The 112,018-nt window shown below is 71.3% G+C and carries 115 protein-coding genes and 1 tRNA gene (2 of these 116 cut by a window edge); 76 read left to right on the top strand and 40 right to left on the bottom strand.

Translation table 11 applies throughout. The features are described from left to right. A protein-coding gene (locus ADK67_RS01125) for an MGH1-like glycoside hydrolase domain-containing protein (RefSeq protein ID WP_231647960.1) crosses the window boundary here: on the bottom strand, window positions 1-1,417 show its 5' portion. It extends 1,271 nt beyond the left edge of the window; only the first 1,417 of its 2,688 coding nucleotides appear in the window; the start codon lies at window positions 1,415-1,417; its stop codon lies off the left edge, out of view. 106 nt (window positions 1,418-1,523) lie between these two features. On the opposite strand from ADK67_RS01125, the gene ADK67_RS01120 reads away from it, so the two are divergent. After that, window positions 1,524-3,575 carry a hypothetical protein gene (locus ADK67_RS01120; RefSeq protein ID WP_053714435.1) on the top strand — a complete coding sequence of 684 codons (2,052 nt, stop codon included), beginning with the start codon at window positions 1,524-1,526 and terminating at the stop codon, window positions 3,573-3,575. Beyond that, window positions 3,572-4,045: a hypothetical protein gene (locus tag ADK67_RS01115; RefSeq protein ID WP_053714434.1), complete on the top strand. Its 474-nt coding sequence runs from the start codon at window positions 3,572-3,574 to the stop codon at window positions 4,043-4,045. Before ADK67_RS01120 ends, ADK67_RS01115 begins: the two co-directional genes overlap by 4 nt. Here the strand turns inward: ADK67_RS01115 and ADK67_RS01110 are convergent. Further along, complete coding sequence (locus tag ADK67_RS01110; RefSeq protein WP_053714433.1) at window positions 4,042-5,454, bottom strand: M20/M25/M40 family metallo-hydrolase; 1,413 nt, start codon at window positions 5,452-5,454, stop codon at window positions 4,042-4,044. The genes ADK67_RS01115 and ADK67_RS01110 overlap by 4 nt on opposite strands. 463 nt (window positions 5,455-5,917) lie before the next feature. Here ADK67_RS01110 and pdhA point away from each other — a divergent pair, with 463 nt between their 5' ends. Genes pdhA through ADK67_RS01095 form a run of 3 tightly spaced genes read left to right on the top strand, consistent with a single transcriptional unit; the run spans window position 5,918 to window position 9,490 of the window. After that, complete coding sequence (gene pdhA / locus ADK67_RS01105) at window positions 5,918-7,111, top strand: pyruvate dehydrogenase (acetyl-transferring) E1 component subunit alpha (RefSeq protein ID WP_053714432.1); 1,194 nt, start codon at window positions 5,918-5,920, stop codon at window positions 7,109-7,111. Next, window positions 7,111-8,133 (top strand): alpha-ketoacid dehydrogenase subunit beta, encoded by a 1,023-nt coding sequence (locus ADK67_RS01100; protein ID WP_053714431.1) that lies wholly within the window; start codon window positions 7,111-7,113, stop codon window positions 8,131-8,133. The genes pdhA and ADK67_RS01100 overlap by 1 nt, the downstream gene beginning before the upstream one ends. Before the next feature lie 10 nt (window positions 8,134-8,143). Further along, window positions 8,144-9,490 carry a dihydrolipoamide acetyltransferase family protein gene (locus ADK67_RS01095; protein WP_053714430.1) on the top strand — a complete coding sequence of 449 codons (1,347 nt, stop codon included), beginning with the start codon at window positions 8,144-8,146 and terminating at the stop codon, window positions 9,488-9,490. An 8-nt stretch (window positions 9,491-9,498) separates the two neighbouring features. Here ADK67_RS01095 and ADK67_RS01090 read toward each other — a convergent pair whose 3' ends face one another. Beyond that, window positions 9,499-10,566 carry a pentapeptide repeat-containing protein gene (locus tag ADK67_RS01090; RefSeq protein WP_053714429.1) on the bottom strand — a complete coding sequence of 356 codons (1,068 nt, stop codon included), beginning with the start codon at window positions 10,564-10,566 and terminating at the stop codon, window positions 9,499-9,501. Window positions 10,567-10,639: 73 nt separating this feature from the next. Here ADK67_RS01090 and ADK67_RS01085 point away from each other — a divergent pair, with 73 nt between their 5' ends. Next, window positions 10,640-11,545 (top strand): helix-turn-helix domain-containing protein, encoded by a 906-nt coding sequence (locus tag ADK67_RS01085; RefSeq protein WP_082403148.1) that lies wholly within the window; start codon window positions 10,640-10,642, stop codon window positions 11,543-11,545. Here ADK67_RS01085 and ADK67_RS55240 read toward each other — a convergent pair. The 3 genes from ADK67_RS55240 to ADK67_RS01075 form a co-directional block, all read right to left on the bottom strand. Beyond that, window positions 11,475-11,717, bottom strand: coding sequence for a VOC family protein (locus ADK67_RS55240; RefSeq protein WP_442974074.1), 243 nt, complete (start codon window positions 11,715-11,717; stop codon window positions 11,475-11,477). The genes ADK67_RS01085 and ADK67_RS55240 overlap by 71 nt on opposite strands. Window positions 11,718-11,805: 88 nt before the next feature. Then, on the bottom strand, window positions 11,806-13,020 hold the full coding sequence (locus ADK67_RS01080) for an acyl-CoA dehydrogenase family protein (RefSeq protein ID WP_053714427.1): 1,215 nt from the start codon (window positions 13,018-13,020) through the stop codon (window positions 11,806-11,808). Window positions 13,021-13,027: 7 nt separating this feature from the next. Continuing rightward, window positions 13,028-13,672 carry an SCP2 sterol-binding domain-containing protein gene (locus tag ADK67_RS01075; protein WP_053714426.1) on the bottom strand — a complete coding sequence of 215 codons (645 nt, stop codon included), beginning with the start codon at window positions 13,670-13,672 and terminating at the stop codon, window positions 13,028-13,030. A 99-nt stretch (window positions 13,673-13,771) separates the two neighbouring features. Between ADK67_RS01075 and ADK67_RS01070 the strand changes: the two genes are divergently transcribed. From ADK67_RS01070 to ADK67_RS01055, 4 genes are all read left to right on the top strand, one after another. Further along, complete coding sequence (locus tag ADK67_RS01070) at window positions 13,772-14,467, top strand: TetR/AcrR family transcriptional regulator (RefSeq protein WP_053714425.1); 696 nt, start codon at window positions 13,772-13,774, stop codon at window positions 14,465-14,467. A 158-nt stretch (window positions 14,468-14,625) separates the two neighbouring features. After that, window positions 14,626-15,009 carry a GntR family transcriptional regulator gene (locus ADK67_RS01065; protein ID WP_053714424.1) on the top strand — a complete coding sequence of 128 codons (384 nt, stop codon included), beginning with the start codon at window positions 14,626-14,628 and terminating at the stop codon, window positions 15,007-15,009. A gap of 10 nt (window positions 15,010-15,019) precedes the next feature. Next, a complete protein-coding gene (locus ADK67_RS01060) occupies window positions 15,020-15,862 on the top strand; it encodes an ABC transporter ATP-binding protein (RefSeq protein ID WP_053714423.1) in 843 nt (280 codons plus the stop codon). Next, on the top strand, window positions 15,859-16,728 hold the full coding sequence (locus ADK67_RS01055) for an ABC transporter permease (RefSeq protein WP_053714422.1): 870 nt from the start codon (window positions 15,859-15,861) through the stop codon (window positions 16,726-16,728). Before ADK67_RS01060 ends, ADK67_RS01055 begins: the two co-directional genes overlap by 4 nt. 54 nt (window positions 16,729-16,782) lie before the next feature. Here the strand turns inward: ADK67_RS01055 and ADK67_RS01050 are convergent, their stop codons facing one another. Then, complete coding sequence (locus ADK67_RS01050) at window positions 16,783-17,709, bottom strand: alpha/beta hydrolase (protein ID WP_053714421.1); 927 nt, start codon at window positions 17,707-17,709, stop codon at window positions 16,783-16,785. A gap of 126 nt (window positions 17,710-17,835) precedes the next feature. On the opposite strand from ADK67_RS01050, the gene ADK67_RS01045 reads away from it, so the two are divergent. Next, window positions 17,836-18,267 carry a MarR family winged helix-turn-helix transcriptional regulator gene (locus tag ADK67_RS01045; RefSeq protein ID WP_197289220.1) on the top strand — a complete coding sequence of 144 codons (432 nt, stop codon included), beginning with the start codon at window positions 17,836-17,838 and terminating at the stop codon, window positions 18,265-18,267. Here the strand turns inward: ADK67_RS01045 and ADK67_RS01040 are convergent. Both ADK67_RS01040 and ADK67_RS01035 read right to left on the bottom strand, forming a co-directional pair. After that, entirely contained in the window at window positions 18,257-19,057 is an 801-nt protein-coding gene (locus tag ADK67_RS01040; protein WP_053714420.1) for a MaoC/PaaZ C-terminal domain-containing protein, read from the bottom strand. The two genes, ADK67_RS01045 and ADK67_RS01040, sit on opposite strands and share 11 nt — an antisense overlap. Next, a complete protein-coding gene (locus ADK67_RS01035; RefSeq protein ID WP_053714419.1) occupies window positions 19,057-20,382 on the bottom strand; it encodes a 3-oxoacyl-ACP reductase in 1,326 nt (441 codons plus the stop codon). The genes ADK67_RS01040 and ADK67_RS01035 overlap by 1 nt, the downstream gene beginning before the upstream one ends. Before the next feature lie 128 nt (window positions 20,383-20,510). Between ADK67_RS01035 and ADK67_RS01030 the strand changes: the two genes are divergently transcribed. Next, a complete protein-coding gene (locus tag ADK67_RS01030; RefSeq protein WP_053714674.1) occupies window positions 20,511-21,779 on the top strand; it encodes an acetyl-CoA C-acetyltransferase in 1,269 nt (422 codons plus the stop codon). A 64-nt stretch (window positions 21,780-21,843) separates the two neighbouring features. Continuing rightward, on the top strand, window positions 21,844-22,974 hold the full coding sequence (locus ADK67_RS01025; RefSeq protein WP_082403125.1) for an OmpA family protein: 1,131 nt from the start codon (window positions 21,844-21,846) through the stop codon (window positions 22,972-22,974). 79 nt (window positions 22,975-23,053) lie between these two features. Here ADK67_RS01025 and ADK67_RS01020 read toward each other — a convergent pair whose 3' ends face one another. Continuing rightward, complete coding sequence (locus tag ADK67_RS01020; protein WP_053714417.1) at window positions 23,054-23,677, bottom strand: SIMPL domain-containing protein; 624 nt, start codon at window positions 23,675-23,677, stop codon at window positions 23,054-23,056. A 122-nt stretch (window positions 23,678-23,799) separates the two neighbouring features. Between ADK67_RS01020 and ADK67_RS01015 the strand changes: the two genes are divergently transcribed. From ADK67_RS01015 to ADK67_RS00980, 9 genes are all read left to right on the top strand, one after another. Continuing rightward, a complete protein-coding gene (locus ADK67_RS01015) occupies window positions 23,800-24,993 on the top strand; it encodes an ATP-binding protein (RefSeq protein WP_053714416.1) in 1,194 nt (397 codons plus the stop codon). A 254-nt stretch (window positions 24,994-25,247) separates the two neighbouring features. Further along, on the top strand, window positions 25,248-25,394 hold the full coding sequence (locus ADK67_RS52030) for a hypothetical protein (protein WP_170185182.1): 147 nt from the start codon (window positions 25,248-25,250) through the stop codon (window positions 25,392-25,394). 424 nt (window positions 25,395-25,818) lie between these two features. Then, a complete protein-coding gene (locus ADK67_RS01010; protein WP_053714415.1) occupies window positions 25,819-26,199 on the top strand; it encodes an NTP pyrophosphohydrolase in 381 nt (126 codons plus the stop codon). 100 nt (window positions 26,200-26,299) lie between these two features. Next, window positions 26,300-27,754 carry a radical SAM protein gene (locus ADK67_RS01005; protein ID WP_053714414.1) on the top strand — a complete coding sequence of 485 codons (1,455 nt, stop codon included), beginning with the start codon at window positions 26,300-26,302 and terminating at the stop codon, window positions 27,752-27,754. Window positions 27,755-27,815: 61 nt separating this feature from the next. Further along, a complete protein-coding gene (locus ADK67_RS01000; protein ID WP_053714673.1) occupies window positions 27,816-29,651 on the top strand; it encodes an NHL domain-containing thioredoxin family protein in 1,836 nt (611 codons plus the stop codon). A 36-nt stretch (window positions 29,652-29,687) separates the two neighbouring features. After that, entirely contained in the window at window positions 29,688-29,981 is a 294-nt protein-coding gene (locus tag ADK67_RS00995; RefSeq protein ID WP_053714672.1) for a GroES family chaperonin, read from the top strand. Window positions 29,982-30,564: 583 nt separating this feature from the next. Next, window positions 30,565-32,301 (top strand): VanW family protein, encoded by a 1,737-nt coding sequence (locus tag ADK67_RS00990; protein WP_053714671.1) that lies wholly within the window; start codon window positions 30,565-30,567, stop codon window positions 32,299-32,301. 57 nt (window positions 32,302-32,358) lie between these two features. Beyond that, window positions 32,359-33,168, top strand: a complete 810-nt coding sequence (locus ADK67_RS00985) for a DUF1206 domain-containing protein (RefSeq protein ID WP_231647959.1) — start codon at window positions 32,359-32,361, stop codon at window positions 33,166-33,168. A 76-nt stretch (window positions 33,169-33,244) separates the two neighbouring features. Beyond that, complete coding sequence (locus ADK67_RS00980; RefSeq protein ID WP_053714413.1) at window positions 33,245-34,021, top strand: tetratricopeptide repeat protein; 777 nt, start codon at window positions 33,245-33,247, stop codon at window positions 34,019-34,021. Between the two features lie 152 nt (window positions 34,022-34,173). Here ADK67_RS00980 and ADK67_RS00975 read toward each other — a convergent pair whose 3' ends face one another. After that, the gene (locus ADK67_RS00975; protein WP_053714669.1) at window positions 34,174-36,012 is read right to left on the bottom strand and encodes an acyl-CoA dehydrogenase; all 1,839 of its coding nucleotides are present in this window, start codon (window positions 36,010-36,012) and stop codon (window positions 34,174-34,176) included. Window positions 36,013-36,158: 146 nt separating this feature from the next. Here ADK67_RS00975 and ADK67_RS00970 point away from each other — a divergent pair, with 146 nt between their 5' ends. After that, a complete protein-coding gene (locus ADK67_RS00970) occupies window positions 36,159-38,531 on the top strand; it encodes a tetratricopeptide repeat protein (RefSeq protein ID WP_053714412.1) in 2,373 nt (790 codons plus the stop codon). 10 nt (window positions 38,532-38,541) lie between these two features. On the opposite strand, the gene ADK67_RS00965 is transcribed toward ADK67_RS00970, so the two are convergent. Next, entirely contained in the window at window positions 38,542-39,174 is a 633-nt protein-coding gene (locus ADK67_RS00965) for a response regulator transcription factor (protein ID WP_231647958.1), read from the bottom strand. A gap of 334 nt (window positions 39,175-39,508) precedes the next feature. On the opposite strand from ADK67_RS00965, the gene ADK67_RS00960 reads away from it, so the two are divergent. The 6 genes from ADK67_RS00960 (at window position 39,509) to ADK67_RS00935 (ending at window position 44,193) form a co-directional block, all read left to right on the top strand. Continuing rightward, window positions 39,509-41,023, top strand: a complete 1,515-nt coding sequence (locus ADK67_RS00960) for a sodium:solute symporter family protein (protein WP_053714410.1) — start codon at window positions 39,509-39,511, stop codon at window positions 41,021-41,023. Window positions 41,024-41,115: 92 nt separating this feature from the next. Further along, window positions 41,116-41,502 (top strand): hypothetical protein, encoded by a 387-nt coding sequence (locus tag ADK67_RS00955; RefSeq protein WP_053714409.1) that lies wholly within the window; start codon window positions 41,116-41,118, stop codon window positions 41,500-41,502. Between the two features lie 30 nt (window positions 41,503-41,532). Further along, window positions 41,533-42,327, top strand: coding sequence for a class I SAM-dependent methyltransferase (locus ADK67_RS00950; RefSeq protein WP_053714408.1), 795 nt, complete (start codon window positions 41,533-41,535; stop codon window positions 42,325-42,327). Window positions 42,328-42,385: 58 nt separating this feature from the next. Then, window positions 42,386-42,835 (top strand): MarR family winged helix-turn-helix transcriptional regulator, encoded by a 450-nt coding sequence (locus tag ADK67_RS00945; protein ID WP_053714407.1) that lies wholly within the window; start codon window positions 42,386-42,388, stop codon window positions 42,833-42,835. Continuing rightward, the gene (locus ADK67_RS00940) at window positions 42,832-43,221 is read left to right on the top strand and encodes a DUF5313 family protein (protein ID WP_053714406.1); all 390 of its coding nucleotides are present in this window, start codon (window positions 42,832-42,834) and stop codon (window positions 43,219-43,221) included. The genes ADK67_RS00945 and ADK67_RS00940 overlap by 4 nt, the downstream gene beginning before the upstream one ends. Before the next feature lie 21 nt (window positions 43,222-43,242). Further along, window positions 43,243-44,193, top strand: a complete 951-nt coding sequence (locus ADK67_RS00935) for a phosphotransferase family protein (protein WP_082403124.1) — start codon at window positions 43,243-43,245, stop codon at window positions 44,191-44,193. Here the strand turns inward: ADK67_RS00935 and ADK67_RS00930 are convergent. Both ADK67_RS00930 and ADK67_RS00925 read right to left on the bottom strand, forming a co-directional pair. Further along, window positions 44,190-44,663 carry a GNAT family N-acetyltransferase gene (locus ADK67_RS00930; RefSeq protein WP_053714404.1) on the bottom strand — a complete coding sequence of 158 codons (474 nt, stop codon included), beginning with the start codon at window positions 44,661-44,663 and terminating at the stop codon, window positions 44,190-44,192. The genes ADK67_RS00935 and ADK67_RS00930 overlap by 4 nt on opposite strands. A gap of 173 nt (window positions 44,664-44,836) precedes the next feature. Continuing rightward, window positions 44,837-44,907: transfer RNA gene (locus ADK67_RS00925), tRNA-Gly, on the bottom strand. Between the two features lie 69 nt (window positions 44,908-44,976). Here ADK67_RS00925 and dcd point away from each other — a divergent pair. After that, window positions 44,977-45,558, top strand: a complete 582-nt coding sequence (dcd, locus tag ADK67_RS00920; protein ID WP_053714403.1) for a dCTP deaminase — start codon at window positions 44,977-44,979, stop codon at window positions 45,556-45,558. Here the strand turns inward: dcd and ADK67_RS00915 are convergent. Then, on the bottom strand, window positions 45,555-46,547 hold the full coding sequence (locus ADK67_RS00915) for a cation diffusion facilitator family transporter (protein ID WP_053714402.1): 993 nt from the start codon (window positions 46,545-46,547) through the stop codon (window positions 45,555-45,557). The genes dcd and ADK67_RS00915 overlap by 4 nt on opposite strands. A 113-nt stretch (window positions 46,548-46,660) precedes the next feature. Between ADK67_RS00915 and ADK67_RS00910 the strand changes: the two genes are divergently transcribed. Next, window positions 46,661-47,956 (top strand): hypothetical protein, encoded by a 1,296-nt coding sequence (locus tag ADK67_RS00910; protein WP_053714401.1) that lies wholly within the window; start codon window positions 46,661-46,663, stop codon window positions 47,954-47,956. Between the two features lie 34 nt (window positions 47,957-47,990). After that, window positions 47,991-48,374, top strand: coding sequence for a phage holin family protein (locus ADK67_RS00905; protein ID WP_053714400.1), 384 nt, complete (start codon window positions 47,991-47,993; stop codon window positions 48,372-48,374). A gap of 70 nt (window positions 48,375-48,444) precedes the next feature. Here the strand turns inward: ADK67_RS00905 and ADK67_RS00900 are convergent, their stop codons facing one another. Continuing rightward, a complete protein-coding gene (locus ADK67_RS00900; protein WP_053714399.1) occupies window positions 48,445-50,718 on the bottom strand; it encodes a (Fe-S)-binding protein in 2,274 nt (757 codons plus the stop codon). A 140-nt stretch (window positions 50,719-50,858) separates the two neighbouring features. On the opposite strand from ADK67_RS00900, the gene ADK67_RS00895 reads away from it, so the two are divergent. From ADK67_RS00895 to ADK67_RS00880, 4 genes are all read left to right on the top strand, one after another. Then, the gene (locus ADK67_RS00895) at window positions 50,859-51,191 is read left to right on the top strand and encodes a DMT family transporter (protein WP_053714398.1); all 333 of its coding nucleotides are present in this window, start codon (window positions 50,859-50,861) and stop codon (window positions 51,189-51,191) included. Then, complete coding sequence (locus tag ADK67_RS00890; RefSeq protein ID WP_053714397.1) at window positions 51,178-51,711, top strand: TetR/AcrR family transcriptional regulator; 534 nt, start codon at window positions 51,178-51,180, stop codon at window positions 51,709-51,711. Before ADK67_RS00895 ends, ADK67_RS00890 begins: the two co-directional genes overlap by 14 nt. Before the next feature lie 23 nt (window positions 51,712-51,734). Continuing rightward, on the top strand, window positions 51,735-52,304 hold the full coding sequence (locus tag ADK67_RS00885) for a hypothetical protein (protein WP_053714396.1): 570 nt from the start codon (window positions 51,735-51,737) through the stop codon (window positions 52,302-52,304). Between the two features lie 252 nt (window positions 52,305-52,556). After that, on the top strand, window positions 52,557-53,342 hold the full coding sequence (locus ADK67_RS00880) for a DUF4097 family beta strand repeat-containing protein (RefSeq protein WP_053714395.1): 786 nt from the start codon (window positions 52,557-52,559) through the stop codon (window positions 53,340-53,342). Here the strand turns inward: ADK67_RS00880 and ADK67_RS00875 are convergent. Beyond that, window positions 53,339-53,902 carry a DUF5655 domain-containing protein gene (locus ADK67_RS00875; RefSeq protein WP_053714394.1) on the bottom strand — a complete coding sequence of 188 codons (564 nt, stop codon included), beginning with the start codon at window positions 53,900-53,902 and terminating at the stop codon, window positions 53,339-53,341. The two genes, ADK67_RS00880 and ADK67_RS00875, sit on opposite strands and share 4 nt — an antisense overlap. Before the next feature lie 169 nt (window positions 53,903-54,071). Here ADK67_RS00875 and dnaK point away from each other — a divergent pair, with 169 nt between their 5' ends. The 5 genes from dnaK to ADK67_RS00850 all read left to right on the top strand — a co-directional run bounded on the left by dnaK (window position 54,072) and on the right by ADK67_RS00850 (window position 59,191). Then, a complete protein-coding gene (gene dnaK, locus ADK67_RS00870; RefSeq protein WP_053714393.1) occupies window positions 54,072-55,937 on the top strand; it encodes a molecular chaperone DnaK in 1,866 nt (621 codons plus the stop codon). Beyond that, window positions 55,934-56,695 (top strand): nucleotide exchange factor GrpE, encoded by a 762-nt coding sequence (gene grpE, locus ADK67_RS00865; protein ID WP_053714392.1) that lies wholly within the window; start codon window positions 55,934-55,936, stop codon window positions 56,693-56,695. Before dnaK ends, grpE begins: the two co-directional genes overlap by 4 nt. An 18-nt stretch (window positions 56,696-56,713) precedes the next feature. Further along, the gene (dnaJ, locus tag ADK67_RS00860) at window positions 56,714-57,886 is read left to right on the top strand and encodes a molecular chaperone DnaJ (RefSeq protein ID WP_053714391.1); all 1,173 of its coding nucleotides are present in this window, start codon (window positions 56,714-56,716) and stop codon (window positions 57,884-57,886) included. After that, window positions 57,883-58,311, top strand: coding sequence for a heat shock protein transcriptional repressor HspR (locus tag ADK67_RS00855; protein ID WP_053714390.1), 429 nt, complete (start codon window positions 57,883-57,885; stop codon window positions 58,309-58,311). Before dnaJ ends, ADK67_RS00855 begins: the two co-directional genes overlap by 4 nt. A 202-nt stretch (window positions 58,312-58,513) precedes the next feature. Beyond that, complete coding sequence (locus ADK67_RS00850) at window positions 58,514-59,191, top strand: alpha/beta fold hydrolase (protein WP_053714389.1); 678 nt, start codon at window positions 58,514-58,516, stop codon at window positions 59,189-59,191. An 82-nt stretch (window positions 59,192-59,273) separates the two neighbouring features. On the opposite strand, the gene ADK67_RS00845 is transcribed toward ADK67_RS00850, so the two are convergent. Then, entirely contained in the window at window positions 59,274-60,377 is a 1,104-nt protein-coding gene (locus tag ADK67_RS00845; RefSeq protein ID WP_053714388.1) for an FAD-binding oxidoreductase, read from the bottom strand. Window positions 60,378-60,888: 511 nt separating this feature from the next. After that, window positions 60,889-61,269 carry a VOC family protein gene (locus ADK67_RS00840; protein ID WP_053714387.1) on the bottom strand — a complete coding sequence of 127 codons (381 nt, stop codon included), beginning with the start codon at window positions 61,267-61,269 and terminating at the stop codon, window positions 60,889-60,891. A 196-nt stretch (window positions 61,270-61,465) separates the two neighbouring features. Between ADK67_RS00840 and clpB the strand changes: the two genes are divergently transcribed. The 6 genes from clpB to ADK67_RS00810 all read left to right on the top strand — a co-directional run bounded on the left by clpB (window position 61,466) and on the right by ADK67_RS00810 (window position 67,813). Further along, entirely contained in the window at window positions 61,466-64,048 is a 2,583-nt protein-coding gene (gene clpB / locus ADK67_RS00835) for an ATP-dependent chaperone ClpB (RefSeq protein WP_053714386.1), read from the top strand. Between the two features lie 535 nt (window positions 64,049-64,583). Next, on the top strand, window positions 64,584-65,279 hold the full coding sequence (locus tag ADK67_RS00830; protein WP_082403145.1) for a hypothetical protein: 696 nt from the start codon (window positions 64,584-64,586) through the stop codon (window positions 65,277-65,279). Further along, the gene (locus ADK67_RS00825; RefSeq protein WP_053714385.1) at window positions 65,276-66,055 is read left to right on the top strand and encodes an SDR family NAD(P)-dependent oxidoreductase; all 780 of its coding nucleotides are present in this window, start codon (window positions 65,276-65,278) and stop codon (window positions 66,053-66,055) included. Before ADK67_RS00830 ends, ADK67_RS00825 begins: the two co-directional genes overlap by 4 nt. A 68-nt stretch (window positions 66,056-66,123) precedes the next feature. After that, on the top strand, window positions 66,124-66,480 hold the full coding sequence (locus tag ADK67_RS00820) for a hypothetical protein (protein WP_053714384.1): 357 nt from the start codon (window positions 66,124-66,126) through the stop codon (window positions 66,478-66,480). Next, complete coding sequence (locus ADK67_RS00815; protein ID WP_053714383.1) at window positions 66,477-67,382, top strand: WXG100 family type VII secretion target; 906 nt, start codon at window positions 66,477-66,479, stop codon at window positions 67,380-67,382. The genes ADK67_RS00820 and ADK67_RS00815 overlap by 4 nt, the downstream gene beginning before the upstream one ends. Then, entirely contained in the window at window positions 67,379-67,813 is a 435-nt protein-coding gene (locus tag ADK67_RS00810; protein WP_053714382.1) for a hypothetical protein, read from the top strand. Before ADK67_RS00815 ends, ADK67_RS00810 begins: the two co-directional genes overlap by 4 nt. A 193-nt stretch (window positions 67,814-68,006) precedes the next feature. On the opposite strand, the gene ADK67_RS00805 is transcribed toward ADK67_RS00810, so the two are convergent. Then, window positions 68,007-68,576: a hypothetical protein gene (locus ADK67_RS00805; RefSeq protein ID WP_053714381.1), complete on the bottom strand. Its 570-nt coding sequence runs from the start codon at window positions 68,574-68,576 to the stop codon at window positions 68,007-68,009. A 53-nt stretch (window positions 68,577-68,629) separates the two neighbouring features. Here ADK67_RS00805 and pyrE point away from each other — a divergent pair, with 53 nt between their 5' ends. The 5 genes from pyrE to ADK67_RS00780 all read left to right on the top strand — a co-directional run bounded on the left by pyrE (window position 68,630) and on the right by ADK67_RS00780 (window position 72,189). Beyond that, window positions 68,630-69,184: an orotate phosphoribosyltransferase gene (gene pyrE / locus ADK67_RS00800; RefSeq protein WP_053714380.1), complete on the top strand. Its 555-nt coding sequence runs from the start codon at window positions 68,630-68,632 to the stop codon at window positions 69,182-69,184. 1 nt (window position 69,185) lies between these two features. After that, window positions 69,186-69,878 carry a hypothetical protein gene (locus ADK67_RS00795; protein ID WP_053714379.1) on the top strand — a complete coding sequence of 231 codons (693 nt, stop codon included), beginning with the start codon at window positions 69,186-69,188 and terminating at the stop codon, window positions 69,876-69,878. Between the two features lie 76 nt (window positions 69,879-69,954). After that, window positions 69,955-70,341 carry a DUF2784 domain-containing protein gene (locus tag ADK67_RS00790; protein WP_053714378.1) on the top strand — a complete coding sequence of 129 codons (387 nt, stop codon included), beginning with the start codon at window positions 69,955-69,957 and terminating at the stop codon, window positions 70,339-70,341. A 119-nt stretch (window positions 70,342-70,460) separates the two neighbouring features. Further along, window positions 70,461-71,090 carry a TrmH family RNA methyltransferase gene (locus ADK67_RS00785; RefSeq protein WP_231647957.1) on the top strand — a complete coding sequence of 210 codons (630 nt, stop codon included), beginning with the start codon at window positions 70,461-70,463 and terminating at the stop codon, window positions 71,088-71,090. A gap of 25 nt (window positions 71,091-71,115) precedes the next feature. Further along, window positions 71,116-72,189, top strand: a complete 1,074-nt coding sequence (locus ADK67_RS00780; protein ID WP_053714377.1) for a glycoside hydrolase family 76 protein — start codon at window positions 71,116-71,118, stop codon at window positions 72,187-72,189. 10 nt (window positions 72,190-72,199) lie between these two features. Here ADK67_RS00780 and ADK67_RS00775 read toward each other — a convergent pair whose 3' ends face one another. Then, window positions 72,200-73,156, bottom strand: a complete 957-nt coding sequence (locus ADK67_RS00775) for a LacI family DNA-binding transcriptional regulator (protein WP_053714376.1) — start codon at window positions 73,154-73,156, stop codon at window positions 72,200-72,202. 77 nt (window positions 73,157-73,233) lie between these two features. Here ADK67_RS00775 and ADK67_RS00770 point away from each other — a divergent pair, with 77 nt between their 5' ends. Together ADK67_RS00770 and ADK67_RS00765 are read left to right on the top strand one after the other, a co-directional pair. After that, on the top strand, window positions 73,234-74,058 hold the full coding sequence (locus tag ADK67_RS00770; RefSeq protein ID WP_053714375.1) for a PfkB family carbohydrate kinase: 825 nt from the start codon (window positions 73,234-73,236) through the stop codon (window positions 74,056-74,058). After that, a complete protein-coding gene (locus ADK67_RS00765; protein ID WP_231647956.1) occupies window positions 74,040-74,675 on the top strand; it encodes a nucleoside/nucleotide kinase family protein in 636 nt (211 codons plus the stop codon). Before ADK67_RS00770 ends, ADK67_RS00765 begins: the two co-directional genes overlap by 19 nt. Before the next feature lie 4 nt (window positions 74,676-74,679). Here the strand turns inward: ADK67_RS00765 and ADK67_RS00760 are convergent, their stop codons facing one another. Next, a complete protein-coding gene (locus tag ADK67_RS00760) occupies window positions 74,680-75,285 on the bottom strand; it encodes a DedA family protein (RefSeq protein ID WP_053714374.1) in 606 nt (201 codons plus the stop codon). Window positions 75,286-75,484: 199 nt separating this feature from the next. Between ADK67_RS00760 and ADK67_RS00755 the strand changes: the two genes are divergently transcribed. Further along, entirely contained in the window at window positions 75,485-76,858 is a 1,374-nt protein-coding gene (locus tag ADK67_RS00755; protein WP_053714373.1) for an FAD-binding oxidoreductase, read from the top strand. An 18-nt stretch (window positions 76,859-76,876) separates the two neighbouring features. Here ADK67_RS00755 and ADK67_RS00750 read toward each other — a convergent pair whose 3' ends face one another. The 5 genes from ADK67_RS00750 to ADK67_RS00730 all read right to left on the bottom strand — a co-directional run bounded on the left by ADK67_RS00750 (window position 76,877) and on the right by ADK67_RS00730 (window position 80,828). Beyond that, window positions 76,877-77,617, bottom strand: a complete 741-nt coding sequence (locus ADK67_RS00750) for a DedA family protein (RefSeq protein ID WP_053714372.1) — start codon at window positions 77,615-77,617, stop codon at window positions 76,877-76,879. 10 nt (window positions 77,618-77,627) lie between these two features. Beyond that, window positions 77,628-77,813 carry a hypothetical protein gene (locus tag ADK67_RS52025; protein ID WP_053714371.1) on the bottom strand — a complete coding sequence of 62 codons (186 nt, stop codon included), beginning with the start codon at window positions 77,811-77,813 and terminating at the stop codon, window positions 77,628-77,630. A gap of 4 nt (window positions 77,814-77,817) precedes the next feature. Beyond that, window positions 77,818-78,975 carry an N-acetylglucosamine-6-phosphate deacetylase gene (gene nagA, locus ADK67_RS00740; RefSeq protein WP_053714370.1) on the bottom strand — a complete coding sequence of 386 codons (1,158 nt, stop codon included), beginning with the start codon at window positions 78,973-78,975 and terminating at the stop codon, window positions 77,818-77,820. Then, the gene (locus tag ADK67_RS00735; RefSeq protein WP_053714369.1) at window positions 78,972-79,871 is read right to left on the bottom strand and encodes an ROK family protein; all 900 of its coding nucleotides are present in this window, start codon (window positions 79,869-79,871) and stop codon (window positions 78,972-78,974) included. Before ADK67_RS00735 ends, nagA begins: the two co-directional genes overlap by 4 nt. A gap of 378 nt (window positions 79,872-80,249) precedes the next feature. After that, window positions 80,250-80,828, bottom strand: a complete 579-nt coding sequence (locus ADK67_RS00730) for a SigE family RNA polymerase sigma factor (protein WP_053714368.1) — start codon at window positions 80,826-80,828, stop codon at window positions 80,250-80,252. Between the two features lie 66 nt (window positions 80,829-80,894). On the opposite strand from ADK67_RS00730, the gene ADK67_RS00725 reads away from it, so the two are divergent. Beyond that, window positions 80,895-81,176 (top strand): YciI family protein, encoded by a 282-nt coding sequence (locus ADK67_RS00725; protein ID WP_053714367.1) that lies wholly within the window; start codon window positions 80,895-80,897, stop codon window positions 81,174-81,176. Here the strand turns inward: ADK67_RS00725 and ADK67_RS00720 are convergent. Then, a complete protein-coding gene (locus ADK67_RS00720; protein ID WP_331459220.1) occupies window positions 81,173-82,036 on the bottom strand; it encodes an SDR family oxidoreductase in 864 nt (287 codons plus the stop codon). The two genes, ADK67_RS00725 and ADK67_RS00720, sit on opposite strands and share 4 nt — an antisense overlap. Before the next feature lie 72 nt (window positions 82,037-82,108). Beyond that, a complete protein-coding gene (locus ADK67_RS00715; RefSeq protein ID WP_053714365.1) occupies window positions 82,109-83,041 on the bottom strand; it encodes an aldo/keto reductase in 933 nt (310 codons plus the stop codon). Window positions 83,042-83,150: 109 nt separating this feature from the next. Here ADK67_RS00715 and ADK67_RS00710 point away from each other — a divergent pair, with 109 nt between their 5' ends. After that, complete coding sequence (locus ADK67_RS00710; RefSeq protein ID WP_053714364.1) at window positions 83,151-83,975, top strand: TIGR03620 family F420-dependent LLM class oxidoreductase; 825 nt, start codon at window positions 83,151-83,153, stop codon at window positions 83,973-83,975. On the opposite strand, the gene ADK67_RS00705 is transcribed toward ADK67_RS00710, so the two are convergent. Next, window positions 83,972-84,259 carry a DUF427 domain-containing protein gene (locus ADK67_RS00705; protein ID WP_053714363.1) on the bottom strand — a complete coding sequence of 96 codons (288 nt, stop codon included), beginning with the start codon at window positions 84,257-84,259 and terminating at the stop codon, window positions 83,972-83,974. The two genes, ADK67_RS00710 and ADK67_RS00705, sit on opposite strands and share 4 nt — an antisense overlap. A 94-nt stretch (window positions 84,260-84,353) precedes the next feature. On the opposite strand from ADK67_RS00705, the gene fbaA reads away from it, so the two are divergent. After that, on the top strand, window positions 84,354-85,388 hold the full coding sequence (gene fbaA / locus ADK67_RS00700; RefSeq protein WP_053714362.1) for a class II fructose-bisphosphate aldolase: 1,035 nt from the start codon (window positions 84,354-84,356) through the stop codon (window positions 85,386-85,388). Window positions 85,389-85,444: 56 nt separating this feature from the next. Here the strand turns inward: fbaA and ADK67_RS00695 are convergent, their stop codons facing one another. The 3 genes from ADK67_RS00695 to ADK67_RS00685 form a co-directional block, all read right to left on the bottom strand. After that, window positions 85,445-86,611, bottom strand: coding sequence for a serine hydrolase domain-containing protein (locus tag ADK67_RS00695; protein WP_053714361.1), 1,167 nt, complete (start codon window positions 86,609-86,611; stop codon window positions 85,445-85,447). 159 nt (window positions 86,612-86,770) lie between these two features. Beyond that, entirely contained in the window at window positions 86,771-87,949 is a 1,179-nt protein-coding gene (locus ADK67_RS00690) for a serine hydrolase domain-containing protein (protein WP_053714360.1), read from the bottom strand. A gap of 65 nt (window positions 87,950-88,014) precedes the next feature. After that, entirely contained in the window at window positions 88,015-89,130 is a 1,116-nt protein-coding gene (locus ADK67_RS00685) for a hypothetical protein (RefSeq protein WP_053714665.1), read from the bottom strand. Window positions 89,131-89,424: 294 nt separating this feature from the next. On the opposite strand from ADK67_RS00685, the gene ADK67_RS00680 reads away from it, so the two are divergent. Both ADK67_RS00680 and ADK67_RS00675 read left to right on the top strand, forming a co-directional pair. Further along, complete coding sequence (locus ADK67_RS00680; RefSeq protein WP_053714359.1) at window positions 89,425-89,832, top strand: DUF3151 domain-containing protein; 408 nt, start codon at window positions 89,425-89,427, stop codon at window positions 89,830-89,832. Window positions 89,833-89,836: 4 nt separating this feature from the next. Further along, entirely contained in the window at window positions 89,837-90,913 is a 1,077-nt protein-coding gene (locus ADK67_RS00675) for an FUSC family protein (protein ID WP_157619834.1), read from the top strand. A 152-nt stretch (window positions 90,914-91,065) separates the two neighbouring features. Here the strand turns inward: ADK67_RS00675 and ADK67_RS00670 are convergent, their stop codons facing one another. The 3 genes from ADK67_RS00670 to ADK67_RS00660 all read right to left on the bottom strand — a co-directional run bounded on the left by ADK67_RS00670 (window position 91,066) and on the right by ADK67_RS00660 (window position 92,700). Further along, the gene (locus tag ADK67_RS00670) at window positions 91,066-91,314 is read right to left on the bottom strand and encodes a hypothetical protein (protein ID WP_053714358.1); all 249 of its coding nucleotides are present in this window, start codon (window positions 91,312-91,314) and stop codon (window positions 91,066-91,068) included. Between the two features lie 6 nt (window positions 91,315-91,320). Continuing rightward, a complete protein-coding gene (locus ADK67_RS00665) occupies window positions 91,321-91,962 on the bottom strand; it encodes an HNH endonuclease family protein (RefSeq protein WP_053714357.1) in 642 nt (213 codons plus the stop codon). A 108-nt stretch (window positions 91,963-92,070) separates the two neighbouring features. After that, window positions 92,071-92,700 carry a diacylglycerol kinase family protein gene (locus ADK67_RS00660; RefSeq protein WP_231647955.1) on the bottom strand — a complete coding sequence of 210 codons (630 nt, stop codon included), beginning with the start codon at window positions 92,698-92,700 and terminating at the stop codon, window positions 92,071-92,073. Window positions 92,701-92,837: 137 nt separating this feature from the next. Between ADK67_RS00660 and ADK67_RS00655 the strand changes: the two genes are divergently transcribed. From ADK67_RS00655 to ADK67_RS00635, 5 genes are all read left to right on the top strand, one after another. Beyond that, window positions 92,838-94,124, top strand: coding sequence for an adenylosuccinate synthase (locus ADK67_RS00655; protein ID WP_053714356.1), 1,287 nt, complete (start codon window positions 92,838-92,840; stop codon window positions 94,122-94,124). A 152-nt stretch (window positions 94,125-94,276) separates the two neighbouring features. Further along, entirely contained in the window at window positions 94,277-95,101 is an 825-nt protein-coding gene (locus tag ADK67_RS00650; RefSeq protein ID WP_053714355.1) for an ABC transporter permease, read from the top strand. Continuing rightward, window positions 95,086-95,787, top strand: a complete 702-nt coding sequence (locus ADK67_RS00645; RefSeq protein ID WP_053714354.1) for an ABC transporter ATP-binding protein — start codon at window positions 95,086-95,088, stop codon at window positions 95,785-95,787. The genes ADK67_RS00650 and ADK67_RS00645 overlap by 16 nt, the downstream gene beginning before the upstream one ends. Next, window positions 95,771-96,721, top strand: a complete 951-nt coding sequence (locus tag ADK67_RS00640; protein WP_053714353.1) for an ABC transporter substrate-binding protein — start codon at window positions 95,771-95,773, stop codon at window positions 96,719-96,721. The genes ADK67_RS00645 and ADK67_RS00640 overlap by 17 nt, the downstream gene beginning before the upstream one ends. Next, window positions 96,718-97,923: an LLM class flavin-dependent oxidoreductase gene (locus ADK67_RS00635; protein WP_082403121.1), complete on the top strand. Its 1,206-nt coding sequence runs from the start codon at window positions 96,718-96,720 to the stop codon at window positions 97,921-97,923. The genes ADK67_RS00640 and ADK67_RS00635 overlap by 4 nt, the downstream gene beginning before the upstream one ends. Window positions 97,924-98,020: 97 nt before the next feature. On the opposite strand, the gene ADK67_RS00630 is transcribed toward ADK67_RS00635, so the two are convergent. From ADK67_RS00630 to ADK67_RS00620, 3 genes are all read right to left on the bottom strand, one after another. Continuing rightward, window positions 98,021-98,776, bottom strand: a complete 756-nt coding sequence (locus ADK67_RS00630) for a hypothetical protein (RefSeq protein WP_157619833.1) — start codon at window positions 98,774-98,776, stop codon at window positions 98,021-98,023. Window positions 98,777-98,837: 61 nt separating this feature from the next. Continuing rightward, a complete protein-coding gene (locus tag ADK67_RS00625) occupies window positions 98,838-99,941 on the bottom strand; it encodes a glycerophosphodiester phosphodiesterase (protein ID WP_157619832.1) in 1,104 nt (367 codons plus the stop codon). A 137-nt stretch (window positions 99,942-100,078) separates the two neighbouring features. Beyond that, window positions 100,079-101,632, bottom strand: coding sequence for a Na+/H+ antiporter (locus tag ADK67_RS00620; protein ID WP_053714351.1), 1,554 nt, complete (start codon window positions 101,630-101,632; stop codon window positions 100,079-100,081). 28 nt (window positions 101,633-101,660) lie between these two features. Here ADK67_RS00620 and ADK67_RS00615 point away from each other — a divergent pair, with 28 nt between their 5' ends. From ADK67_RS00615 to purD, 4 genes are all read left to right on the top strand, one after another. After that, a complete protein-coding gene (locus ADK67_RS00615) occupies window positions 101,661-101,921 on the top strand; it encodes a UBP-type zinc finger domain-containing protein (RefSeq protein ID WP_053714350.1) in 261 nt (86 codons plus the stop codon). Between the two features lie 109 nt (window positions 101,922-102,030). Further along, a complete protein-coding gene (locus ADK67_RS00610; protein ID WP_082403144.1) occupies window positions 102,031-104,013 on the top strand; it encodes a TRAP transporter permease in 1,983 nt (660 codons plus the stop codon). Further along, window positions 103,994-104,986 carry a TAXI family TRAP transporter solute-binding subunit gene (locus ADK67_RS00605; protein ID WP_053714348.1) on the top strand — a complete coding sequence of 331 codons (993 nt, stop codon included), beginning with the start codon at window positions 103,994-103,996 and terminating at the stop codon, window positions 104,984-104,986. Before ADK67_RS00610 ends, ADK67_RS00605 begins: the two co-directional genes overlap by 20 nt. Window positions 104,987-105,014: 28 nt before the next feature. Next, window positions 105,015-106,271 carry a phosphoribosylamine--glycine ligase gene (gene purD, locus ADK67_RS00600; protein WP_053714347.1) on the top strand — a complete coding sequence of 419 codons (1,257 nt, stop codon included), beginning with the start codon at window positions 105,015-105,017 and terminating at the stop codon, window positions 106,269-106,271. On the opposite strand, the gene ADK67_RS00595 is transcribed toward purD, so the two are convergent. Further along, window positions 106,268-107,548, bottom strand: a complete 1,281-nt coding sequence (locus tag ADK67_RS00595; protein WP_053714346.1) for a hypothetical protein — start codon at window positions 107,546-107,548, stop codon at window positions 106,268-106,270. The genes purD and ADK67_RS00595 overlap by 4 nt on opposite strands. Window positions 107,549-107,782: 234 nt before the next feature. On the opposite strand from ADK67_RS00595, the gene ADK67_RS00590 reads away from it, so the two are divergent. From ADK67_RS00590 to ADK67_RS00560, 7 genes are all read left to right on the top strand, one after another. Continuing rightward, on the top strand, window positions 107,783-108,235 hold the full coding sequence (locus ADK67_RS00590; RefSeq protein ID WP_053714345.1) for a hypothetical protein: 453 nt from the start codon (window positions 107,783-107,785) through the stop codon (window positions 108,233-108,235). Window positions 108,236-108,242: 7 nt separating this feature from the next. Continuing rightward, window positions 108,243-108,824, top strand: a complete 582-nt coding sequence (locus tag ADK67_RS00585) for a DUF3558 domain-containing protein (protein ID WP_053714344.1) — start codon at window positions 108,243-108,245, stop codon at window positions 108,822-108,824. A 9-nt stretch (window positions 108,825-108,833) separates the two neighbouring features. After that, the gene (locus ADK67_RS00580) at window positions 108,834-110,114 is read left to right on the top strand and encodes a PPE domain-containing protein (protein ID WP_053714343.1); all 1,281 of its coding nucleotides are present in this window, start codon (window positions 108,834-108,836) and stop codon (window positions 110,112-110,114) included. 1 nt (window position 110,115) lies between these two features. Continuing rightward, window positions 110,116-110,883: an ESX secretion-associated protein EspG gene (locus tag ADK67_RS00575; protein WP_053714342.1), complete on the top strand. Its 768-nt coding sequence runs from the start codon at window positions 110,116-110,118 to the stop codon at window positions 110,881-110,883. Between the two features lie 104 nt (window positions 110,884-110,987). Continuing rightward, on the top strand, window positions 110,988-111,515 hold the full coding sequence (locus ADK67_RS00570; RefSeq protein ID WP_053714341.1) for an ESX secretion-associated protein EspG: 528 nt from the start codon (window positions 110,988-110,990) through the stop codon (window positions 111,513-111,515). Window positions 111,516-111,556: 41 nt separating this feature from the next. Further along, entirely contained in the window at window positions 111,557-111,862 is a 306-nt protein-coding gene (locus ADK67_RS00565; protein ID WP_053714340.1) for a hypothetical protein, read from the top strand. A 4-nt stretch (window positions 111,863-111,866) separates the two neighbouring features. Beyond that, on the top strand, window positions 111,867-112,018 hold the 5' end (the start) of the coding sequence (locus ADK67_RS00560) for a transglycosylase SLT domain-containing protein (protein ID WP_053714339.1). 1,003 nt of this gene lie beyond the right edge of the window; only the first 152 of its 1,155 coding nucleotides appear in the window; the start codon lies at window positions 111,867-111,869; its stop codon lies off the right edge, out of view.

Here is a 112,018-nt window from a genome sequence, read left to right as displayed (position 1 = left end):
GGTGCATCAGCCACTCGCGGCACAGCAGGAGCAGCTGCTCCTTGGCGAACGCCGGGTCGACCTTCGCGAACGGCACCGTGTGGAACGCGAGGTCCCACGCGGCGAACCACGGGTACTCCCACTCGTCCGGCATGGAGATCACGTCGGCCACGTCGAAGTGCCGCCAGTGCGCGTTGCGGGCGTGCATGTTCTTGCGCGACGTCGGCGCGGCGGGCTGCGCCGGGTCGCCGTCCAGCCACTCGCGGGTCCGGAAGCGGTAGTGCTGCTTGGTCCACATCAGGCCCGCCAGCGCCCGCCTGACCACGGCGGCGCGCTTGGGGTCCAGGTCGAGGCCGGTGTGGTGGAACTCGTCGGCCTCGGCCCGGCGCTGGTCCAGCGTGTCCTGGAAGCTCGGGCCGAACGCGTCGAGGTGCCCGTCGCCGTCCACCAGGCGCAGCCGCACGGTGACCGACTCGCCCGGCTCGACCGGGTCGAACGAGTACCAGGCGGCGACCTTCGTGCCCGGGTCGCTGGTGTCGTCCGGCCCGACGACCTGGCACGCCGCGGCGTCCCGGCCGACGACGTACCGGTCGATGCCGTCCTTCGTGTAGCGGGTCGGGTTGCGCCCGGCGCCGAACAGCCCGACCTCGTTGGTCTCGTTGTCGGTGACCAGCAGCGTCGGCGTGCCCTCGACGTGCAGCGTGTAGCGGCCGAGCGCGCCGTGCTCGGCGGTGATCCGGCGCCAGCCGTCCCGGGTGCAGGCGCGCAGGCTCGGCTTGCGGTCGTCCCGCCCCCACGCCCACGTGTTGCGGAACCAGAACTGGGGCAGCAGGTGCAGCGGAGCCGGGTCCGGGCCGTGGTTGGTGGCGGTCAGTTCGACGCAGATGTCCTTCGGGCCGGCCTTGGCGTAGCTCACCCGGACGTCGAAGAACCGGTTCTCGTCCAGCACGCCGGTGTCGGACAGCTCCGGCTCGCGCTCGTTGCGGCCGGCGCGCTTGGCCAGCTCGCGCAGCTCGGTGTAGGGGAACTCACCCTGCGGGTACCGGTAGACGACCTGCATCCACGAGTGCGTCGGCGTGCCGTCGGTCACCCACCAGTGCTCCTTGACGTCCTCGCCGTGGTTGCCCTCGTTGTTGGTGAGCCCGAAGTAGCGCTCCTTGAGGATCGGGTCGCGGCCGTTCCAGAGAGCGACGCCGAGGTTGAGGAAGCCATGCACGTCGCAGATGCCGGCGATGCCGTCCTCGCCCCAGCGGTAGGCACGGGAGCGGGCGTGGTCGAAGGGGAAGGACGTCCACGCGTCGCCGCTCGCCGAGTAGTCCTCGCGGACCGTGCCCCACTGGCGTCCGGCCAGGTAGGGGCCCCAGAGACGCCAGGGTGCGGTCGGGGAGTCGGACTCCGCCAACCGCGTCCGCTCGGCTTGCCGGCTGTGCTCGTTCACTCGGCCAGTGTGCGGCATCGGTTCAGTAAACCGGTTACCGGCGGGTTAGGTCACAGCCCTGGCCGGTGTTTGCCAACCCCGTCAGGCGGTGTCATCGTCACGCTCCGTGGACTACGACTTACCCCCGTGGCACAGCGGCGGCGACGCGCCTCCGCGTGTTCTCGACCGGGCGATAGCCGCGGCGCTCAAGCGGCCCGAGGTGACGCGGGCGGTCGACGCGGGGCACGTGACGCGGGAAGACCTGCTCACCGCGTTGGACGGCACGGACACCTCCGTGCTGGCGGCGGCCGGCCAGGCCGAGCAGCGGTACCGGACCGAACGCCCGGGCTGGTGGGCGTGGTTCGAGGTGAACGCCCCGATCGGGCGGTGGGTGCTGCTCGTCGCCCCGGTCCTCGGCTTCGCGTCCCTCGCCGCGTTCGTCACCTCCCTGCTTCACCTGCCCTGGTTCTGGTTGCTCATGGCCGCCGTGGGCGGTGCGGCGTTCGCGGCGCTGGCCGACCTGATCGTGGTGCTGAACCGGACACTCGCGGACGACGGATTCAGCCGCCGGTTCGCGATCGCCTGGCTGTGGTGCGGAGCGCTGCTGCCCATGGCCAGTTGGGAGCCGCTGTTCGGATCCCTGCCCGGTGGTTGGCAGCTGGCGGGGCTGCTCGTCCTGTTCGCGGTCCTGCTGTCGGCCCTCTGGACCGTCCGCACGCTGTTCGACGGCTTCACGCACGCGGGCCAGAGCGACGTGGCGCGGGCCGCGCTGAAGGCCTGGGAGGACAGCGTCGTGGTCGACGGCGTGCTGCCGGTGCTCTACAGCCGGCTGACCGAGGCGTTGCCGCCGGTGTACTCCACCACCCTAACGGCGCGGGAGGCGTTCGCGGTCGTCCGGGCCGACCCACTGCGGATGCACGTCCCGACACCGGCGGGCGTCGAGCTGGCCGGGCTGGTCGATCGGCTCGACGGCGGCAGCTTCGCCGTCGCCGGACCGCGCGGCGCGGGCAAGACGAACCTGCTCCGGGCGTTCTGCGGCGGTCGGTACCGGGCCGCGGGCCGGGCGCCCGACCTGGCCGTGCTGGTGTCGGCGCCGGTGGACTACGTGCCGCACGAGTTCGTCGTGCACCTGTTCGCCGAGGTGTGCGAGGCGGTGATCGCCCGGTTCGGGCCGCGCGAGAAGCTGGCGTCGGCCGCGCGGGACCACCTGGCCGTGCTCAACTACGTGCGCAGCCACACCGACGAGGTCAGCGGCAAGGGCGGGTTCAAGGGCTTCGAGCTGGCGGGCAAGCGCGCGGTGACGCTGACCGGCCGCCCGCTCACGTACCCCGAGGTGGTCAAGCGCTTCCGGGTGTTCCTCGGCCGGATCGCCGCCGAGCAGGCCACCGAGCGTGACCTCCTACCCGGCCGGGTGGTCATCGGCATCGACGAGCTCGACCGCATCGGCACGGGCGAGCCCGCGCGGCGGCTGCTCAACGAGATCAAGGCGGTCTTCGACGTCCGGGGCTGCTACTACCTGGTGTCCGTCTCCACCGAGGCGCAGCACGACTTCGAGCTGTCCGGCATCGGGCTGCGCAGCGTCTTCGACAGCTCGTTCGACGAGGTGGTCCGGGTCGACTACCTGGACTCCGGGTACGCGCGCAAGCTGCTCCGCCGCTACGTCCTGGACCTGTCCGAGCAGTTCCACGCACTGGCGTACGTGTTCTCCGGCGGCCTGGCCCGCCAACTCGTGCGCACCGCGCGCTCCATCGTCGAACTGGGCCGTGACCAGCCGGAACGTGACATCGCCGACGTCGTGCGCGCCCTCGTCGAAGCCGAACTGGTCCGCGCCTGCCAGGCCACCGCCGACGCCCTGACCGCCGCGGACGACCGCGAGGGCGTCACCGAGCTGCTGCGCCTGCTCGACGAACGCCCACCCACCGACCTCAAGACCTACGGCGACACCATCCGCAACGCCTACACCGGCCGTTCCGCCCGCGTCCGCCAACTGAAGGACGCCGTGGCCGCCCGCGTCCAGTTCCTCGCCACGGTCACCCGCACGTTCACCGCCGACCTCACCGAAGCCCGCATGGCCACCCTGGACTTCGACGCCCTGGCCCGCGCCCGCCGCTACGCGGGCACGAACCCCGACGCCGGCCTCGCCCTGCTCCGGGACCTCAACCGAAGATGGTCCCCATGACCGACGACTGGAAGGCCGACCGCATCGGCTCCGCGCTGCGCGGCGAGAACCCGACCGTGCTCCGGCGGCTCACCGCCGGGTTCGCCGTCATCGGGGACGTGCAGTTCCTGCCCGGCTACTGCGTCCTGCTCACCGACCGGCCCGACGTGCAGCGGCTCACCGACCTGCCCCGCCACCGCAGGCTGCACTTCCTCGCCGACATGGAGCTGCTGGCCGAGGCGGTGGAACGGGTCTGCGCGCGGCGCGACCCGGAGTTCCGGCGGGTCAACCTGGAGATCCTCGGCAACACCGACCCGTTCCTGCACGCGCACGTCCGGGCCCGCTACCACTGGGAACCGGAGCCGAACGTGCGCCACCCCGTCTACCTCTACCCGCAGCACCGCTGGACCGACCCGGCCACCGCCCTCGGTCCGCAGCACGACGAACTCCGCGCCGACCTGACCGCGGAGCTCGACCGGCTGTCCGGCTAACGCCGCGCGTGCGCGTCCAGCACCACGGCCACGGCCTCGGTGATCCGGGCCGCGTGCGCCAGGTGCAGCCACTCGTCCGGCACGTGGCAGTTGGAGTCCGGCCCGACCGCGCCCGTGACCAGGAACTGCGCCTTCGGGTACGCCTCGTGCAGCAGCCCCATGAACGGGATCGAGCCGCCGAGCGCCACCGTCCGCCACGGCGCGTCGAACACCTCCTTGCCGACCCGGTCCAACGTCTCCCGCAGCCACGGCGCCAGCTCGGGCGCGTTCCACCCGTCCGCGAACTCCACCCGCGACAGCTCCACCACCGCCCCGTACGGCACGTCGGTCGTCAGCGCGCGCCGCACCGCTTCGATCGACGCCTTGGCGTCGGCCGTCGGCGGCAGCCGGAAGCTCAGCACGAACGTGGTGAACGGCCGCAGCACGTTGCCCGCGTCGTCCGGCTCGGGCAGCCCGGACGCGCCGGTGACCGACAGCGTCGGCCGCCACCCGGCGTTGAGCGCCAGCTCGACCTCGTCGGTGTCCATCGGCTGCGTCCCCGCCGCCCACGGCACGCTCCCGACCAGCACGCCGGGCGTGCTGGCCACCGCGTCGCGCACCTCGTCCACCCGGTTCTCCGGGATGTCGACGTGCATCTCGCGCACCAGCACCTCGCCGGTCGCGGAGTCCTCCAGCCGGTCCAGCAGCTGCCGGGCGATCCGGAACGACGACGGCACGATCCCGCTCGCCATGCCCGAGTGCAGCCCGCTCTCCAGCACCCGCACCGTGACCGTGACCTGCGCCAACCCGCGCAACGACGTGGTCAGCCACATCCGGTCGTAGTCGCTGCCGCCCGAGTCGAGGCACACCACCAGCGACACGTCACCCAGCCGCGGCCGCAGGTGCTCCAGGTACGCGGGCAGGTCCGGGCTGCCGGACTCCTCGCCCGTCTCCAGCAGCACGACGCAGCGCGAGTGCGTGCCGCCCGCCCGCCGGACGCCCTCGATGGCGGCGATCGCCGCGTAACCCGAGTAGCCGTCGTCGGCCGCGCCGCGACCGTAGAGCCGCCCGTCGCGCACGACCGGCGTCCACGGCCCGAGCCCCTCGCCCCAGCCACCGACCGGCGGCTGCTTGTCCAGGTGGCCGTACATCAGCACCGTGTCGGACGTCGGCGCGGTGCCGGGCACGTCGACCAGCAGCACGGGCGTGCGGTCGGGCAGCTGGACGACCTCGACGGTCGCCCCGGGCAGGTCGCGGTCGGCGAGCCAGGCGCGCACGTGCTCCACCGCGGCGGCCAGGTGGCCGTGCGAGGCCCACGCGGGGTCGAAGATCGGGGAGATCGCGGGTACCGCGACCAAGGCGGACAGGCTCGGGAGGATGTCGTCGTCCCAGAGCCCGCGAACGGTACGGGTCAGCGCTGAACGGTCCACGCCCCGATCCTGTCACGGCGCCGGCCGTCGAAGTCCCCCGGAAACCGGCCTCGCGCAAGTTTCGCGTGGTGGAAATGGTCTGTCCGGCCGATGGTCGGTAGTCCATCCAACGCGAGGGTGCCGACGTGGGCAATTCCGGTCGACCCGGCGTATCCGAAACCCTACGGAAGGTGGTTAACGATCGGTAACCGGGACGCTGCCGTTCGATAATCGGACGCTCTACTTGGACTGCCGAAGATTGGCCGTCCAACCGTTACCGCACGTCAGAACGCTGCACAGGAGATTACGAACTGGGACGGGGCTCACCATGTCGAGTGACGCCATGTCAGGATGTGGATGAGAACACCGTCAGCGCCGACGGTTGCCCGACCCCCACACCCCGGGGGCGACGGCGACTGGCGGTGCAGCCGCGCAGGATCGCCACAAGCGACCGGGCGGCCTCGTAGACGAGGAGACAAGGCGCATGTCGTCCCCCGAGAAATGGACGCACCCAGGGCCGGATGCCGCGCCGGCCACTGCTGCCAAACCGACAGCGGAACAGGTGATCGCAGGCTTGCGAGCGACAGACGAGGGCGGCGCCGACCTGGTGCAGCTGCTCACCCCCGAGGGCGAGCGCGTCCAGCACCCGGATTTCGACATCGACATCACGGCCGAGGAGCTGCGCGGGCTGTACCGCGACATGGTCCTGGTCCGCCGCGTCGACCGCGAGGCCAACGCGCTGCAGCGCAAGGGCGAGCTGGGCATCTGGGTCCCGCTGCTCGGCCAGGAGGCCGCGCAGATCGGCGCCGGCCGGGCCATGCGCCCGGAGGACATGGCGTTCCCCAGCTACCGCGAGCACGGCATCGCGTGGACGCGCGGGGTCAAGCCGACGGACCTGCTCGGCATCTTCCGCGGCACCGACAACGGCACGTGGGACCCGGTCGAGACCCGGTTCCACCCGTACACGATCGTCATCGGCAACCAGGTGCTCAACGCCACCGGGTACGCGATGGGGCAGAAGTTCGACGGCAAGGTGGGCGACGCCGACGGCGAGGCCACCATCTGCTTCTTCGGCGACGGCGCGACCAGCCAGGGCGACGTGCACGAGGGCTTCGTGTGGGCCGCCGTCTACGACGCGCCGCTGGTGTTCTTCTGCCAGAACAACCAGTGGGCGATCTCCGAGCCGACCGAGCGCCAGTCCCGCCTCCCGCTCTACCAGCGGGCGCGCGGCTACGGCTTCCCCGGCATCCGGGTCGACGGCAACGACGTGCTGGCCACCCTCGCGGTCACCCGCTGGGCGCTGGAGGAGTGCCGCCAGGGCAACGGCCCGATCCTGATCGAGGCGTTCACCTACCGGATGGACGCGCACACCACGTCCGACGACCCGTCGCGCTACCGGCTGTCCGACGAGCTGGAGCTGTGGAAGCTGAAGGACCCGATCGAGCGGGTCAAGGTGCACCTCGTCAAGCAGCAGTGGGCCGACCAGGCGTTCTTCGAGTCGGTCGAGGCCGAGGCCGAGCAGATCGCGATCGAGCTGCGCGACTACTGCGTCAACCTGCCCGACCCACCGGCCGGGCGGATCTTCAGCGAGGTCTACGCCGAGGGCAACCACGTCCTGGAGGCGCAACGCGACGAGTTCCTGGCCTACCACGCCGGGTTCGCGGGAGGTGAGCACTGATGGCTGCTCCGACCATGGACCGCACCACGTCCGCCGCACCCGCCGCGGTGCAGACGCTGACCATCGCGAAGGCGTTGAACAACGGCCTGCGCGCGTCGATGGAGGCCAACCCCAAGGTCATCGTGATGGGTGAGGACGTCGGCAAGCTCGGCGGCGTCTTCCGGATCACCGACGGCCTGCAGAAGGACTTCGGCGAGCAGCGCGTGCTGGACACCCCGCTGGCGGAGTCCGGCATCATCGGCACCGCCGTCGGCCTCGCGATCCGCGGCTACCGGCCGGTGTGCGAGATCCAGTTCGACGGCTTCATCTTCCCCGGCTTCGACCAGATCGTGTCGCAGGTCGCCAAGCTGCACTTCCGCACCCAGGGCAGGCTCAAGGTGCCCATGGTGATCCGGGTGCCGTTCGGCGGCGGGATCGGCGCGGTCGAGCACCACTCCGAGTCGCCCGAGTCGTACTTCGCGCACACCGCCGGCCTCAAGGTCGTCGCGTGCTCCAACCCGGCCGACGCCTACTGGATGATCCAGCAGGCGATCGACTGCGACGACCCGGTGCTGTTCTTCGAGCCCAAGCGGCGCTACTACGAGAAGGGCGAGGTCGACACGACCGCCGCGCCCGGACCGCTGTTCGCCTCGCGCACGCTGCGCACCGGCCGCGACGTCACGCTCGTGACGTACGGGCCGATGGTGCGCACGTCGCTGGAAGCCGCCGCGGCGGCCGAGGAGGAGGGGCGTTCGCTGGAGGTCGTCGACCTGCGCTCGCTGTCGCCGCTCGACCTCGCGCCCGTGTACGAGTCGGTGCGGCGCACCGGCCGGCTGGTCGTGGTGACCGAGGCGCCCAGCGAGTCCTCCATCTCCAGCGAGATCGCGGCCAAGGTGCAGCAGGAGTGCTTCTACTCCCTGCAGGCCCCCGTGCTGCGGGTGACCGGGTTCGACACCCCGTACCCGCCGTCGAAGTTGGAGGAGGAGTTCCTCCCCGACCTCGACCGGGTGCTGCACGCCGTCGACCGCTCGCTGGCCTGGTAGGGGGATAGTCGTGCCGCAGTTCAAGCAGTTCCCCATGCCCGACACGGCGGAAGGGCTGACCGAGGCCGAGATCCTCACCTGGCACGTCAAGCCGGGTGACGCGGTGAAGGTCAACCAGGTCATCGTCGAGATCGAGACCGCCAAGGCGGCCGTCGAGCTGCCGTGCCCGTGGGACGGCGTGGTGACCGAGTTGCTGGCCGAGGTCGGTCAGACGGTCGAGGTGGGCGTTCCCATCATCACGATCGACGTCGACCCGTCCGGCTCGGCGCCGGCCGCCGCGCCGACGCCGACGTCCGCGCCCGCGTCGAACGGCAAGATCGGCGAGGAGATGCCGGGCGGCCGGATCGCCACGCTGGTCGGCTACGGCCCGCGTGCCGGCGCCGCGAAGCGCCGGGCCCGCAAGGACGCGCCGGCTCCCGTCGCCGCCGCTCCGGCTCCGGTTTCCGCACCTGCTCCGGTGGTCGCGGAACCGGTGGCCGCTCCGGCGGGCGGCTACGTGCCGCTGGCCAAGCCGCCGGTGCGCAAGCTGGCCAAGGACCTGGGCGTCGACCTGTACGCGCTGTCGGGCTCCGGCCCGGGCGGCGTGATCACGCGGGAGGACGTCGAGCAGGCCGTGGCGTCCCCGGCTCCGGCGCCGGCCGCGGCCGTCGACAGCGGGTCGCGGGAACGGCGGGTGCCGATCAAGGGCGTCCGCAAGGCGACCGCGCAGGCGATGGTCGAGAGCGCGTTCACCGCGCCGCACGTCACGGAGTTCCTGACCGTCGACGTGACGCCGATGATGGAGCTGCGGGCGCGGCTGAAGAACGCGCCGCAGTTCCGCGACGTCAAGCTCACGCCGCTGGCGTTCGCCGCCAAGGCCGTCGTGCTCGCCGTCCGCCGCACGCCCGACGTCAACGCGACGTGGGACGAGGCGGCGCAGGAGATCGTCTACAAGGACTACGTGCACCTGGGCATCGCCGCCGCGACGCCACGCGGTCTCGTGGTGCCGAAGGTCCGCGACGCCGACCGCATGTCGCTGCGCGAGCTGGCCGTCTCCCTGGACGCCCTGGCCACGACCGCCCGTGAGGGCAAGACGACGCCCGCGGACATGATGGGCGGCACGATCACCATCACCAACGTCGGCGTCTTCGGCGTCGACACGGGGACCCCGATCATCAACCCGGGCGAGTCGGCGATCCTGGCCTTCGGCGCGATCCGGGACATGCCGTGGGTGGTGGACGGCCAAGTCGTGCCGCGCAAGGTGTGCCAACTGGCGCTCAGCTTCGACCACCGCGTGGTCGACGGCCAGCAGGGCTCGCAGTTCCTGGCCGACGTGGGCGCGCTGCTCGCCGACCCCGGTGTGGCGATGACCTACTAGGACGACTGCTACGACAGCGGACGCCGGGAATCCCCAAGGGTTCCCGGCGTCTTGCTGTTCCGCAGCGCCCGTTCGAACTCCTCCGGGTCGCGCGCCTCGAACTCGTCGAGCAGGAACACGCACCCCTCGGCCTCGGCGGCGTCCAGTTTGACGGTCGTGCGCTCGGTCAACGTGGTGGCGGAGAAGTCGACCACCTCGCCGCTGAAGCTCGCGGCGCTGAAGTCCAGCACGGCCCGGTCCGCCAGCATGCCCCAGAACGTGGTGCGGTCCGCCGCGAAGATCGCGCCGCGGAAGGTGGTCGAACCGATGAACCTGGTACCGCTGAAATCGGTGAGCCCACCGCGGAAGACGGCGTGGTCGAACGAGAAGTCGCCGTTGACGACCCGGCCCGCGAGGTCGAGGTCCTCGAACTCGACGCCGTGGAAGTCGAAGCTCACCTGGTGCCAACGCGGGCTGTGGTCGAGGAGCTTGGTGATGATCGCCTGCCGCACCTCGCGCTCCGTGCGGTCCTCCTCCGGGTAGGGCGTGCGCAGGTAGCCGCACAGGACGTCCACGCACGTCTGCCGTTGGGCCGCCCAGTCGTCGGCCAGACCGACCATGGCGTAGACACCGGCGAGCCGCACCGCGAAGCTCTCGTGCCCGAGCTGCTCGGCCGCCTTCCCGTAGCGCTCGTTCAGGTACTTGGTGCCTTCGCGGTCCTCTTGTCGCGTCGCGATCACGTGCGCCGCCTCGGACACCAGTTGCTTGCGGTAGGCGACCGCGAGCGCGACCACCGCGCCCAGCCCGCCGACCACCGCCAACCCGATCTTGAGCAGGTCGAGCAGCTCGGCGGTGGTGAACGCGGCGGTGTCCGGCAGCTTCGGCCGGCCGAGCAGCAGGTAGAGACCGGTCCCCGTGGCGCCCGCCAGCACGACCGCCGCGAGCAACCACCTCACCACCGCCCCGGCCATCGAGCCCCGCGCGCCCGCGTGCGGCACCCGTGTCGGTCGGGGAGAGCGTTTGACCAACCACCACAGCAGCACGAGGGCGGCGAACGCCGCGATGGCGGGCAGGTAGGCGGTCAACTCCGGCGGCACAGCGAGCAATCGTGCCCGACGATGGCGTTAATCGGTTGAAGTTCCAGTGACTGGAGAGTTCAGGGTGGTCCCCGTGACGCACTACTCGATCGGCGAACTGGCGCGGTTGACCGGGCTGTCCACGCGGACGATCCGGTTCTACTCCGACAGCGGTGTGATCCCCGTGGCGGGGCGCACGGCGGGCGGGTTCCGCACCTACGACGTCGACGGGCTGGCGCGGCTGAAGCTCGTGCGGACCCTGCGCGAACTGGGCGTCGACCTGCCCACGGCGCAACGGGTGCTGGCGCGGGAGGTGTCCGTCGCCGAGGTGGCGCGGACGCACGCGGAAGCCATCGACGCGCAGATGCGCACGCTCCGGTTGCGCCGGGCCGTGCTGCGGGTCGTGGCACGGAACGGGGAGGTGGAGATGGTGCACGAGTTCGCGCGGCTGTCGGAGCAGGAGCGGCAGGCGATCCTGGACGACTTCTTCGACGAGGTGTTCGGCGGGTTCGACATGGAACCCGAGTTCGTGGCGCGCATGAGGTCGGTCCGGGTCGACCTGCCGGACGACCCGTCGCCGGAGCAGCTGGAGGCGTGGATCGAACTGGTGAACCTGGTGCGCGACCCGGACTTCCGGGCGTCGATCCGGCGGATGTCGCAGCGGCACCAGGAGATGCGGGCCGAAGGCGCCGACATGGCACCGAGCTCACCCGCGCAACTGGAGGCGTTCCAGTACGCGATCACGCAGGCGCGCGAGGCGCTGGACGCGGCCATCGACCCACGTTCGCCGGAGGCGTCGGCGATCGTGGTCAGGATCAACGACAAGTGGGCGTCCGCGCTGGACGTCCCGGCGGGCCCCGAACTGTCCCGCCGGTTGGAGGAGTTCGGCGACCCGAGGGCCGAGCGCTACTGGCAGCTGATCGCCAAGATCAACGGCTGGGAGACGCAGATCCCCGACACCACCGCCGAACGGGCGTGGCTGGTCGAAGCAAGTCGCTGACGAGGCAGAACGGGTGTCCGGCGGGACCGTCGAACACCCACCAGACGTCGTTGGCCTCGCCCAACAACGTCCCGCCGAACCGGCGGACCTCGGCCTTGGCCACGCCGAGGTCCTCCACCCCGACCTCCAAGTGGACCTGCTGCGGCTTGCGCAGACCGGGCCACCCCAACACTCCGACCTCGGCCGTCGGAAGCACAGGGGCGGGGTCTCCCGCGTCCCGAAGACCCCGCCCTGGACCCAGGCGAACCCGGGACGTCACCTCACTTGATGTACATCCCCGAAATGGCCCTGGCCACCACCAACCGCTGGATCTCCGACGTCCCCTCGAAGATGGTGAAGATCTTGGCGTCACGGTGCATGCGCTCCACCGGGTGCTCCCGCGTGTACCCCGCCCCACCCAAAATGTGGATCGCACGTTCCGTCGCCCACACCGAGACCTCGCCCGCCTTGAGCTTCGACATCGAACCCTCGCCCGCCGTGAACGGGACGTTGTTGCGGCCCATCCACGCCGCCCGCCACACCAGCAGTCGGGCGGCGTCGATCTCCATCTTCATGTTCGCCAGGTCGAACGCGATGGACTGGTTCTCGATGATCTTGCGGCCGAACGCCGAGCGGTCCTTCGCGTACTCCAGCGAGTACTCGTAAGCCGCACGCGCGACGCCCACCGCCATCGCGCCCACGGTCGGGCGGGTGGTTTCGAACGTGGCCATCGCCGCCTGCCCGCCGGCCTTCTGCCCCTCACGGGCGCGGGCCAGCCGGGCGTCCAGCTTCTCCTTGCCGCCCAACAGGCACCGGCCGGGGACGCGCACGTCGTCCAGGAACACGTCCGCCGTGTGCGACGCCCGCATCCCGTGCTTGCGGATCTTCCCCGGCGACGACAGCCCGCGCGTACCCGGCGGCACGACGAAGCCCGCCTGGCCCCGGACGCCCAGAGAGGAGTCCACGACCGCCGTCACCACGTGGACGTTGGCGATGCCGCCGTTCGTCGCCCACGCCTTCTGCCCGTTGAGCACCCACTCGTCAGTGGCCTCGTCGTACACCGCCCGCGTCCGGTAGCCCGCGACGTCGGAGCCGGCCTGCGGTTCGGACGCGCAGAACGCCGCCAGCTTCGGGTCGTCCTCCGTGCCGAAGCACTCGGGCACCCACTCGGCCAGCTGCTCGGGCGAGCCGGACGCGAAGATCCCCGCCGCCGCCAACCCGGTGCCCATCAACGCCAACGCGATGCCGGCGTCACCCCAGAACAGCTCCTCGGTCGCGATCGGCAGCGACAGGCCGATGGGGTCGGCGAACCAGGTGGCCAGCGACTCGAACCCGTACAGGCCGATCTTCGCCGCCTCCTGGATCACCGGCCACGGCGTCTCCTCGCGCTCGTCCCACTCCGCCGCCGCGGGCCGGATCACGTCCTTCGCGAAGCCGTGCACCCACTCGCGCAGGTCAACCTGGTCTTCGTTGAGCTCCAGCGAAAAACCGCCCATGGTCCCCTCACGCCTTCGGAATGTTGAACAAGCTCATGAACCCCGCCGCGAAGCCCAAGTCGCCCTTGACCTTCAGCTTGCCGGTCATGAACAGCACCGGGGCGGACGCGTTGCCGGTCGCGAGCTTCAGGAACTCCACTGGTCCCAACGTCACCGTGGCCCTGGGGTCACGCGTCTCTTCTTTGTTGATCGTGCACTCGGCGTTCTCGATGATCGCCTCGTACACGTCGTCGCCGTCGAACCCGCCGGTCAGCCGGAAGTGCACGACGGCACGCGTGGCGCCGGCGCGTTCGCTGCGGAAGTGGACCTCCATGCGGCGGAACACCTCGTCCAGCACGCGTTCGCGCAGGCCGGGCCTCGACGTCACGGACTCGATCTGGTCCTTGGACGCGCGCGAGATGATCCGCGCGAAGTTCTGCGGGTCCATCTTGGCCAGGTCGAGGTCGGCGCCGCCGTCGGCCAGCGCGCCCAACGCGTCGAGGAGGTCGGCGAACTCGTCCCGGCCGAGCTTCTTCGGGTCGATGCCGCGCGCGATGACGTCGATGTCGACGTCCTTGAGCGCCGGGTCGCCCGGGTCGACCTGCTTGAGCGTTGAGATCAGCTCCGCCGGGCTGAGCTTCGCGATCGCCTCGGTGGTGAGGTCGATGGTCATGTGGCACCTCCGCTACCTACTGACAGGTAAGCCTACTGGCGAGTAGGTAAGGCGGCAAGGGGCTCAGAGTAATCTTGTCCCAGCCATCCAGGGGGTGCGATGCACGCAGAGCAACCGGTTCGCTCGGGTCGGGCCAAGAGACTGCCACGCGCGGTGCGCGAGCGGCAGATCATGGACGCCGCGGTCGACGTCTTCTCGCGCTTGGGCTTCCACGCCGCGTCGATGGACGAGATCTCCGAGGTCGCGGGCATCTCCAAACCGATGCTGTACGCCTACCTCGGCTCCAAGGAGGAGCTGTTCGCCACCTGCATCCGCCGTGAGGCGACCCGGATGATGGAGGCGATCGCGAACGGCGTCGAGGCCGAGGAGCCGCCGGACGTCCAGCTGTGGAGCGGTCTGCGGGCGTTCTTCGGGTTCGTCGGCGAGAACCGCGCGAGCTGGCAGGTCCTGCACCGGCAGGCGTCCTCGCAGGGCGGTCCGTTCGCCGAGGAGCTGGCCGACATGCGCGGCCGGGCGATCAGCCTGGTGGCGGCGCTGCTGGTGCACTCGTCCGACTTCACCAACGTGCCGCGGGCGGGTGACAAGGAGGCCGAGTCGCTGGCCGCCGCACTGGTCGGGGCGGGCGAGTCGCTGGCCGACTGGTGGCTCGACAACCCCGAGGAGCCGGCGGGCGTCGTCGCCGCCCGGCTCATGAACCTGGTGTGGATGGGTTTCGGGGACCTGGTGGCGGGCGACGTGTGGCACCCGCCGTCGCGCCGGTCCGAGCACGCCTCCGAGGGCAAAGAAGGCGTCTAGCACCGGGTCGTGATTCACTCCCGCACCCCGGCCCTGAGGGCACGGTGTGCGGTTGCAGTCATGCCCGCGGCGGGTTCGCCGCGCGTCAGCCACCGCTTGTGCCGACCGTGGCCTTCGTGCATCATGCTTTCACTAATTGAGTAGTGAAAGGGTGCTGGGTGATCGAGTTCCGGATCGACCGCCGTTCCGGGGTCGCCGCCTACCTGCAGCTGGTGAACCAGACGAAGCAGGCGCTGCGGCTGGGGCTGCTCCGGCCCGGAGATCGGCTGCCGACGGCCAAGGAGGTCATGACGGCGACCGCCATGAACCCCAACACGGTGCTCAAGGCGTACCGGGAGCTCGAACGGGAGGGACTCGTCGAAGGCAGGCGGGGGCTGGGGACGTTCGTGGTCCGGACGCTGGGCAGGGCGGGTACCGGCGACGACGGGCCCCTGCGCGACGGGCTGGCCGCGTGGCTGGCGGGGGCCGAGGCGGCCGGGCTGGAGCGCGAAGACGTGGAAGCACTGGTGAAAGCCGTGCTGGACGAGCACTACCGGACGTGAGGAAGTCACCATGGACGAGGGGTCGGCCGCGCTCGCCGCGGCCGGGTTGGGCAAGCGCTACCGGCGGGGCTGGGCGCTGAAGGACTGCACGTTCACGCTGCCGGCGGGGCGGATCGCGGCGTTGGTCGGGCCGAACGGCGCCGGCAAGTCGACGCTGATGTCGCTGGCGACCGGGCTGCTGCGCCAGACCGAGGGCGAGGTCGAGGTGCTGGGCCGGCCGGGGTTCCTGGCGCAGGGCAAACCGCTGTACCAGGGGTTCACCGTGGCGGAGATGCTGCACGCGGGCCGCACGCTGAACCCGGACTGGGACGACGACCACGCGCGCCGGCTGGTCGACGAGGCGCGGGTGCCGCTGACGGCGAAGGTCCGGACGCTGTCCGGCGGGCAGCGGACGCGGGTCGCGCTGGCCGTCGCGCTGGGCCGCAGGCCGGAGGTCCTGCTGCTGGACGAGCCGCTGGCGGACCTGGACCCCCTGGCGCGCGAGGAGGTCATGGGTGCGCTGCTGGGCGAGGTCGCCGAAGCGGGGATGACGGTCGTGCTGTCCTCGCACGTCATCGCCGACCTGGACGGGATCTGCGACCACCTGCTGCTGCTCTCGGAGGGGCGGGTGCGGTTGGCCGGTGACGTGGAGGACCTGCTGGCGGAGCACCGGTTGCTGATCGGGCCGCGCTCGCTGGACGTGCCGCCGGACGTGGTGGTGGAGCGGCGCGACACCGGGCGCCAGTCGACCGTGCTGGTGCGCGGCCTGGCCGACCCGCCGGACGTGGAGGTGGTCGAACCCACCCTGGAGGAGTTGACGCTCGGCTACCTGCGGGCGGGTCGCGCGGCGGCGGAGCGGCGGGTGGCGGCATGACGTGGGTGGCGTGGCGGCAGCAGCGGTTGCTGACCCTGATCTCGTTGGCGCTGGTCGCGGTCGTGGCGGCCGGCATGGCGGCGCTGTGGGTCGACGTGTCGTCCGTGCTGCCGGCGGACCCGAACGTGCTCAGCGAGCGGTACGGCGACCTCGTCGGCTACCTGCCGATGCTGCTGCTCGCCCTCCCGCTGCTGCTGGGCATGTTCGCCGGCGCGCCGGTGTTCGCGCGGGAGCTGGAGCAGGGCACGCACGTCTTCGGGCTGACCCAGTCGGTCGGCCGGACCCGGTGGTGGGCGACGAAGGCGCTCGTCGCAGGACTCCCGGTGACCGCCGCGATGACCCTGCTCGGCCTGCTCAACGCGCAGGCGCTCGGCCCGTTGCACATCGTCATGTCGAGTCGGCTCCAGACGCCGATGTTCGAGAGCCAGGGCGTCGTGCTGGGCGCCTACACCGCGCTCGCCTTCGCGATCGGCGCGACCGCAGGGCTCCTGGTGCGCAGCACGTTGGGCGCCATGGCGATCACCATCGGCGGCTACCTGGCCCTGCTGATCGTGGTGTCGAACGGGGCCCGCCCGCGGTACGCGACGCCGGAGCACACGGCGTCGGCCGCGACGGAGTCGGGCTCGTGGCGCGTGGAGGTCGGCTACCTGGACGCGCAGGGCCGTGCGGTGGAGTTCTCCGGCAGCGGCTGCGGGGTGAGGTCGTACCAGGAGTGCATGGCCGAGCAGGGCATCACCGGCCAGTTCGCCGACTTCCACCCGGCGGAGCGGTTCTGGGCGTTCCAGTTCGTCGAGGCGGGCATCTTCGTCGTGGCCGCCGCGGCGGTGCTCGGCCTCGGCGCCTGGGCCGTGCGCCGCCTCCACTGACCGGGTCCGGTCCTCGAAGCCGGTGTGCCCGCACGCCGGCTTCGAGGGTGGGCGCTAGGCCAACGCGGCCTTGAGCACGGCCACCGCCTGGCTGATCGCGGCTTCGGCGGCGTGGGTCTCGCGCAGCGCGTTGAGCATCACGAAGTCGTGGATCACGCCCTGGTAGCGCACCGCGGTCACCGGCACGCCCGCCTCGCGCAGCTTGTTCGCGTACGCCTCGCCCTCGTCGCGCAGCACGTCGGCCTCGGCGGTGATCACCAACGCCGGCGGCAGGCCGGTGAGCTGCTCCACCGTCGCCCGCAGCGGTGACGCGGTGATCTCCGCGCGCTGCGCCTCGGACGTCGTGTACTGGTCCCAGAACCACTGCATCGCGTCCCGCCGCAGGAAGTAGCCCTCGGCGAACTCGTGGTACGACGCCGTGTCGAACGACGCGTCCGTCACCGGGTAGAACAGCACCTGCTGCGTGAACGCCACGTCGCCGCGCTCCTTGGCCAGCAGCGTCAGCGCCGCCGACATGTTCCCGCCGACCGAGTCGCCCGCCACGGCCAGGCGCGACGCGTCGAGCCCGCGCGCGGCGCCCTCGGCGACGATCCACCGCGCCACGGCGTAGCTCTCCTCCAGCGCCACGGGGTACCGCGCCTCGGGCGAGAGGCTGTAGTCGGGGAACACCACGGCCGCGCCCGCGCCGACGGCCAGCTCGCGCACCAGCCGGTCGTGCGTCTTCGCGTTGCCGAACACCCAGCCCGCGCCGTGGACGTAGAGCACGACGGGCAGCGTGCCGGTCGCGCCCGCGGGCCGGACGATCCGGACGGGCACCTCGCCGACGGTCACCCACTCCTCGTCGACCTCGGGCTTGAACACGTCGCCCGCCTGCACGCCGTCCACCGCCTGCCTGCCCTCGACCGGGCCGAGGTCGAACAGGTACGGCGGGGTGGCGGTCGCGGCGGCGAACTCGGCGGCGGCCGGTTCCAGGACGGTCATCTCGGGCTCCTCGGTGTCGTGCGGTCGAACCTGACAGCACGAAACATAGCCCGCGATTACATTGTGCACAATCTAAATGGGTGCAGGTGTATCGTGGTCTCGATCACAAGTGGAGGGACGACGGACATGCGGGACTTCAGCCTGGAGCTGGACGACCAGCTCTGCTTCGCGCTCTACGCGGCTTCGCGGGCCGTCACCGCGCGGTACCGGCCGCTGCTGGACGACCTCGGCCTGACCTACCCGCAGTACCTGGTGCTGCTGGTGCTGTGGGAACGCGGCCCGGTCCCGGTCAAGGACGTCGCCGCCGCGCTCCAGCTCGACTACGGCACGCTCTCCCCGCTGCTCAAGCGGCTGGAGGCGGCGGGCCTGATCCGCCGCGAACGCCGACCCGACGACGAGCGCTCGGTCCGGCTGGTGCTCACCGAGGCGGGCGACGAGCTGCGTGAACGCGCCAAGGACGTGCCGCCCGCGATGGGCGACGCGATGAACCTGGGCGAGGAGGACACCGCACGGCTGCGCGCCCTCCTGCGCACGTTGGCCGCCAACGTCAGCCGCTGATCACGCCCTCCAGGTGCGGCCGGCTCGACCACAGCGCGAACCGCCACCCGTCACCGGTGGGCGCGGACGAGAAGCCGACCTCGCCCGGCAGCAGGATCGGCGCCTTGAACCGCACGTCGACCTCGTACGCGTCGGGCAGCCGTCCTTCGAACGCGGCCACGCAGCGCGCCTTCGACCACATGCCGTGCGCGATGGCCCGGGGGAAGCCGAACGCCTTGGCGGCCAACGGGTGCAGGTGGATCGGGTTGCGGTCGCCCGACGCGTCCGCGTACCGCCGGCCGAGGTCGCGTGGTAGCCGCCACCGGGCCGTGGGAGCGGGCGGTTCGGCTCGCGGCGCCTGCTCCTTCGAGGCACCACCCTCCCGTCGCAGGTAAGTCGACACGTCGGCCCACACCTCTTCGCCGTCCACCGACACCGTGGTCACCACGTCGAACTGCCGCCCGCGCTCGTGCGGCCGCAGGTCCGCCAACGCCACGTGCAGCGACAGCGGCTCGGACACCCGCAACGGCCGGTGCTGCCGGATCCGGTTGGCCACGTGCACCAGGCCGGGCAGCGGGAACGGGAAGCCGGGCCCGGTCATCAGCCGGATCTGCGACGCGAACCCGAGCACGTGCGGGTACGTGATCGGCAGCTCGTCGCGCACGCCGAAGCCGCACACCTTGTTGTACCGGGCCAAGTGCTCGGGGTCGACGGTCACCTCGGCGTCCGAAGAGGACTGCGGCAGCGCGGTGCCGCGCCGGGTGAACCCGGTCAGCGCGGCCTTGGCGTAGAGCAGGGTCAGGTTCGCCATCACGCCCCCAGCAGGCTCTGCCCGCACACGCGCACGACGTTGCCGTTCACGCCGGCCGACGCCGGGTGCGCGAACCACGCGATCGCCTCGGCGACGTCCACCGGCAGGCCGCCCTGCGCCAGGCTGTTCATCCGCCGGCCCGCCTCGCGGATGACCAGCGGCACCGCGGCCGTCATCTTCGTCTCGATGAAGCCGGGCGCGACCGCGTTCACCGTGGCCCGGCCCGCGACCCGCCGCGACAGCGAGTCGACCATGCCGATCACGCCCGCCTTGGTGGTGGCGTAGTTGGTCTGGCCGACGTTCCCGGCGATGCCCGCGATGGACGACACGCCGACGACCCGCCCGTTCGGCCGCAGCGCGTCGGCGGCGAGCAGCGCCTCGTTGACCCGTTCCTGCGACGCCAGGTTCACCGCGACCACCGCGTCCCACCGGCCCGCGTCCATCCGCCCGAGCGTGCGGTCACGCGTGATGCCCGCGTTGTGCACGACGACGTCCACGCCGCCGTGCCGCTGGACGAGGTGCTCGACGATCCGCGCGGGCGCGTCCGGCGCGGTGATGTCGAGCTGCAGCGCGGTGCCGCCGACCCGGTTGGCCACCGCGGACAGCTCGTCGCCCTGCGCCGGCACGTCCAGGCACACCGCGGTCGCGCCGTCACGCCCCAGCACCTCGGCGATCGCCGCGCCGATGCCGCGTGCCGCGCCCGTGACCAGCGCGACCTTCCCGGCCAACGGCCGGTCCCAATCCGCGGGCGCCTCGACGTCGGCCGACCCGATCCGCACCACCTGCCCGGACACGTACGCCGACCGTCCCGACAGCAGGAACCGCACGGTCGACTCGATCGCGCCCTCGCCGCCAGGTTCGACGTACACCAGCTGGGCCGTGCCGCCGCGCTTGAGCTCCTTGCCGACGCTGCGCGTGAAACCTTCCAGCGCGCGCTGCGCGATCTGCGACTCGGCCTGCTCGGGCGGCGTGCCGAAGACGACCACCCGGCCGCACGGCCCGAGGGACCGGATCACCGGCTGGAAGAACTCGTGCAGCTCGCGCAGCCGCTCGACCGAGTCGATGCCGGACGCGTCGAACACCAGCGCGCCGTACCGCTCGTCGCGCGCGGCGCCGTCGTGGCCGGACGCCAGGTCGAGGCCCATGGACTTCACGACCGCGCTGACGGCGTCAACCAGCCGCCCGCCGCCACCGATCAGCACGGGCCCGTTCAGCGGTGGCTCGTCGGGCGAGTGGCGGCGCAACGGGTGAGGGTTGGGCAGACCGAGCTTGCCGACGACGAACCGCCCGAGGCCGGACCTGGCGAACGACTGGTAACGATCCATGCGGACATCACACTCCCTACTCGCTAGTAAGTCTACTGATGAGTAGGTAACATTGCCTCGTCCCGCCCACCGGCTACCCGCCCGACGGGCACCTGTCCCGGGTGCCCGTCCACCACCTGGAGGTCGACATGGCCCGAGTAGCGATCCTCGGCGGCAACCGCATCCCGTTCGCCCGGTCGAACGGCCCCTACGCCACCGCGTCGAACCAGGACATGCTCACCGCCACCCTGGACGGCCTGGTCAGCCGGTTCGGCCTGCAGGGCGAACGGCTCGGCGAGGTGGTCGCGGGCGCGGTGCTCAAGCACAGCCGCGACTTCAACCTGGTGCGCGAGGCCGTGCTGGGCAGCAGGCTGTCCGCCGAGACGCCCGGCTACGACGTGCAGCAGGCGTGCGGCACCGGCTTGCAGGCCGTGATCGCGGTCGCGAACAAGGTCGCGCTCGGGCAGATCGAGGTCGGCGTGGCCGGCGGCGTCGACACCACCAGCGACGCGCCGATCGGCGTGAACGAGGACCTGCGCGGCGTGCTGCTGGAGTTCAACCGGGCCCGGAGCGCGGGCGCGAAGCTCAAGGCGGCGCTGAAGCTGCGGCCCAAGCACGTGGTGCCGGACGTGCCGCGCAACGGCGAGCCGCGCACCGGCCTGTCGATGGGCGAGCACGCCGCGATCACCGCGCGCGAGTGGGGCATCGCGCGCGAGGACCAGGACGAGCTGGCCGCCGCCAGCCACCGCAACCTCGCCGCCGCGTACGACCGCGGGTTCTTCGACGACCTGGTCACGCCGTACCTGGGCCTGACCAGGGACCAGAACCTGCGGCCGGACTCGTCGGCGGAGAAGCTGGCGAAGCTCAAGCCGGTGTTCGGCCGCGGTGAGGGCGCGACCATGACGGCGGGCAACTCCACGCCGCTCAGCGACGGCGCGTCGACCGTGCTGCTGGCGTCGGAGGAGTGGGCGGCGGCGCGGAACCTGCCCGTGCAGGCCTACCTGACGTTCACCGAGACGGCGGCGGTCGACTACGTGCACGGCGGCGAGGGCCTGCTGATGGCGCCCGCGTACGCGGTGCCGCGGATGCTGGCGAGGGCCGGGCTGGCGTTGCCGGACTTCGACTTCTACGAGATCCACGAGGCGTTCGCGTCGCAGGTGCTGGCGACGTTGAAGGCGTGGGAGGACGCGGACTTCGCCAAGGGCAGGCTCGGGCTGGACGCGCCGCTCGGCCCGATCGACCGGTCGAAGCTCAACGTCGCCGGCTCGTCGCTGGCCGCCGGGCACCCGTTCGCCGCCACCGGCGCGCGGATCGTGGCCACGGCGGCGAAGCTCCTGGCCGAGCGCGGCTCGGGTCGCGCGCTGATCTCGATCTGCGCGGCGGGTGGCCAGGGTGTTACGGCGATCGTGGAGCGATAGGGCCGAAATTAGGCCGAACGGGTGTTATTGGTAACACAACGCGTTCTCATTCCGTTTCCAATGCATGAACCACTCACGGCTCTTCGCCGCAGTCGTGCTGGTGGCGGCGTCTTGTGCTGCCTGCGGGGAGACGCCCCGCGAAGCCACCACCGTGCGCATCGGGGTGACCGCGTCGGCCAACGAGCCCCGGGTCGAACTCACCAGGACCGTCGTCGACCGGCTGGCGGAGGCGGTCGACGGGGGCGCGACCAGGGTCGTCGTGTACCGGCAGGGTGAGCGTTCCGGCAGCGCGTACTCGGACGAGGACTTCACCATTCGAGACGGCAACGACATCGAGAGCGACGCGGCGCTGCGCGAGCTCGGCTTCGAGCAGAACATGACCCGGCTGGCCGGTCAGCTCAGCCAACTCGGCGGCACCAGCACCGACCTCGACCCGATGTCCGTGCTGGCGGACATGGCCTCGGCGGCGGGTCCGGCGGTCCTCGTGCTGCAGAGCAGCGGGTTGCAGACCACCGATCCGCTCGACCTGACGCGGCTCGGGCTGGACGTCGACGTCGCCGCCGTGGTGGCGTCGGTGCCGGACGACGCCCTGCCCGAGTTGACCGACAAGGACGTGATCTTCTCCGGGCTTGGCCAGGTGGTGGGCGACCAGCCGCAGCTGCCGCCGGGCGCGCGCGAGGCGCTGGTCCAGCTGTGGCTCGGGATCTGCGCGAAGTTCGGCGCGAAGAGCTGCACGCACGACACCGAGCCGGTGCCCGGTGGCGCGTCGATCGGCCGGGCCGACGTGCCGATCGTGGACATCGGCCAGGTCGTGCACCAGGACGCGTTGGTGCACCTGCCGAACTCGGTGCTGTTCAAGGCCGGGAGCGACGAGCTCGCACCGGGCGCGCGGGAAGCGCTGGCCGAGGTGGCGAAGAAGTTCGACGGCCGCACCACCGCGCGGGTCATCGCCCGCACGGCCACCTCGGCGTCGGAGGAGGCGGCGGTCGACCTGACCCGGCGGCGTGGCCAGCGGGTGGTGTCGACGCTGGTGGAGCTGGGCGTGAGCCGGGCGGCGTTCACCGAGGTGATCGGCGCGGGCTTCACCTCGCCGCTGGCCGTCGACCTCGACCGCGCCGGGGACCTGATCCCCGACGCCGCCGCCCGCAACCGCTCGGTCGCCGTCGAACTGGCCGAACCGAAATCGAGCAGCTGACCTCGCGTGTCCTACGTCCAGAACGCGCGTGTCCTACGTCCAGAACACGTGAGTTCAACGCTCAGAACGCGCCGGGGCGTCAGTCGAGGAGCGTCCACGCGGCCGTGCAGCGGACCGTGACCACGATCTGCTGCGCCTCCAGGTTGAGCTGGTCCATCTGCGGCGGCACGCCCGGCGCGCCGCCGTACCCGGCCGCCATCATCCGGTGCGACTCGGCGGCCCACGCCTCGGCGTCGCCGTCGGTCAGCCGGTGCAACGGTCCCAGCCGCGCGCCGAGGGCTTCGGCATAGCCCTCGGCGCGTCGGCGCGCGTCGCGCACGGCCTCCCGCTGCGCCTCGCGGACGGCGTCCACGTCGTCCTTGAGCTGCCACGTCGGCCCGTTCAGCCACGTCGGCTCGGCGGTCACGAGCGCGCCGAGCAGACCGTCGAGCCCGGCGACGTCGTCGATCCGCACCACGTAGTTCTGCGTGGCACGGCTGCCGGAACGGCGCTTGCCGTCCCAGTTGTCGTGCACGTTGAGCTGCCGCGACCGCACCTCGACGCCCGGCAGGCCCAGCGCGGGCTCCACGCCGGCGATCCGCGCGGTCAGCCGCTCCACCGCCTCGTTGCGCGTCGAACCCAGCGTCTCGAAGCTCACGTGCACCTCGGCGCGGTCGGCGGTCCGCTCGACCTTGCCGACGCCCTTCGTCACCACCTCAGCCATGGCACGACGCTACCGTTCATCCGACTTGATAGCGCTATATAGCTTCAGGCCTAGATTCACGAATACCGGACGACACGGCCGGAGTATTGGATCGGCCCTAGACACCTCGATACCGTCCGAGGATGGACCCGGTGCGCAACCCGTTCGCCCCCGGCGCGGGCCAGCGGCCGCCTGAGCTGGCCGGGCGCGACAAGGAGCTGAGCGCGTTCGAGGTCGTGCTCGAACGGGTGGCGCGCGGCCGGCCGGAACGCAGCCTCGTGCTCACCGGGCTGCGCGGCGTGGGCAAGACCGTGCTGCTCGGTGAGCTGCGCTCGATGGCGCTCAAGCGCGGCTGGGGCGCCGGGAAGATCGAGGCACGGCCCGAAGCAGGGCTGCGCCGCCCGCTGTCCGCCGCGCTGCACCGGGCGATCCGGGACCTGGCCGTGCGGCACCGCGCGCCGGACCGGGTGGAGTCGGTGCTCGGCGTGCTGAAGGCGTTCGCGCTGCGGGCCAACCCCGAGGACGCGAAGCTGCGCGACCGGTGGCAGCCGGGCATCGACGTGCCCGCGGCGGTCGGCCGGGCGGACTCCGGCGACATCGAGATCGACCTGGTGGAGCTGTTCACCGAGGTCGCGGAGCTGGCGCAGGACGTGGGCACGGGCGTCGCGCTGCTGATCGACGAGATGCAGGACGTGCCGGCGGACGACATCTCGGCGCTGTGCGCGGCGTGCCACGAGCTGTCGCAGTCGGGCGCGCCGCTGGTCGTGGTCGGCGCCGGGCTGCCGCACCTACCCGCCGTGCTGTCGGCGTCGAAGTCGTACTCGGAGCGGCTGTTCCGGTACGTGCGGATCGACCGGCTGTCGCGGGAGGACGCCGACCGCGCCGTGCTGGCGCCGGTGGACCGCGAGGAGGCGGGCATCGAGCCGGAGGCGCTGGACGCGCTGTTCGACGCCTCGGGCGGCTACCCGTACTTCATCCAGGCCTACGGCAAGGCGGCGTGGGACGCGGCGCCGGCCGACCCGATCACCGCGATGGACGTGTCGGTGGCCGCGCCGGAGGCGGACGCGGAGCTGGCGGTCGGGTTCTTCGGGTCGCGGTACGAGCGGGCGACGCCGGCTGAGCGGGAGTACCTGCGGGCGATGGCGGAGCTGACCGACGGCAAGGACGCGGGCGTGAACACCGCGCAGGTGGCCGACCACCTGGGACGCAAGCCGTCGTCGCTGTCGCCGGCCCGGGACAGCCTGATCAAGAAGGGGCTCGTGTACTCGGCCGAACGCGGGCAGATCGCGTTCACCGTGCCCCACTTCGGCCGGTTCCTGCTCGGCCGCGAGGACTGATCCACCCGTTGACCTGCGGTTGTCGGCCGGCTTCGGTCGCATTGGGTGATCTAGCGCGCACGCTAGAGAGTTGAGCGACGCGCATCCGGTCCAACGGGTGTACGCCAGGCGAATCGCCGGGGCCTACTGCGTGGCCGCCGATGATTCGTCGGCATGTGCGGCACCTCACCGGATAATCGGGTGCTTTCGCGGGCCGGAGGGTGCATACTTGAGGCACACACCGAGAAAGAACCTTTGAGAGGGATGAACCCCCGATGAACTTCACTGCGAAGCTCCGCGCTCGTCGTGTCGAGGCTCGCAACCGCAAGGCCGTCGCCCGTGCGATCGACATGGCGCCCACCCCCGCCATGCGCCACGAGCTGATGGCGATCGCCCAGGCTCAGGGGACCACCCTCCGCTGACGAGGGCCTTCCTCCGGCGCGCGTGACGACCACCCGATCGACACCGGGTGCGCGCCCCGTCGTCCGCGCTCTGGCGAAGGGGGAACGACGAAGCCCTGCCGCACCTCCCGCGCGGCAGGGCTTCGTCATATCAAAACGTGACTCCCGTCACACCCGATAGGGGATGTAACAGACCTCGATCGTGTATCGATGTTCCAGATGACCCCGCGGTGCTGTCGGACCCCCGACCTGGCAGCACCGCGGGGTTTCCCATGTCCGGCTACTTGGCCGTGGCCGAGCCGTTCCAGGTGTCGTCCGTCGTCCTGCGGGCGCGCCTGATCATCACAATGTCCCCCTGCGTGTTCATGTCTGTCCCCCAATGGACCACTCCATGGTGCCATCGGGGTACGACAGTGTCATGAGAGTTTGCTGAGAGCATGGGTCGATGACCCGCCCGCTCTTGGTCGTGGACGCGGCCAACGTCGTCGGCTCCGTCCCGGACGGCTGGTGGCGTGACCGCGCCGGCGCCGCCGCCCGCCTGCGCGACGACCTCGTCGAGGTGGCCGAGCACGGCCTGCCGGACCTCCCCGGCCCACTGGAAGTGGTCCTCGTGGTCGAGGGCAAGGCGCGGCACGTCGAGTCGGTGCCTGGCGTCCGCGTCGTGTCCGCCCCCGGCTCCGGCGACGACGCGATCGTGGACGTGGTCCGCGCCAACCCGCCGGACCGCCCGTGCACGGTCGTCACCGCCGACCGCGGCCTCCGCCACCGCGTCACCGCTCTGAACGCCGCCGTCCTCGGCCCCCGGACCGTCCGCCGCCCCGGCTAGCGGATTGACGGACACCTCCCGGGTGCGCTCTCATCATTTTCGGCACGCTGCACGCGAAATGCCGCCCGAGATCGAATGACTATCCCTCCGGGAGCAGTCCGTGATCCCTCAGCCGACGCAGCACCCGAAACTCGACCAGCGCCGTGGAATAAACCGCCCGCCGGAATCGCGGTTCGCCGCGGATTCGGCGGAATGGTCCCGGGAACTGCTGCGGCGCACGGACGACTGGATCGTCGACAGCGGCGTCGAACGGCTGCTGGCCCGCGAGTTCACCACCACGGACCCGCGCAACTGGCACTGGGTCGACGTGTACCCGAGGTGGCCTGCCGAGCCCGACTCGGCGCCGACGCGGATGCTGGCGGACTGGCGTTCCCGCGAGTGGAAGCGGATCGAATTCCTCTATCTGCACCTGCCGTACTGCGCCCAGCGCTGCCACTTCTGCTACTACTTCGTCTCCACCGACACGAGCCGGTCCGGTGAATACCTGCCCGCGTTGCGGGAAGAAGTGCGGACCTTTCTTTCCGAGCTGCCCGCCGACGCCACCGCGGGCGACCTGTTCTTCGGTGGCGGCACACCGTCGATGATGGCGGTGGACGACCTCCGCGTCCTCTACGACGAGGTGTACGAGCACATCGCCCAGGACCGCATCGGCATGGTCACGCTGGAGCTGCACCCCCGCACCATGCGCAAGGACATCCACCGCCTGGCCGAGTCCGGGCACGTCCGGCGGGTGAGCGCGGGCGTGCAGAGCTTCAGCCGCCCGGTGCTGGAGGCCAACGGCCGGATCTACGTCGACCCGGACCGCATCCGGAAGGTCTGCACGCGGTTCCTGGACGCGGGCGTCGAGCACATCGGCCTGGACTTCATGGTCGGCCTGCACACCCAGACCGCCGACGACGTGCTGACCGACGTGCGGCACATCCACGCGCTGGCCCAGGAGGGCCTGATCGACTCGGTGAGCGTCTACCCGCGCAGCTTCACCGAGGTCTGGGGCCCGTTCTCCGGCGAGGTGGTCGACGAGGCCGTGCTGGCCGAGAAGTTCCGCTGCCACCTGCTGTACCGGCACTTCTTCGCCGGGCTGGGCTGGCAGGAGGGCCCGATGTACCTGTTCACGGCGCCGACGTTCAGCGCCAACGTGCCCAGCGCCCTGGTGGACGCCGCCGCGACCGCCCAGTCGCTCGCGTTCGGCAACAGCGCCCGTTCCAGCTTCGCCGACACGCAGTACCTCAACCGCCGCGACCCGGACGACTACCTCGAAGCGGTCGGGGAGCACGGCGGCGCCACGTTCGCCCACGTCCCGTTCACCCGCGCCGTCCGCAACCGCAGGCACCTGCACTTCGGCGTCAAGCGCGGCCACTTCGACGAGGCCGACTTCCCGGTCGAGCCGACCGCCGCCGAGCGGGCGCGCCTGGACGACGTCACGGGTGACCTGGTCGAACGCGAGCTCGTCGTCCGGGACGGCACCAGGGTCGAGCTCACCCAGCTCGGCATGCTCCTGGTCGAACTCGTCCACCAGGAGTACGACCGGACGTTCCCGGAGCCCGCGACCACGTGACCCCCGGTCCCAATCGGTGGACCGGGAAATAGGCCGTCCGCGAGTCGTGTTGGATCGGGGCGTGACGACCGCACAACGACGCCGCGCCCGTGTCCGCGCCCCCGAACTGGTGGGCCGCCGGTGGCTCAACACGGGTGGGCGGGACATCAAGCTGGCCGACTTGCGCGGCAAGGTGGTGCTGCTCGACTTCTGGACGTTCTGCTGCATCAACTGCCTGCACGTCCTCGACGAGCTGCGGCCGCTCGAAGCCGAGTTCGCCGACGTCCTGGTCACCGTCGGCGTGCACTCGCCCAAGTTCGTCCACGAGGCGGAGCCCGCGGCGATCGAGGCGGCCGTCGAGCGGTACGAGGTGGAGCACCCCGTGCTGGACGACCCGGAGCTGACCACGTGGCAGGCCTACGCGGTGAAGGCGTGGCCCACGCTCGTCCTGGTGGACCCCGAGGGCTACGTCGTGCACGTCGCCTCCGGCGAGGGCCACCTGGACGCGCTGCGCCAGATCGTGTCCGAGGTCGTCGCCGAGCACGAGGCCAAGGGCACCCTGCACCGCGGCGACGGCCCGTACGTCGCGCCGCCGCCCCGCGAGACCGAACTCCGCTTCCCCGCGAAAGCCGTCCTGACCAGGGACAACACCCTGCTGGTCAGCGATTCCGCGCACCACGGCCTGGTCGAGCTCGAACCCGATGGCGAGACCGTGATCAGGCGCATCGGCACCGGTGAGCGCGGTCGCCGCGACGGCCTCGAACCCACCTTCTCCGAACCGGCGGGCATCGCGCTGCTGCCCGACGACGTCGCCGCCGAGGTCGGCTACCACGCGGTCGTCGCCGACACGGTCAACCACCTCCTGCGCGGCGTCGACCTCGTCACCGGCGAGGTCACCACCGTCGCGGGCACCGGCGAGCAGTGGCGCGACGGCGACACCGACGGCCCGGCCGACGCGATCGACCTCACCAGCCCGTGGGACGTCGCGTGGTGGGAGCCCGCGGGCGGCGTGGCCATCGCGATGGCGGGCAACCACACGCTCGGCCTGTTCAAGCCGCGGGAACGCCGCGTCGAACGCCTCGCCGGCACCACGGTCGAAGGCCTGCACGACGGCCCGGCGGCGGAGGCGTTCTTCGCCCAGACCTCGGGCCTGGCCGCCGACGGCGACCGGCTCTGGCTGGTCGACTCGGAGACCTCCGCGCTGCGCTGGCTGGACGCCGACCGCACCGTGCACACCGCCATCGGCAAGGGCCTGTTCGACTTCGGCCACCGCGACGGCCAGGCCGACCAGGCGCTGCTCCAGCACCCGCTCGGCGTCACCGTGCTGCCCGGCGGCCAGGTCGCCATCGCCGACACCTACAACGGCGCCGTCCGCCGCTACGACCCGTCGACCGGCGAGGTGTCCACCCTGGCGACGGACGTCGCCGAGCCGTCCGACGCGGTCCTGGTCGACGGCGAGCTGGTCGTCGTCGCCTCCGCCGCGCACCGCCTGGAACGCCCGGTCGCGCCCGGCGCGAAGCTGGTCAGCGGCGACGCCCACCAGGTGCGCAGGCCGCCGACGGTGATCGCCTCGGGCGAGGTCGAGGTCGCCGTCGTGTTCACCCCGCCCACCGGCCAGAAGCTGGACGACCGGTACGGCCCGTCCACCCGGCTGGAGATCACCAGCTCGCCGCCCGGGCTGCTGGAGGAGGGCGCGGGCGTCGGCACGGACCTGGTCCGCGTCCTGCGCGTGGCGGAGGGGTTCACCGAAGGCGTCCTGCACGTCGTCGCCCAGGCCGCGAGCTGCACGGACGACCCGAGCGTCGAGCACCCCGTGTGCAAACTGGCCCGCCAGGACTGGGGCGTGCCCATCCGCGTGGTAAAGGACGGGCCGCGACGGCTACCCCTGATGATGGGTGGCCTCGACGACGGCATCTAGACTCTGCCGGTGCCCGATGTCAAGCTCGAGATCCAGATGCTGCACGACCGCGTGATGGTGCGGATCTCGCCGGAGGACGGCGAACGCCGCAGCAGCGGTGGCATCGTGATCCCGGCGACCGCGCAGATGGCGAAGCGCCTGGCCTGGGGAGATGTGCTCGGGGTCGGCACGAACGTCCGGCACGTCAAGGTCGGCGACCGGGTGCTGTTCAACCCGGAGGACCAGTTCGAGGTCGAGGTGCAGGGCGGCACCTACCTCGTCATGAGGGAACGGGACGTGCACGCGACCGCGACCGAGCGGACGGACCACGGGACCGGGCTTTACCTGTGACCAGTGCGGTGAGACCTGTGAGCCACCCGAAACGTGATCGACGTGTGACGGCGTTCGGGTAAGCAGTCCCAGGACCTTGCGAGTGGCAAGAGGGGGAGCGGTGCCGGAGAACCAGCGACCGGAGTACGACGCTGAGCGGACCAAGGCCATGGAGCCGGTCCGCCCGTCGCGCACCGCCTCTGAGCGGACCAACGGGAGCGCGCCGCCGGAGGCCGCGTGGCCGCAGGAGGAGCCGGACACGGAGCCGGACCCCTCGGCCACCGTCCGTAACGTGACCCCACCGTTGGCCGGCCACGACAACGCGACGGCCCCGCCGAGCGTCTCTCACAACGTGACGCAGCAGCACCCGACGCGCAACGCGCAGCACAACCCGCCGAGGGGCGCGGACGCCACCCAGGCCATCACGCCGTCCGGTGACCCGACGCGCGCCCTCACCCCGCCGGCCTCCGCCGAGCGGACCCAGATGATCAACACGCCGCCCGGTGGCTTCGGCAGGCCGTCGCCGTCGGAGGCCACCACGGTGTTCTCCGCGCCGGTGCCGCCGCCCGAGTCCGAGCCGGAGGCCACCGTCTACGGCCCCGTGATGGTGGACGGCGACACCGCGGCCGACGAGGCCGAAGCCCGCCGCAAGCGCCTGCGCAAGGGCGGCCTGATCGCCGCCGCCGTGCTCGGCGTGCTGGTCGTCCTCTACGGGCTGGACCTGGTCGTCTCGGGCGGCAACGTGCCGCGCGGCGTGACCGTGGCCGGTGTGAACGTCGGCGGCATGAGCCACCCCGAGGCCGAGCAGAAGCTGCGCGACGAGATCGGCCCCCGCCTGGCCGCGCCGGTGAAGGCGCGCGCGGGCGACGTCGACACCGCGGTCGACCCCAAGGCCGCCGGCCTGGAGCTGGACTGGACCGCGACGCTGGACCGCGCGGGCAGCCAGCCGCTGTCCCCGATCACCCGCGTCACCTCGTTCTTCACCTCCCGCGAGGTCGGCTTCGACACGCGCAGCGACGCGGGCAAGCTGGCCGCCGCGCTGGAGGCGCTGCGCGCCGAGACCGACCACGAGCCCGCCGAGGGCGGCATCCGCTTCGAGGGCGCCACCCCGATCGCGGTCGACCCGAAGCAGGGCCAGAAGCTGGACGTGGCCGGCGCGTCGGAGCAGCTGCTCGCGAACTGGGCCGACGGCGGCACGGTCGAGCTGCCGGTGGCCACCACCCCGGTCAAGACGACCAAGGAAGGCGTGGCGAAGGCGCTGGCCGAGGTCGCCAAGCCCGCCACCGCCGCGCCGCTGATCATCCAGGGCGAGGGCAAGGACGCGACGCTCACGCCCGAGATGCTCGCCACCGTGCTGGTGTTCGAGCCGGCCGACGACGGCGGCCTGACCGCGAAGGTCGACAACGCCAAGGTCGTCGAGCACGCCGGTCCGCAGCTGAAGGACACCGAGAAGGAGGGCAAGGACGCCCAGATCGTGTTCGAGGGCGGCCGGCCGGTCGTGAAGGAGTCGGTCGACGGCCTCGGCATCGACTGGGAGAAGTCCCTGACCACGGTGCTCGACGTGCTCAAGCGCGACAACGAGCGCGCGATCAAGGCCGAGTACAAGCACACGCCCGCGAAGGTGACCACCGAGCAGGCGAACAAGATGGGCATCAAGGAGGTCATCGGCGAGTTCCAGACCGGTGGCTTCGTGGCCGCGTCCGGCACCAACATCCGGGTCGTCGCCGAGAAGGTCAACGGCGCGATCGTGAAGCCGGGCGAGACGTTCAGCCTCAACGGCCACACCGGTCCGCGCGGCACCGCGCAGGGCTACGTCGAGGCGGGCATCATCGAGAACGGCGTGCCCGGCAAGGCGGTCGGCGGCGGCATCTCGCAGTTCGCCACCACGCTCTACAACGCGGCCTACCACGCGGGCATGAAGGACGCGGGCCACAAGGAGCACAGCTACTGGATCTCGCGGTACCCGAAGGGGCGCGAGGCCACGGTGTTCATGGACGGCGCGGGCAACAGCCTGATCGACATCAAGTTCACCAACCCGGACGACACCGGGGTGGCGATCCAGACGATCTGGACCCCGTCGTCGATCAAGATCGTGCTGTGGGGCACCAAGAACTACGACGTGTCCGGTTCGACCAGCGCCGAGTTCAACCACACGCAGCCGCAGGAGCGCAAGGTCGACAAGCCGGACTGCCAGCCGAGCGCGGGCGCGCCGGGCTTCTCGGTGACCGACACGCGCACCATCGTCGACCGCCGCACCGGCCAGTCGCGCCAGGAGAGCCGCACCGTCCGGTACGACCCGCAGTTCAAGATCGTCTGCGAGCCGCCGAAGCCGGGCGGCTGACGGGCCCGGGTTCGCGCCTGAGGTTGGTGGTGGTCACGGCGGGGTAATCACCCGATCGTGGCTACCACTGGGCAAGAGGTGCGAAGACATCCCGCCGTGCAGGTCCTCGGGCGCGCCGGGATGGTGTGCTACGGGCTCGTCCACGTGCTCCTGGCGGCGTTGACGGCGCAGGTGGTCCTCGGTGACACCGGGGAGAAGACGGACCAGAAGGGCGCGGTCTCGGCGCTGGCCCAGACCGCGATCGGGCCGGTCCTGCTGTGGGTGCTGGCGATCGGCCTGTTCGCGTTCGCGGTGTGGCAGCTGGCCATGGCCGCGTCCGGCTACGGGTGGGTGACGAAGAAGCGCAAGCGCCTGTACCGCCGGTGCGGCTCGGTCGGCCGTGCGATCACCGGCACCGTGATCGGGATCGCGGCGGTCGGCTACGCGACCGGCTCGTCGCAGAGCAGCTCCACCGAGCAGTCCCAGACGTGGACGGCACGCGTGCTGGCGCTGCCGTTCGGGCAGGTGCTGGTGGGCGCGGTGGCGTTGTTCGTGCTGGGGCTCGGGGTGGCGGTGGCGCGCAAGGGCGTGAAGAAGTCGTTCGAGGACGACCTGAACATGTCCGACCTGCCCGCCGGCAGCCGGGTGTGGGTGGAGAAGCTCGGCCGGATCGGCTGGATCGGCAAGGGCGCGGCGTACTTCCTGATCGGCGTGCTGGTCGCGTTCGCCGCGGTCAACGCCGACCCGGAGGAGTCGGGCGGCATGGACAAGGCGCTGCACACGCTGGCCGCCCAGCCGTACGGCGTCTTCGCGCTGGCGATCATCGCGGTCGGCTTCCTGGGCTTCGGCGCCTACTGCTTCGCCGCCGCGAAGGCGCACAAGGGCTGACCGCGGTTCCCACCTTCAGGTGGAAAGCCGCAATAGTGCGATTCGACCGCGTTCAATCGGCGGGACCATCGACGTCGTGCCAGACAGCGGCAAGAAGATCGACCAGGTAGCTCACGCCTCCGAGAGCAGCTACGCCATCCTAGCCGGGCGCGATGTCTTCCTGGGCCCTCCTCCCCGGCACGATCCCCCGGGGCACGGGGCCGCCGACGACGACGACCCGGACTCCCTCGCCCGCCGTGCCGCCGAAGCCCGCGCGATCGGCATGGCCGGGAATCCGGGGCTCGCGCGTGAGCTGTACGGCCGGATGCTGCCCGCCTACCAACGGGTGATGGGGCACGATCACCTCGCCACGTTGGACATCATGGCGCGGCTGGGCTACTGGGCTGATCACGTCGGCGACTTCCGCACGTCTCGCCTCCTGTACGAGGAGTTGTACGGCAAGCGCGTCCGGGTCCAGGGCGAGGGCCACCAGGACACCTTGGACACGTTGGGAGACCTGGCGGAGGCGACGGGGTATGCCGGGGACCCCGCGTCCGCGTGCCGGCACTACGAGCGGTTGGTGGGTGTCCGCGCCAGCGTGCTGGGCTGGACGCACGACGAAACGCATTACACGATGGGGCGGCTGGCCGAGTGGCTCGGGGCGACGGGTCGGGCCGAGCACGCTCGCGACATGTTCGCCGGGCTGCTGGGCTCATTGCCCCCGACGCCCGCGAACCAGCGGACTTCGCAGTTCGCGCACGAGTCGCTCGTCCACTGGCGGGAGCGGGTGAAGTACGAGCGGAAGTTCCAGCACAAGGACATGCGCGGCTGGAGCGAGGACGCCCGTCGGCGTTGGCGCGACGGCATCTCGTGACCGTGCCCGGAACAGCCGGAGGGCGGCACCCACACGTTCGGGGTGCCGCCCTCCAGCCGCTGTCAGCCCAAGCCCTCGCAGGCGTCCCCTCCCAGGGGAACCCTTGATTTATTCTCCCAGAAGGGTCTGACAATTCCGGGTGGTCGCCCGGGTCAGAACGAGGCCTCGTCCACGTCCATCAGGGCGTTGTCGGTGGCCTCGGCGATCTTGCGGCGGGCGGTGAGCTCCGGCAGCACGGACTTCGCGAAGAACGACGCCACCGCGACCTTGCCCTCGTAGAACGCCTTGTCCTTGGCAGAGACCTGACCGTCGAGCTTGGCCAGCGCCACGTCGGCCTGGCGCAGCAGCAGCCAGCCGACGAGCACGTCGCCCGCCGTCATCAGGAGCCGCACGGTGTTCTGGCCGACCTTGTACAGGTTGCGGACGTCCTCCTGGGAGCTGGTCAGGAAGCCGACCATCGCGCCGAGCATGCCCTGGAGGTCTTCGAGCGCCCGCTTGAGCAGCGCCCGCTCCTCCTTCAGCCTGCCGTTGCCGCCCTCGTTGTCCAGGAAGCCCTGGATCTCGCCGTTGAGGAAGCCCAGCGCCTGGCCCTTGTCCCGGATGATCTTGCGGAAGAAGAAGTCCAGCGACTGGATCGCGGTGGTGCCCTCGTACAGCGAGTCGATCTTCGAGTCGCGGATGTACTGCTCGATCGGGTACTCCTGCAGGAAGCCCGAGCCGCCGAGCGTCTGCAGCGACTGCGCCAGCTGCTCGTACGCGCGCTCCGAGCCGACGCCCTTGACGATCGGCAGCAGCAGGTCGTTGACCTTCTCCGCCAGCTCCTTGTCCGGGCCGCCCAGGGCGATCTTGTCCTGCTGCGTCGCGGTGTACAGGTAGACCGCGCGCAGGCCCTCGGCGTACGCCTTCTGCAGCATCAGGCTGCGGCGCACGTCGGGGTGGTGGGTGATGGTGACGCGCGGCGCGGTCTTGTCCGTCATCCGGGTCAGGTCGGCGCTCTGGACCCGCTCCTTGGCGTAGGCCAGGGCGTTGAGGTAGCCGGTCGACAGGGTGCCGATGGCCTTCGTGCCGACCATCATCCGGGCGTACTCGATGACCTGGAACATCTGCGCGATGCCGTCGTGCACCTCGCCGAGCAGCCAGCCCTTGGCCGGGACGCCGTGCTGGCCGAACGTCAGCTCGCACGTGGTCGAGACCTTGAGGCCCATCTTGTGCTCGACGTTGGTGACGAAGGCGCCGTTGCGCTCGCCGGTCGACTCACCGGTCTCCGGGTCGAAGTGCCACTTCGGCACGAGGAACAGCGACAGGCCCTTGGTGCCTGGCCTCGCCTCGATGCCGGGGCCCTCGGGACGGGCCAGCACCAGGTGCATGATGTTCTCGGTCATGTCTTGGTCGGCGGAGGTGATGAACCGCTTCACGCCGTCGATGTGCCAGGTGCCGTCGTCCTGGAGGGTGGCCTTGGTGCGGCCCGCGCCCACGTCGGAGCCGGCGTCCGGCTCGGTCAGCACCATGGTGGCGCCCCAGCCGCGCTCGATCATCAGCTCGGCCCAGCGCTTCTGCTGCTCGGTGCCGTTCTGGTGGACGACCGAGGCGAAGTTCGGGCCGGCCAGGTACATGTAGACGGCCGGGTTGGCGCCCAGGATCAGCTCGGAGGCCGCCCACTGGACCGACGGCGGGATGCCGAAGCCGCCCAGCTCGTTCGGCAGCGACAGGCGGAACCACTCGCCGTCCCACAGTGCCTGGTACGACTTCTTGAACGATTCCGGCAGCGTGGCCGAGTGGGTCTTCGGGTCGAAGACCGGCGGGTTGCGGTCGGCGTCGGCGAAGGACTCCGCCAGCGGGCCGACCGCCAGGTTGTTGAGCTCGGCAAGCACGCCGCGCGCGGTGTCCTCGTCGGACTGCTCGAACGGCCCCGTGCCGAGGTGGTCCTGCACGTTGAAGACCTCGAACAGGTTGAACTCGAGGTCCCGGACGTTGCTCTTGTAGTGACCCATCTCGTCGCTCACTCCATGCTGGTCGGGGCGGTCCCCCTACTGACCGGTAACAACAGGGTATTACCTGTCAGTAACCTCGGCAAGGCCGACCAACGGGTTGTGGCGAATCAGACGCGCCTGACCAGCGTCTCCCCTATCGTTGGCCGGTGCCGTCCAAGCCCGACGTCAACCGGGTGGAGAACGCCGTCGTCGGTGGTCACGCCATCCAGGTCGGCCACGTCCACGGAGACTTCGTGCTCGGCGCCCCGCCTGAGGCCGTGCCCCGCCCCACCCCGGTCCCCGTCCGCGAGGCAGACCCGGTGCGGCTGGGGGTGCACCGGCCGATCAGTGTCGGCTCCGACACCTCGATGCCCCACTACGTGCCGCGCGACGTCGACGTCCGGTTGCGCGTGCTGATCGCGGACGCGGCCGAGCGCGGTGGGTTCGTGCTGCTGGTCGGCGGATCGTCGGTGGGCAAGACCCGGTCGCTGTTCGAGGCCGTCCGGGAAGTCGTGCCCGACCGGTCGTTGGTCCAGCCGGCGGCGGCGCGCGGGCTGGACGGCCTCGACCGGGTCGTCCTCTGGCTGGACGAGCTCCAGTCCCACCTCGACGGCGAGCACGGCCTGAGCGCGCCGGTGGTGCGGGGCCTGCTCACCAGGCAGGTGATCATCGTCGCGACGCTGTGGCCCGACTACTACGACGCCTACACCGAGCAGGGCAAGTCCTTGGAGGACCGGTACGCGAACGAGCGGGACGTGCTCAAGCTGGCGGAGGTCGTGCACGTCGGCGCGGCGTTCACCACCGCCGAGCGCTCGCGTGCGGAAGCCACCGCGCCACAGGACGAACGGCTGCGCGTCGCCCTGGCGTCCCGGGACTTCGGTCTGACCCAGGTGCTGGCCGCGGCTCCCCAACTCGTGCACCGGTGGGAGAGCGCCCACCCGTACGCACGAGCCGTCATGACGGCCGCCCTCGACGCCACCCGGCTGGGCGTGCGCTCGCCCCTCACCGCCGACTTCCTCGAAGTGGCGGCATCCGGTTACTGCACGCCGGCGGAGCGCGCCTCCGCGCCCGCGGACTGGTTCCGGCGGGCGCTGGACTACGCGACCAAGCGCCAGCTCGGCGCCACCGCGCCGCTGGTGGCCGTGGGCGAGGCGATGGGTGTCGTCGACGGCTACCGGGTCGCCGACTACCTCTTGCAGCACGCCGACCGGACGCGCCGCGGGACCGCGCCGCCGGAGGTGTTCTGGGACGCGTGCGCGTCGCACGTCATGGACGACGCCGACGCGGCCAGGCTCGGTAGTGCGGCCTTGGAGCGGCATCTCCACCGGTTCGCCCGCACCCTGCTCGACCGGGCCGCGCGGACCGGCCTGCTCTCGGCGATGCACAGCCTGGTGGAACTGCACCGCACGACCGGCGACCGGGTCGGGGCCGCCGACGTGATCGGCCGGCTCGTCGCCTCCGACCAACCGGACGCCGCCCTGTACCGGATGCTCGTGGACGCCTGGGACTTCGACGAGGTGGCCCGCTTGGCGGCGGAGGGCAACGAGTACGCCGTCGGTCACCTCATCGAGTACGGCGATCCCGAGTACGCCAGCGAGCTGCTGCTGGAGACCTTCGACCCGGAAAAGCCGTGGTGTTGGCGGAAGCTGGCCGAGCTGTACGAAGAAGCCGGGGAAGCGGACAAGGCGATCACGACGCACGAGGTGCTCCTGGCGCGCGGCGCCGACGAGGAGATCGGTGCTTTCGCCGAACTGCTCAAGCAGGAGGGCCGGCTCGACCGGCTCCGCGAGCTGACCGACGAGGGCTACTTCTACGCCGCGTGCGCCCTTGCCCAGGCATTGGAGGAGAAGGGCGATGTCGGAGGAGCTCTGGAAGTCCTCCACGAGTTCGCCGGCCTCGGCGACCGCGAGGTCGACTGGGTCTTGGCGGACCTGCTCGCCCGTCGCGGCGACCTCGACGAACTGGTGGCGCTGGCCGAGGAGGGCGTGGGCAGCGCGGCCCATGAAGCCGCGAAGTTGTTGGTCGGCAGGGGGAGGCGGGCCGAGGCGGTCGCGCTGGCGAAGCGGTTCGGCGAAGCCGGCCACCCGGTCGACGTGGCGGCCCTGTCCGGCGACCCGGCCGACCGGGAGGTGGTGCGGGCGTTGGCCGACGAGGGCGACGAGCGGGCCTCCGGGTTCATGGCCGAGCAGGCGCTGGAGCAGGGCGACCTGGACGCGGCGATCCGGTACGCCGAGGTTGCGGCCACCTACACGATCTCCAGTGACCTCGTGGAAGCGCTGGTCGAGGGCGGTCGGGTCGACCGTGCGCTGGACTACCTCCGGTCGAAGGTCGAGGCCGGGGGCGGCGGCCTGTCCTCGTTGCTCAACTCGTTGCTCCGAGAGCACGGTCGTGACCGCGAGCTGCGCGCACGGATCAGCGCAGGCGACCAGTGGGCCTGGCTCCCCCTGCACGAGCTGTTGGTCGAGCAGGGCCGGACCGCGGAGGCCAAGCGCCTGCGCGAGTTCGGCCTGACTCCCGACGGCGAGGTCGCCACCGGCTGAGCCGCCGGCGTCAGGCCAGGCGGACGGCCCCGCTGGACAGCAGCCCGGCCTGGTAGGCGAGGGACACGGCGTGCGTCCGGTCGCGGGCGCGGAGCTTGCGCAGGATGTTCTTCACGTGGGTGCGCACGGTCTCCACCGAGACGTACAGCTCGTTCGCGACGGCCTGGTTCTCCATGCCGTCCGCGATGAGCTGCAGCACCTCGTACTCCCGGCGGGACAGCGACCGGCGCGTCCCGGCCTCGGCGGTCGGCGTGAAACCGGCGGCCAGGGGCGCGAGCGTCGGGTCCAGGTACGTGCGCTCGGTGTGCGTGCGGGCGATGGCCTGCAGCACGTCGTTGACACCGCCTTCCCGCGGCACCATCCCGCGCACGCCCGAGCCCAGCGCCGAGCGCACGAACTTCGCCGTCCGGTGCGGCTCGCGCACCAGGGCGACCACGACCAGGGACGGGTCGTTGCCCGTCAGCAGCGTGGCCAGGTGGCCCTGAGGGTCGAGGGCGGAGTCCACCACCAGCACGTCGGGTCGCAGCCGTTCGTGCAGCCGCACGGCCGTGTGCAGTTGCCCGGTGGCGCCCAGCCAGTGCATGGCGGGCGTGCGCCGGACCACGGCGGCGAGTCCTTCGCGGAACAGGGGCACGGGGTCCACGAGAGCGACCCCCGGCCCGTGGGCTGGGGCGGAGGTGCGCCGATCCCCGCCTGGCACGAGCGGACGCACGTTGACACCGGTTCGCATACGGGTGCGACCACCTCGGGGACCAGCCATGACGCGGTTTTCCCGAACTACTTTCCGTAGAAGCGCACTTCAAAACAGGTCATGTATGTGAACAACAGTCACGAATGTGACTCAATGACCGTCCGCAGCCTTCCGCCGGGCGCAACAGCCTCGTAAGACGTACGTCACACACCCATGTGGGACGCCGCGCACCGCCGCCGCTCGAACACGCGCTGCCACCCGTGGGCCGAACACTTGTGGAGGCCTCATGGAAACCCTCGACTGGGTCGTCGTCGGTGGGTACTTCTTCGTGATGGTGGCGATCGGCTACTGGTCACGCGGGCGCATCAAGAACATCGCCGACTTCTTCACCGCGGGCGGCAAGATGCCCTGGTGGCTGTCCGGCATCTCGCACCACATGTCCGGTTACAGCGCGGTCATGTTCGTGGCCTTCGCCGCCGAGGCCTACCGCCTCGGCCTGACCGTCTACATCTGGTGGGCGCTGACGATCGGTGTCGGTGTCGGCATCGGCGCGTTCCTGTGGGCGGGCACGTGGAACCGGCTGCGCTCCAAGCACGGCGTCAAGTCGCCGCTGGAGTACCTGGCCCGGCGCTACAACGTGCCGACCCAGCAGATCATGGCGTGGGCGGGCGCGGCGCTGAAGGTCGTGGACATCGCGGCCAAGTGGGTCGCGGTGTCGCTGCTGCTCCAGGGTTTCGCGGGCGTCCCGATCTGGCTGGGCATCACGATCGTCGGCGCCGTCACGATGGTCTACTCGGTGCTGGGCGGCCTGTGGGCCGACGCGCTGACCGACTTCGGCCAATTCATCATCCAGGGCGCGGCGGGCATCGCGATGTTCGTCGCGGTCGCCGCGCACTTCGGCGGCATCGACTTCATGTGGACGATCTGGGACAAGCTGCCCGAGTCGCACTCCGAGCCGCTGTCCGGCAACTACACGCTGATCTTCTTCATGGCGCTGTTCCTGATCAAGACGCTGGAGTACAACGGCGGCATGTGGAACCTGGCGCAGCGCTACATGGCCGCGCCGTCGGGCGCCGCGGCCAAGCGGTCCGCGCTGCTGTCCAGCGTGCTGTGGCTGGTGTGGCCGCTGGTGCTGTTCTTCCCGATGTGGGCCGCGCCGCTGATCGTGCCGGGCATGGAGGCCAACGCCGAGCAGGCGTACGTCGAGATGGGCAAGCTCATGCTGCCCGCGGGCATGATCGGCCTGGTGCTGGCCGGCTTCTTCTCGCACACCATGGCGATGGTGTCCTCGGACGCCAACGTGATCTCCGCGGTCATCACCCGGGACATGCTGCCCAGGCTGTGGAAGGGCGTGAAGCGGCTCAGCGAGCCCGCGCAGCTGCAGCTGGCGCGGATCACCACGTTCGCGTTCATCGGGCTGAGCATGACGATCGCGTTGACGGCGGACACCAAGGGGTTCGTGCTCAAGGTCGTGATCGCCTTGGTGGCGGCCACGATGGGCCCGATCGCGATCCCGTTGATGCTGGGCATGCTGCCGTGGTTCAAGAAGGTCGGCCCGACCGCGGCGACCAGCTCGGTCATCGGCGGTCTCGGCACGTGGGCCGTGCTGTACGTGCTGCAGCAGAACAAGGTCGAGTTCGTCACCCAGGCGGTGATCGTGTCCTGGCCGCTGCTGGTGTCGCTGGTGCTGTACCTGCTGATCGGCCTGGTCATCAAGCCGGAGCCGTCGGCGGAGCGGTCGGCGCTGGTCGACTCGCTGCAGTCCGACAGCGACGACGAGAAGGTGCCCACGCGCGCCTGACCGTGCGCGAAATTGCCCTGTGGGCTGCGTTGCCCTGTGTGATGGGTCATCTCCGCTGTGCGGGCGCCGTGGTGCGCCCGCACAGTGGGGTGATGGACGGGTGGCGACCGCGGGACGAGGCCGAGTCGGCCGCCGGGTGGCGGCTGTGGCTCGCGCTGAGCGGACGGCTGTGGCCGTCGGACGAGTGGGACGGCACACCGGCGGCGGCCGTCGGCGGGCTGCGCGCGGTGCTGGCGGAGTGCGCCGGGATCCGCGGCGCGTACACCGGTGACCAGGCGGCGGCGGTGCTGCGGCTGGTCGACTCCGTGGTGTTCGTGCTGAGCCTGCCGGTGGAGCTGTGGCGGGACGACGGGCTGCCGGTCGACGTGGACCGGGCCGCGTTGCTGCACAGCGACCTCGCGGGTGTGGTCGAGCACCTCGCCGAGGTGCGCCTGGTGCTGGCGCGCGGTGGCGGCTGGGCGGAGCTGGAAGCCCGGTAAACCGATTGCCCCTGCTCATACGGTCGAAAGATGGACCAGGAGATCAGGGAGTTCTACGCGCAGGGCTTCGAGGAGGACCGGCTGCGCGTCGGCGGGAACGGGCGGTTGGAGTTCCTGCGGACGCAGGACGTCGTGCGGCGGTTCGTCGGCGAGCGCAGTCGGGTGCTGGACGTCGGCGGTGCGACCGGCGTGCACGCGGGCTGGTTGGCGGAGGACGGGCACGACGTGGTCGTCGTCGACGCGATGCCGTCGCACGTGGAGGTGGCCGGCGCGCTGCCCGGGGTGACCGCCGTCGTCGGCGACGCCCGTGACCTGCCGGTGGACGGGCCGTTCGACGTGGTGCTGCTGCTCGGGCCGCTCTACCACCTGGCGGAGCGGGAGGACCGGCTGCGGGCGTGGCGGGAGGCGTGGCGCGTGGTGCGGCCCGGCGGTGTGGTGCTCGGCGCCGTGATCGGGCGGTTCGCGTCGCTGCTCGACGGGCTGCGCAAGGACTTCGCGCTGGACCCGCGGTACCGGGGCGTCGTCACGCACGCGATCGAGACCGGGCGGCACCTGCCGCCGGCGGACACGCCCTGGTTCACCTCCGCGTACTTCCACCGGCCCGGGGAGGCGGCCGAGGAGGCGCGGGAGGCCGGGCTGGACGCCGTCGGGACGTTCGCGCTGGAGGGCGTCGCGTGGGTGCGGTCCAACGCCGACCTCGACGCCGCCTTCGCCGACCCGGAGTTGTTGGACTACCTGATGTGGGTGCTGCGGCAGGTCGAGCAGGAGGAGTCCGTGCTGGGCGCGTCGTCGCACCTGATCACCGCCGCGCGGCGGCCCGGGTGAGCCGTGTGGTGACCGTCGCGGTGCGCTGACCGGCCGTCCGGGCATAGTGTGGGTGCTAATGATTAGTGCACAAAACGTCGAGGACCCGCTGGACCTGGAACGGCAGGTCTGCTTCGCGCTGTCCATCGCGTCCCGGAACGTGGTCGCCGTCTACCGGCCGCTGTTGGAGCCCATGGGCCTGACCCACCCGCAGTACCTGGTGATGCTGGCGTTGTGGGGTCGCGCGCCGCTGTCGGTGAAGGAGCTGAGCCGGTTGCTGGCGCTGGAGCCCGCGACGCTGTCGCCGCTGCTCAAGCGGCTGGAGGCGATCGGGTACGTGACGCGGTCGCGGGCCGCGGCGGACGAGCGGCAGCTCGCCGTGACGCTGACCGGGGAGGGCGTCGCGCTGCGCGAGCGCGCGTTGGCGATCCCGCCCGCGGTGGTGGAGCGGCTCGGCATGTCGCTGGACGAGCTGCGCGACCTGCACGCCGTGCTGACCAGGGTGATCGCCGCGACGGAGCGGACGTGAAGCCGTCCGTGCCGCTGCGGGTCTGGTACCTGCTCGGCGGCCGGCTGCCCCAGCGGCACCGGGAGTGGGTGTTCCGGCAGGCGACCAAGCCGACGTGGCTGGCCTGGTTCACCGCGCGGATGTTCCTGCAGGTGCTGCCGCTGACGGTGGCGATCACGCTGGCGCTGGTGCTGGGCCTCGGCTCCCCGTTGCCGCTGGCGATCGCGTGCGGGTCGTTGGGGCTGGTGGTCGGCGTGTACTTCGGTGTGTCGTACGCGATCGAGAGCACCGACCACCGGATGACGAAGTACGGCTACCCGGCGGGCGCGGCGGCGGCGGTGCGCAAGGAGCGGACGGCGCGTGACCAGGAGCGTTACGAGCAGGTGTGGCGTTCGTCGGACAACTGACTTCGAGGGGGGTGCGCAGGCGTGCGGTGGCAGAGGGCGGTGGCGGCGGCGTTCGGGCTCGGTGACGTGGTCGAGCCGTGGACGCCGGTGGCGGGCGGGCGTTCGCACCTGGTGTGGCGTCTGCGCACGTCACGGGGCACGTGGGCGGTCAAGCGCCTGAACAGGTCGCGGGAGGACTGGTGGCTGCGCGACTACCTGGTGGCCGCGCGGGTGCAGCTGGACGCCTGCGAACGCGGCTTCCCCATGCCGCGCCCGGTGCACCCGCTCGAACCGGCCGCGCCGCTGCTGGCGGACGTGCGCGTCGGTGACGAGGTCGGCAGCTACCTGGTGCACGAGTGGCACGACGGCGGGCCGTTGACAACGGACGTGTCGGAGTGGGTCGGCACCACCCTGGCGGCACTGCACCACCGGGCGGTCGACGTGACACCGGACGGGCCGCCGCACCCGGTCGAGGAGTGGCGCGAGTGGCTGGACGAGGCGCCGAACGACTTCACCTCCGCCGTCCGCGCCTACCTGCCGGACGTCGCCGAGGCCCGGTCCATCGCCACGGCCGCGCACGACTTCACCCCGGTCGACACGCACCGCGACGTGAAGCCGGACAACGTCCTGCAGACCCCCACCGGCCCGTTGCTGCTGGACTGGGACAGCGCGGGCCCGGATTACGCGGAGTGGGAACTGACCCGTGCGGCGATCTACTTCAGCCGACTGGGTGAGGACCGTGCCGCGTTCGACCGGGTGATCACGTCCTACGAGACCGCCGGCGGCCGCCGACCCCCGGCGTCCCCGACGTCGTTCGCGGGCCTGCTGCGCGTCTACCTGGGCGGCGCGGCGTGGATGGTGTGGCGAGCCCTGGGCCACCGCCCCGTGACGCCGGCCGAACGCGCGGCGTCGCACACCCACGCCCTCGAACTGCTCGCCGACCTGCGCACGTCCCTGGCTCACCTGGACGACTGGACCACCCGCCTCCGCTAGTCGAGACGCAGGACGGTCTCCTCGATCTCGGCGTTCCTGGCGGGCGCGTAGGAGACCTCGGTGCCGGTGATCGTGAAGCCCACCTTCCGCAGGACCCCGAGCGAGCCGAGGTTGTCACTGGCGGCGCGGGCGTGCAGCGGCCGGACCGCGACCGTGCCCAGGAACAGGGCCAGCGCTCGCCCGGCGACTCCCTGACCCCAGGCCGAGCGGTCGATCCAGAAGGTGATCTCGGTGTCACCCTCCATGACGAAGCTGGAGATGCTGCCCACGAGGCGCCCCCCGAGCGTCACCGCGCGCAGCGTGATGTCGGGAGACGCCCTCAGCTTCGCCATGTGGGCGTCGAACGCCGCGCGGTCGTCGGGGTCCTTCGCGGTGAAGGCCGCCATCCGCACCGACTCGGGGTCCCGCATCTGCTCGAACAACCCGTCCAGGTCGCCATCCTCAACCGGCCGCAGTGCCACCTCTGCCACGGTTCTCCCCCTCGTCCGACCTGCCCGGGCCCGCGGGGGAACGTAGCAGCGACCTCCGACAATCCCGGCGCGCCGGACCGGCCTCACGGCTCTGGCGGACGCAAGGGACGGTGACGCTCTGGCTGGAGCACGACGAAGGCCCAGGTCAACGTGACCTGGGCCTTCGCGCTACGAGCGGGTGACGGGAATCGAACCCGCCTCTACAGCTTGGGAAGCTGTCGTTCTACCAATGAACTACACCCGCGTGCCGCGGCACCGATCATACACACAGCCGGTGGCGGGGTGGTCCAGTGCTGTCACCTAGGCTGTGCCTGTGCTGCTCAGTGACCGCGATCTGCGGAAAGAGGTCGAGTCCGGCCGGTTGGTGCTGGAGCCGTTCGACGACGTCATGGTGCAGCCGTCCAGCATCGACGTCCGACTGGACCGGTTCTTCCGCGTCTTCAACAACACCCGGTACACGCACATCGACCCCGCGATGCAGCAGGACGACCTCACCTCGCTGGTCGAGCCGGCCGACGACGAGCCGTTCGTGCTGCACCCCGGCGAGTTCGTGCTCGGCTCGACCTACGAGCTCGTCACCCTCCCCGACGACCTGGCGGGCCGGCTGGAGGGCAAGTCGTCGCTGGGCCGCCTCGGCCTGCTCACGCACTCGACGGCGGGCTTCATCGACCCCGGCTTCTCCGGCCACATCACGCTCGAGCTGTCGAACGTCGCCAACCTCCCCATCACGCTGTGGCCGGGCATGAAGATCGGCCAGCTGTGCCTGTTCCGGCTCAGCAGCGCGGCCGAGTTCCCGTACGGCTCGGCCCAGGCAGGCTCCCGCTACCAGGGGCAACGCGGTCCGACGCCGTCCCGCGCCTACCTGAACTTCCACCGCACCGACACCAAGCGCTAGAGCTTCAGGTCCCCGTACCTGGCCAGCACCCGCGACCTCAGCTCCGGGTCGGTCCGCGGCACGGGCTCCAGGAACACCTCGTCCAGCTCGTCGTGCGCGGCACGCAGCTCGGCGTCGATCCGCACGCACGCCCGCTCCAGGTCGGCCGCGCCCAACGCGTCGTCGAAGTCGAGCCGCGCGCACACCAGCACGCGGTCCGTGCCGACCGCCATCGTCAGCAGGTCCACCACCTGCTCGACCTCCGGCGCCTCCCGCAGCCGCGACCACACCGCCCGCACCAGCACGGGGTCGGCCTGCCTGCCGATCAACAGCCCCCGGTTGGTCGACGCCAACGTGTACGCGGCGAACGCGAGCAGCACGCCGATCGCCAACGACGCCACGCCGTCCCACACCGACGACCCGGTGAGGTGGTGCAGCCCCAGCCCGCCGAACGCGAGCACCAGCCCGACCAGCGCGGCCGAGTCCTCCAGGAACACCGTCTTCACCGTCGGGTCGTCCGACACCCGCAGGAACGCGAACACCGACCGCTCCTCGGCCCGCGCCCCGCGCCGCACCTGCCGCACCGCCTGCGTCCACGACACCGACTCCAACGCGAACGCGATGGCCAGCACCACGTACCCGACGACCGGGCTGCCCTGCTCCTCCGGCGCGCCGAACACGGTCCGGAACCCCTCGTAGAACGCGAACACCGCGCCGGACACGAAGATCGACACGGCGGCGAGCAGCGACCAGAAGTACCGGTCCTTGCCGTACCCGAACGGGTGTCTGCGGTCGGCGGGCCGGGCCGACCGGCGCAACGCCGTCAGCAACAGGGCCTCGGTGAACGTGTCGGCGACCGAGTGCGCCGCCTCCGCCATCATCGCCGCCGACCCGGTGATCACCCCGGCGATCGCCTTCATCACCGCGATGGCGAGGTTCACCGCCAGGGCGAGCAGGACGGTGAGCGTGCTCTCGCCGCCCTTCGGCCGCTTGGACCGCTCAGCTGCCATGCGCCGACGTTAGGCCGCACCGCCGAGGTCCGCCCGCTGTGACCGCCGTCATGAAACGATCATGGACGGCCCGGCGACGTCGAGGTGACAGTCTTTCTTGGGGGGAATTCCGGGTGCGCAACCTGACTGGCCGTGTCGCGGCCCTTCTCGCGGCCGTGGGCGTGGCGGCGCTCGCGAGCCCGCCGGCGGTGGCACAGGAGGACACCGTCACGCTGGCGGGCCTGGTGTGGTTCGACCGCGACGCCGACGGCGTGGTCGACCCGGGCGAGCCGCCGCTGGTCAACCGCCTGCCGGTGGAGGTCTACAACGCCGCCACCAAGGCGTTCATCGGCGAGTACGGCACCGACGCGAACGGCCGCTACCTGGCCGAGGGCCTGCCGGACGTGCCGCTCGCGATCTACAACCGCAACGCCGGGATCTTCGAGGCGACGACCGCGGCGACGGTCAACCCCCTGAACGGCGGCGGCACGGTCGACTTCGGCGTGCGCGGCGGGACCGTGCGCGGGTTCTCGTTCAACGACGCCAACCGCGACGGCGTGCGGCAGACGCACGAGCAGGACGTGCCGGGCGGGCCGACGGTGCGGCTGATCCACGGCATCGTGGACATCGCGCCCGCGACGCGCGGCGTGCGGGGCGAGTACGAGTTCACCGACGTGCCGATCGGCTCGGACGGGTCGGTCGTGGCCGACACCGTGCCCGAGCTGAAGCTGGCCGCGCCGGCGACCGAGCACGACGTCGACCCGGCGACCCGGCAGAAGAAGATCGTGGTGCGCGCGGGCGAGACGACCCGCGTGGACGTCCGCTACACGCACCTGGACGCCGACTTCGTGGCCGGCACGCCTCGCTTGGAGCCGGCGAAGGACGCCTACCGGTTGGGTGACGTCGTCACGCTGGTCGTGCCGGTGACCAACCGGGGCGAGGCGCCGGACAACCCGGAGATGGTGGTGTTCGGGTCGACGCCGGAGTTCATCCGGGCGGGCGACGGGGTCACCGTGATCTCGCCCGGCCAGGAGTTCAGGCTGAACGGGCCGATGGCGGTCGGCGAGACCGTGGACGTGCGGCTGGAGTACCGGCTGGACGACCCGGCGTTCGACCGGTTCCACCTGCTCATCCGGCACGCCTCGGCGCTCGGGCACCGGGAGACGAACTTCCAGGACAACCACGCGGTCGTGCCGCTGAAGTACACGACCGGCGAGCAGACCACGTCCCCGCCCACGTCGACCACCTCCCCGACCGCGCCGACGACCACGACGTCGACCACCGCTCCGGCCGTGGTTCGGGTGGCCGACGGCGGCAGCGGGTTGGCGAGCACGGGGGCGGCGCCGTTGCCGCTGTTGGCGATCGGCGGCCTGCTGCTCGGCGGAGGCGCGTTGGCCTTCTTGGCGGCACGCGGGCGTCGCCGCGCCTGACCCGTTCGGACGACCGCTGCCGTTAGCCTGCGGCATGGGCATTTTGGTGCACGTACTGCTGACGGCGGTGGCGGTCTGGGTCGCCACGCTCATCCCGGGCATCGACCTGGAGGCGGGCGCGTCGACGCCCGCGAAGATCGGCACGCTGATCGGCGTCGCGCTGCTCTTCGGCTTGGTCAACGCGGTGGTCAAGCCGCTGGTGAAGTTCTTCGGCTGCCTGTTCTACCTGGTCACGCTGGGGTTGATCGGCCTGGTGGTCAACGCGCTGCTGTTCTGGCTCACCGGCTGGCTGGCGGGCGAGCTGGGCCTGCCGTTCGACGTCACCGGCTTCTGGCCCGCGTTCTGGGGCGCGATCATCGTCGCCCTGACGAGCTGGGTCCTGAACCTCGTGTACGACCGCGTCACCGACCGCGACTGACCTGTACAGACCCGATCACGACAACGCCCCCCGGTCCGAACAGGACCGAGGGGCGTTCGTCCACAACCGACTAGTTCGACGAGGCCTTGTCCTCGTCCGGCAACGGGGTGCCGGTCGGGGTCTCGTCCGTCGGGATGTCGCCGCGCTCCAGCGCCTGGCCGCGGCGCACGGACGTCAGCAGCAGCTGCGCCACGTCCACGACCTCGACGTGCGAGCCCGCCGCGCCCTCGTTCTGCCGGGCCGTCACGCCGTCGGTCAGCATCACGCGGCAGAACGGGCAGCCCGTCGCGATCTTCGACGGCGCGGTGCCCAGCGCCTCGTCCACGCGGTCGAGGTTGATGCGCTTGCCGATCCGCTCCTCCATCCACATGCGAGCGCCGCCGGCGCCGCAGCACATGGAACGCTCCTCGTGGCGCGGCATCTCGCGCAACGTCGCCCCCGACGCGCCGACCAGCTCGCGCGGCGCCTCGTAGACCTTGTTGTGCCGGCCCAGGTAGCACGGGTCGTGGTAGGTGACGTCCTCCGCGACCTCCGCCACCGGCACCAGCCTGCGCTCGCGCACCAGCCGGTTGAGCAGCTGCGTGTGGTGCACGACCTCGAACTGGCCGCCGACCTGTGGGTACTCGTTGGCCAGCGTGTTGAAGCAGTGCGCGCACGTCACGACGATCTTGCGCTGCCCCGGCCCGCGACCGTCGAACACGGTGTTGAGCACCTCGACGTTCTGCTGCGCCAGCATCTGGAACAGGAACTCGTTGCCCGCGCGCCGCGCCGGGTCGCCGGTGCAGGTCTCCTCCGGCCCGAGCACGGTGTACTTGACGCCCGCGGTGTGCAGCAGCTCGGCCACCGCCCGCGTGGTCTTCTTCGCCCGGTCCTCGAACGCGCCCGCGCAGCCGACCCAGAACAGGTACTCGGCGTCACCCAGCTCGCCGTCGAACACCGGCACGTCGAAGTCGAGGCCGTCGACCCACGCCAGGCGGTCCTTGGCGTTCTGGCCCCACGGGTTGCCCTTGTTCTCCAGGTTCTTGAACATGCCGCCGAGCTCCGACGGGAAGTTCGACTCGATCAGCACCTGGTAGCGGCGCATGTCGACGATGTGGTCGACGTGCTCGATGTCCACCGGGCACTGCTCGACGCACGCGCCGCACGTGGTGCACGACCACAGCACCTCGGGGTCGATCACGCCCAGCTCTTCCGCGCCGGCGACCAGCGGGCGCTCGGACTCGGCCAGCGCCAGCACGTCGATGGACTCCAGGCGCTTCTTGTAGTCCTCGTACTTGTCCTCGGTCAGGCCGACCTCGTCGCCCGCCATGTCCTTGCTGCCGCCGGCGAGCAGGTACGGCGCCTTGGCGAACGCGTGGTCGCGCAGCTGCGTGATCACGAGCTTCGGCGACAGCGGCTTGCCGGTGTTCCAGGCGGGGCACTGGGACTGGCAGCGACCGCACTCGGTGCAGGTGCTGAAGTCCAGCCAGCCCTTCCAGGAGAAGTCCTCGACCTTGCCGACGCCGAACACGTCCTTGTCGGGGTCGGCTTCCTCCAGGTCGAGGACCTTGCCGCCGCTCATCATGGGCTTCAACGCGCCGAGCGCGACGCCGCCGTCGTCCTCGCGCTTGAAGTAGATGTTGAAGAACGCGCTGAACCGGTGCCACGCCACGCCCATGGTGAGGTTCTTCGACACCACGATCAGCCAGATCATGCCGGACAGCAGCTTGGTGAACGCCATGATCGAGACCCAGTCGGGGCTCGCGGGCAGGAGCTGCGCCAGCGGCGCGGTGACGAACGACGTCCACAGCGGCGGGTCCTCCAGGCCGGAGGCCTGCTTGAACGCCTTCACGCCGAGGATGCCGAGGCCCTCGATGATCACGACCGCTTCGACGAAGTACGCGGCCTTGAAGTCGGAGCCCGCGAACCGGGAGACCCGGTCGGCGCGGCGCGGGTGGTTGAGCTGGCGGATGATCGCCAGCGCGACGCCGCCGACCACGGTGCCGATGCCGAGGAGTTCCACCAGCAGCAGCCACACCGACCACGTGCCGATGATCGGCCAGTGGAAGCCGGGGTAGAACATCTCGCCGTAGGCCTCGAACAGCACCGCGGAGCCGATCAGGAAGCCCCACATCACCATCCAGTGCCACGGCGCGACCTTGCGGAACTTGGCCATCCTGGTGTGCGCGACGAACTCGACGACCAACGTGCGCAGGCGCGGCACGAACGGCCCGTTGCGGGTCGCGTCCGGCTGGCCCAGGCGGATGATCTTGATCATCCGCAGCACACCGGCGACGAACAGACCCCAGGCGAACACGCTGACGGCGACGCCGATGGCGCCGAGGGTGAGCTGGAGGGCTCCCATTGTGGTGGCGGCCTTTCTCGTCCGTTCTCCTGGCTGGGCAGCCTACGCCCGATTACTCACCGGTAACCACTTGGACGTGGCCGATCGCATAGGGCCGGTAGACTAGTGGAACAACTGTTCAACTTGTTTGGGGGCGAGACGTGCTCGTGTACCTGGCGCTGGCCGTGGCGATCATCGGCGAGGTCACCGCCACCGTGTTCCTCAAGCTGTCCGAGGGCTTCACCAAGCCGATCCCGTCGATCGTCGTCATCGTGGGGTACGTGGTGGCGTTCGGCGCGTTGAGCAAGGTGCTGCAACTGGGCATGCCGATCGGGGTGGCGTACGCGATCTGGTGCGCCTTCGGGATCGCGGCGGTCGCGAGCATCGGCGTGCTGGTGTTCAAGGAGCCGGTGAACGCCACGATGGTGGTCGGGCTGCTGCTCGTGATCGCCGGCGTGGTGGCCATCGAGGTGGGCAGCGGTGCCGCCGCCTGACGGCAGGCGGGTCCGCGGCGACCGGCGTCGGCGGGAGATCCTGGCGGCCACGCTGCGGGTCGTCGAACGGGACGGCGTGGCGGGGGTGAGCCACCGGTCCGTGGCGCGTGAGGCGGGCGTGCCGACGACGTCGACGACCTACTACTACGCGACGCTGGACGAGTTGCTGATCGCCACGCTCACGTGGTCGGCCGAGGAGATGGCCGCGAGCTTCCGCCAGGTGTCCCTGACGCCCGCGGCGGTGGCGCGGTTCATCGCCGACGCCGCCGGCCCGCACCGGGGTCGCACGCTCGCCGAGTACGAGCTGTACCTCCTGGCGGCCCGCCGGCCGGAGCTGCGCGCGGCGGCCCGGCGGTGGATCTCGCTCATGGCGGAGGTGGCCGGTCCGCGCGACCCGGTGGCGCTCCGGGCGGTCCTCGCGGGGCTCGACGGGCTCCTGATCCAGGCGTTGATCGCGGATTTCCCCCCAATGGCGGAGGATTTGGAGCCCGTCGTGTCCCTTCTGATGCTTGGCGGATGACCTTCACGCGGGACACTGGTGGCATGAGGTTCGCCGGTCGTGAGTCGTGGCAGGTGTCGCACGGGACGAGTCAGACGGTCAACACCGCGCTGTTCGTCCGTGACACGCTCGCGCTCTCGGTCGAGACCGTGCCCGAGCTGCCCGGGCTGGACCCGTCGGTGCCGGTCGTGGTGCCGTCGGGGATCGACCGCGCGGGCGCGGCGGAGGAATGGCTCGGCTGGTGGGCCGACGTGCTCGACCACGCCAGGGCCGAGCTGGCGGGCGGCTCGCCCGCGGACCCGGCCGGCGCGTCGTTGCAGATCCGGCCCGCGCTGCGGGCGGCGGTGCTGGCGCTGGCCCCGGCCGCGGCCGAGTACGACCAGCGGTACGTGACGTCGCGGGGCGCGTTGCCGATCGGCGAGGTGGTGCGCGGGGTGGAGGGCAGGCTCGGGCGGTACGTGAAGCCGTTCCGGCTGGTGATCACCGAGGTGCCGGTGCAGGGCATGGTGTGGGAGCGGATGACGGACACGCACGTCATCGCCTCGCAGCGCTTCCTGGTCGACCCGGCCCGCTCCGCCCCGGCCCTGCGCGCCGTCGTCGAATCCCTGGCCTGACCTCCGAGAGTCCTACGTTCACCCCGCGCGTGTCCTACGTTCAGAACGCGCGTGTCCTACGTTCAGAACGCGCGTGTCCTACGTTCAGAACGCGTGAATTCAACGCTCAGGACACACCACCGCGCTGACGGTTCGCTGACCGGAGGGGTAGGGACAGCCCCCGTATCGGGTCGGGGGCCTTCCTGGTGGGCCGGTCGGCCCGGTACCCCTAACTTGGATCTCGACATCTTGACGCCTGATGAGGGGGCAGCGGTGGTTAAGCGGATCGCGTTGACGGTCGGTGTGGCGGTGGCCGCGGCGCTGGCGCTCACGTCGTGCGTGCGGCTCGTCCAGAACGGCTTCGACGACAAGCACTCGGTGTCCGACCAGGTGACCGAGGTGAGGCTCCAGAACGGCTCGGGTGACGTGACCGTCCGCAGCAAGGACGGCGCGACCGAGACCGAGATCCGCCGTCGCGTCGAGTACCCGAAGGGCTCGGACAAGCCCGGCGGCGTCTCCCACCGCCTGGAGGGCGCCACGCTCGTCCTCGACGGCTGCGGCAGCGGGTGCTCGGTCAGCTACGAGGTGACCGTTCCCTCCAAGGACGTCAAGATCACCGGCCGGAACAACTCCGGCGACGTCCTCCTCGAACGCGTGGCGAGCGTCGACGTCGAGGTCGGCTCCGGCCGCACGACGGTCCGCGAGGTCGCGGGCGCGGTCAACATCGACAACGACTCGGGCGACCTCGACGCGAACACCGTCGGCGGCGACTTCGTCGGCCGGGTCGGCTCCGGCAGCACCCGGCTGGCGGGCATGGGCGGCTCGGTCACCATCGACGCCGACTCCGGCGACGTGGACGTGGCCATGACCACCGTCAGCTCCTTGCGCGCCGACGTGGGCAGCGGCAGCCTGGACGTCACCGTCCCGCAGGGCGCCTACAAGATCGACGTGGACGCCGGCAGCGGCGACAAGAAGATCGACGTCAAGAACGACCCGAACGGCGCCGCCGAGCTGTACCTGCGCGCCGGCAGCGGCGACGTGACGGTCCGCGCCGCCTAGGCGTTCTGCTCGTACGCCGCCACCAGCAACGCCTCCACCTCGCCGTCCACCTCGTCGGCCCCGGTCAGCGACACCTTGTGCGTCGCCTGGCCGGGGCCGCCAGGCGTCAACCGGTCGCTGTCGGGCGCGGTGGTGAACCGCAGGCCCAGGTCGACCCGCGACGCCAACGCCTGCACGGCCGCGAACTGCCGCCCCCGCACGAACGGCACGTAGGTGGCCCGCCCCTCGGCCCGCACGTCCTCGCCCAGCCCGAGCGCCAGCGTCGCGATCCGGTCGAACAGCGGTCGCAGCGCCGCCTTGCGCCCGGTGTACTGCGACTCGACGTGCTCGGCGAACGTCGGCTCGGCCCACCCCGCCCGCCGCGCCGCCGCGTCCGCGATCGTCCACTGCGAGTTCTGCTTCACCCCGTGCACGTCCCGCAGCCACGCCCGGACGGCCTTCCGGTCCACCGGGTCGAGCGGGCTCGCCTCGACCAGCGCGACCCATTCGTCCAGCGTGCGGCCGGTGCGCGCGAGCATCGACGCGGTGACGGCGGCCATCATGTCGGCGGGTGACTCCATGTGGACGAGTGTCCCGGATCACCCCTCGTCGGGAACACCGCGACACCGCCGTCCGTTGGACAGGCAGAAAGATTGAGCCGGGTGGACTCAAGTCCATCGGCGCCGGCTAAACTTGAGCCGGTACCGCTCAACGCGGGGCTCTCACACACGCACTACCAGGAGGAATCCAATGGCGCGAGCGGTCGGCATCGACCTGGGGACGACCAACTCCGTCGTCGCGGTTCTCGAGGGTGGCGAGCCGACGGTGATCGCCAACTCCGAGGGGTCGCGCACCACACCGTCCATCGTGGCCTTCGCCAAGAACGGCGAGGTGCTCACCGGTCAGCCCGCCAAGAACCAGGCGGTGACCAACGTCGACCGGACGATCCGGTCCGTGAAGCGCCACATCGGCACGGACTGGCGGACCGACGACGTCGACGGCAAGAAGTACACGCCGCAGGAGATCAGCGCGCGCGTGCTGATGAAGCTCAAGCGCGACGCCGAGGCCTACCTGGGCGAGGAGATCACCGACGCGGTGATCACCGTCCCCGCCTACTTCGAGGACGCCCAGCGCCAGGCCACCAAGGAGGCCGGCCAGATCGCGGGCCTCAACGTGCTGCGCATCGTCAACGAGCCCACCTCCGCCGCCCTGGCCTACGGCCTCGACAAGGGCGACAAGGAGCAGACCATCCTGGTCTTCGACCTCGGTGGCGGCACGTTCGACGTCTCGCTGCTCGAGCTCGCCGAGGGCGTCGTCGAGGTCAAGGCGACCTCCGGTGACAACCACCTCGGTGGTGACGACTGGGACCAGCGGATCATGGACTGGCTGGTCGAGCGGTTCAAGCAGACCAACGGCATCGACCTGACCAAGGACAAGATGGCGTTGCAGCGGATCCGCGAGGCGTCCGAGAAGGCGAAGATCGAGCTGTCCAGCTCGAACAACGCCTCCATCAACCTGCCCTACATCACGGTGGACGCGGACAAGAACCCGCTGTTCATGGACGAGACGCTGTCCCGGGCCGAGTTCCAGCGCATCACCAACGACCTGCTGGAGCGCACCCGTGCGCCGTTCAACAACGTGATCAAGGACGCCGGCATCAGCGTCGGCGACATCGACCACGTGGTGCTCGTGGGTGGTTCCACCCGCATGCCCGCGGTGGCCGAGCTGGTCAAGGAGCTGACCGGCGGCCGTGAGCCGAACAAGGGCGTGAACCCGGACGAGGTCGTCGCGATCGGCGCCGCCCTCCAGGCCGGTGTGCTGAAGGGCGAGGTCAAGGACGTCCTGCTGCTCGACGTCACCCCGCTGTCCCTGGGCATCGAGACCAAGGGCGGCGTGATGACCAAGCTCATCGAGCGCAACACGACGATCCCGACCAAGCGCTCGGAGATCTTCACCACCGCCGACGACAACCAGCCGTCCGTGCAGATCCAGGTGTTCCAGGGCGAGCGCGAGTTCGCCCGGGACAACAAGAAGCTCGGCATGTTCGAGCTGACCGGCCTGCCGCCCGCGCCGCGCGGCGTCCCGCAGATCGAGGTCACCTTCGACATCGACGCGAACGGCATCGTGCACGTGTCCGCGAAGGACATGGGCACGGGCAAGGAGCAGCGGATGACGATCACCGGCGGCTCCGCGCTGCCGAAGGACGACATCGAGCAGATGATCAAGGACGCCGAGGCGCACGCCGAAGAGGACAAGCGCCGCCGCGACGAGGCCGAGGTCCGCAACCAGGCCGAGACGCTGGTCTACCAGACGGAGAAGGTCCTCAAGGAGAACGAGGACAAGCTCCCGGCCGACGTCAAGGAGAAGGTCACCGCGGCCCTCGCCGAGACCACCGAGGCGCTCAAGGGCGAGGACATCGCCAAGGTGCGCGCCGCGGTGGAGAAGCTGGCCACGGAGTCCCAGGCCATCGGCCAGTCCCTGTACGCCAACTCCGCACCCACGGCCGACGCCGCGGGCGCCGCCGGTGGTGCCGCCGGTGGTGCCGCCGCCGGCGACGCGCCGAAGGCCGACGACGTCGTGGACGCGGAGATCGTCGACGAGGACGAGAAGAAGTGACCCAGCCCCAGCAGCCCGAGGAACAGCCCCACGTGGTGGTGCACGACCGCAGGCGCATCGACCCGGAGACGGGTCAGGTGCGGCAGACCGACGAGAACGCGCAGGCCGAGGCGTCGCAGGGTGACGCCCCGGTCGCGCCGGACGCCGACGCGGCCGGTTCGACCGGTGTGCCCGAGGCGGGCACGGAGGGCGGCGGCAAGCACGCCGCTCCCGAGCCCGCGGACGAGGCGCCGGCCGTGGCCGTCGACCCGTCCGTCGAGCTGAAGGCGCAACTGGACGAGCGGACCGCCGACCTGCAGCGGCTCACCGCGGAGTACGCCAACTACCGCAAGCGCGTCGAGCGCGACCGGGAACTGGTGATCACCACGGCCAAGGCGCAGGTGGCCGGCGAGCTGCTCGGCGTGCTCGACGACATCGAGCGGGCCGGCACGCACGGCGACCTCACCGGCGCGTTCAAGGCGGTGGCCGACAAGCTGGTCGGCGCGCTGCACGGCACCGGCCTCGAGCCGTTCGGGCACGAGGGCGAGGAGTTCGACCCGTCCGTCCACGAGGCCGTCCAGCACGGCACGTCGCCGGACGTCAGCGGGCCGACCGTCACCGCCGTGCTGCGCCGCGGCTACCGGTTCGGCGAGCGCGTGCTGCGGCCCGCGCTGGTCGCCGTGACCGACCACGAGCCCGCCGCCGAGCAGCCCGTGGTCGACGGTGACGTGGTCGAAGAGGCAGTCGAGAAGCCGGCAGAAGAGCAGCAGCAGGACTGAGAAAGGGGGCGGCGTCCGTTGAGCGCTCGCGACTGGATCGAGAAGGACTTCTACCGCGAGCTGGGCGTCACCTCCGACGCCTCGGCCGACGAGATCAAGAAGGCGTACCGGAAGCTGGCGCGGGAACTGCACCCCGACGCCAACCCCGGTGACGCCAAGGCCGAGGCGCGGTTCAAGGCGGTGTCCGAGGCGTACGGCGTGCTGTCGGACACCGCGAAGCGCAAGCAGTACGACGAGGCCCGCCGCCTCTTCTCCGGAGGCGGCGGGTTCCCCGGCGGGTTCGGCACCGGCAGCGGCGGGTTCGACGTCGGCGACCTGTTCGGCCGCCAGGGCGCGCAGCAGCCCGGTGGCATGGGCGGGCTCGGCGACCTGCTCGGCGGCCTGTTCAACCGGCGCGGCGGCACCTCGACGTCCGCGACCAGGCCGCGACGCGGCGAGGACGTCGAGACCGACGTCCGGATCGACTTCACCGAGGCCGTCAAGGGCGCGACCGTGCCCATGAGACTGTCCAGCCCGGCGACCTGCGGCACGTGCGCGGGCTCCGGCGCACGTCCCGGCACGTCGCCGCGGACCTGCACGAACTGCGCCGGCGCCGGCCTGGTCACCCGCAGCCAGGGCGCGTTCGCGTTCTCCGAGCCGTGCGCCGACTGCCGGGGCACCGGGCGGATCGTGGACGACCCGTGCCCCGAGTGCGCGGGCGACGGCGTGAGCACCAAGACCCGCACGTTGACCATCCGCATCCCGCCGGGCGTCGACGACGGCCAGCGGATCAGGCTGGCCGGGCAGGGCGAGCCGGGCCGCAACAACGGCCCCGCCGGCGACCTGTTCGTGCTGGTCCACGTCAACCCGCACCCCATCTTCGGCCGGTCTGGCAACGACCTGACCGTGACCGTGCCGGTGACCTTCCCCGAGCTGGCGCTCGGCACCACGTTGACCGTGCCGACGCTCGAGGGCAAGGTGACGTTGAAGGTTCCCGCGGGCACGGCCAGTGGTCGCGTGCTGCGGGCCAAGGGCAAGGGCATCGCGCGGCGTGACGGCCAGGTCGGCGACCTGCTCATCACGCTGAACGTCGCGGTGCCGAACAACATGGACGCCGAAGCCCGGGAGGCGTTGGAGAACTACGCGTCGGCCACGGCGAAGCACGACCCGCGCGCAGAGCTCAACGCCCTGTTGGAGAAGAGGTCGGTGTGAGCTTCCCGTTCCCGCCCGGCACCGACGAGGACACCCCGTTCTTCGTCATCTCCGTGGCGGCCCAGCTGTCGGGTCTGCACGCGCAGACCCTCCGTGCGTACGACCGGCTCGGCCTCGTGTCGCCGGGCCGCACGTCCGGCGGCGGGCGCCGGTACTCGATGCGCGACATCGTGCTGCTGCGCGAGGTGCAACGCCTGTCGCAGGAGGAGGGCGTCAACCTCGCGGGCGTCAAGCGGATCATCGAGTTGGAGAACGAGGTCGGCGCGCTGCGCGCCAAGGTGCAGGAACTGACCGAACAACTGGCCTCCGCCATGGCCGCGGCCGAACACGCCGCCGCCTCGGTGCACGCGTCGTACCGCCGTGACCTGGTGCCGGTGCGGCACGAGACGGCCCTGGTCGTCTGGAAGCCGAACTCCAAGCGCTGAGGCCTGGAGGGTCGCCCAATGGGGTGATCATGTCGCGAATATGTACGGAAACACTGTTCCCGTACCTCGGTTAAGCATGAGGAACCCCGCGCCGCCAACCCCCACCGCTCCAAACCCCCCACCACCCGAACCCCACCGGCCGGGACACCCCACCGGCCGGGACACCTCACCGAACTGGCCGACCCGCGCCAGACTGGACCCCGTGGACTACGTCTTCGTGCACGGCACCACCCAGTCGCCGGCAGCGTGGCGCCCGGTGGAGGACCTGCTCCGCCAACGCGGCCACCGCACCGTCGCCGTGGACCTCCCGACCGACCGGCCGGAGCTGCGCGCGGTCGACTACGCCGCGATCGCCCGCAGCCAGGCGGGCGACGCGCTGGCCCCGGTCGTGGTCGGCCACTCCGGCGCGGGCCTGCTGATGCCCGCCGTCGCACGGGCCCTCGGCGCGTCCCACCTGGCCTGGATCGCCGCGATGATCCCCGGCCCCGTGTCGCTGGCCGACGAACTGGCCGTCGACACGGGTGAGATGTTCAACCCGGAGTGGCGCTCCCTCACCGAGCCGCCGACCGCCGACCCCGTGGTGGCCTCGTACTTCCTGTTCCACGACTGCGACCTGGCCGGTGTGCGGGCGGGTCTGCGGACTCTGCGCCTGTTCTACCCCGCCGCGACGTACCGCGAGGTGCACGAGCTGCCCGACGTGCCGTCGACCTACGTCCTGCCCCGCGAGGACCGCACGCTGCGGCCGTCGTGGATGCGCCGGGCCGCGCGCGAACGGCTCGGGGTCGAGGCGATCGAGGTCGACGGCGGCCACTGCCCGCAGACCAGCCGGCCCGAGACGTTGGCGGCCGTGCTGGGCGCCGTGCGGCCCGGGCGGCCGTGACGCTGACCGGCCGGAATCCGCGGTGCTGCCGAAGGTCCCGCACGGCCGCGGCGGCAGACGTGAAAAAGTTTCGGGAAGGTGGTCAGTCCAGCGTGAACGGGTCGTACTTGATCCGGTCCAGCGGGGTGCCGGCGACCAGCATCCGGGACACGGTCGCCCGGATCATGGACGGCGAGCCGCACACCAGCACGTCCCGGTCCTCCCACGCCCCGTAGCGGGTGACCACGTCGGCCAGCGTGCCCTGCTCGACGCCGCGCGCGCCCGGGTCCGACTCCAGCACCGGCACGACGGTCAGCCACGGGTTGGTCATGGCGAACCGCTGGAGGTTGTCCAGGTCGTACAGGTCCTCGCGGGTCCGCCCGCCCATGAACAGGTGCACGCGCGGGTTCTCGCCCCACTGCGCCATCTCGTCGATGATCGCGTGCATCGGCGCGACCCCGGTCCCGCCGGCGACCATCAGCACGTCCCGCCCGGACTTGCGGTCGACGCTGAGCCGGCCCATCGGCGGCCCGAGGCGCCAGACGTCACCCGGCTGGGTGTGCCCGACGATCGACCGGCTGACCCACCCGCCCTCGACCGAACGGATGTGGAACTCGATGATGCCGTCGTCACGCGGCGCGTTCGCGGGCGAGTAGTACCGCCACAGCCGCGCGCGCTGCGGCGTCTCGACGCTGACGTACTGCCCGGCGCGGTACCCGACCGGGTGATCCGGCTGCAACCGCACGACCGCCAGGTCCCAGCTCACCCGCTGGTGGTCCAGCACGGTGGCGTGCCAGTAAGCCGGGCCGTCGTCGGCCGCCGCCGCCTCCTGCATCGCCCGGGCCATGATCGTGTACGCCTCGGCCCAGGCCATCTCGACCTGCGGGGTCCACGCGGGCCCGGCGAACTTCTTCACCGCCGCCAGCAACGCCGTGCCGACGGACTCGTAGTGCACGTTGACCACGCCGAACTTGCGGTGGTCACGCCCGAGTTGGCGCAGGAACGGGATCAGGTCGTCGGGTCTGTCCACCATCTGCACGACGTGGACCAGGGCGCGCAGCAGGCGGCTGCGCTGGACCTCCATGTTCGCGGGGAACATCTCACGGGTCGCCGGCGCGAGGCTGAAGAGCATGCCGTAGAAGAACTTGGCTACCTCTTCGGCGCGCGGCTCCACCACCGCGAAGCTCTCCCGGATCATCCGCACCATAGCGGTGACACCAGGAGGAGGTTCGCGGTGTGGCGGGCTCGGGATGGGGCTCAACACGGCGTTCGCAGTCATGGTCCGGGCGCAGTCTCCACGTTTCTGGCGGCGCCAGCAAGGGCGCTACGTCCTCGTCAAGCTTCCATCCCCGACGAGGGGACACTAACCCGCCAACTGGCCGGTCGACTCCTTGATGCCACCTTCGAGTGCAGTGCGGTTACGGACGGTCGCGCAACGTTCCCGCGAACGGGTGGACATTCCCTTCCACATATACCTAATGCGGCGCTTGTGGCCCACCGCCAGACGCACACCCCCTCACGGGACGTGGGCCACCCGACACGTTGACGACGCCGGCGTGACGTCCAGCCCGCGTCGACCGGCCGAGGTTCACCCCAGTGGCGGCCGGCAGACCGGCCCAGGGCGGTGGGCCGCAGTCGCCTGTGGATTCCCACCTGCGGATTGTGGACAACTCACGTGCCGCTGTGGACAACCGGCTGCGACATGTGGGTGACGGGCGTCAGCCCTGCTCGAACCGTTCCGCTGCGCTCCGTTCAACGCAGAACTCGTTGCCCTCCGGGTCGGCCAGCACGACCCACCCCTTGCCGTCCGGCCGGCGCATGTCGGACACGAGCGTGGCGCCGATCCCGAGCAGGCGCTCCACCTCGGCATCACGGGTGGTGTCGGGCTGGAGGTCGAGGTGGACCCGGTTCTTCACGGCCTTGGGCTCCGGCACCTGGATGAACAGCAAGCCGGGCCCTTCGGGCAGCTCGATGAGCACTTCGGGGTCGCCCGGCGAGTCCTCGTCGGAGATCGGCCGCCCGGTCAACCGGCTCCAGAAGCCGGCCAGTTCGTAGGCGTCCGCGCAGTCGATCGTGATGTGGTGCACGAGTGAAGTCATGCGCTGATCGTCACGGCGGGGTCGCTCCGGCGCACCCGAGTTTCCGACCGCACGCGTCCGCCGTGGCCCACGCCACACGATTCCACTAGGTTGAGCGGAACCGGCTCAACTTTTCTGACGTTGAACCGAGTGATGGCTGGTGTGGAACACCGGCCCGGGCGCGAACCCTGTGCACGAACACCGACCGAGGTGAGGAATGGACGCTTTCAACCCGACCACGAAGACGCAGCAGGCCGTGTCCGCCGCCGTGCAGGCGGCGACCATCGCGGGCAACCCCGACGTCGGCCCGGTCCACCTCCTCGGCGCGCTCCTGGCCCAGGGCGACGGCCTGACCGCGCCCCTGCTGTCCGCCGTCGGCGCGGACCCGAACCAGGTGCGCAAGGAACTCGAACAGCTGGCCAGGTCGCTGCCCGCGGCCAGCGGGTCGTCCGTGTCGGCGCCCCAGTTCTCCCGCGACGCCGTCCGCGTGCTGGGCAAGGCGCAGGAACTCGCCACCGAGATGGGTGACGAGTACGTGTCGACCGAGCACCTGCTGGTCGGCCTCGCCCACCACGGCGGCCAGGTCGCCGACCTGCTGCGCCGCCACGGCGCGCACCCCGAGGCGCTCAAGGAGGCGTTCGGCAAGGTCCGCGGCTCGGCGCGGGTCACCAGCCCGGACCCGGAGGGCACCTACCAGGCGTTGGAGAAGTACGGCGTCGACCTGACCGAACGCGCGCGCAAGGGCGAGTTGGACCCGGTCATCGGCCGCAACACCGAGATCCGCCGCGTCGTGCAGGTGCTGTCCCGCCGCACGAAGAACAACCCGGTGCTGATCGGCGAGCCCGGCGTGGGCAAGACCGCCATCGTCGAGGGCCTCGCCCAGCGGATCATCGCCGGTGACGTGCCCGAGAGCCTGCGCGGCAAGAAGGTCGTCGCGCTCGACCTCGGCTCGATGGTCGCGGGCGCGAAGTACCGCGGCGAGTTCGAGGAGCGGCTGAAGGCCGTCCTCAAGGAAATCACCGACTCCGCGGGCCAGGTCGTCACGTTCATCGACGAGCTGCACACGATCGTCGGCGCGGGCGCGACCGGCGAGTCCGCCATGGACGCGGGCAACATGATCAAGCCCATGCTGGCCCGCGGCGAGCTGCGGATGGTCGGCGCGACCACGTTGGACGAGTACCGCGAGCACGTGGAGAAGGACCCGGCCCTGGAACGCCGGTTCCAGCAGGTCTTCGTCGGCGAGCCGTCCGTCGAGGACACGATCGGCATCCTGCGCGGCCTCAAGGACCGCTACGAGGTGCACCACGGCGTGCGCATCACCGACGCCGCCCTGGTCGCCGCCGCCACCCTGTCCGACCGGTACATCACCGCCCGCTTCCTCCCCGACAAGGCCATCGACCTGGTGGACGAGTCCGCGTCCCGGCTGCGCATGGAGATCGACTCCCGCCCGGTCGAGATCGACGAGGTCGAACGCGCGGTGCGCCGGCTGGAGATCGAGGAGATGGCGCTGGCCAAGGAGTCGGACCCGGCCTCGGTGGAACGCCTGGCCGCGCTGCGCGCCGAGCTGGCCGAGCAGCGCGAGGACCTGGCCGGGCTGACCGCGCGCTGGCAGAACGAGAAGGGCTCGATCGAGAAGGTCCGCGACCTCAAGGAGCAGCTGGAGCAGCTGCGCGGCGAGTCGGAGCGGGCCGAGCGCGACGGTGACCTCGGCCGGGCCGCCGAGCTGCGGTACGGGCGCATCCCGGCGTTGGAGAAGGAGCTGGAGGCGGCGACCCGCAGCACCCAGGACGCGGCCGTGATGCTGAAGGAGGAGGTCGGGCCGGACGACGTGGCCGACGTGGTCTCCGCGTGGACGGGCATCCCGGCCGGCCGGCTGCTCGAAGGCGAGACGGCGAAGCTGCTGCGCATGGAGGACGAGCTGGCCAAGCGCGTCGTCGGCCAGGGCGAGGCGGTGCGGGTCGTGTCCGACGCGGTCCGGCGCACCCGGGCGGGCGTGGCGGACCCGGACCGGCCGACCGGCTCGTTCCTGTTCCTCGGTCCGACCGGCGTCGGCAAGACGGAGCTGGCCAAGGCGCTGGCGGAGTTCCTGTTCGACGACGAGCGGGCGATGATCCGGATCGACATGAGCGAGTACTCCGAGAAGCACTCGGTGGCCCGCCTGGTCGGCGCGCCTCCCGGCTACGTCGGCTACGACCAGGGTGGGCAGCTGACCGAGTCGGTCCGCCGCCGTCCCTACTCGGTCGTGCTGCTGGACGAGGTCGAAAAAGCTCACCCGGACGTGTTCGACGTGCTGCTGCAGGTGCTGGACGACGGCAGGTTGACCGACGGCCAGGGCCGCACGGTGGACTTCCGCAACACCATCCTGGTGCTGACCTCGAACCTCGGCTCACACGTCATCGCGGACGCCGCTTTGGACGAGCGGCAGCGCAACGACGCCGTCATGTCGGTCGTGCGGACGCACTTCAAGCCGGAGTTCCTCAACCGGCTGGACGACGTCGTGGTGTTCCACTCGCTGGCCACCGAGGAGCTGACGTCCATCGTGGACATCCAGGTGGACCGGCTCGGTCGGCGCCTGGCGCAGCGGCGGCTGACCTTGGACGTCACCCCGGCCGCGCGCGAGTGGCTGGCGCTGAACGGCTTCGACCCGGTGTACGGCGCCCGGCCGTTGCGGCGGCTGGTGCAGTCGTCCATCGGCGACCAGTTGGCGAAGGAGCTGCTGGCGGGCGAGGTGCGTGACGGCGACACGGTGAAGGTCGAGGTGCTGGACGACCACTCGGGCCTGATCGTCGGCAAGGCCTGACCTCGGCGCACCTCGGCGTTCGCCCGGGGTCGGCGGGACGCGCTCGTGCAGCCGGGACAACCGGCTCCCGAGCGCGCCCGCTACCTCACGGCCTGACCGCGCTCGCCGCCTGTCGCCTCGTAGCGTTCCGTCCGGGAGTCCGGGAGTCCGGGAGTCCGGGAGTCCGGGAGTCCGGGAGTCCGGGACGTTCCGGCGTTCGGAGTTCGGTGTCCTGCCGTTCCGCGTTTCGCCGGGTTCTGCGCTCCCACGTTCCCCGCGTTCCACGGCTCCCGCGCTCCGGGCTCGCTCCGCAGGGGTCCCCGACCGGGGGATCCCCGATTTTTACTCTGCCGGCCCGGACCGACACCGGGCGAGTGGCCGGGGCGTGCCTGTGGACAACGCTGTGGCCTGTGGATAAGTCGTGGCCAGTGGTCGTGGGGCGGGGGTGAGCGGTCACCGCGGTCGGCCCGCGATCCGGGTAACAGCTTGATCCGTTTGCGCGAACCACGCCCCAAGTGATCTTCGTTTGTTCACCGCCGCCCGCTACTCTCGCACCGTGGGCATACCGGCGTGGGTCTGGTTCACCGTCGCCGCGGTAGCGGGCGTCGCGGGGTTCGCCCTGCTCGCGACCGACCGGGCACAGCGAACCGCGCGAAACCGCGAACGCCGCCGCTGGGCGGCGCTGCGCGGCTGGCAGTTCGAGGAGACCGACCACGTGCTGCCCACCCGCTGGGAGAGCGGCGCGATCGCCTACTACGGCGTCGGCGTGGCCAAGGACGTCGTCGCCGGCTCCACCTTCACCGCCGACGGCCGCCGCCAGGTCTACGTGCTCGACCACGAGACCGGCGGCAAGGTCAACTCCGTCCTCGTCGGCGTGCGCTGCCGCCGGGCGTTGCCCGTGGTCATCGAGCTGTGGCTGCCCAGCGTGCCGTTCCAACGGGACCAGATGCCCGACCTGCTCGGCCCGGTCGGCTCGCGGTACGCGTTCGTCAGCGAGCTGCCCGCCGCGCGCAAGCTCATCACCCCCGACCTGGTCGACGCCGCCGAGGAGATCGGCGCGGACGTCACCGTGGTCTGGCTGGAGGACGACTGGGTGCTCGCCGCCGCGCCGCCCAACTCCACGCCCGCCCGCCTGGAACGGCTGCTTCGCGACCTCGGCGAACTGGCCGACGTGATCGACCCGTTCGAGGCCGACCCCGAGTCCGACGCCGGTGGCGAGGTCCACCGCCCGCAGTTCGGGCGCAAGCCGTGACGCCGCCGACCGCCCTGGTCACGGGCGCGTCGTCGGGCATCGGCGCCGCGTTCGCCCGCAGGCTCGCCGCCGAGGGCCACGACCTGGTGCTCGTCGCCCGCGGCGAGCAGCGGCTGGAGGAGACGGCGGCCAAGCTGCGCGCCGCGCACGGCATCACCGCCGAGGTGCTGCCCGCCGACCTGTCCACCGAGGCCGGTCGGGCCAAGGTCGCGGATTTCCTCGCCGAACGCGAGGTCGACCTGCTGGTCAACAACGCGGGCTTCGCGATCTCGTCGGAGTTCTTCGGCGCCGACCCGCTCGAACTGCAGTCCCAGTTGGACGTGAACGTGACGAGCGTGCTGCGGCTGACCCGCGCGGCGCTGCCCGGGATGGTGGCCCGCGGGCGCGGCGCGGTGGTCAACGTGTCCAGCGTGGCGGGCTTCCTGCCCGGCCGCGGCACGACCTACAGCGCCGACAAGGCGTGGGTGACCGCGTTCTCCGAAGGCATGTCGATGGCCACGGCGGGCACGGGCGTGCGCGTGATGGCGCTGTGCCCCGGTTTCGTGCGCACCGAGTTCCACCAACGGGCGAAAATCGACATGGCCAAGACACCCGAGCTGCTCTACCTCGACGCCGACCGCGTGGTGCACGACTGCCTCGCCGACCTGCGCGCGGGCAAGCCGCTGTCGGTGCCGGGCGCCCAGTACAAAGCCATCACGTTGTTCGCGCGCCTGGTTCCGCGCGCGCTGCTCAGGCGGATAGCCTCCCGCGCGGCGGGCGGACGAGGACGCACTTAGAAGAGCCGGGAACCTGAACCCGGTCCGGTCCGTCCCACTCCACTAGTTGGAACAGGGAGGAACCGTCCATGGGCGAGCAGTTCAGAGTGGAGCCGCCGGAGCTCCGCGGTTACGGCGAGTTGCTGACGCGCAACGCGCAGCACTTCATGACGATCAAGGACCACGCGATCACCAAGGGTGGCGACACCTCGGGGTTCACCGGTCTGCTCTCGCTGTTGCAGCCCATCGTGACCGGCGTGGCGTCCCTGTACGGGGAGACCCTCGACTTCGCGAACCAGATGATGGTCAAGGAGGCGGAGAGCATCAACAAGGCCGCCGACATGTACGAGAAGAACGAAGAGATGGTGATGAGCATCCTCGACCGCGTGCTCTCCCAGCTCCACTCCGTGGCCGAGGCCCCGTCGCTCGGAGGTGGCGGCCGATGACCGCGTACGCGGACGTCGAAGACCCGTCGGCCGCGCTCAGCGCCGCCGCGGAAGACCGGCCCGGCCGGCAGTCGACCAAGGAGCTCATCGAGAAGGCCGGCTGGAAGATCCAGGGCGTCAACTGGATCTACGAGAAGGTCACCGGCGAGAACCTGCTCGACGCGCTGATCAAGCCGCTGCTCGGCGACTTCGAGAAGATCGACGAGAACGCCAACGCGTGGGACCGGGTCGCCAAGGCGCTCGACTCCGTGCGGCACAACGTGGACGCGGGCGCCGAGCAGTTGTCGTCGCACTGGGACGGTGACGCGGCGAAGGCGTTCGAGACGCGCATGGGCACCATGTGGGTGATCGCCATCGAGGCGGACTCGCAGATCGCGCGGATCATCGGCAACCAGTTCCGGTCGACGGCCAGCACCTGCCGCACCGCGTGCGGCCTGGCGTTGACGCTGCTGGACATGCTGGTCGGCAAGCTGATGGAAGCCGCGATGACGGCGTGGATCCCGGTCGTCGGCTGGGGCCGCGCGGTGTGGATGGTCTACGACGCGATCCAGATCGTGGACGCCATCCGCAAGATCATCATCGCCATCCAGACGCTGATCGAGGGCGTCCAGGGCATGATCGACGGCATCGTCGCCATGGGCACCGCGCTGTCCAAGCTGAAGGACGTGCGCGACGTCAGCGACCTGCTCGACGTGGTCGACGGGTACCAGGACGGCAAGGAGAAGTACGACAACGGCGTGGCCGCGGCGAAGTCCGGCGCGATCGGTGTCGGGTTGGGCGCCTACGGCCTGGGCAAGGCGGGCAACGCGGCGGGCGGGCGCTACAACCAGCCGCCGCCCACAGCACCGGCGCCCGCTCCGGCCGGCGCGAGTTCCGGCTCCGGCGGGGGTGATGGGCAGTGACGTTCCCGTACGACAAGGCACGGCTGGACGCGCTCGTCGCCGACGTCGAGAAGCGGATGGCGAACGTCGACGAGACCGCGCGGGCGGCGAGCCAGGTGCAGCTGCGGTCGCGCGGGCTGACGCAGGCGGACTTCGCCGAGATCTCGCGGTTCGCCAACAGCCCCGGCGCGCCTCGTGAGCTGAAGGAGCTGGCACGGCGGGTCGACGCGGGCGAGATGTCCTGGGAGGACATCGCGTCCGGGCGGGCCGTGGACGACGAGGGCGTGCAGCGCGCTCTGCAGACCGGAGTGCCGGACCTGCAGCGCGCTTACACGGCGATCCAGGAGGGCAACGACCCGGAGGACGTCATCTCCGCGGGCACGCCCAAGCCGGGCGGGCGCGGCGACGATGACGACGACGAGCCGAACAAGTTCACCGAGGACGCTTGGTAGACGAGGCCAGGCCTGGCACCGAGGGCTCCGCGGAGTTGTCCACAGGTGCCGGCCTGACCACCCCACACCGTCAGACCGGTGGGGCAGAATAAAAGCAGGGGTCCCCTTGGCGGGGACGCCTGCGTAGCTCGCGCGGTGGTCGGGCCCGGGCGTCAACAGGGCGACGCCGGGCGGCGCTGCCGGTGGACCTCGGTCAGGTCAACGTGGGGAAGTCGAACCCGCCGGCGCTGGTGTGGTTCGTCCCCGCCCCGCGCACCACGTCGTACGCCACGGCCGCCGCGATCGCCAGCGAACGGACCGGGTCCGGTGTGCCCGGACGGAGCGTCAGCACGTCCCGCCGCACGCGCCGGCCGTCCCGCTTCACGATCGCGCCCGGGCTGAACGACGCCACCTCGTGCAGCAGGCACAGCCGCTGCCCGGCCGCGTCGAGCAGCCCGTACGCGCCCTGCCCCTCGTGCCGCACCGACCCGACCACCGTGCCGTCCGGCCACGTCACGCGCGTCGGAGGCTTGCCGGCGCCCTTGCGGATCAGCAGGAGCTGCCGCCCGCGGTCGGCCAGGGCCAGGTCGAACGTCGTCCGCCCGGAGAACGCGGTGGCGCGCAACAACTTCCGCAGCGGCCCGAGGAACTTCCGCTCCGAGACCGACGCGATCAACGCGCCGCCGCCGTCGTAGACGTCGTTTCGGTACCTGGTGCCCAGCAGGTGGCGCAGCACGCCCCAGGGCTGCTCGATGATCAAGGTGTCGGTGCCGGGAAGGGTCACGGTGTGCCAGCGTACGGCGCGGTATGACACTCTTGGGACCCGTGCGAACTGAAGTGGTCCTGGACGCCGCGGCTAAGGCCGAGCTGGCGCGGTTGGTGAGCGAGTTGGCCGTGGTGCACGGCAAGGTGACGTTGTCCTCGGGCGCCGAGGCCGACTACTACATCGACCTGCGCCGGGCGACGCTGCACCACGCCGCGTCGCCCCTGATCGGCAAGCTGCTCCGGCAGCTCACCGCCGACTGGGACTACGTGGCCGCGGGCGGGTTGACGTTGGGCGCCGACCCGGTGGCGTGCGCGATGATGCACGCCGCCGCGAGCGCGGGCGAGGTGCTGGACGCGTTCGTCGTGCGCAAGGCGGCCAAGCAGCACGGCATGCAGCGCCAGATCGAAGGCATCGAGGTCGCCGGGCAGCGGGTGCTGGCGGTCGAGGACACGTCCACCACCGGTGGCAGCGTGCTGACCGCCGTCGAGGCCCTGCGCGCGAACGGCGCCACGGTGATCGGCGTCGCGACCGTCGTCGACCGCGGCACGGGCGCCCGCGAGGTGATCGAGGAGGCCGGGCTGCCGTACCGGTACCTGCTGGACCTGGCCGACCTGGGCCTGGCCTGACATGGGCAGCGCCCTGGTCCTGCTGCTGGTCATCGTGGCGATCCTGGGTGTCGGGGTCGCCGTGGGGTTGTCGCGCCGCAAGCGGAACCCGTTCACGAACCAGCAGTTCGTGAGCCAGTGGGAGCAGCAGATGCGGGCGCTGGAAGCGTCCCTCGGCTGGCGGTTCGTCGCCGAGGACCAGGGCTTCCAGGAACGGGTGCCGCAGATCGGGCGGATGCTGGAGGCCGACCGGAGCCGGGTGAAGTTCCAGCTCGTCGGCCACTGGCGCGGTGTGCCCGTGCTGGCCGTCGAGGTGGTGTTCCGGGCGGACAACGTGGTCACGTCGGAGTACCGCACCTACACGGTGGTGGTCGTGCCGCGCCCGATGCCCGGGCCGTGGGTGCTGATCAGCCCGCGCGAGGACAGCGTGTGGGGGTTGTTCGAGCAGTTCGTGGAGACCGGCGACCCGGTGTTCGACGCGCGGTACGAGGTGCGGCGCCGCAACCCGGCGTTCGCCTCGGCCCTGCTCGCCTCGGGCCTCACGCAAGGCCTGCTGCAGGATCCGCGGGCGAACGGGGTGGCGATCGCGTTCGACGAGCACAACCTCGCCGCCGCCGTGCCGGGCCCGCTGCTGCAGGCGCCGCTGGCCCACTTGGCGGACCTGCTGCTGGACGTGGCGGGCCGGGTGCCGTGGCAGTCCCTGCCCCGCGGCTGAACCGGGCGGGCCGGACCTCGTAATTCGGCGGCACATGATCACTCGGCGGCCTACTGTGGCGAGCAGGGAGGTCGCTATGGTCGCGCGCGCTTCAGCCGATCTGGTCATGGTGGTGCACTTCGCCGTCCTGGTCTTCCTCGTCGTCGGCGGGTTCCTGGCCTGGCGGTGGCCGAAGGTGCTGTACTTCCACCTGGCGATGGCCACGTGGGGCCTGCTGATCATCCTGTTCCCGCTGGCGTGCCCCCTGACCTGGCTGGAGAACGAACTCCGCACCGCCGCCGGCCAGCCGCAACTCGTGAGCGGCTTCATCGACACCTACATCGACGGCGTCCTCTACCCGGACTCCGCGGCACGCCTGGTTCAGGTGCTCGTGGCGCTCGTGGTGCTGGTCTCGTGGTTCGGTTACTACCTGAAACGACGCGTCGACCAGACCACGCCCACGCCCACTGAGGCTTGTCGCTGACTCGGTCTGACACTGTGTTCGGCTGTCGCACACTGACCGGATCCGGGGGTGACGTGGTCCAGCGAGTGGTCCTCGAGGGGTTTCACGCGGTCAAGCACGCGGTTCGGTTCGGTGGGGCCGTGGGGACCGTGGTGGTGCTCGACCGGGACAAGGCGGTCGGGTTGGCGAGGTCGCACGCGCCCGACCTGGTGGACGTCTTCGAGCGGGCCGAGGTGGTCGGGGCGGGTGAGTTCGAGCGGCTGATCGGGCGGTCGCACCCGACCGGGGTCGGCGGGCTCGCCGAACGGCCCGCGGTCGAGTGGGGGGAAGTCGGGCGGAGCGCGCCGCTGGTGCTGCTGGACAACCCGCGCAACCTGGGCAACTTCGGCGCGGTGATCCGGGTCGCGGCCGGGCTCGGGGCCGGTGGGGTCGTGTCGCTCGGCGACGTCGACCCGTGGCACCCGAACGTCCTGCGCGGCAGCGCCGGGTTGCACTTCGCGCTGCCCATCGGACGGCTCGACGGCATCGACGACGTCCACGGCACGGTGATCGCGTTCGACGCCGACGGCCGCGAGGTGCGGGACGTGCGGATCCCCGACGACGCCGTGCTGGCGTTCGGCTCGGAGCGGCACGGGCTGTCGCCCGAGGTGCGGGCGCGGGCCGACCTGGTGGTCTCGTTGCCCATGCGGCCGAAGGTGTCCAGCTACAACCTGACGACCAGCGTCGCCATGGGGCTCTACCACTGGGAACTGTTCCGGCGAGCTTCTTGACCGGTTCAGTAGGCAGTCTGGTGGGGTGACGTCACCACCGAAGCTCCTCGCCGCGCGCGCCGGTGTCGCCGAACGCGCGGTCGAGTCCCGGCACCTCCGTCGGGTCTGGGGAGTGCCGGGCACGGTCCTCGGCGCGGCGGCCTGGCCGCTCGACTGGCCGGGCAGGCTGCACGTCCGGTTCGGCTACTGGTGGCAGGCGCACCTGCTCGACTGCGTCCTGGACGCCCAGCTCCGCTCGCCGAAAGCCGCCCGGGTGGCGTTGGTGCGGCGGCTCGTGCGCGGCATCCGGCTGCGCAACCTGGTCGGCTGGACCAACGACTACTACGACGACGTGGCGTGGCTCGGCCTCGCGCTGCTCCGCGCCGAACGGGAAGTCGGCATCGCCAGGCCGAAGGCCGTCGCCACGATCGCCGACCGGCTCCGCGCGGGCTGGACCGACCACGGCGGCGGCGGCATCTGGTGGCGGCGCGACGACGACTTCAAGAACGTGCCCGCCAACGGTCCGGCGGCGATCCTGTTCGCCCGGCTCGGCGCGCGGGCCGACGTCGGCCGCGCCCGGTCCATCGTGGACTGGATCGAGGACCACCTGGCGGACCCGGAGACCGGCCTGGTGTGGGACGGGCTGCACGTCCACCCCGACGGCACGGTCCGCGAGATCGAGAAGAACCACTACACCTACTGCCAGGGCGTGGTGCTCGGCGCGTGCGTGGAGCTGGGTGGCCGCTACCAGGACAAGGCGGCGCGGATCATCGACGCCGTCGACAAGCACCTCGCCACCGACGGCGTCCTGCGCGGGCACGGCGGCGGCGACGGCGGCCTGTTCAGCGGCATCCTCACCCGCTACCTGGCGCAGGCCGCGCTGCGGCTCGACCGGCCCGAGGCGGCACGTGCGGCGGACCTCGTGTTCAGCTCGGCGAACGCGGTGTGGGCCAACCGTGCCGCGGTGGTGAGCGGGCCGCTGTTCGGCCCCGAGTGGTCCGCACCCGCGGTCAAGGGCGACGGTCCGGAGCGCGACCTGTCCGTGCAGCTCGGCGGGTGGATGGCGCTGGAGGCCGCGGCCCTGCTGGAACGTGACGGGATCACGCCGTCACGGAACTGAGTCCGAGCCGTCAGTGGCAGCCGCACGACTGCCGGTGTCGCAGCACGGGAGGCAGCCGGATCGTCTCCGGCGCCCGGTCCGGGTCCTCGATGCGGGAGAGCAGCAGCCGCACCGCCGTGCGCCCGATCTCCTCCACCGGCTGCGCCATCGCGGTCAGCGGCGGGTCGACCAGCTCGGCCCACTCCACCTCGTCGTAGGTGACCAGCGCCAGCTCCGACCCGATCCGCACACCCCGCGCCCTGGCCGTGTGCAGCACGTCCATCAGCACCTGGTGGTCGCTCACCACCACGCCCGAGACCTGCCCGAGCAGCGGGTCCAACGACGGCCGCACGAGGTCCTCGTCCCACGGCAGCCCGGCCCGCCCGAGGCCGAGCCGGTAGCCGAGCACGCGCTCGTCCGTGGTCGCGAGCCCCGGCTGGCCGGACACCAGCCCGATCCGCCGGTGGCCCAACTCCGCCAGGTGCCGGACCAGCGTGGACGTGGACTGCACGTTCTCCGGGCCGACCTGGTCGACGTCCTTCGCCACGGTCAGCCGGTCCACCAGCACCGTCGGCACGCCCAGCCGGCGCAGCTCGGGCAGCGCGGCCGAGCCGGACGTGGGCGTGAGCAGCACCCCGTCCACCCGCCGCGAGCGCAGCATCCGCACCGCGGCCTGCTCGGACTCGGCGGTGTCCCGGGTGTCGATGAGCACCAGCGTGTAGCCGGCCCTGGTGGCCTCGCCCTCGATCGCCGCGATCAGCTCGGCGAAGTACGGGTGCGACACCAGCGACACCGCGAGGCCGAGGGACTTCGTGCCGCCGGTGACGAGCGAGCGCGCGATGGCGTCACCGGTGTAGCCGGTCTCCTCGATCGCCTTCAGCACCCGTTCCCGGGTCGCCGCGGCGACCGACCTGGTCTCGTTGATCACGTGTGAGACCGTGGTGATGGAGACGCCGGCGAGACTGGCGACCTCCCGCATGGTGACCATGGACTCGTCCCCGTTCGGGCTGGCGCAAGCGATTGCGTGGGGACTTTACCTGGTAGGAGGGACGTGCCGTGGCTTCTGTGCTGTGTGTCGGGCTGACGACCGTCGACGTGAGCCAGCGGGTGGCCGAGTTCCCCGTGCCCGGCCAGAAGGTGCAGTCGCTCGGCGTGCACCTGGCGCCCGGCGGACCGGCGGCGAACGCGGCCCGCGCGGTGGCCGCGCTGGGACACCGGGCCGTGCTGCTGACGGCGTTGGGCGGCGAGCTGGGCGACTTCGCCCGGGCCCGGCTGCACCCGGTCGACGTGCGCTCGGTCGGCAGGAGCGGTCCGGCGCTGAGCATGGTGGCGGTGCGCGAGCGCGACGGCGAGCGGACCGTGATCTCGCGCAACGCCGCCGGGTTCGACGTGGACGTCACCGTGGACCCGGCGCTGGTGGAGGCGGCCGACGTGGTGCTGGTGGACGGCCACCTCGGGCCGCTCGCGCTCCAGGCCGCACGGCACGCGAGGCGGGCGGGCGTGCCCGTGGTGCTGGACGCGGGCAGCTGGAAACCCGTGCTGGACGACCTGCTGCCGCTGGTGGACGTGGCCGCCTGCTCGGCCGCGTTCGAGCTGTCGGAGGCCGAGGTGCACGCCAGAGGGGTGCCGCTGGTCATCCGCACGCACGGCCCGCGTCCCGTCACCTGGTCGCGTGGTGGTGTCACCGGCTCGCAACCGGTACCTGTTGTCCGGACGCGCGACACCAACGGCGCGGGCGACGTGTGGCACGGTGCGCTGGCGGTCGCGGTCGCCGAGGGCCTGGCGGTGGACGACGCCGTCCGGTCCGCGAACGAGGTCGCCGCGGTGCGGGTGCGCCACACCGCGTGGGACTGGGTGGAGGAGCTGGGACGGTGGCGGGACAGCGGGTGAAGTTCGACGAGCTGGTCGACCGGGCACGGCTGCTGGTGGACACCGGTGAGCGCAAGATCCTCGGCATCGGCGGCGCGCCGGGCTCGGGCAAGTCGACGTTGGCGCGCCGGTTGGCGGACGCCCTGGGCGAGGACGCCGCCCTGGTCGGCATGGACGGCTTCCACCTGGCCCAGCGCGAGCTGGACCGGCTGGGCATCGCCGACCGCAAGGGCGCGCCGGACACGTTCGACGTCCCCGGCTACGTCGACCTGCTCGGCAGGCTGAAGGCGTGCGGGCCCGACGTGGTGTACGCGCCGGAGTTCCGCCGCGAGATCGAGGAGCCGATCGCGTGCGCGGTGCCGGTCGACCCGTCCGTGCCGTTGGTCGTCACCGAGGGGAACTACCTGCTGATGCAGTACGACAAGTGGAAGCGCGTGCGGGTCGTGCTGGACGAGGCGTGGTTCCTGATGATCGACGAGGACCTGCGGGTGGCGCGGCTGATCGACCGGCACGTCCGGTACGGGCGGTCGGTCGAGGACGCGCGCGAACGCGTGCTGCACGGCACCGACCACGTGAACGCGCTCATGGTGAACGCGTCCAAGTCCGCGGCCGACCTCGTGATCACCGAGGTGCTGTGAGCCGTCAGGAGGCCGTGGTGACCTCTTCGTCCACCGGCTTCTTCATCTCCTGCCGGTACCGGTACAGGCCGTAGGCGGTGCCGAAGACGAAGAACGCGACGCTGACGACCACCGCCACCGTCTCCAGCCACGGCACGGCGGTCAGCAGACCGGCGCCGTAGTAGCCGGCCAGCACCAGGGTCGGCACCCACGCGACCGCGCCGATGGTCGTGGCCAGCATGAACCGCTTGGAGTCCATCCGCGCCGCGCCCGCGATCATCGGCGCCAGCGTGCGGACCCAGGGGATCCACCGGGCCAGCACGATCGCCCAGAAGCCTCGTCGGTCGAGGAAGTCGCGGGCCTTGGCGAGGTTCTCCTTGTTGAGGACCTTGCCGCCGCGGCGGGCCAGCAGACGCGTGCCGGTGTGCCGGCCGATGTAGTAGCCGATCTGGTTGCCGACGACGGCCACGGCGAGCGCGACCCCCGACAGCAGCCAGGCGGACAGCTCGGCGTCGTGGGACGCGAGCACCACACCGGCGGCGAACAGCAGCGAGTCGCCGGGCAGGAACAGGCCGAAGATGAAGGCGCATTCGAAGAAGATGAAGCTCAGCGTGATGAGCCACACGGCCATCGGGCCTGCGGAATCGAGCTGAACGAATGCGGCAGCTTCGGACGTTGCGGACAACACCACGCCATGCAGCCTACGTGGGACCACGGGGTCGACTGGGCGACATGGGGATAACGCGTTGCCGAAGCCTCGGCGTCGTGGCGGTGCGCACCGGCGTGAACACGGGCTGGAGTGATCACCGTCACGGGGTTAGCGTGGACGGATGGACGCCTTGCTCGCCGAACTGCGCTCCGCCGTAGGTGCCGGCGCGGTGCTGACCGACGTCGACGTCACCGCGAGCTACCAGCGCGACATGATGCCGTTGGCCCCCTACGGGCAGCCGCTGGCGGTGGTGCTGCCCACGTCCGCCGAGCAGGTGCAGGCGGTCGTGCGGGCGTGCGCGGCGGCCCGGACGCCCATCGTGCCGCGCGGCGCGGGCAGCGGGCTGTCCGGCGCGGCGAACGCCGTCGACGGCTGCGTGGTGCTGGTGACCACGAAGATGAACGCGATCGTCGAGGTCGACCCGGACAACCGGCTGGCCGTGGTCGAACCGGGCGTGGTGAACCTCGACCTGCGCGGCGCCGTGGAGAAGCACGGGCTGTTCTACCCGCCCGACCCGTCCAGCTACGACTGGTGCACGATCGGCGGGAACCTGTCCACCAACGCGGGCGGGCTGTGCTGCGTGAAGTACGGCGTGACCACGGACTCCGTGCTCGGGCTCGACGTGGTGCTGGCCGACGGGGAACTGCTGCGCACCGGTCGGCGGACCGTCAAAGGTGTGGCCGGGTACGACCTGACCAAGCTGTTCGTCGGCAGCGAGGGCACGCTCGGCGTGATCACCAGGGCGACCCTGGCGCTGCGCCCGTTGCCGCAGGCGCCGGTCACGCTGGTGGCGGCGTTCAACAGCACGGCGGACGCGGGCGCGGCGGTGAGCCGGGTGGTGACCGAGGGCATCGTGCCGTCGTTGATGGAGATCATGGACCGGACCTCCATCCGGGCCGTCGAGCAGTACCTGAAGACCGACCTGAACGCCGACGCGGCGCTGCTGCTGTGCCAGTCCGACTCGGGCGGCGAAGCGGGCAGGCACGAGCTGGCCGCGATCGAGCAGGCGTGCGTGGCGGCGGGCGCGGAGCTCGTCTACGCCACCGACGACCTGGGCGAGGGCCGCGACCTGCTCACCGCGCGGCGGGCCGTGCTGAACGCGCTGGAGGTCTACGGCGCCTGGCTGACCGACGACGTGTGCGTGCCGCGGACGAAGATCGCGGACCTGATCGCCGGGTGCGAGCGGATCAGCGAGTCGGTCGCGCTGCGGATCGCCGTGGTCGGGCACGCCGGCGACGGCAACATGCACCCGACGATCGTCTACGACCCGGAGTCGGCGGACGAGTTCGCGCGGGCGCGGCGGGCGTTCGACGAGATCCTGGAGCTGGGGCTGGCGCTCGGCGGCACGATCACCGGCGAGCACGGCGTCGGCAAGATCAAGCGCGAGTGGCTGGCCCGCGAGATCGGGCCGATCGGCCTGCGGGTCCACCGCGAGATCAAGCGCGCGCTGGACCCGGAGAACCTGTTCAACCCGGGCTCGATGTTCAGCGTCTGATGGCCGCTGCCGGGGCGGTCAGTCGAGGGGCTTGATGCGCTGCGTCTCGTCCACCCGGTCGATGACCTGGGTGATGTCGGACGCCTCCTGCGCGAGCAGCGTCTTCTTCTCCCGCCGCGCCTTGACGACCTCGATGATGATCGGCACCACCGAGAGCAGCACGATCAGGATCAGCATCAGCTCGAGGTTCTCGCGCACGAACGGGATCTGGCCGAGGAAGTAGCCGAGGACCGTGAGCCCCGCGGCCCACGCGATGCCGCCGATCAGGGAGTACGTGAAGTACTTGCGCGCGTCCATCCGGCCCACGCCCGCCATGGCGGTGATGAACGTGCGCACGATCGGCACGAACCGCGCCATCACGATCGCGCGGGCGCCGTACTTGTCGAAGAACTCGTGCGTCTTGTCGACGTACTCCTTCTTGAAGATCTTCGACTCGGGCTTGCTGAACAGCGCCGGTCCCGCCCGGTGTCCGATCCAGTAGCCGACCACGTTGCCCGCCAGCGCGCACACCGTGAGCAGCAGGCACACCAGCCACAGCGGGTACTCCAACACCCCCGAGGCCACGAACAGGCCCGCGGTGAACAGCAGCGAGTCGCCGGGCAGGAAGAAGCCCACCAGCAGGCCGCACTCCGCGAAGACGATGAAGCACAGCCCGACCAGCATGTACGGCCCGAGCCCTTGGAGCAGGACCTGCGGGTCGAGCCATTCGGGACCAAGGGCAACCGTGGAAGAGGTGAGCGCGACCGTCACGGCGACCACGGTACAGGCACTACCTGAGCGTCATGACCGCCACGACCGTGCCCGCCGCCAGCCCGAGCAGCACCGCCAGCAGCAGCACCCACCCCGCGCCCAACGCCGGGCGGACCCGCCGCACCGGCAGGTGGGGGTGCGCGCCGGAGCTGGTGGCCTGGGCGCGCAACGCGTCGGCCACCAGCTTCTCGTGGTCTTCGGGCACCGGCTCAGTCTTTCACCCACGCGCCCCGGCTCATCACCTCGCGCGGCTTCAGCTCGGTGTCCAGCACCACGACGTCGGCCGCGAGACCGGCGCGCAGCTCACCCGTGCGGTCCTGCAGGCCGAGCAGCCGTGCGGGCCGGGTCGAGGTGGCGTGCACGGCCTCCTCGACGGTCAGGCCGCACGACTGCACCGCGTTGCGGAACGCGGCGTCCATGGTCAGCGTGCTGCCCGCCAGGGACGCGCCACCGGCCAGCGTCGGCACGCCGTCCACCACCCGCACTTCCAGGCCGCCCACGTCGTAGACGCCGTCACCCACGCCCGCCGCCGCGATCGCGTCGGTGACCAGCACGGTCCGGTGCACGCCCGCGTGCCGCGCGGCGAGGCGCACGGCGGTGGGGTGCAGGTGCACCAGGTCGCAGATCAGCTCGACCGTGACGCGCTCGTCGTCCAGCAGCGCGCCGATCGGGCCCGGCTCGCGGTGGTGCAGCGGGCGCATCCCGTTGAACAGGTGCGTGGCGACGGTCGCGCCCGCCTCGACGGCAGGCCGGATCTGCGCCTCGGTGGCGTCGGTGTGGCCGATCGCGGCCAGGACGTCGTTGGCCACGAGGTGCCGCACCGCGTCCACGCCGTGCTCCAGCTCGGGCGCCACGGTGATCATGCGGACCGCGCCGCCGCCCGCGTCGAGCAGCTTGTCGATCGAGGCCCGGTCCGGTGGGCGGAGGATCGCCGGGTCGTGCGCGCCGCACCGCGCGGCGGACAGGAACGGGCCCTCCAGGTGGATGCCCGCGACCACGTTGTCCCGCACCAGCTCGGTCAGCGCCTTCACCTGGTCGGCCAGCTCCGGGATCGGCCTCGACACCAGGCTCGCCAGCAGCGTGGTCGTGCCGTGCCTGCGGTGCGCGTTCGCCGCCTTGATCACCCGGGCCGGGTCGGCGCTGGTGAACGCCTCGCCACCGCCGCCGTGGCAGTGGATGTCGACGAAGCCCGGCACCAGCCAGCCGCCGTTCACGTCCGTGGTCGGTCCGTCCGGCGTCGCGCCCTCCCCGACGGCCGCGATCAGGCCGTCCCGCACCGCCACCCACCCCTGTTCGAGCACCCCGTCGGGCGTGACGACCCGACCACCGGTCAGGGTCACGTCAACGGGTCCACCCCACGTGCTCATCTTTCCTCCAGCATGTCGATGGCCAGCAGCGCGGCACCGAGGCACCCGGCCTCGTCGCCCAACGCCGCCAGCCGCAGTTCCGGGCGTCGCTGGAACGTGATCAGCTCGTCCAGTCGTCCGCCCAGCGGATCCGTCAGCTTCGGACCCGCCAGCGCCAGCCCGCCGCCCAGCACCACGGCACGCGGCCCCAGCAGTGCGGCTACCAGCAGGATGCCCTTCGCGAGCGCGTCGACGGCCTCCCGCCACACCACCGCCGCCTCGGTGTCGCCCTCGGTGAGCAGCGCCGCCACGTCCGCCGCGCCGTTGACGTGGCGGTTCGTGCGTTCGGTGTAGCGGCGGGCGATCGCCGCGCTGCTCGCCCGCGCCTCGACGCAACCCGTCTGGCCGCAGCCGCACGGGTCGCCGTGGCCGACGTCCACGTGCCCGATCTCGCCCGGCGCGGACGAGACCCGGCCGTCCAGGACGAGGGCGGCGGCGATGCCCGTGCCGATCGGCATGATCACCGCGTCGGTCAGGTCGCGCGCGTTGCCCTGGCGCAGTTCGGCCAGGCCACCGGCGCGCACGTCGTGGCCGAACGCGGTGGGCAGCCCCGTCGCCGCCGCGATCCGGTCGCGGAACGGGTAGTCGGCCCAGCCGAGGTTCGCGGAGTAGACGCCGGTGCCGGTCACCTCGTCCACGATGCCCGGCACGACGACGCCGACCGCCTCGACCGGGTGCCCGGCGCGCAGTTCGTCGACCAGGAGGGCCACGTCCTCGACCACGGCGTCACCGCCGGGCCTGGTCGCGCGCCGCTGCTGCTTCACCGCCGTCACCCGGTCGTGGGTGCCGGTGACCAGTGCGGCTTTCGTCCCGGTCCCGCCGACGTCGACGGCTATCACGTGTCTTGTGCGCGCCACGAGGACCGATACTGCGGCATCCGACCGCCATTGGTCTATACCAAGTGTCCGATTGGGCGACTCGGGTGTGGCCGCGCACGCGCCGAGGGCCTGCTCGGACGTGGGCGTGAGTTCGGACGTGGGGTGAGCTCGGACGTGGGCGCGAGTTGTCCACAGGCCGCGGTCGGCGGGCGGGTTCTGTCGGTGCTTGGTGGCAGGATCAAGAACAGGGATCCCCTGGGCGGGGACCCCTGCGAAGCGTTCCGGCCGGCCAGGGCCTGCGACTCCACGAGCAGCCGCGCGTACGTGCGCCGACGCGCGGGGCCGGGGCCGCCATCGTCTGACCTGAGATCAGGCAGCCGTCCACCTCGCTGCCGGCGACGACACCGGTGGACTGGGCTAGTTGCCGGCCATGATCTTCTGCAGGGCGTCCAGCGCGCGGCTGGCGGTGCTCTTCACGGTGCCCTTGCTGATGCCGGTGGCCTCGGCGATCTCGGCTTCCGACAGGTCGCCGTAGTAGCGCAGCACGAGCACCTCGCGCTGCCTCGGCGGCAGCTGGGACAGCGCCCTCACCACGGCCTGGTGCTCGGCGGTGAGCATGGCGAGGCTCTCCGCCGAACGGGCGTTGGCCACGTGCGGCGGGGTGTAGTCGCGAGCCGTCTTGCGCCGGCGGAGCACGCTGCGCGAGCCGTTGACGACCGCCGTCCGCAGGTAGCCGACGGCCGCCTGCGCGTCCCGCAGGTTCTTCCAGTTGCGGTACAGGCCGGTGAACGCCTCCTGGACCACGTCCTCCGCCGTGGCGGGCTCGTCGACCAGCAGCAGCGCCAGCCGGACCAACCGCATCCGGTGCTGGCGGTACAGGTCCTCCAGCGTCAGCGGGCCGGTCGGCGCCGGTGCCGCGCCGTCCTGGATCCGCAGGTTCGTCAGCGTGTCCTGCACACGCGCGATGCCGCCGCTGTTCCGATCGGGACCGACCACGGAAAAGACGTTACCTCCTCAGGGGGTAGCTTCGGCGCGGCGCTGCACAACGGAGGTGGGCTTTCGATGGCTCGGTTCGCGGTCGAGTTGGTGTTCGGTGACAACCAGGACGAGCGGATGGCGGTCCGGCCCGCGCACCGCGAGTACCTGGCGACGCTGGTCGAACGGGGTGTGCTGCTGGTGTCCGGCCCCTACGCCGACCAGTCCGGCGCCCTGCTGGTCTACGAGGTCGCCGACGAGGCCGAGCTGCGCGACGTCCTCGCCGCCGACCCGTACACGCCCGCCGGTGTCGTGAAGGAGACGCGCGTGCACGAGTGGCAGGCCCTGATGGGCGTCTGGCTCGGCTAGCGCTCCTTCGAGGTGGCGGCGGCCGTGCCGCCCGGTCCGACCAGACCGGACAGGTCGTTCGCCGCCATCTCGCGGTCGGCCGCGGGCACCGACTTCGGCGCCTGCCGGTCGACCACCTTCGGGGTGAACGCGCGGAAGAGCTTCAAGCCGCCGACCCAGCCCGGCACGTGCACGGCCTTCGACCGCCGGGTGATCGCCCGGACCACGGCCTTGCCCACGTCCGACACCGGGTACTTCTTGCCCGCCAGGCCCGGCATGCCGCTGCGCAGCGGGCCGAACACGGGGTGCTCGTCGGCGCTGTTCACCATGTCCGTAGAGATCCACGAGAAGTACGCCACGCCGACGTCCACGCCGAGGTGCCGCACCTCCGCGCGCAGGCTGTCCGCGAACGCCTCGCAGCCCGCCTTCGCGGCTGAGTAGGCACCGTTGCCGGGGATGTGCACGATCGCGGCCAGCGACGACACCACGAGGCAGTAGCCGCGGCTCGCGATGAGGTGCGGCAGGCACGTCCGCACGGTCCGCCACACCCCGAGCAGGTTGACCTCGATGACCCGTTCGAACGCCGCGGGGTCCATCGACCGGATGAAACCGGTGGCGGCGATGCCCGCGTTGGCGACGACCACGTCGATGCCGCCGTAGTGGTCGACCACGCCGTTCACCGCGGCCTCCAGCGCCTCCCAGTCGGTGACGTCGGCCTCCCACGCCTTGCCGCCGCACTGCTCGGCCACCTCCCGCAGCTGGTCGCCCTCCAGCCCGACCAGGGCGAGCTTCGCGCCCTTCGCGGCCAACCGCCTCGCCACCTCCGCGCCGATACCCCTCGCCGCGCCAGTGATCAGGACAACCTTGCCCGCAACGTCCACGGTGACCTCCTCAGCCGGTCTGAGCCAGGAGGTCACCGTAACGCAACTTACCGCCAGTAAGCTACTGGCGAGTTAAATGGAACTGGCCGCGGTCAGGGCCGCCACCTCGTCCGGCTTCAGCTCCAGTTCCAACGCCGGGAGCAGGTCGGCGAGCTGGTCGGTGGTGCGCGCCGACGCGATCGGCGAGGCGACCGTCGGCTGCACCGCCAGCCACGCCAGGGCGACCGCCGCCTGGGTGGTGTGGTGACTCCCCGCGACCTCGTCCAGCGCCGCGAGGATCCGCAGGCCGCGTTCGTTCAGGTACTTCGACGCGGCGGCGGCCCGTGCGCTCTCCACCGTCACGCCCGGCCGGTACTTGCCGGTCAGGAAGCCCTTCGCCAGGCCCCAGTACGGCGCGGACACGAGCCCGTGGTCGGCCACCGCACGGGACAGTTCGCCCTCGTAGGAGCGGTCGACGAGGTTGTACGCCTGCTGGAGCGCGACGAACTTGGCGAACCCCTCGCGCTCGGCCACGGCGAGCGCCGACGTGAGCCGCTCGGCGGTGTAGTTGGACGCGGCCACGTGCCGGACCTTGCCGGCGCGGACGAGCCGGTCGAACGCCGCCAGCGTCTCCTCCTGCGGCGTGCCGAGGTCGTCCTGGTGCGCGTAGTACAGGTCGATGTGGTCGACGCCGAGGCGGCGCAGAGAGTCCTCGGCGGCGCGCTCGATCGTGGCGGCCTTGAGGTCGGCCAGGCCCCGGAGCATGCCGACCTTGGTCGCGACCACGATCGAGTCCCGGTTGCCGCGGCTGCGCAGCCACTTGCCGATGACGGTCTCCGACTCGCCGCCGACGTGCCCCTCGGTCCACGCCGAGTACGCGTCCGCGGTGTCGACGAAGTTGCCGCCCGCCCGCGCGTAGGCGTCCAGCACGGCGAACGAGGACTCCTCGTCGGCGGTCCAGCCGAACACGTTGCCACCCAGGCACAGGCGCGACACGTCGAGGTCGCTGGTTCCAAGTTTCGTCATGTCGCGAACCTAGGCGTGGTGGTCCATTCGCGCCGAATGGACGAGTCAGGACTAAATGGTGCCGCGGCGCGGTTGGCAGTCGTCAGCACCTAGTTCGCGGGGAGACGAAATGACGGTCGAGTTGGGCAGGTACGGCGTGTGGGACCGGGCCGCGCGGTGGGTGGGCCGCGGCGAGGACGCGGCGGAGCTGGAAGAGCTCGGTTTCGGCGCCCTCTGGCTGGGCGGATCACCCGACGGCAGCGTCATGGCCACGGTCTCCGAGCTCCTGGACGCCACCGAGAAGATCACCGTGGCGACCGCCGTGATGAACGTCTGGACGACCCCGGCCGGCGAGGTCAACGACGGCTACCGGGCGCTGGCGTGGACCGACCGGTTCCTGGTCGGCATCGGCACCGGGAACGGTGAACTCGTCGGTGAGGTGCATCACAGCCCCTACCAGAAGCTGATCCACTACCTGGACGAGTTGGACGTGCCGCGCGACCGCCTGGCGCTGGCCGCGCTCGGCCCGCGGGTGCTCCGGCTCGCCGCCGCCCGGACGAGTGTCGCCCACCCCTACCTGGTGACGCCCGACTACACGGCGAGAGCGCGCGAGACCGTCGGCGCGGGCGTGCTGCTCGCGCCCGAGCAGCACGTGGTGCTGGAGGAGGACCCGGCACGGGCCCGTGACCTGGGGCGGGAGGCGTTGGCCGAGTACCTCGACCGGCCGCACCACACCCGCAACTGGCTGCGCAACGGCTTCACCGAGGCCGACCTGGCCGGCGGCGGCAGCGACCGGCTGGTGGACGCCCTGGTCGCCTGGGGCCCGGTCGAGCGGGTCGCGCGGCGCCTGCGCGAGCACCACGAGGCGGGCGCCGACCACGTGGCGGTCCAAGTGGTCGGCTCCGCCGACGTCCAGCGGGCGTTCCGCGACGTCGCGGCCGCCCTGGCGGACTAGTTCTCCGAGATCTCGACGCCGTTCCAGAACGCGACGTGGTCCTTGATGTTGGCCGCGGCCTCGCTGGGTTCCGGGTAGTACCACGCGGCGTCGGTGTTGTCCTGACCCTTCACGTGCAGGGTGTAGTAGCTCGCCGTGCCCTTCCAGGGGCAGACCGTCGTCGTGTCCGACGGCCTGAGGTACTGGGGGTGCACCGACTCCAGGGGGAAGTAGTGATTCCCCTCCACCATCTCGGTCTTGTCACTCTCGGCGATGATCTCGCCGTTCCACCGTGCGATCGCCATGACACCACTATGCCGTTGATCATCTTCGCTCGCCGGCGGCTGCCCGTAGGATGCTGCCGACACCGCGTTCCGGGCACCCGAGGAGGACCCACCGATGCCCATCGCAACCCCCGAGGTCTACGCCGAGATGCTCGACCGCGCGAAGGCGAACGAGTTCGCCTACCCCGCGATCAACGTCACCTCGTCCGAGACCCTCAACGCGGCCCTGCGTGGTTTCGCAGAAGCCGAGAGCGACGGGATCATCCAGGTCTCGACCGGTGGTGCCGAGTTCGCCTCGGGCACCAAGGTCAAGGACATGGTGACCGGCGCGGTTGCGCTGGCGGAGTTCGCGCACGTGGTCGCCGAGAAGTACCCGGTGAACATCGCGCTGCACACCGACCACTGCCCGAAGGACAAGCTCGACGGCTACGTCCGGCCGCTCGTCGCGATCAGCCAGGAGCGGGTGGACCGCGGGCTCAACCCGCTGTTCCAGTCGCACATGTGGGACGGCTCCGCCGTGCCGCTGGACGAGAACCTGAAGATCGCTTCGGAGCTGCTCGACCTCACCGCCAAGGCCAGGATCATCCTCGAGATCGAGGTTGGCGTGGTCGGCGGCGAGGAGGACGGCGTCGCGCACGAGATCAACGAGAAGCTCTACACCTCGCCCGAGGACTACCTGAAGACGGTGGACGCCCTCGGCGCCGGTGAGAAGGGCCGCTACCTGGTCGCGGCGACGTTCGGCAACGTGCACGGCGTGTACAAGCCGGGCAACGTGAAGCTGCGCCCGGAGATCCTCAAGCAGGGTCAGGACGTGGTGGCCGAGAAGCTGGGCCTGCCGGCCGGCTCCAAGCCGTTCGACCTGGTCTTCCACGGCGGCTCCGGCTCGCTGCTGGAGGAGATCCACGAGGCGCTGACGTACGGCGTGATCAAGATGAACATCGACACGGACACGCAGTACGCGTTCACCCGGCCGATCGTCGCGCACATGTTCGGCAACTACGACGGCGTGCTGAAGGTGGACGGGGAGGTCGGCAACAAGAAGGCCTACGACCCGCGGTCCTACCTCAAGGCCGCCGAGCAGGGCATGGCCGCCCGCATCGCCCAGGCGTGCGAGCACCTGAAGTCGTCCGGCCGCATGATCGCCGGCTGAGGCGCACCCGCACGGCGAACGGCCCCTTCCGGTCTCGGAGGGGGCCGTTCCGCGTGCTACTCGCCGTACATGCGGCAGACGGCCGCGGTGAAGAGCTCCAGCTCGATCTCGTTGTTCTCCGGGGCGAAGCGCTGGATCCGGGTGGTGAGGACGGTGACGTTCCGGGCGCCCGTGCGGTCGGTGAAGCTGTAGCTGGAGTAGCCCGGCAGGCCGCCGGTGTGACCCCAGACCGTGCCGCACCGGGTCGCGGCCTCCATCACGCCGAGGCCGTGGCGGACGGGGCCCGAGCCCTGCGGGACGGTGTCGAGCATGGCCTTCAGCTGGTCGCGCGGCAGCAGCCGGCCGGCGAGCAGGGCGGACTGGAAGCGCTGCCAGTCGCGGGTGGTGGAGGTCATGCCGCCCGCCGCCCACATCCAGCTGACGTCGATGCCGGTGACGTCCACGTGGTCGTGGTGCTCGGGACCGGCGAATCCGAGGCCGGGCGGTGCGCCGGGCGGCAGGTGCGGCGCCAGGTGCTCGGCGTCCGGCTCGTACCCGTGGGCGTGGCGGCCGGGGAACGTCGCGTCGGTGGGCAGGCGGGTGTCGGCGAGCCGCAGCGGCCCGGTGACGCGCCGTCGTACCAGCTCGCCGTAGGTCCGGCCGGTCGCGCGCTCCAGAACCATGCCGACGAGCGTGTAGTTGGTGTTGCTGTAGTCCCAGCGCTCGCCCGGCGCGAACAGCGGCGGGTGCCCGGTGGCGACGGCGACCAGCTCCGCGGGCGGCCAGTGGCGCGGCTGCTGCCCGGTGACCAGGCCGAACAGGCGCGGGTCGTCGATGAAGTCGAACAGACCGCTGGTGTGCCCGAGCAGCATCTCCAGCGTGATGGCCCGGCCGTTCGGCACGACGCCGGGCAGCCACTTCTCCACGGGGTCCTCCAGCGCCAGGACGTCCTCGGCGACGAGCTGGAGGGCGATCGTGGCGGTCACCGTCTTGGTGTTCGAGGCGACCCGGAACTGGTCGGTGGGCCGCAGGCGGTGGTCACGGACCGTCCAGCGCGCCTGGCGGACCAGCTCGGTGACCCGGCGGCCGTCGTCGACCCGGACGATCACGCCCGGCGCGCCCGCCGCGACGAGCTCCTCGGCCAGGCCGGTGAGCTCGTCGGTGGCGGACGCGGTGACGGCTCCGGCGCCCACGAGCGCGACGGCGACGCAGGCCGCCGTCGCGGTGCGTAAGAGTGTCCGCATGGGGTTCCCCCTTCGGGATCGGGACTTGCCCGATCGATCCTCGGGGAAGCCGGGGTACGGCGGAATCGGTCCGTCACTAGTGTTCGACGGGGGGTTGACCCCACCACGAACCGCGGAACGGCCCCCTCCGGTCTCGGAGGGGGCCGTTCCGCGTCCGCGCTACCGGCGGTTCATGCGGCAGACGGCGGCGTCCACCAGTTCCGCCTGCGCCGCCGCCGCGTCGGGTGCGGCGAGGGCGAAGTTGGTCGTCATCAGCACGGTGACGGTGCGGGCGCCGGTGGCGTCGGCGTAGTTGTGGCTGCGGTAGCCCGGGAAGCCGCCTGAGTGGCCCCACACGGTCCCGCACGACGTCTTGACCTCCATGACGCCCAGGCCGTAGCCGTTGGCGCTGCCGCCGCCCTGGGGCACCGCGTCGCGCATCTCCGCGAGCAGGTGCCGCGGGATCAGGCGGCCGGACATGAGGGCCGTGAGGAACTTGTCCCAGTCGCCGGCCGTGGACACCAGGCCGCCCGCGGCCCACGCGGGGCTGAGGTCGATCCCGGTCACGTCGACGTGGTCGTGGTGCTGCGGGCCGGCGAAGCCGTCGCCGACGGGCGTGCCGGGCGGGAGCAGCGGGCCGAGGTGCTCGGCGTCGGGCTCGTACCCGTGGGCGTGCCTGCCGCGGAACCCGGTCCCGCGGGCGAAGTAGGTGTCACCCATGCCGAGCGGCCGGATGACCCGCTGCTCGACCAGGTCGGTGTACGGCCGGCCGGTCACGGCCTCCAGCACCATGCCGATGAGCGTGTAGTTGGTGTTGCTGTAGTCCCACTGCTCGCCGGGCGCGAACAGCGGCGGGTGGGACAGGGCCACCGCGACCAGTTCGACGGGCGTCCAGGCCCGCGGCCCCTGGCCCGTGAGCAGGCCGAGCAGTCGCGGGTCGTCCAGGTAGTCGAACAGGCCGCTGGTCTGGTTGAGCAGCATCCGCAGCGTGATCGCCGAGCCGTTCGGCACCACGCCCGGCAGCCACCGCTCGACCGGGTCGTCCAGGCCGAGGCGCTGCTCGGCGACCAGCTGCAGGACGAGGGTGGCGGACACCGTCTTGGTGTTGGACGCCATCTTGAACTCGTCGTCGACGCGGAGCCGGTGGTCCGCCAGCGTCCAGCGGGCCTGCCGGGTGACCTCCACCGGCCGGCCGCGCCCGTCGTCGACCCGGACGACGACACCGGGCACGCCCGCCGCCAAGGCCTGGTCGACCGCGCCGGCCAGCCGGTTCGGCGTGGCGGCGGCGAGGCCGGCGGTGGCCGCGGTCAGGGACAGGGCCAGCGCCCCGGCCACCGTCGTGCGGAGAAGTCGGCGCATGAAAATTCCCCCCGAGGATTGGGTTCTACCCGGTCAATCCTCGGGGGGAGCGGAGTCGATCGGAATCAGGCGACCACCAGTGATCCTCGGGGGGTCTGCCCCACCTTGATCCGGTCGGCGACCAGCCAGAGCACGGCCAGCGCGACGAACGTCGCGGCGGCGGACGGGTAGAGGATCGGCGGCGCGGCGTCCAGCGCCTGCAACGCCCAGATCCCGCCGTAGCCCAGGCCCGTGACGGCGGCCGAGCCGAGGACCGCGGCCAGCGGCGCGGGCAGCCTGCCGAGGTGCGCCGCGTCCACGGCCAGGCCGATGAGCAGCAGGAACACCGGCACGGTCGACAGCGGGAAGTCGGCGACCCCGAGCAGCGGCCAGATCAGCAGGCGGTAGGCGACGTAGCCGCCGGCGACCACGGTCGCGGCCCACGGCGCGCCGATCGTGCGCCGGGCGATGACCAGCACGAGGGCCGCCGCGACCAGGCCCCACACCGGGTAGACCCAGTCGGGGATCGGCAGCGAGAACTGGACGATCGACTCGCGGTCGACGGGGCGGCCGATCTGGTCGGCGGCGAACTGCAGCAGGCTCGGTTCGGCGTACGGGTCGCCGCGGTCCCACGAGGCGATCTCCAGCACGCCGTACTCCTGGTGCTGGTTCGGGAACCACATGTTCTCCAGGAACAGCAACCACAGCCCCGTCAGACCGAGCACGCGCCATCGGCCGCCGGTCGGGTAGAGCTTGATCCACCCCCGGATCGCGCCGGCCATCATGATCGCGGTGCCCAGGTACAGCAGGGCGTGCGACCCGCTCCACGACGTGATGTCGAGGCCGTTGATCCGGTGGTTGATCAGGTCGATGGGCAGCGCGACCAGGAAGACGCCGGTGCCCCACTGCATCAGCCGCAGCGCGGTCTTGTCCGCGCCGTAGCCGGTGTAGGTGTGGAACAGCGTCAACCCGACCACGATCACCGTGCCCAAGGTGTTGATCATGTGTGGTGGCGCCAGTTCGTCGCGCAGCCACTTGAAGTGCCAGGCCACGTCCCACGAGGAGCCGATCAGCTTGAGCAGCAGACCGACGAGCCAGAGCTTGTAGAGCGAGGCCACGAGCGCCGGTGGCGTCTCACGCCCCGGCTCGCCGCGCTCCCAGTACTGGTCGCGGAAGCGCGCGACGCGATTGGTTACCCCCATGTTCACCCGCCCATGATGCGTCCCGGCTGGGGTGGCTGGAAGGGTGCCCCGCCCTGGAATTTCCCGGAATATCCCCTAGGGGACGTCGATGACCAGCGTATTCCGGGGTCCACTCATGCTATCAGGTGATGTTCGTTGCTCCGTATGGCCGCACCGGGAAGGGTGCGGGCCTGAGAGTTCACTGAGAACCGAGGAGCGATTCCATGGGCAAGAAGGTCGTCGCCGGCGTCATCGTCACCGCGCTGGTGCTGGCACTGGTCGCTGCGGTGGCCCGGGTATTCCTAAGCTGACGGCATGGAAAACCTGCTCGGTCCCGAACCCACGTTGCTGCCGGACCGCCCGGAGGCGCAGGCCGCCGCCGAGGCCGGCACCGACCCGGCCAAGATCGTCCGCGCCTACCCCGACTTCAGCGAGGCGTGGGCGCTGCTCGCCGAGCGGGCGTTGCAGACCGGCGACCCGGTCGCCGGCTACGCGTACGCGCGCACCGGCTACCACCGGGGCCTCGACCAGCTGCGCCGCTCGGGCTGGAAGGGCCACGGCCCGGTGCCCTGGTCGCACCGCGGCAACCAGGGCTTCCTGCGCGCGTTGGCGGCGCTGGCGCGGGCCGCCGACGAGATCGGGGAGACCGAGGAGTACGAGCGCTGCCGGAAGTTCCTCGGTGACAGCGACCCGGCGGCGCCCGCCGCGCTCGGCCTGAGCTGAGCACGTGGGGGCCGTGCGCGACGAGGTGGCGCGCAGGCTGAAGCGGTGGCAGAGCACGGCCTTGCCGATCGGCCAGGCCGCGCTCGCCGCCGGCCTGTCCTGGCTGGTCGCCACCGAGGTGGTCGGCCACGCGCACCCGTTCTTCGCGCCGATCGCCGCCGTCGTGTGCCTGGGCGTGTCGCTGGGGCAGCGGCTGCGGCGCGTCGTGGAGCTGGTCGTCGGCGTGTCCGTCGGCGTGGGCGTCGGTGACGTGCTGATCTCGCTGATCGGGTCCGGGCCGTGGCAGATCGCGCTGGTCGTGGCGTTGGCGATGTCCACGGCGGTGCTGCTGGACGGCGGCGCGGTGATCGCGTTGCAGTCCGGCTCGTCGGCGGTGCTGGTCGCCACGCTGCTGCCGCCGAGCGCCGGCGGCGGGCTGGACCGGATGGTGGACGCGCTGGTCGGCGGCTTGGTGGGGCTGGCCGTGACGGCGCTGCTGCCGGCGAACCCGCTGACCGTGGCGCACCGGCAGGCGAAGGTGGTGCTCGGTGAGCTGACCGAGGCGTTGCGCGGGGTGGCGACGGCGGTGGCCGAGTCCGACGCCGTGCAGGCCGCCGGGGTGTTGGCGCGGTTGCGCGGCAGCCAGGAGGCGGTGGACGAGTTCGCGTCGGCGTTGAAGACCGGCGGCGAGATCGCCACCATCGCGCCGATCCGTTGGCGCAGGCGGCACGAGCTGGGCCGGTACGAGACGGCCGCCACGCCGGTGGACTACGCGCTGCGCAACACCAGGGTGCTGGCCCGGCGGGCGTTGGCCGCGCTGCGGGACGGCGAGCGGATGCCGGACGTGCTGCCGGACGTGCTGCGGCAGTACGCGGACGCGGTGGACGTGCTGCGGGGTGAGCTGGCGCGCGGCGAGGAGCCGAAGAAGGCGCGTGCGGCGGTGCGCGACGCGGCGGCCTGCGCCACGGCCCAGCACCTGGGCGGCGAGGGGTTCTCCACGAAGGTGGTGCTGGCGCAGGTGCGTTCGGTGGCCGTGGACCTGTTGCAGGCCACCGGCCTGTCGCGGAACGAGGCGGCCTCCTCGTTGCCGCCGTTGCGGTGACATGGCCGCTGCCGCCGCCCGCGAGGTCGCGTCGGTAGTTCGGGGCTCATCCCGCGGCGATCACGCTTTTCGATCGTTGCGGGATCAGTCGCGAACTACCGACTTCCAGGCGACCTCGCCGCCGTCTGCGGAGCAGCGGCAATCCAGCACAGCTAGCCCTCGGGGCGGTTCAGGACGCCGAGCAGGACGGCGTGCACCGCCTCGTGGTCGGCCGGGTCGGCCAGTCGGCACGACGCGCCCGTGATGGCGTACCACTCCTCCGCGCCTTCGTAGCGCACCAGCGCGCGCAGCTCGCCGTTGTCCAGCGAGGTGCGCAGTTCCAGGTCACCGGTCACCACGCCGACCTCGTCGGTCATGACGCCACCCGGTCCGGCCACGAATGCGGAAGACAGGTCGGCCATCGGTCGTCAGCACCTCCCGAGCATGCTCTGCAGTGCAGACTTCTCCGCCGAGTTCACGCTCAAACCCCACTTGTACTTCGAGCGCGTCCACATCTTCGCGTAGGTGCACCAGTACGAGCTCAGCGGCGGCTTCCACAGCGCCGGGTCCTGGTCGCCCTTGGCCTGGTTGACGTTGTCGGTCACGGCGATGAGCTGCGGGTTGGTCAGGTCGTTGGCGAACGACTGCCGCCGGGACGTGGTCCACGAGGACGCGCCGGAGCGCCACGCCTCGGCCAGCGGCACGATGTGGTCGATGTCCACATCGGACGCCGCCGTCCACGTCGCGCCGTCGTACGGGCTGTACCAGCGGCCGGAGGTGGCCGCGCAGCTGGAGTCGGTGACCACGTTCGTCCCGTCGCGCTTGAGCACCGTCTCGCGGGTGTTGCAGGCGCCCGACACGGTGCTCCAGTGCGGGAACAGGTCCCGCGAGTAGCCGCTGGTCGAACCCTCGGTGGCGACCCTCAGGGCGGCCAGCTCCGAGAGCGCGGTGGTGGTGCTCGGGATGTTCGGCGGCGTCGCCTGGGCAGGGGTGACCAGGCCGACTGCCAGCACACCAGCCAGGAGCAGGGAACAGATCGAGAATCGCGCGGTTTTGTTGACCGTTGACATAATTCCGACCTTCCTAGTTGGAAGCTGTCGGAATTACCTTGGGTCAATTCTCCTTCCGTTACAACGCTTTCGAGTGACGCCTGAATGGCGGGCGAGAAAATTCCTCCGTCACTGCAACCCGCGGACCAACCGCAAGTCCTCCGTGTGGCGGTACCAGGTCCACTTGCCCATCGGCCGCGGGTGCGGGACGCCGTCCGAGTTCACCTGCACCGGCAGGCAGCCGAGCTGGAACGCGCGCGCCGACGTGCTGGTGACCTTCCGCCCGAACAGGCGCTTGTGGATGACGTGCACGACCAACCCCGGACCGCCCTCCGGGTCCGGGGTCACCTCCAGCCGGGACGCTTGACCCCGGAGCACCACCGTGTCGTCGCCGTAGCCGACCCCGCGCACCGGGCCCAGCGAGCCGAGGCCGACGAGCACGCCGCCGACGTCGTCGCGGACCAGCGGCACCCGGTCGGGGTCACCGGACAGGGCGAGGTCGAGCGCGCGGCCCGGGTCGGTCGGCAAACCCCAGAGCTTCGCCACCTCCGACCGCGGGTCCGCGGGCACGTACCCGACCGGCACGTCGGCGAGCCGTTCGGTGCGCAGCAGTCGCAGCACGACGGCATTGAGGTCGCCGTCCGTGCCGTGCACGACGAGACGTTTGTCACCCGAATCGGCGAGAACCGCGTCCACCTCGGCCTTTCCGGGCCGTTCCGCCACCTGGCGGACCTCGAAACGGTCACCGTCCGTGATCATTGGCAACTGCGAGTTTCCGCAGGCCAGCACGATTCCGCGCACCTTCATCTCCTGGTCTACCCTCAACAGCCGTCCACTGACGGCGCGGCCGTCGCAGGCATTCGGCTCTTTACCCGTCCAACCGCTTGGAGTTTCACATGCCGGCCGTCGTGCTGATCGGTGCCCAGTGGGGCGATGAGGGCAAGGGCAAGGCAACCGACCTGCTCGGTGACCGGGTGCAGTGGGTGGTCCGGTACCAGGGCGGCAACAACGCCGGGCACACCGTGGTGCTGCCCGACGGCCAGAAGTTCGCCCTGCACCTGATCCCCTCCGGCATCCTCACCCCTGGCGTGACCAGCGTCATCGGCAACGGTGTCGTGGTCGACCCCGGCGTGCTGCTCGAGGAGCTGGCGGGCCTGGACGAGCAGGGCGTCGACACCAGCAAGCTGCTCATCTCCGCGGACGCGCACTTGATCATGCCGTACCACGTGGCGATCGATAAGGTCACCGAGCGGTACCTGGGCAAGGCCAAGATCGGCACCACCGGTCGCGGCATCGGCCCGTGCTACCAGGACAAGATCGCCCGCGTCGGCGTGCGCGCGCAGGACCTGCTGGACGAGAAGATCCTCCGGCAGAAGGTCGAGGCCGCGCTGGACTTCAAGAACCAGGTGCTGGTCAAGGTCTACAACCGCAAGGCGCTCGACCCCGAGCAGGTCGTGGACAGCGTGCTGGAGCACGGCACCAAGTTCACCTCCCGGATCGCCGACACCCGCCTGCTGCTCAACCAGGCGCTGGAGCGCGGCGAGACCGTGCTGCTGGAGGGCTCCCAGGGCACGCTGCTCGACGTCGACCACGGCACCTACCCGTTCGTGACGTCCTCGAACCCGACCTCGGGCGGCGCGAGCGCCGGTTCGGGCATCGGGCCGACGAGGATCACCACGGTCATCGGCATCCTCAAGGCGTACACGACGCGCGTCGGCTCGGGCCCGTTCCCGACCGAGCTGAACGACGAGATGGGCGAGCACCTGCGCAAGACCGGCGGCGAGTTCGGCGTGACGACCGGGCGGTCCCGGCGCACCGGCTGGTTCGACGCGGTGATCGCCCGGTACGCGGCGCGGGTCAACGGCATCACCGACTACTTCCTGACCAAGCTGGACGTGCTGTCCGGCCTGGAGAAGGTGCCGGTCTGCGTCGGCTACACGATCGACGGCGAGCGGGTCGACGAGATGCCGATGACGCAGACCGACGTGCACCACGCCGTGCCGGTGTACGAGGAGCTGCCGGGCTGGTTCGAGGACATCAGCCACTGCCGTACGTACGAGGAGTTGCCCGCGAACGCCCGCGCGTACGTCGAGCACCTGGAGCAGATCTCCGGCGCCCGGATGTCCGCGATCGGCGTCGGCCCCGGCCGCGACCAGACCATCGTGCGCCACAACATCATCTGAGTTCGTTCTGAACGAAGTGCCTCCGAGACCGAATCAACCGGTCTCGGAGGCACTTTCACAATTCGGGACGCGTTGACTTCTCCCGACCGGATACCAAAACTCGGACTCGCTGATCAGCGCGTCCGATGTCCGTTGTCCGCTGGGAGAAATCCGTGTCGATTTCCACCGCGGGTGTCGTCGCGCGCCCGGAAACCGCTGTCGCGGCGCGTGCACCCGCAATAAAACAACGCAAGTGGCCCGATCTGCGGCGCTGGCTGAGCCCGGTCGGGCTGGTGCTGCTGTGGCAGGCCGCGAGCAGCACCGGTGTGCTGCCGCCGGACAAGCTCGCGTCACCGGTGACGGTCTTCCGGTCCGCCTACGACCTGGTCCTGGACGGGCAGTTGGTGGACGCGTTCCTGGTGTCGCTGAGCCGGGTCGCGGTGGGGTTCGCGATCGGCGCGGTCGTCGGCGGCGCGCTCGGCCTGGCGTCCGGGCTGTCCCGCTGGGGCGAACGGCTGCTCGACCCGCCGGTGCAGATGCTGCGCACGTTGCCGCACCTCGGCCTGATCCCGTTGTTCATCCTCTGGTTCGGCATCGGCGAGGAGCCGAAGCTGGCGCTGGTCGCGGCCGGTGTGGCGTTCCCGCTGTACCTGAACCTGCACGCGGGCATCCGGCAGACCGACCCGGCCCTGCTGGAAGCCGCACGCGTGCTCGGCTACACGCGGCTCGAACGGGTCGCGCACGTCGTGCTGCCGTCGGCGGTGCCGCAGACGTTGGTGGGGCTGCGGATCGCGCTCGGCACGGCGTGGCTGTCGCTGATCGTCGGCGAGCAGATCAACGCCGACGCGGGCATCGGCTACCTGATCAACAACGCGCGCGAGTTCCTGCGCACCGACGTCGTCGTGGTGGGCCTGCTGGTCTACGCGCTGCTCGGGCTGACCACGGACGCCCTGGTGCGCGCGTTGGAGAGGAGGGTGCTGCGGTGGCGGGCGCGGTGAGGATCCGGGGGCTGGTCAAGGACTTCGGGCCGCGCCGGGTGCTGGCCGGGCTGGACCTGGACGTCGCCGAGGGCGAGTTCGTGGCGCTGCTGGGGCGCAGCGGGTGCGGCAAGTCGACGTTGCTGCGGATCCTGGCGGGACTCGACCCCGACGTCGAAGGCACGTTCACGGTGCCCGAACGGGTGTCCGTGGCCTTCCAGCAACCGCGGCTGCTGCCGTGGCGGCGGGTGTGGCGCAACATCTCGCTGGGGTTGCGCGGGGTCGACGGCCGTTCGGTGGCGCGGAAGGCGTTGGCCGAGGTGCGGTTGGCCGACCACGCCGACGCGTGGCCGTTGACGTTGTCCGGCGGCGAGGCGCAACGCGTGTCGTTGGCGCGGGCGTTGGTGCGCGAGCCGGAACTGCTGCTGCTGGACGAGCCGTTCGGCGCGCTGGACGCGTTGACCCGGCTCGCCATGCACCACCTGGTGGAGCAGCTGTGGCGGGAGCACCGGCCCGCCGTGCTGTTCGTGACCCACGACGTGGACGAGGCCCTGCTGCTGGCCGACCGCGTCGTGGTGCTGGACGAAGGTCGGATCGTGGCCGAGCACCACGTCGACCTGCCGCGACCGCGGCGCCGCGCGTCCTTCGCGGACCTGCGCGTCGAAGTGCTGTCGGACCTGGGAGTGGACGATGTCGAAGCTGCTTAGCGCGCTGGTGGTCGTGGTGCTGGCGCTGTCGGGCTGCGGCACGGCGGCGTCGTCGGACGGTCCGGTGGTGCTGAAGGTGGGCGACCAGAAGGGCGGTTCGAAGGCGCTGCTGACGGCGGCCGGGCTGCTCGACGACTTCCCGCACGAGATCGAGTGGTCCACGTTCACGTCCGGCCCGCCGTTGCTGGAGGCGGCGTCGGCGGGCGCGATCGACGTCGGCGGTGTCGGGAACACGCCGCCGATCTTCGCGGCGGCGGCGAACGCGAAGATCGCCGCGGTGTACTCGGCGAAGGGCAACGTGGAGGGCGACGCCCTCCTGGTGCCGTCCGACTCGTCGTTGCAGACGGTGCAGGACCTCAAGGGGCGCGGCATCGCCGTGGCCAAGGGCAGTTCGGCGCACGGTCAGGTGCTGCTGACGCTCGCCGCGGCCGGCCTGACGACCGACGACGTCACGCTCAACTTTCTGCAGCCGTCCGATGCGTACTCGGCGTTCACGCAGCGGCGGGTGGACGCGTGGGCGGTGTGGGACCCGTACACGGCGCAGGCCCAGCTCGAGGCGGGCGCACGGGTGCTGACCGACGGGCGCGGCAAGTCGAACGGCTACACGTTCCAGGTGGCCGGGCGGGCGGCGTTGGACTCGCCGGGCAAGAGCGAGGCGGTCAAGGAGTTCGTGAAGCGGATCGCGCGGGCCCAGCGGTGGGCCGACACGCACCGCGAGGAGTGGGCGCAGGCGTGGGCCGCGGAGACCGGGCTGAAGGTCGAGGTGGCGCGGGCGGCCGTGGAGCGCGGCGGCGACCTGCCGGTGAAGCTGGACGACGCGGTGATCGCGTCCGAGCAGGAGCTGGCCGACGCGTTCACCGCGGACGGCACCCTGCCGGGCAAGGTGGACTTCCGGCAGTTCGTGGACACCCGCTTCCAGGGGGAGCTGTCATGAGCGTCGTGCTGCACTGGTTCCTGCCCACGTCCGGTGACGGCCGGACCGTCGTCGAGCGCTTCCACGCCAACCGCTCGTTGGGTGCGGCGGCGTTGCGGGAGCCCGACATCGACTACCTGGCGCAGATCGCGCAGGCGGCCGAGCACAACGGGTTCTCCGGCGTGCTGACGCCCACCGGCACGTGGTGCGAGGACGCGTGGCTGACCACGGCGGCGCTGCTCGCGCGGACGTCGACGCTGAAGTTCCTGGTGGCGTTCCGGCCGGGGGTGATCTCGCCGACGTTGGCCGCGCAGATGGCGGCGACGTACCAGCGGATCTCCCGCGGGCGGCTGCTGCTGAACGTGGTGACCGGCGGCGACGAGGTGGAGCAGCGCCGGTTCGGCGACTGGCTCGACCACGACCGGCGGTACGCGCGGACCGACGAGTTCCTGCACGTGGTGCGGGCGGTGTGGTCGGGACGGCCGGTCGACTTCTCCGGCGAGCACTACCAGGTGTCGGGCGCGACCGTGATGGCCGCGCCGGACCCCGTGCCGCCGATCTACTTCGGCGGGTCGTCGGACGCGGCGCTGCCGGTCGCGGCACGGCGGGCCGACGTGTACCTGACGTGGGGCGAGCCGCCGGCGCAGGTGGCGGAGAAGATCGGCCGGGTGCGCGCGCTGGCGGGCGACCGGCCGATCCGGTTCGGCGTGCGGCTGCACACGATCAGCCGCGACACGTCCGCCGAGGCGTGGCGTGAGGCGGAGAAGCTGCTGGAGGCGTTGGACCCGGCGCAGGTGGCCAGGGCGCAGGAGCAGCTGCGGGCGTCGGAGTCGGTGGGGCAGCAGCGGATGGTGGCGCTGCACGGCGGCGACCTCAGCCGGGGCGTGCGCGGCCTGGAGGTCCACCCCGGGCTGTGGGCGGGCATCGGGCTGGTGCGCGGCGGCGCGGGCACGGCGCTGGTCGGCAGCCACTCGGAGGTGGCGGACCTGATCGAGGAGTACCACCGGCTCGGCGTGGAGGAGTTCGTGCTCTCCGGCTACCCGCACCTGGAGGAGGCCTACTGGTTCGGCGAGGGCGTCCGCCCGATCCTGGCCCGACGCGGCCTGCTGGCCGGGTCGCCGACGGCGCACGACGGCCCGGAACTGTCGGACCCCGTCGGTAGAATCGCAGCAAGGGTTCCCCTTGGCGGGGACCCGCGCGAAGCCGTCGGCGGCGGCTCCTGATGGCGCGGGTTCCTAATGGCGTAGGGACAGCCGGACCTGGTGACGCCTGTGTGGAACGGAGGACGCCCGCGACGTGCGCGGGCGTCCCCGGTGCGGTTCAGCGCTTGTCGGCCAGTGCGCCGGCGCGTTCGGCGAGCTCTTCGAGCGCCGAGTTCCAACCGGGCAGCCGGTCGTCGCGGCTGAGGAAGGGCGCGGTGCGGCGGCCCGGCTTGGCCTTGCCCAGCACGTGCACGTAGCCGTAGGTGTCGACCTGCGGTTCGACCAGCAGCACCACCGCCCGCTTGGCCTCCGGCAGCTCCACGACGGCCACGCGGAGCGGGTCGAGGCGCTTGACGCGGACCCGCTGTGGCACACCGGTGACCCGGTGGTCCGTCGCCGGCGCGCCGTGCTGGTTGACCTTCGCCAGCCACGCCTCGAACGTCCGGCGGGCCTGCCGGTCCAGCCCGTCGACCTGCTGCCGCGCGTGCGGCGTGAGCACGTCGTCGCCCGGCTCCGCCAGCCCCTGCCGCACTCCCTCGTGGGCGAGCAGCGCCCGGTCCTCCAAGTACCACCGGATGACGTCCAGGCGGTCACGCCGGTCACGCAGCTCCCGGGCGACCGCCAGCACGTCGCGCAGCCGCCGCGGGTCCGCGGGCGTCACCAGCACGCCGCTGGCGGCGAGCTTGCGCACCTCAGCCGGACTCAGCTCCAGCACCCCGGCGGCGAGGTTCGCCGACACCGGGCCGACCAGCGCGTGCAACGACTCGACGACCTCGTCCAGCCCCTTGGCCGCGACCTTGTCCTTCACCCGTCCGGTCAACGACGACACCTTGTCGACCAAGGCGAAGACGTCCCGCACCTCTTGTGGTTCCACCACGACCCCCTGACTCGACCCGACCCGGTGTCACCCTGTCGGATCGAGCCGGGGCCGGCCATCAGCCGTTCCGGGCTTCCACCGCGGTGTCGGGGTTGTCGGCGAACACGCCGTCCAGGCCCGTCGCGTAGAACTTCGCGTACTCGCCGAACGCGTCGCCGTACGCGGCCGGGTCGGTCGACTTGCGGAAGTCCGCCGGCAGGAACGTGTTCTCGTTGCGGAACGTCCAGGCGTGCACGATCAGGCCGCGCGTGTGCGCGTCGCGCACCAGAGTGGTCGGCTCGCGCAGGAAACCCGCCGCGTCACGCGGGATGATCCGGTCCTTCGCCGCGCCGACGCCGTTGGCGTACGCGCGGATCTCGCGCAACCCCTCAGGCGTCACGAGGTCGCTGTACGTGCGCTTGTCGCCGGCCTTCACGAAGTCGTACGGCGCACCCGACGAGTTGATCAGCTGCACCAGCGGCACCCGCAGCTTCCCCTTGAGCTGCTTGAGGTTGGCCACCTCGAACGACTGCACGAACACCTTCGCGCCGTGCCGGTTCAGGCCCGCCTTCGTCAGCACGTCGACCAGGCGCGGCTCCAGCGGGAGGCCGATGTCCTGGAAGTACGTGGGGTGCTTGGTCTCCGGGTAGAGGCCGATGTCGCGCCCCAGCTCACGGCTCAGCCGGCGGGACAGGTCGATGACCTCCTCCAGCGTCGGCACCTCGAACCGGCCGTCGTAGAGGGTGTTGCGCGGCCGGACCTCCGGGATGCGCTCCTTCGCGCGCAGCGTCTTCAGCTCCGCGAGCGTGAAGTCCTCGGTGAACCAGCCGGTGATCGACGCGCCGTCGATGACCTTGGTGGTCTTGCGCGCGGCGAACTCCGGCTTGGTCGAGACGTCCGTGGTGCCGCCGATCTCGTTCTCGTGCCGGGCGACCAGCTTGCCGTCCTTGGTCACCACCAGGTCGGGCTCGACGTAGTCGGCGCCCATCCGCGCGGCCAGCTCGTACGCGGCCAGCGTGTGCTCGGGCCGGTAGCCCGACGCGCCGCGGTGGCCGATCACCAGCGGGCCCTTGCGGGACGACGCCACCTCCGTGTCACCGCTCGCCGACGCCGACGGCAGCACCACCGCCCCCGCCACCGCGAGCGCCGCGAGCGCCACCCCGACGATCCTCGTCCGCACCATCGCCGACCTCCCAAGAGGGTCCCGCTCAGAGACTCCTGACGCGCGGCAGCCTCGTCGCGCACCGCGACGTACCGGACACGCTAAGGCGAAGCGCAGGCCACGTCACGGTGAACGCGTGGTGGGTGGTTCGGTGGTCGTCACTCCCTGGATATGGCCGCTTCCTCCAAGTCGAGTTCGCGGAGCACCCGGAACAACACCTCGTCGTCGATCTGCCCGTCGTCACGCGCCTGGATGAACACCTGCCGCTCGGCCTCCAGCATGGTGCGCCGCAGCCGCCGGTACGAGGCGGCCGGGCTCTCGTCCTCCTGCCTGCCCAGCCGCTCCCACGCCGCGTTGCCCCGGTGCTCGGCCATGATCCGCAGCCGGTCGACGATGTGCTCCGGCGTGCCCGCGTCGTCGCCCATCACCTCGTCCAGCTTGCGTACGGCGGCCTGCGCGGCGGCGTGCTGCACCTGCGCCTCGGCCAACGCGTCGGTCCGCTCCTCGTCGCCCCGGAACCCCAGCTTGCGGATCACGAACGGCAGCGACAGGCCCTGGATGAGCAGCGTGCCCACCGTGACGACGAACGCGCAGAACACGATCACCTCGCGTCCGGGCAGGTCCAGCGGCAACGCGCTCGCCGCGGCCAGCGACACCACGCCGCGCATCCCGGCCCACGACAGCACGGTCACGCCACGCCACCCCGGAGCGCGCTCGCGTTCACGGATCCGCTTCGACAGCAGCCGGGGCAGGTACGCCGCCGGGTACATCCACACGAACCGCACCACGATCGTCGCCGCCAGCACGGCCGCCGCCGCCCACAGCAGCCCGGCGGTGATGTCCACGTCCCGCACCACGCTGTTGAGCTGCAAGCCGATCAACGCGAACACGAACGACTCCAGCAGCGTGTCCACCGACCGCCACACCGCCGTGTCCTGCAGGCGCGTGTAGTACGAGCTGCGCGGCGCGTTGTGCCCGATGTAGAGCCCGGCGATGACGACCGCGAGCACGCCGGACGCGTGCAGCTCCTCGGCGAAGATGTACGCGCCGAACGGCACCAGCATCCCGAGCGCGCTCTCCAGCACGCCGTCGTCGAGCCGCTCGCGGATCCAGCGCACGCCCCAGCCGATCGCCAACCCGACGAGCACGCCGCCACCCGCGCTGATCACGAACGTGCGGGTGCCGTCGACCCACGTCGCGGCGGCGCCCGCGGCCGCCGCGACGGCCACCTTGTAGGCCGTCAGCGCGGTCGCGTCGTTGATCAGGCTCTCGCCGGTGAGCAGCGTCATCGTCCGCCGCGGCAGGTTGAGCCGCCGGCCGACCGCGACCGCCGCGACCGCGTCCGGCGGCGCCACCACCGCGCCCAGCACCAGCGCCGCGGGCAGCGACAGCTCGGGCAGCACCAGGTACGCGACCCAGCCCACCGCCGTGGTGGTGGCCAGCACCAGGCCCACCGCGAGCAGGCCGATCGGCCTCAGGTTCGCCCGGATGTTGTGGTACGAGCTGTCCAGCGCGGCCGAGTACAGCAGCGGCGGCAGCACCAGGACCAGGATCAGCTCCGGCTCCAGCGCGAACTCCGGCAGGCCGGGGATGAACGACACCGCGAGCCCGACGCCCACCAGCACCAGCGGGGCCGACCAGTTGAGGCGTCTGGCCGCCGCCGTGACGAGCAGCGCGCCGACGAGCAACAGGAGCAGTTCCGGACCGTGCATGGCGCAATCTTGCGTGATGATGACCGGTATGACCTGTCCTCACGTCTCAGAGCTCCCGGAATCGGTCGTCCCGGACAACCCCGAGGGCTGCGCCGACTGCCTGGCCGTCGGCGAGCGCAACTGGGCCCACCTGCGGATCTGCCTGTCGTGCGGGCACGTCGCGTGCTGCGACTCGAGCCCGCGCCGGCACGCCACCGCCCACTTCAACGCCTCCGAGCACCCCGTGATGCGGTCGTTCGAGCCGGACGAGGACTGGCGGTGGTGCTACGTCGACGCCCGGATCGTGTGATCCCCGCGGGTCGTCTTTACAGTCCCTTTAGACGGTCGCTCTATGGCTGTGACCGGCGACACAAGTAGCTTCGTGAGCGCTTCATCCAGCGCGACACGAAGGGGTGCGCGTGCCGACCAAGCCGCAGGTCGAAGTCGACGAACTGCTCGCCGAGTACGACGAGGAGCGCCCGTCGCGCGCCTTGTCCCGACGGTGGGAGCTGGGCGTGTGGGTGGCGGGTCTCGCCATCGCGCTGCTCGTGCTCAAACAGGTGTTCTGGCCGTTCAGCAAGGGCGGCCAGTACTACCTGGTGATCTTCCTGGCGGTTACGCTGCCGCTGGTCTTCCTCTGCTACCGGCCGCGCGGCAGGCGCGGCGGGGCCGACGACCCGGGTGTCGTGGACTGGGTGGCGGCGCTGTGCGCGTTCGTGGTGGGCGCCTACCCGCTGTTCGGCGGGTTCGACGCGTTCCTCGACCGCCAGGGGCAGCTGACCACGCTCGACATCGTCGCCGGGTCGCTGCTGCTGGTGCTGATCCTGGAGGCCTGCCGGCGGACCACCGGTTGGGTGCTGCCGATCGTCTGCGTCGGGTTCATCGCGTTCGCCTACTACGGCGGGTTCCTGCCGCCGTCCTGGGCGATCTCGCACGCCGGCGTCGACTTCTCGCAGATCATCAACGGCTTCTACAACGACGCGACCGGGTTCTACGGGACGCCGCTCGACGTCGCCGCGACGTACATCGTGCTGTTCACGATCTACGGGTCGGTGCTCAACGCGTCCGGCGCGGGCACGTTCTTCGTGGACATCAGCTTCTCCGCGTTCCGCAAGTCCCGCACCGCGCCGGGCCGCACCGCCGCCACCGCCGGGTTCCTGCTCGGCACCGTGTCCGGGTCGGGCACCGCGACCACCGTGTCGCTGGGCGCGGTGACCTGGCCGATGCTGAAGAAGGCCGGCTACCCGAAGGAGAACGCGGGCGGGCTGCTCGCCGCCTCCGGCATCGGCGCGATCCTGTCGCCGCCGACGCTCGGCGCGGCCGCGTTCATCATCGCCGAGTACCTGGAGACGTCCTACCTGCAGGTGCTGATCTGGGCGATCCTGCCGACCCTGCTGTACTACCTGGGCATCGCGCTGGCCGTGGAGATCGACGCCCGCAAGTTCGGCGCGAAACCGGTGGAGATCGACTCGCCGAGCCCGTGGGCGCTGCTCAAGCAGGGCGGGTACCACTTCCTGTCGCTCGGCGTGATCGTGGTGTTCCTCGCCCTGGACATCCCGGTGTTCTCCGCCGTCGTCTACGCGACCGGCGTCGCGGCGCTGTTCGCGCTGGTGGCCAAGCGTGGGAACGTGCGGGCGTGGCTGCGGGCGATGGCGGACTCGCTGTCGCTCGGCGTGCGGTCGGCGTTGCCGGTGATCGCGGTGTGCGCGGCGGCCGGCGTGATCACGTCCACCATCACCAAGACCGGGCTCGGCCAGGAGCTGGCGTCGGCGCTGGTCGACGTGGCCGGCGCGATCTCGTCCAACCCGACCGTGGTGCTGTTCGTCACGGTGGTGCTGGCGGCGGTCGCGGTGAGCCTGCTCGGCCTGGCCGTGCCGGTGACGGCGTCGTTCATCATCTCGTGGGTCGTCATCGGGCCCGCGCTGATCGAGCTGGGCGTGGCGCGCGAGGAAGCGGCCATGTTCATCTTCTACTACGCGGTGCTGTCCGAGGTGACGCCGCCGACGGCGCTCGCCGCCGTGGCCGCCGCCGCGATCACCGGCGGCGACGTGATGAAGACGATGTGGCGGACGTGGAAGTACACGCTGCCCGCGTTCCTCGTGCCGCTAGCGTTCGTGCTGACCGACAACGGCGCCGGGCTGCTGCTGCGCACGTCGTTCCTCGACGGCGTGTGGGTGTTCGCCGTCTCCGCGCTGGGCGTGGCGGCGCTGGCCGTGCTCACCGGCGGTTGGCTGTTCGGTCGTGCGCGGTGGCCGGAACGCGTGCTGTGCGCGCCCGCCGCCGTCGCCCTGCTCTACCTGCAACCCGTCACCATCGCCGTCGGCCTGGGCTTCCTGCTCGCCGCGGTGGCGGTGCACGTCGTCCTACGGAGGAAGGAACAGCATGCGCAGCTGGACGCTTAAGGTCGCCGTGGGCGTGCTCTCGGTCGGCATGGTCGCCGCCGGGTGCGGCGGAAAGCAGACCCCCGACGCGGCGAGCGGCAACTCGGGCGGAGCCGCCTGCGAGGCGGCGGACGGGCGGATCACCATCGCGACCGGCAACTCCGGCGGCGTGTACTACGTCGTCGGCGGCGGGCTGGCGAAGCTGATCAGCGACAACACCAAGATCAAGGCCACCGCCGCCGAGACCGGCGCGTCGGTGCAGAACATCCAGCAGCTCGTCGCGGGCGACTACGACATGGCGTTCTCGCTGGCCGACACGGCGGCGGACGCGGTCGCGGGCAAGGGCGCGTTCGACGGCAAGCCGCAGCAGGTGCAGGCGCTCACCAGGCTGTACCCGAACTACACGCAGGTGCTGGTCAGGGCCGACTCCGGGATCAACTCGGTGGCCGACATGCGCGGCAAGCGGATCTCCACCGGGTCGCCGAAGTCGGGCACCGAGGTGATCGCGCAGAGGCTGCTCACGGCGGCCGGGCTGAACCCGGAGACCGACGTGCAGGCGCAGCGGCTCGACCTGGCCAAGACCGCGGACGGGATGAAGGACGGCAGCATCGACGGCCTCGTCTGGTCCGGCGGCCTGCCCACCGCGCAGATCACCGACATCACCACGTCGTTGAAGGACCAGGTCAAGTTCATCGACATCACGCCGCAGCTGGACGCGCTGAAGAAGATCAACGAGGTGTACGACCGGGGCGTCATCCCGGCCGCGACCTACGGGCAGCCGGCGGACGTGCCGACCGTGGCCGTGCCCAACGTGCTGCTCGTGCGCTCGGACTTCCCGGAGGGCGACGCGTGCGCCGTGACCAAGCTCATCTACGAGAAGAAGTCGGAGTTGGAGGCCGTGCACCCGGCGGCCAAGGACATCGCCAAGGACAAGGCCGGCATGACCGACCCGGTGCCGCTGCACCCCGGCTCGCTGGACGCACTGGGCGGATGACCGGGCGGGTCATCTAGGCTTCCGCACCGTGCGTGTCCTGGTCATCGGGTCTGGCGCCCGTGAACATGCCCTTGTCCTCGCTTTGTCGCGGGATCCTTCGGTGATCGCGTTGGCCTGTGCGCCCGGCAACGCCGGCATCGCCGGTGTCGCCGAGACCTACGGGGTCGACGTCACCGACGGCGGCGCCGTCGCGGCCCTGGCCAAGGAGTGGAACGCCGACCTCGTCGTGGTCGGGCCGGAGCAGCCCCTGGTGGCGGGTGCGGCGGACGCCGTGCGCGCCATCGGGATCCCCTGCTTCGGTCCGTCGGCCGCGGCGGCCCGGATCGAGGGCTCCAAGGCGTTCGCGAAGGACGTCATGGCCGCCGCGGGCGTGCCGACCGCCGTGTCGGAGATCGTCGACAACCCGGCCCGGCTCGACTCGGCGCTCAACCGCTTCGGCCCGCAGTGGGTCGTGAAGGACGACGGCCTCGCCGCGGGCAAGGGCGTGGTCGTCACCGCGGACCGCGCCGTGGCCCGCGCCCACGCCATGACCTTGCTCGACCACGGCCACCCGGTGCTGCTGGAGTCGTTCCTCGACGGTCCCGAGGTGTCGCTGTTCTGCCTGGTCGACGGCGCCACCGTGGTGCCGCTGCTGCCCGCGCAGGACTTCAAGCGCGTCGGCGACGGCGACTCGGGCCCCAACACCGGCGGCATGGGCGCGTACTCGCCCCTGCCCTGGGCCCCGCCGGACCTCGTGGACACGATCGTGTCGACCTGCGTGCAGCCGGTCGTCGACGAGCTGGCGCGCCGCGACACCCCGTTCACCGGCCTGCTGTACGCGGGCCTGGCCCTGACCTCCACCGGCCCGCAGGTCATCGAGTTCAACTGCCGGTTCGGCGACCCGGAGACCCAGGCCGTCCTGGCACTGCTCCGCACCCCGCTGGCCGGCCTGTTCCACGCCGCGTCCACCGGCGCCCTCGCATCCGCGCCGGCTCTGGAGTGGTCCGAGGGCTACGCCGTGACCGTCGTGATCGCCGCCGAGGGCTACCCCGGCCGCCCGCGCACAGGTGACGTGATCAGCGGTTCCGAAGCGGAGGGCGTCCTGCACGCGGGCACCCGCCGCCGCGAGGACGGCGCCGTCGTCTCCATCGGCGGCCGCGTCCTGTCGGTGGTCGGCACGGGCAACACCCTGACCACCGCCCGAACCGACGCCTACCGCCGCGTGGAGGGCGTCCACCTGACCGGCTCCCACCACCGCACGGACATCGCGCTGCGTGCGGCGAACGGCGAGATCACCGTCCCCTAGAACCGCTCGCGCACCACGTCGGCGAACTTCCGGGCGAGAGGCGTGAACTCCCGCCCGAAGTCCTCGGGGTCGGTGCCCGCCCAGCCCTCGTCGGGCATGATCCGCACCGACGTGCGGCCGATCAGGAACACGTAGTTCAGGTATCCGATCGGCCGCACGCACGGCTTGGCGTCGCCGACCTCCTCGTCCAGCGGCACCGGCTCACCGATCACCGCGCCGGCCGGGTTCTCCGGATCGCACTGGAAGGCGTGCGCGGAGGCGGCCTGCGCTTCGCCGCGGAACGTCTCGAATGACGCGGTGAGGGTGCGGGCGCCGCTGTCGTCCGCGGCGAACCGGTCCGTCGAGCTGCGCGTGCACCGCTGCTCCACCGCCTGGAGTCGGCCGATGCCCCGGTAATCGCGGTCGGTCTCGTGCGCCGAGGTGTCCCGGACCTCGACCCGACCCGAGTCCGGCTTGCCGGTCAACTCGGTGAACACCTCCGCGTCGAGCACGTCGCACGCGAACGGCAGATCCTCGTAGGGGCCGGTGAAGGCGTAGGAACCGCGGGCGGTCGGTCCTGCGGCCAGACCGGCCGCCACCGCGTCGACCAGCTTGCCGAACACCGCCTCGGCGGGCACGCCGTCGACATCGCTCGTGACGCGACCCATGACCAGGTGCGCGGCGAACCGCGAGTCGCCGTTGCCGATCTCGGCGAAGAACTGATCGTCGGACCGGCGCGTGGCGACGGCCAACCCGGAGGACTGGGACGTGCCCAGCTCCCGACCGCGCAGCGCGTTGAACGGCAACTGGGCGATCTCGAGCACGACGTAGGCGTCGTCGCGGTCGGCGCCGCGGATCCAGTAGCCGCACTCGGTGATCGGGTCGAACTCGCTCACCTTCCGGAGCGTCGCCCGGTCGGGTGTGACGGAGGCGGGCAGGTAGGCCGACTCGCGGTAGTCGGTGACGTCCTCCGGGAAGCCGACGTCGGCCAGCGCGGCCCGCGGTAGCACGGCGCACGCGTCGAAGACCGGCGACGCCCCGTACGTCGCGGGGCCGTCCTCGATGCGCTGGACGAGCACGTCCCGTGCCGGCGGCCCCGCGTCCGCCATCGGCGCGGAGGACCGCGCCACGATGGGCGTCTCGTCGGAGGACCGGAGCGCGAGCGCAACTGTGATCCCCGCCGCGACCAGCACGACGACCGCGACCAGCGCGACCACGACCTTGCCGGTGGTTCTCCTCTTCCTCGGCGGCGGCCCCGGCGGATGGCCGTACGGCTGGTAGTACTGCGGCGCGTTCATCCCGACCCCCTGTGACCCCGGCAGGCGGAACGCGGCGTACCGCGTCCACGAGCGCTCCCGATCATGGCCAACACCTCGCGCGCCGCGCAGGTCTTTGGCCACAGGGTCACCGAACGCCGGCCTGGTGGAACCGGCGCGGAGGTTTCTTCGTCCAACCTCAGACCCGGCTCACGTGGTCGTTGGTAGCCTCGAACCGGGTTCAATCCGTTACCGACCGTACGGGGGTAGGACGTCGTGGAACAGGAGACCGGCCTACTAGGAGCCGTCGCCGCCGCGGGGGGAGCCGTCGGCAAGGCGGTCGGCGACATGTTCATGGCCGAGAAGCAGTTGACCGACCGGATGGCTGCCGTCCCGGGTTCCGGCCAGCAGTTCAAGGTGGAGAAGGACACCGTCCTCCAAGCCGGGAAATTGATCAACGATCAGATCGTCGTGCTCCGCGATGCCTTGGAACAGGCGCTCGCCCACCTGACCGTGCGGCTGAACGACGCCGATGAGGTGAACGCCGACATCGCCGACGCCTGGAACTCCCGGTTGGTCGACGGTGCCGACTCCTACTCGGCGCGCGTCGAGCAGTACATCGCCAGCCTCAGCGGTTTGGTCAACCAGTTGCGCGGTGCGGCCCGCCAGTACGAATTCACCGAAGACGAAGTGACTGCCGCTCTGGGGGCCGCTGGTGCGTCTCACTAGTGCGGCGGTGCTCGCCGGCGTCGTGATCGCGGTGGTCGCCGGGTGCTCACCCGGTGAAACCGGAGGAGATCCCCGGCCCGCCACGTCGGAGGCCCGCGCGACGAGCGAGTCCGCCGAGCCGACGGAGTCCAAGCCCTCGCGGCCGAAAGAGATCAAGCTGGACGGGGTCCAGCCCTGCTCGACGCTCACGACCGCGCAACAGGGCGAACTCAAGATCGACGAGGCGCGGGATCGCGAACTCGACGTGCTGAACAACGGCGAGCCGGCACCGACTTGCCGTTTCCGGGCGAACGGCGCGACTCTTTTCAGCTACAACGTCTCTCTCGTCGTCGGCGAGGGGATCGAGTACTGGGAAGGTGGCAGCAACCTCGATGTCGACGCCAAGACCGTCGCCGGGTTCGCCGCCTACCAGTACAAGCTCAGCGGGACTTCCGAGGGTTACTGCTCCTACGCGGTCGACGTGGCCGACAAGGAGCAGGTGATCGTGCAGTTCCTGCCGATCGGTGAGGGCTTCACGCAAGACCAGATGTGCCAGAACGCCGCCAAGGGTGCCGAGTCGGTGCTCGCGACCTTGCAAACGCTGAAGTGAGGGGGAGTTGTGACCGGCTTCAGGGAGATCAAGGATTTCCGCTTCCAGGGCTATGACAACCCGGCGCTGGCCGCGCTCGTCCAGCAGTTCCAGTCGGGCGACGCCGCGCAGAAGTTCAGCAACGCGTCCCACGCGTTGCGACAGCTCGCGAAGACGCTGAACGAGACCGACGAGACACTGCGTGGAGAGCTGCGGAAGCTCGGCATCGACTGGCAGGGCGCGGCGGGCGACAACGCGGGTGAGGCAGTCACCGTGTCGGCCGACGTGGCGACTTCGGGCACCGACGCCGCCCAGCAGAACTCCCAGGCCACCGCGGTGCAGGGCGCGAACTACAGCCACACCCGGAACGGGATGCCCGAGCCGACGCAGTTGCGCGGTGACACGGAGACCAACTTCGGCGACAAGGTCGGTGGGTTCTTCGGGTACGAGACCGATCACGCCAAAGAGGTCAAGCAGACCCAGGCGGCGCGGGAGCAGGCGATCCGTGGGCTCGACCAGTACACCGATGCCAGTCGGGACGCGCTGAACCAGTACCAGGGCATGAACAAGCCGCCGCAGTTCGAGGTGACGACGGCGTCCAGCGTCAGCACGCCGGTCGCGCAGGTGGGGCAGCTCGGTGTGCCCGCCTCCGGCATTCCCGGTGGTGTGTCCGGCGGTTTCCCCGGTGGTGTGCCGGGCGGTGTGCCCGGTGGCTCGGTCGGTGTGCCGCCGCAGGTGCCCGGGATGCCCGGTGGCTCCACGGGGCTGTTGCCGACCGCGCCCGGCGGTCAGACGGTGCTGCCGCCGGCGGCGTTGGGCAAGGTCGGTGGGTCGAACTTCCCGTTGGGGTTGGGCCTCGGTCTGACGGCTGGGCTCGGGTTGGGGCTCGCGGCGACGCAGGCGCGTGGTGCGCGGGTCGTGCGCAACACCGCGCCGGCGATGCCCGGCGGCGGCAAGGTTCCCGAAGGGCCCGCTGGTGGCAAGGGCACCGGTGGTGGGACGACCGGCGGCGCGGGCAAGGGTGGTGTGCCGGGGATGCCCGCCACGCTGACCGGGAAGTCCGGCATCTCCGCGACGATCGGCGCCATCGACCCCGACGAGCGCGTGCCCGGTCGGGGCGCGGCCGGTGCGGCGGCGGGCAAGGCGGGTGCCGGTTCCTCGATGTTGCAGCCGGCGGCCAGCGCCAAGGGCGGGCCGGGCGAGGAGGACGCGGAGCACGTCCGCAAGTACGGCGTCGACTCCGACGACGTGTTCGGCGACGAGCGCATGGTCGTGCAGTCGGTCATCGGCGACGAGTCCGAGAAGAAGTGAAGTGAGCGGCACGGTTGTCCTGTCCACGCTGGAGTTCGACGTGGCGTGGGAGGGTGAGCGACTTGCCCGGCGCAACGTCGCGTTGGACGTGCCGAGCCCGGGCATCACGCACACCGAGCGCGCCGTGTTCGTCGAGCAGGCCTGGGGCTCGCTCGCCGAACGCGGCCTCGCGGCCAACCGGCGGTTGACGCCCGAGCTGGCCGACGCGTTCGCGCTGCTGGCCAACCCGCAGGTGTCGATCGACCTCTGGATCTGGGTCGACCGCCGCAAGATCAAGGGTCTTGCGGCGGCGGCCGGTGACGAGGGCATCCTCGCCGTGGTCGACGGCGACGAGGTGTGGCTGATCGAGTCACGGGGCAGCGCGCTGGCCGAGGCGGCGGTGTCCGTCGCCGGCGACATGCCCGCCGGGTACGGCCGGTCGATCAGCCTGCCGAACGACGTGCTGCGCGCGGCGTCCGAAGAGGCCGGGCTGGACGCGGAGAAGCTGGTGCTGGCGTTGGAGCGGCACGGGTTGCCGCTGCACGAGGCGCAGGAGCTGGCCGGCATGTGCGACGGGATGAGCACTCGCGGCCAGTTCGGCGTCGAACGCGCCCGGCCCGGCGGCCCGCCCGTGCGCGCGGGGCGCGTCGTCGCCTGGCACGACACGCCGTCCGGCCGTTACCTGCACCAGGTCCGGCCCAGTTCGGACGGTCGCAACTGGAGCACGATCACCCCGATCGACAACGCCCGGCTCGCCGGGTGCGTGTGGGAGCTGGTGCAGGAGGTCTGAGTTCCCGGCGCCAAAACGGAACCCGCGCGTCCTCCAGGACGTCAGTTCCGGTGCGGGCCTGGGGGGCCGGAGCAATGCCCGCCGTCATTCGGGAGTGACGTCTGGTGACCAATGCGACCCTCAGCGCCACCGCGTTCCGCACCGCCTGGGAACACCTCGACCTCGGCGCCATGCCGATCGTGCTGCACGTGCAGGACGAACCCGCGCCGTGGAGCCACCTCACCGCCCAGGGACTGGCACGTGGCGGCGAACTCGACCCGTGGCTCGGCGCGGCGTTCAAGCTCATCGCCTACCCGCCGCGGTCGGCGGACCTGCGGCTGGGCATGGGCAGAGCCGCGGTGCGCGCGCTGGCCGCGTCCACCGGCTCCGGTTCGATGCTGGCCGTGCTGACCCGGGACCTGCTCACCGTGCGGGAGGTCGACGCCGATCTAGCCACCGCGCTGGTCGGGCTGCTGCCGGACCTGGCCGACGGCCTCGTCGGCGGACCGGACCTGCGCGGCCAGTTCGGCGCGGCGGCGATCGACCAGAGCGGGCGGCGCAGGCGTGCGGCGGACGTGGTCGACTTCCACGGGCCGTCCGACCCCGACGTGCTGCGGAAGAGGATCACCGGCCTGTTGGAGGAATTCGGCTGATAACGGCGGTGTCGTCGCCGGTCCCGTCCTACAGTCGAACAATGGCGGTCGCGAAGTTCAACGCCGAGGCGATGGAGCAGTGCCGGAGCACGGTGAGCGCGCAGGCGGGACAATTCGGCGCGGTGGGTGACGGGTTCTCCGGTCATCACGCGGATTCGGACATCTTCGGCAAACTGGCGAGTTCGGGCGGGCTTTCCGCGGCGGCGTCCGGACTCGACCAGAAGGCGGGCGTCGAGTTCGCCGCGGCCGAGTCCGTGCTGGGCAAGGTGGAACGCGCGATCGATGCCGTGCAGCAGTCCGTGGTCGACGTGGAGACCGCCAACGCGGGCTCCTTCCGGGCGGTGTGAGCTGATGGGAGCCTCGGACGAGGTCGCGGCGCTGCCCGGTGGGCAGGCGTTGGCGCAGCTCGCGGACAAGGTCGACACGGCCCGGCCGGACGCCGTGAAGGAGATCGCGAACCGGTGGAAGCAGGCCGCCACGAAGGCCGCGGAAAGCGGTGCCGC

The sequence above is a fragment of the Saccharothrix sp. NRRL B-16348 genome (genome assembly GCF_001280085.1).
GTDB lineage: Bacteria > Actinomycetota > Actinomycetes > Mycobacteriales > Pseudonocardiaceae > Actinosynnema.
This window is presented reverse-complemented; position numbering and strand designations above follow the sequence as displayed.

What these genes read in the sequence shown, in the direction of transcription:
- ADK67_RS01115 (WP_053714434.1), top strand. Translation starts at nt 3,572, where the DNA reads ATGACCGACGACTGGAAGGCCGACCGCATCGGCTCCGCGCTGCGCGGC.
- pdhA (WP_053714432.1), top strand. Translation starts at nt 5,918, where the DNA reads ATGTCGTCCCCCGAGAAATGGACGCACCCAGGGCCGGATGCCGCGCCG.
- ADK67_RS01100 (WP_053714431.1), top strand. Translation starts at nt 7,111, where the DNA reads ATGGCTGCTCCGACCATGGACCGCACCACGTCCGCCGCACCCGCCGCG.
- ADK67_RS01080 (WP_053714427.1), bottom strand. Translation starts at nt 13,020, where the DNA reads ATGGGCGGTTTTTCGCTGGAGCTCAACGAAGACCAGGTTGACCTGCGC.
- ADK67_RS01075 (WP_053714426.1), bottom strand. Translation starts at nt 13,672, where the DNA reads ATGACCATCGACCTCACCACCGAGGCGATCGCGAAGCTCAGCCCGGCG.
- ADK67_RS01070 (WP_053714425.1), top strand. Translation starts at nt 13,772, where the DNA reads ATGCACGCAGAGCAACCGGTTCGCTCGGGTCGGGCCAAGAGACTGCCA.
- ADK67_RS01060 (WP_053714423.1), top strand. Translation starts at nt 15,020, where the DNA reads ATGGACGAGGGGTCGGCCGCGCTCGCCGCGGCCGGGTTGGGCAAGCGC.
- ADK67_RS01055 (WP_053714422.1), top strand. Translation starts at nt 15,859, where the DNA reads ATGACGTGGGTGGCGTGGCGGCAGCAGCGGTTGCTGACCCTGATCTCG.
- ADK67_RS01050 (WP_053714421.1), bottom strand. Translation starts at nt 17,709, where the DNA reads ATGACCGTCCTGGAACCGGCCGCCGCCGAGTTCGCCGCCGCGACCGCC.
- ADK67_RS01045 (WP_197289220.1), top strand. Translation starts at nt 17,836, where the DNA reads ATGCGGGACTTCAGCCTGGAGCTGGACGACCAGCTCTGCTTCGCGCTC.
- ADK67_RS01040 (WP_053714420.1), bottom strand. Translation starts at nt 19,057, where the DNA reads ATGGCGAACCTGACCCTGCTCTACGCCAAGGCCGCGCTGACCGGGTTC.
- ADK67_RS01035 (WP_053714419.1), bottom strand. Translation starts at nt 20,382, where the DNA reads ATGGATCGTTACCAGTCGTTCGCCAGGTCCGGCCTCGGGCGGTTCGTC.
- ADK67_RS01030 (WP_053714674.1), top strand. Translation starts at nt 20,511, where the DNA reads ATGGCCCGAGTAGCGATCCTCGGCGGCAACCGCATCCCGTTCGCCCGG.
- ADK67_RS01025 (WP_082403125.1), top strand. Translation starts at nt 21,844, where the DNA reads ATGAACCACTCACGGCTCTTCGCCGCAGTCGTGCTGGTGGCGGCGTCT.
- ADK67_RS01020 (WP_053714417.1), bottom strand. Translation starts at nt 23,677, where the DNA reads ATGGCTGAGGTGGTGACGAAGGGCGTCGGCAAGGTCGAGCGGACCGCC.
- ADK67_RS01015 (WP_053714416.1), top strand. Translation starts at nt 23,800, where the DNA reads ATGGACCCGGTGCGCAACCCGTTCGCCCCCGGCGCGGGCCAGCGGCCG.
- ADK67_RS52030 (WP_170185182.1), top strand. Translation starts at nt 25,248, where the DNA reads ATGAACTTCACTGCGAAGCTCCGCGCTCGTCGTGTCGAGGCTCGCAAC.
- ADK67_RS01010 (WP_053714415.1), top strand. Translation starts at nt 25,819, where the DNA reads ATGACCCGCCCGCTCTTGGTCGTGGACGCGGCCAACGTCGTCGGCTCC.
- ADK67_RS00995 (WP_053714672.1), top strand. Translation starts at nt 29,688, where the DNA reads ATGCTGCACGACCGCGTGATGGTGCGGATCTCGCCGGAGGACGGCGAA.
- ADK67_RS00990 (WP_053714671.1), top strand. Translation starts at nt 30,565, where the DNA reads ATGGTGGACGGCGACACCGCGGCCGACGAGGCCGAAGCCCGCCGCAAG.
- ADK67_RS00975 (WP_053714669.1), bottom strand. Translation starts at nt 36,012, where the DNA reads ATGGGTCACTACAAGAGCAACGTCCGGGACCTCGAGTTCAACCTGTTC.
- ADK67_RS00960 (WP_053714410.1), top strand. Translation starts at nt 39,509, where the DNA reads ATGGAAACCCTCGACTGGGTCGTCGTCGGTGGGTACTTCTTCGTGATG.
- ADK67_RS00955 (WP_053714409.1), top strand. Translation starts at nt 41,116, where the DNA reads ATGGACGGGTGGCGACCGCGGGACGAGGCCGAGTCGGCCGCCGGGTGG.
- ADK67_RS00950 (WP_053714408.1), top strand. Translation starts at nt 41,533, where the DNA reads ATGGACCAGGAGATCAGGGAGTTCTACGCGCAGGGCTTCGAGGAGGAC.
- ADK67_RS00945 (WP_053714407.1), top strand. Translation starts at nt 42,386, where the DNA reads ATGATTAGTGCACAAAACGTCGAGGACCCGCTGGACCTGGAACGGCAG.
- ADK67_RS00915 (WP_053714402.1), bottom strand. Translation starts at nt 46,547, where the DNA reads ATGGCAGCTGAGCGGTCCAAGCGGCCGAAGGGCGGCGAGAGCACGCTC.
- ADK67_RS00905 (WP_053714400.1), top strand. Translation starts at nt 47,991, where the DNA reads ATGGGCATTTTGGTGCACGTACTGCTGACGGCGGTGGCGGTCTGGGTC.
- ADK67_RS00900 (WP_053714399.1), bottom strand. Translation starts at nt 50,718, where the DNA reads ATGGGAGCCCTCCAGCTCACCCTCGGCGCCATCGGCGTCGCCGTCAGC.
- ADK67_RS00885 (WP_053714396.1), top strand. Translation starts at nt 51,735, where the DNA reads ATGAGGTTCGCCGGTCGTGAGTCGTGGCAGGTGTCGCACGGGACGAGT.
- ADK67_RS00875 (WP_053714394.1), bottom strand. Translation starts at nt 53,902, where the DNA reads ATGGAGTCACCCGCCGACATGATGGCCGCCGTCACCGCGTCGATGCTC.
- dnaK (WP_053714393.1), top strand. Translation starts at nt 54,072, where the DNA reads ATGGCGCGAGCGGTCGGCATCGACCTGGGGACGACCAACTCCGTCGTC.
- ADK67_RS00845 (WP_053714388.1), bottom strand. Translation starts at nt 60,377, where the DNA reads ATGGTGCGGATGATCCGGGAGAGCTTCGCGGTGGTGGAGCCGCGCGCC.
- ADK67_RS00840 (WP_053714387.1), bottom strand. Translation starts at nt 61,269, where the DNA reads ATGACTTCACTCGTGCACCACATCACGATCGACTGCGCGGACGCCTAC.
- clpB (WP_053714386.1), top strand. Translation starts at nt 61,466, where the DNA reads ATGGACGCTTTCAACCCGACCACGAAGACGCAGCAGGCCGTGTCCGCC.
- ADK67_RS00820 (WP_053714384.1), top strand. Translation starts at nt 66,124, where the DNA reads ATGGGCGAGCAGTTCAGAGTGGAGCCGCCGGAGCTCCGCGGTTACGGC.
- ADK67_RS00815 (WP_053714383.1), top strand. Translation starts at nt 66,477, where the DNA reads ATGACCGCGTACGCGGACGTCGAAGACCCGTCGGCCGCGCTCAGCGCC.
- ADK67_RS00795 (WP_053714379.1), top strand. Translation starts at nt 69,186, where the DNA reads ATGGGCAGCGCCCTGGTCCTGCTGCTGGTCATCGTGGCGATCCTGGGT.
- ADK67_RS00790 (WP_053714378.1), top strand. Translation starts at nt 69,955, where the DNA reads ATGGTCGCGCGCGCTTCAGCCGATCTGGTCATGGTGGTGCACTTCGCC.
- ADK67_RS00775 (WP_053714376.1), bottom strand. Translation starts at nt 73,156, where the DNA reads ATGGTCACCATGCGGGAGGTCGCCAGTCTCGCCGGCGTCTCCATCACC.
- ADK67_RS00760 (WP_053714374.1), bottom strand. Translation starts at nt 75,285, where the DNA reads ATGGCCGTGTGGCTCATCACGCTGAGCTTCATCTTCTTCGAATGCGCC.
- ADK67_RS00755 (WP_053714373.1), top strand. Translation starts at nt 75,485, where the DNA reads ATGGACGCCTTGCTCGCCGAACTGCGCTCCGCCGTAGGTGCCGGCGCG.
- nagA (WP_053714370.1), bottom strand. Translation starts at nt 78,975, where the DNA reads ATGAGCACGTGGGGTGGACCCGTTGACGTGACCCTGACCGGTGGTCGG.
- ADK67_RS00725 (WP_053714367.1), top strand. Translation starts at nt 80,895, where the DNA reads ATGGCTCGGTTCGCGGTCGAGTTGGTGTTCGGTGACAACCAGGACGAG.
- ADK67_RS00715 (WP_053714365.1), bottom strand. Translation starts at nt 83,041, where the DNA reads ATGACGAAACTTGGAACCAGCGACCTCGACGTGTCGCGCCTGTGCCTG.
- ADK67_RS00710 (WP_053714364.1), top strand. Translation starts at nt 83,151, where the DNA reads ATGACGGTCGAGTTGGGCAGGTACGGCGTGTGGGACCGGGCCGCGCGG.
- ADK67_RS00705 (WP_053714363.1), bottom strand. Translation starts at nt 84,259, where the DNA reads ATGGCGATCGCACGGTGGAACGGCGAGATCATCGCCGAGAGTGACAAG.
- fbaA (WP_053714362.1), top strand. Translation starts at nt 84,354, where the DNA reads ATGCCCATCGCAACCCCCGAGGTCTACGCCGAGATGCTCGACCGCGCG.
- ADK67_RS00695 (WP_053714361.1), bottom strand. Translation starts at nt 86,611, where the DNA reads ATGCGGACACTCTTACGCACCGCGACGGCGGCCTGCGTCGCCGTCGCG.
- ADK67_RS00690 (WP_053714360.1), bottom strand. Translation starts at nt 87,949, where the DNA reads ATGCGCCGACTTCTCCGCACGACGGTGGCCGGGGCGCTGGCCCTGTCC.
- ADK67_RS00685 (WP_053714665.1), bottom strand. Translation starts at nt 89,130, where the DNA reads ATGGGGGTAACCAATCGCGTCGCGCGCTTCCGCGACCAGTACTGGGAG.
- ADK67_RS00680 (WP_053714359.1), top strand. Translation starts at nt 89,425, where the DNA reads ATGGAAAACCTGCTCGGTCCCGAACCCACGTTGCTGCCGGACCGCCCG.
- ADK67_RS00670 (WP_053714358.1), bottom strand. Translation starts at nt 91,314, where the DNA reads ATGGCCGACCTGTCTTCCGCATTCGTGGCCGGACCGGGTGGCGTCATG.
- ADK67_RS00665 (WP_053714357.1), bottom strand. Translation starts at nt 91,962, where the DNA reads ATGTCAACGGTCAACAAAACCGCGCGATTCTCGATCTGTTCCCTGCTC.
- ADK67_RS00660 (WP_231647955.1), bottom strand. Translation starts at nt 92,700, where the DNA reads ATGATCACGGACGGTGACCGTTTCGAGGTCCGCCAGGTGGCGGAACGG.
- ADK67_RS00655 (WP_053714356.1), top strand. Translation starts at nt 92,838, where the DNA reads ATGCCGGCCGTCGTGCTGATCGGTGCCCAGTGGGGCGATGAGGGCAAG.
- ADK67_RS00640 (WP_053714353.1), top strand. Translation starts at nt 95,771, where the DNA reads ATGTCGAAGCTGCTTAGCGCGCTGGTGGTCGTGGTGCTGGCGCTGTCG.
- ADK67_RS00635 (WP_082403121.1), top strand. Translation starts at nt 96,718, where the DNA reads ATGAGCGTCGTGCTGCACTGGTTCCTGCCCACGTCCGGTGACGGCCGG.
- ADK67_RS00625 (WP_157619832.1), bottom strand. Translation starts at nt 99,941, where the DNA reads ATGGTGCGGACGAGGATCGTCGGGGTGGCGCTCGCGGCGCTCGCGGTG.
- ADK67_RS00620 (WP_053714351.1), bottom strand. Translation starts at nt 101,632, where the DNA reads ATGCACGGTCCGGAACTGCTCCTGTTGCTCGTCGGCGCGCTGCTCGTC.
- ADK67_RS00615 (WP_053714350.1), top strand. Translation starts at nt 101,661, where the DNA reads ATGACCTGTCCTCACGTCTCAGAGCTCCCGGAATCGGTCGTCCCGGAC.
- ADK67_RS00605 (WP_053714348.1), top strand. Translation starts at nt 103,994, where the DNA reads ATGCGCAGCTGGACGCTTAAGGTCGCCGTGGGCGTGCTCTCGGTCGGC.
- ADK67_RS00595 (WP_053714346.1), bottom strand. Translation starts at nt 107,548, where the DNA reads ATGAACGCGCCGCAGTACTACCAGCCGTACGGCCATCCGCCGGGGCCG.
- ADK67_RS00565 (WP_053714340.1), top strand. Translation starts at nt 111,557, where the DNA reads ATGGCGGTCGCGAAGTTCAACGCCGAGGCGATGGAGCAGTGCCGGAGC.